The following is a 97,334-nucleotide window of genomic DNA, read 5'->3' on the forward strand; positions in this document are numbered from 1 at the left end:
CCCATACTGCGGCTCGATTGGTGGGTTTGACGGATCTGCAGCGCGCGGGTGGGGAAGCCGATTCGGCGGTCGTGGCGCGGTGGCTTGATGACGGTGTCGCGCCCAACGGCGCGCGCGGACGCGCCTTCGGTACCCGCGGCGTGCACGGGTTCGATTTGACCTTCGCCGCGCCCAAGAGCGTGTCATTGTTGCGCGCCTTGCGCGCCGACGATGTGGTTGAAAAGGCAGTCGCTGCGGCGCATTCGACTGCGCTTGCAGAGGCGATGGAGTACCTGGCTGCGCATGCCGGTTACACCCGCGTACACAACAGCGTGACGGGGGAGAAGGACTTGTTGAGGTTGCCGGGATTGGTCGCAGTGGCTTATCAACATGAGACGTCGCGATGCGGAGATCCGCATATGCATACCCATGTGATCGTGCCGAATCGCCAAGCCCGGAACGATGGGGTGCTGGTATCCATCGACGGAACGTCGCTCTACCACGAGGCCCGTGCAGCGGGTGTCATCTATCAGGCCACGTTGCGTCGCGAATTACACCAATTGCTGGGGATCGAGTGGGCGCCGGTAGATCCGGGAACGGGGATGGCCGAGGCCGCCGGAGTCGATCGCGACACCATCACTGCGTGGTCGCGGCGCTCGTCGCAGCTACGAGAGTGGGCTGCGCACAACCTCGTTTCGGTGGACGGCCCGTTGAGCGCGGCGCAGCTCGCGGCGGCGCAGAAAGCCACCCGTCCCGCCAAACCCGAAGAGCTTGCGTGGAGCGAATTGCAGCGGCAGTGGCGCGAGGACGCGCGAGGTCTCGTTCTGGACCGCGCCGCGTTTCTGGAAGCGCGCGCGGCGCGCCGCGCCGCGGCGCGGACTGCCTTTCATGGCGCGAGTTTGGCTGCCGCCGCGGAGAAAATCGACAAGGCGGTGTTCACTCGCGCGGACCTAGTCGAGATCGTCGGCGCGCAGCTTCCCGTCGACGGAGACCAGTCGCCGCGCGCCACGGTTGAAGCCGCCGTCGACGAGATTGGGATGCGGTTGACCGCGCCGCGCGCCGCCCACGAGCGCGAGGGCCATGAGCGCTTCACCCTGGCGCGGATCTTGGCCGAAGAAGGCGCGCTACTCCGCCTAATTGACGCAAGAAACGACCGCGCAGTGCTCTGGGTTCGCGACGACGACACCTCCGGACTGTCGCCGGATCAGAAGGCCGCCGTGCGCAACATTGGCGAGTCGCCGTGGCTCGTGCAACCTCTGTCCGCGCCGGCGGGAGCGGGCAAGACCACCTCGCTGCGCGCGCTCGCCAGCGCAGCACACCATCGGTTCGGTGCGCGCGTTCTGGCCCTCGCACCGACCGGTCAGGCTGTCGACGTCGCGATGCGCGAGGGCGCCGGAGACGATGGCCTGACGGTCGCCAAAGCGCTGCAGTCGCTGCGCGACAACACCTTGAAGCTCGACCCCGCGACCCTCGTAGTAATTGATGAAGCCGGCATGGTCGGCACCGACGATCTGCGCCAGCTCCTGACTGCCACCACTCAGGCGGGCGCGAAGTCGGTACTTGTCGGTGACGCCAGCCAGTTGGCGCCGGTCAAGGCCCGCGGTGGCATGTTCGCCCAACTCTGCACCGACCTACCGTGGACGCAGCACCTGTCCGAGGTGTGGCGGATGGCCGATCCGGAAGAACGCGCCGCGTCCCTCGCGCTGCGCGACGGCAAACCACCCGAACGCCGTCACGCCGTGGACTGGTATAGCAGCCACGATCGGTTGCACTGCGGCGATGCGATCACCATGGCCGCGGACGCGCTCGCTGCCTACAAGGCCGACACCGAACTCGGCCGTGACGCCTTGCTCGTCTGCGACACCACCGAAATGGCCGATGCGCTCAACCTCCGCATTCACAACGATCGAATCGACCCGAACGCGCCTTCTGTTCACGCCGCTCGAGGTCAACAAATCCGCGTCGGAGACCTGATCATCAGCCGGCGCAACGACCCCACGATTGCCTTCCACCACTCAACGCCCAACGCTGAGTCGCTACCGTCTGTTCGCAACGGGAACCGATGGCGGGTCGCTGCCATCGACGCCAAGACGAATCATGTTGCGGCCGAACGCCTCGACGACAAAGCCCGCGTTGTCTTCGACAGTGACTACGTTCGCGAACACGTGAGCCTCGGCTACGCCGTCACGGTGCACTCCGCCCAAGGGGTCACCGCCGACGCTTGCCACGCAGTCCTCAGCGACTGCACCAGCCGCAATCTGCTCTACGTCGCAATGACCCGCGGACGCCACGTCAACGTCGCGCACATCTACGAACGCAGCACCGAAGCGAACGAGTTCGGTCACGAAGAACACGCCGGAACTCACGTCGCGCAGCGCGGTGATAGCCGCGAAGCGGCGATCCTCATTCACGGAATCCTCGCGAACGACGAGCCGGCCGTCACCGCCCACGACTACGCCGCACAGGCCGACGGCGAAGCCCTACCTGATCGTGTCCGCGACCTCCTTAATGTGCGCGACGTGGCTAAGGAACGGCGGCATACGGTCTACGCGCGTTGGAAGACGCAGCGCGAAGGACACAACCGCGACCTGACCGAAACCCGCGAACGGCTCATCAGCAGAGCTCAAGATCGCAGCACTGACTACGGACTTGAACTTTGATTCGACAATCCGAGCCGATCGAGAGGGCGGGACTGTAGACATCTTGCGTCATCGAGGGTCGCGGTTGTCCTAGGTGGTCAGACCTGATAACCGCCGACAGGCCCGCGATCAACCAAGGCTGGCCCTCGACTTTCGGAAGCTGCGCGTGGTCACCTCAGGCGTTGCGCGCAAGATCACCCTGTCAGAAGCGATAATTCCAGTCATGGCTCCGACCGCGCCGCCGACTCCATCGGTCCCCCCGCCGACACCAACACCGACGCAGGTCGTGATCGTTAATCTGCCAAGCGACGTTCTTGACAAGCTCTCGCCCCACGAAACCGGACTGCCGATCTCGTGGGCCACAATCATCGCTGCCTGCATCACCGTTTTGGCTGCCCTTGTTGCCCTAGCGGGGATTTGGTGGCAGATCCGTGCGGCAGCGAGAGAGTCGAGGAGCAACCGCGTCGCAGATGCAAAACTCGCCCGCCAATCTCACCTTGCTGAGCGGATGGGAGAAGCGCTCGGAATCGCCCGCTCGTTGGAGGACCTCTTGGGTAGCAACACGCGCGATCCGCTCGGCAAGTGGGCCGCCGCCGACCAACACGCATTCGATGAGCTAACGCAGCGCTCACGCACCCTAGTGAACATCCTCTCGGTGTTAGGTGCTGACGAATCGTCTGCTGCCCTGCACCGATTCACCTTCCTGTCGAACGTCATTGCGAAGGATCAAGCGCGCGGATCGGGCGGCGCGGTCGCGGATTCGTTAGACGGCAAGTCCTACCTGGAGTTACGCGACGGCCTGCACTCCGCGTTCAAGAGCGACCTCTCAGTCCTAGGGGCGTCTCCGGCCGAAAACACGACGTACAGGACGTAGTCGGCTGACGGCGGCGTAGGGCGTTGGGGCGACGTCAGAAACACCAACCGAGAATAGGAAAGCAACCAAAGATATGAAAGCAATGCCCCGACAGGCGGGACTCGGAGGCGTGAGATGACCGCCCCGAACAGCGCTGACATCGACCGCGACATCCGCAGCGAACTGGACCGCGTACTCGAAATCGGATCACTCGTGGAGCAGACGCCCGATCACCACGCCGAGCCCAACAGTGACCTCGCCGACGATGAAGGCCGCTTCCCTGATATCTGGGCGGCGACCCTGGCCCGCCGCGGCATCGTATACGCGGTCGAGAACGTCGAGGCCGCGTGCACCTTGATACTAAATGGGCAGTGGACAACTCCGCAGTTCGCGCTCCTGCGGGCAGCCTATGAGTCAGCTGGCGCCGCAGTCTGGCTGCTCGTGCCGGAGAACGTCAATACTCGGCTCGCCAGGCTCGTCTGGCAGCACCGCGAGTCGTGGCGGTACTCAGAAAAGGCGTACAGCGGAACACCTCTCGACGACGGAGGTGAACACCAGGAACGACAACAATGGGCCACCGAAGCCGCGCAGAAGCTAGGCATTAGTTTGGCGGCCGGGAGCCCCAGGGGATTCGAGAATCTGATCGCATCGATCGATGACCTGCCCGGGCACCCGGAGTCCCTCCTCACCGCTTGGCGGATCTGTTCAGGCGTCAGCCATGCGAAGACCTGGGCACTGACCACGGTGACCACTGAGGTGGACAGCATGTTCATGTACGAGCACGGACGGATGAGCGCGAGGGTACCGAACGCCGGCTTGTTCCTTACCGACCTTCGCATAGCGCGGCGGGTAGTGCAGCAGGCATGGTGCCTGTACCGCATCCGCACCACAAGCCGCCCGCACGGGATGACATTGAGGCTCGAGCCCCGGGACCGAGAGGGCAACGTGGTGCCGCCGGGATGAGGAGCGGTGAACTTGAGAAGCTGATGGCTAGAGCAGGGTGCGTTCCCGCAGCCACTCATCGCGCCATCTGTGGAAGTCGACGGCGAACGTTGAGCAGCGTTCAAGCGCGGCAAGTACCTTGTCCCTCTGCCTCTTTGAGGCGTGATTTTCAACCGACGACGGCCCGCACAACAGCGCCAGCGTCTTCGGGTACGCCTTCCACTTGAGCACCAAGCGCTTGCTCACGAAGGTGAGCAGCTCGGACGTCACCTCCCCGCAATGCTTCGACTCCGGTTCCGACGGGGTACGGCCGGAATGGATGACGCTGTTGCGGACATCGACGATGTGTTCACGCCAGCGACCCACCGCACCATCGCCCTCGACGTGCCAATTCCCGCCGAGACGGCCCGCATACAATGATTTCACCCGTTGCGTGATCGAACTGGTGTTGGCCCATACCTGCGCGGCTTGGGCGGGCGTCTGACCTTCTTCCCAGAGCATCGCGGCCAGGGTGCTGTCGAGCATCAGCTCAGATGTGATGGCGAGGCTGAGGACCGATGCTCGACGGTCACCCGCCGAGTGTTCGGCGTACGCGCGAGCGAAGTGATCGCGGACGAGCGCGCTGATGCTGCCGCGAGTGAGTTCCCCAAAGATCCTGCCGGCGACAGCTGGGTCGATTGTTGCCAGCGCAGCGAGCTTCGCGGGGAGATGGTCGAGGAGGATAACAGTCTGTCTCTCATCGAAATTGAGTTGTCCACCTTCGCCCACGGCTCCGAAAGTGGCGGGAACGATCGGGTTCAGTGATCGGTAATACAGTTCCGGGATCGGGGCCATCGAAGCTATCCGCGATGACCGCACAGCATCGGCGATCAGCCAGTGCGCGAGCGTAAGGGGATCCACTTTGCCGTCGTGCGGCGGGGTGAGGGCAGCAGCGCGGCTCTTGACCGGGATTAGAACAATCACTGCCGAGCGTTTCCGGCCGTAGTCATCGCTGCGCGGCTGGGCGGGCTGAGGCTCTCGGCCGGTGAATTGGGCCAGCGCAGCCGATGCCACCGCCGCGTCCTCGACGACAGGGTTCGATTCGTCAGCCACCACTGACCATATCGTCAAGCAGCTGAGCGGCATCTGCATCCAGGCGTCGTCTATGCCGCCTGGTGTCACGCCGCGGATTCGCAGGTACTCGTCGTCGACGCCGATCGGTATCGTCTGCGGTTCCAGAGGAAGCAGGAATGGCAGCAGGAGCGAGAATGCGACCACCCCCTCAAACCGCTGCGGGCCGTCCCAGTCCGCATTAATTGGTCGTTGGTGTGGTGCGGCGCCGTCGGTCACGGTCAAAGCGTCGCATGGGCGAGGGACAGCATCCTCGCTGACGTTCGGCGGGAGTGCTCAACCGAGCTCAGCCGGGCGGAGAATGGTCGAGCTCAGTTGGGAATCGATACGACTGCTTCGGCGCGGATGAGCTGCGTGAAGGCTACAGGGCCGAGCCACTTCCGTCCCCAGCAGCTCGGCGCCAGCCGATTTCGTCCAAAATCACCGCAGATAGTGCCTCTGCGCCGACTTAAAGTTGAGTTACCCGACTTGGGGCGGATCGATAAGGAAGTGACCGCCATGGATGAGAACCCCGATGACAAGTGGCTTTCCCGCCAGGATCTCGCTGATCGGTACGGATTGCCGGTGAAAACTCCAGCCGAGTGGGCATCCAAGGGAACCGGCCCGCGGTACGCCAAGTTCGGGCGGCACGTTCGGTATCTACTCAGCGACGTAATCGACTGGGAAAGAAAGCAATTCGCCCAAGGTAAGCGCGACACGGCCTGAGTATGATGGGTCGATGATCACTGTTTCAAAGTTCCAGCGGGCATGGCCACGCCCGCGAGGACTGGAGTAGGCCGTGGCAGGCCGGCCGTCGTTGCGCATCGGCCAGCACGGCAAGATCACCCGCAAGTACCTCGGCGGCGGAATCTGGTTGGCGCAGTGCCGATTCCGTGACACCGATGGCGTCACACGCAGAGTCCAACGACTCGGACCGTCAGATGAGCACGACAAGTACGGCAAGCTCGCCGCTGACGCACTGATCGAGTCTCTCGCCGATCGACGCCCGCCCTCCGGCGTGGACTCGATCGGACTCGACACGTTGGTCATGACTCTGGTGGACCAACACATCGAACGGTTGGCCGAGGACGGTCGCTCGGCCCGCACCCTCGACACCTACCGCTACACCGCCACCAAGCTGGCCAAGTTCATGGCCGGCGTGAAGGTGGGGGAGGCATCGGCCGCCAGACTGGACGCGGCCCTGCGGTCCATGCGCAGCACTCATGGGGCCGTTATGGCTCGCCAATCCAGGACCCTCCTGCGCGGAGCGCTCCAGCTCGCCGTCCTCAACAACGTCCTCGGCGCCAACCCGGTGCGCGACGTCCAAGCGATCAAATCGAAGGAACAACCCAAGGGCGCCCAGGCGCTCACCGCGGACCAACTGCGCGATCTGCTGACCAAGCTGAGGGCTTCCGAGGCGTGCCGTCAACGCGACCTGACCGACCCGATCACCCTCTTGATCGCCACCGGTCTCCGCCGCTCCGAACTGCTGGCGCTTCAGTGGACCGACTTCGACGCAGGCGCCGGGACGATCTCGGTCACCGGCAAGGTCATCCGAGAGAAAGCCAAGGGCCTCGTCCGGGTCGACGAGACCAAGACCGCAGCGGGCCGACGAGTGATCCCCCTACCTGCGTTCGCGATCGCCACACTCACGGAACGCCGGAGCCTGCCGTATCTCGGACAGCAATCGGTCATCTTCCCGTCCACCAACGGGACCCTGCGCGATCCCGACAACTTCGCCGGGCAGTGGCGCAGAATCCGCGACGAATTGGGCGTGCCGGACATCAGCTCGCACAGCTTCCGCAAGACCGTGGCGACGCTGATCGACGACGCCGGGCTGTCTGCTCGTATCGGCGCCGACCACCTCGGGCACGCCAAAGTCTCGATGACGCAGGACCGCTACATGAGCCGCGGCCGGGTCCACAACCAGGTGGCAGATCTGCTCGACGAGGCGGTTAAGGGCAACTCAGGTCCGCTATAAACGACGAATAAACGTCGACTGACGTTATTCAGCAGGGCTAAATACACCCCCTGACCAGCGCCCCCGGCAGGAATCGAACCTGCGACCTAGGGATTAGAAGGCCCTTGCTCTATCCGACTGAGCTACGGAGGCAGCGCGTCGACAGTCTAGCGGGGCAGATTTGCCAGAAGGGGCGCGTGTAGCTCTGTGTGAATTGAAATCTGTTTGAGCAAAGATCCCCGGAAGCCTCAGTCGATCCCGAAACGGGACTCCAGCGCCTCTTGGAGCCGGCGCACTTCCTTGAGCTTTTCGCGCAGACGCAGCACCGGCTCGGGTGTCCGAGCGGCACCCCAGCCGGCGTCGCAGCGATTGGTCCAGCGGTCCTGGGCCACCTCGATCAGCTCCTCGAGGTCGTCGATCTCGGCCTGCATCAACTCGGCAAACCACCTCGCTTGAGCTGCGTCGTTGGGATGAAACGGCCGCGTCATCGGGGGACGTGGAAAAGGCTGCCGCAGCGGCACGGGCGGACCCGCGGCGAACGGGGACTCGACACGGGCAGCCAGTCCACCGGCGAAGCGGGGAGCGGGGTCCTCGAGAAGCATTCACAAATCGTCCTGTGAATTGCTCGGCGTTTCCTGTCAGGAAGGTTCGGGGCCAACGCAGGGCCACTGCCTGTTCACTTTGCCGGGCCGGCTTCCTGGCGGACCAAGGGCCTAAAGACCTTAGTTCCTGAGAATTCCTCAGGTTCGGCCGAAGTTGGGTTATGGTGTGACGACTGGCACACGCAGACCCCGCCGCATCCGCGGTTGGCAAACGCGTTAGGCGGGCTAAGGACAAGGGGGTCTGGCAGCTCATGAACAGTCCAATCGAGCAGGTCACCGCGCGTTGTACGCAGGCGTTGCACACCGGGTCGCTTTTGCTGCGGGGGTCACCGGCCGCGGCGGGCTGGGTGCTCGGGTGGCTCAACGCGGAGTTCGCGCCCCAGGTCCTCACCGGTCATGCACTCGCGACGGTCTCGCCGTTGCAGCGGGTCGCCTGTGCTCTGGCCGTCCAGAAGGCCGACAAGGTGCTCGATGCGGCGCTCGAGGAGACCTTCGGCAAGGACTACACCGCCCAGGTGCGGCATCCGCTCGACCAAGAGCCGGGACACCGACCTAACGTCGCCGCCGTCCTCGATGCCATGCACCATCGGCGCCGTTACGCGGCCACCACCCGGAACATCTCCTACGGCCCGCGGGGTCGTAACAACACCCTCGACATCTGGCGCCGCCCCGATCTGCCTGAGGGGTATCGCGCGCCGGTCCTTATTCAGGTCCCGGGTGGCGCGTGGTCGGTGAATGACAAACGCGGCCAGGCCTATCCGTTGATGGCGCGGATGTCCGAGCTCGGGTGGATCTGCGTCACGATCAATTACAGCCGCAGCCCGCGCAACGCCTTCCCGTCGCACATCATCGACGTCAAGCGGGCCATTGCGTGGGTGAAGGCCAACATCGCCGAGTACGGCGGAGACCCCGAGTTCGTCGCCATCACCGGGGGATCGGCCGGCGGGCACCTGAGCTCACTGGCCGCGTTGAGCGCGGGGGATGAGAGCTTGCAGCCCGGCTTCGAGAACGCCGACACCAGCGTGCAGGCCGTCGCGCCCTACTACGGCGTCTACGACCTGACCACCACCGACAAGATGCATCCGTTGATGATGCCGCTGCTCGAGCATGTCGTCGTCCAGCGCAGGCTGGAAGACAATCCCCAGGTGTACCGGGACGCGTCGCCCATGCACCGCATCCATCGTGATGCCCCGCCGTTCTTCGTGCTGCATGGCGAGAGCGACGCCGTCATCCCGAGCGCGCAGGCTCGCGATTTCGTTGCGGCACTTCGCTATTCGGGACCCGCAACGGTGGCGTACGCCGAGTTGCCCAAGGCCCACCACGCGTTCGACACGATTGCGACCCTGCGGTGTCAGCTGGCGGCAGAAGCCGTCGCGAGCTTCATGGGCATCGTCTACGGCCGCCACATTGCGGCGCGCAACGGAACCGAGAGAATCGCAGTCGGCTCAGCGAGCTGAGATCAGGCCACCGTCATCAAGTAGTCCGCGCCACCGGCGTAGACGATCGTCGACGGGTTCGGGGTGACTGCGGCGTTGACGATCTTGTTCGCGAACCCTTCGACCGTCGGCAGTGCTCCCGTGGTCCCGTCGCCGGAGACCACCGTGAGGTGGATGCCGGCATGGTCAAGCTCGGAACGCATTGCGTAGAGCGCGGTTTCGCCGGCCCGCTTGCTGGCGGCCACTCGGCCATATCCCTTCGCCACCGCCTTGTGCGGGTAGAAGTGCGCCTGGTGGCTGGTGACGAACACGATTCGTGAGCCGGCGGGCATCAGCGGCATGGACAGCAGCGCAAGGCGGCGCTGAGCATCGCGGTTGAGTCGCATGGCGTACCCCGGATCGGCGCCGTCCTCCAGACCGCCCGACGCATTGAGGATCAGCGCATCCAGCCTGCCGAAGTGGGCGGTGATGTACTGCATCATCGCCTGGACCTCGACGGCATCGGTGATATCGGCAGCCAGCGCCGTGGCGTTGCCCCCCGCACTCCGGATGGCGTCGACCACCGCGTTGGCCCGCGTGGCTTTCTCGCGGTAGCTCACGATCACGTGGGTGTCGGGCGCGGCGAGCTGACGTGCGACTTCGGCTCCGATTCCTCGGGATGCACCAGTGATCAACACGACGCGTGCGGGTTGCTGCATGGCGGGCTCCTTCCGTTGCGGCACCGCCCACCGTACACGAACTCTAAGAAAAATAAGGTAAAAATAAGATCACACTGAGGCTACGGAAGGTCCGTCGTCAGCTCGCCGCGGCGGTTTCCTGCGGCCGCCACCGCAGCGCGAGCAGGCCGAACGTCAGCAGCACCACCGCGACGACGGCCGCCACGATCTGCCGAACGGTCACGTCATGCAGACATTGGCGAACAGCAGCACCGGCCACGACACGATGGACCCCAGAAACGACACCACGAGGTCGGCGCCGCGCATCGAGTGCAGATGATCAGTGTGGGTGGACGACCACACCAGACCCACGGCGAGATAAGGGATCCCGATCAACAAGGTGATGCCGATCAGCTCGGCGACGGTCAGTTTGTAGTTCAGCACCGACCGAAATTTCGTCAGCATGATGTCCTCCCACCCCGGGTGGACCCAATGCTAATGAGTACGGCCGCCGGGGAGAACCATTTGTGAGAAACTGTGTTCTCAGATTTGGGGGAGGGGCCGTGGACCACTTGATGACCAGACTGCGCCGACTGCTCAGCTACGAGGTCACCGTCGAGGCGGTGATCGAAATCGCGATGTGGCTTGCCATTCCGTATCTGGTGATCGGGCTGGTGTGGGGTTTCTTCCACGCCGACGCGGTCCAGCAGCTCGAGGTGCAGCTCGGCCGGGTGCTGCCGGCCGGCGCCGAGGTCGGTGCCTACGGGTTGGCCGCGCTGCTGTGGCCGGTGCTCCTTCTGCTGCCGCCGCTCTGCGTCGCCTAGTCCGAACCCGGTTCCAGCGCGCCTTCAGACCCCGCCGAGACCAGCGTGCGATGGCCGTTGGATTCGGCAGCCGCGGTGCCGGAAACGATCTCCATCGCCTTCTCGGTATACACCCGATAGCCGTAATCAGGCCGGTAGCCGTGGACTTCGGGGGTGTCCAGGTCGCGGATGAAGGCGAGGATCTGCGGGCTGAACAGCTGCCCGGGAACCAACACCGGAAACCCGGGCGGATAGGGCGTCACGAACGTCGCCGACACCACCTGCCGGCCGGCGGCCAGCCGCTCGTCGATCTCGCTGTCGCTGAGGTATTCACAGTTGGCGTCGTTGTAGGACAGATAGAACGCCGGCCGGACGTCCCCTTCCGGGGTGCTCTCGCCATTGCGGAAGGCGGGGTGGAACCCGCTGAAATCCGGCAGCGGAATCGATTGACGTGTCAGGCGGTGCACTCGCCGCTCGAACCGGCCGCGCTCACCGAGGCTCATCTCCGAGACCTGTTCCTCGAGCTCGCGGGCGATCTTCACCAGCACCTCGACCAAGAACGCCACCGAACTCCGGGTGGTGCCGATGTTCGTCATGAACAGCACGGTGTTGCGGGAGGTCTTGTTGATCTGCACGCCGTGCCGGTCCATCAGCTGCTGACGCTTGAATTGATCGCCGTCGTAGCCAGTGTTGCCGATTGACAGTGTGATTCGCGACGGGTCGAGGACGAACTCGTCGGAGTCCCAGGCCGCCATCATGTTGCGCAGCCCCGATCGCAGCGGCTGGGCGATGCGTGACGGGCGGTACTGCTCTGGGATCAGATCCGAGGTGCGCAGGCACGAAACATATTTTCGTAGCAGCGGATGGTTGTCGATGGCGTCGCGCAGCTGCATCGCGTTCTCCAGCTGACGCTGCACGAGTTCGACGCCTTCGAGTGCCACCTGGCGACGACCCAGATCCAGCGACGCCAGGATCTGGTAATTCGGCGAGGTCGAGGTGTGCGCCATGTACGCCTCATGGAAAGACTCGGCGACCTTCTGCTCGAAGTCCTGGTCGAAGACATGGATCATCGAACCCTGCCGCAACGCGGTCAGCGTCTTGTGGGTGGACTGAGTGGCATAGACCCGAACCCGCGCCCGCGCCGGATCCGGGCTCAGTCGGGTGGCGAGCAGGTCCTCGTCCGACATGTCGGCCTGCGCGTCGAGTGTCGACTCGTAGTGCGCAATGTAGGAGGGATCCTGCAGCTTGGCGCGCAGTGCCTTGGCCGACGCCATCGCGGTGCGGGTCCGGTAGACCGGGTGGAACCTCGCGAAGGCGAACCACGCTTCGTCCCAAAGGAATACGAGGTCGGGCTTGATGGCAAGGCATTCTTCCATGACCCGCGTGACGTCGTAGACGATCCCGTCGAACGTGCAGTTGGTCAGCGAGATCATCTTGACGCGATCGAGCTTGCCGGCCGCTCGCAATGCAAGCAGCTTGGACTTGATCTCGTGCAGGGGCACCGCGCCGTACATCGAGTACTCGGTCAGTGGATAGGCCTCGAGATAGACGACGTGCGCGCCGGCCAGCATCATCCCGTAGTGGTGGGACTGGTGACAGTTCCGGTCGAGCAGCACGATGTCGCCGGGCGCGACCAGAGCCTGGGTGACGACTTTGTTCGCCGTCGATGTGCCGTTGGTGACGAAGTAACTGCGCCGCGATCCATAGGTTTCAGACGCCAGCTCCTGCGCCTCGCGCAGCGGTCCGATCGGATCCAACAGTGAATCCAGACCGCCACAGGTGGCCGACGTCTCGGCCATGAACACGTCGAGCCCGTAGAACCCGACCATGTCCTTGATCCAGTGCGAAGCGACGATCGACTTGCCCTGCGAGATCGGGAGCGCATGGAACACGCCGGTCGGGCGGTGGCTGTACTGCTTGAGGGCGCTGAAGAACGGGGTGCGGTAGCGTGCGGCCACCCCATGCAGGATCGACAGGTGCAGCTCGAGCATGCCCTCTCGGGCGTGGAACACCCGGCGGAAGTGCTGCCCGAGCCGGCCCGCGATGTCCTCGACCTCGATCTCGGTCATCAGGTACAGGTCGAGTTCGGGTCGCAGTTCGGCCAGTGAGGTGGCCAGGATCTCGGCCCGGTCGTCGGGGGATTGGTGGTCGGCGAGTTCGTCGGTCAGCTCGGCGTCGATGAACTCCGCCAGCGTCGACAGGTCGCGGGCGGACTGGTGGGAGAACCGGCGCCGGATCACCACCGCCTGCAGATTGACGTTGAGCCGGGCCGCGATCAACGCCTCGTCGCCGCTGCCCACCACCACCAGCTCGTAGATGAACTCGTCGTCGGGTCTGCGCCAGCTGCGGACCTCCTTGCGCAGCGCGCGCTCCTGGGCCTCGGTCATCTTCTCCACGACCAGGACTTCGAAGTATGGCTGTTCGCGATGGTTCGCCGGTTGGCTCTCCAGCTGGCGCGGGTCGGTGGGGAAGAGGTCCGCCGCGTCCACGGCGGTGTGCTCATGCCCGGACCGGTAGGACTCGGTTGTCAGCGCCCGGTTGACGTGCGTGACGAGGGCGGCGAACTTGTCATAGCTGCCTGCGGCGAACAGCCGCTGCACCCTGGCGAATTGCGGGGAACCGGGGAACGCCCAGTAGGGCTCCAGCGGCGTGAGGTCAGTCAGCAGATCCCGGCAGATGCCGACGTATTTCTCTTTCAGCACACCGGTCGTGGTGGACCGCGTCAACCGGTCTGCGGCTTCTTCGAGTCGGCACCAGGCGTCCGCCCGCAGTTGCCCAACACTGTTGTACGCGCGCGAGATGTCCGCCATGGTAGGCCCTTTCACGATTCTCGATGACAAGGGTCGCAGAGCCGGCATGGCGCGCGGGCCAACCGCAGGCCAAGCGTGGCCGTCCATCGGCTGACGTCGGGGTGTCGACTCCCACGCCAAGACGTCCCGCAATCGAGACCCGCCACCCCCGCGCGCCGACTAGCGTGGTTGGCGGCGCGCGGGCAAGCGGGCGAGGCAAGCCCTGGGCGCAGCGTGCGTTCGCGGAACGGGAGGATGTTGGTGTCGATGAGGTGGGATCGATGAGCAGGACCGTCGACGTCAACGGTCTGCCGGACGAGCTCGGCCCCCTCGACATGCTGCTGCATCGCGGTGAGGCCAATCCGCGCACCCGGTCGGGGATCATGGCGCTGGAAATCCTCGACAGCACCCCGGACTGGACCCGGTTCCGGAACGCGTTCGAGAACGCCTCGCGCAAGGTGCTTCGGCTGCGCCAGCGGGTCGTCGTGCCGACGCTGCCGACGGCCGCGCCGCGCTGGGTGGTCGACCCCGACTTCAATCTCGACTTCCACGTCCGCCGGGTCCGCGTTCCCGAGCCCGGCACTCTGCGTGAGGTGCTCGACCTCGCGGAGGTGAGCCTGCAGTCGCCGCTGGACATCTCGCGGCCGCTGTGGACGGCCACCCTCGTCGAAGGACTCGAAGGGGGTAAGGCCGCCACCCTGTTGCATCTCAGTCACGCGGTCACCGACGGCGTCGGCGCCACCGCGATGTTCGCCGAGATCTACGACCTCGAACGCGAACCGGCGCCGCGGCCTGCCCCGCCACTGCCGGTGCCGCAGGACCTCACGCCCAACGACCTGATGCGCGAGGGGATCAACCAGTTGCCCGGTGCCATCGTCGGCGGTCTGCTCGGTGCCGTCGCCGGCGGTCTGGGTGTGGTCGGCCGCGTGGTGCGCAATCCCGGCACGGCCGTGTGGGACGCCGTCGACTACGCCCGCTCGGGACGTCGGGTGGTGGCGCGCGCCGCCGACCCGTCGCCGCTGCTGCGCAGGCGCAGCCTCTCGTCGCGCAGCGAGGCGATCGAGATGCGGCTGTCCGATCTGCGGGCGGCCGCGCACGCCGCGGGCGGCTCCATCAACGACGCCTACCTCGCCGGGCTGTGCGGGGCGCTGCGGCGCTACCACGTTGCGCTCGGCGTGCCGGTGAACAGCCTGCCGATGGCGGTGCCGGTGAGCCTGCGGGCCGAGGCCGACCCGGCTGGCGGCAACCGGTTCGCCGGGGTCAACCTCGCCGCACCGATCGCCGTCGTCGACCCCGCGGTGCGGATCCAGAAGATCCGCAAACAGATGACCTCTCGGCGCGAGGAGGCGGCCATCGACTTGATGGGAGCCATTGCACCCGTCGTCGGGCTGTTGCCCGACGCCGTCCTCGAGGCCATGAGTGGCGCGGTCATCGCCTCCGACGTGCAGGCAAGCAATGTGCCGGTCTACGCCGGCGACACCTACATCGCCGGTGCGAAAGTGCTGCGGCAGTACGGGATCGGTCCGCTGCCCGGCGTCGCGATGATGGTGGTCCTGGTCTCTCGCGGCGGCTTCGCTACGGTCACCGCGCGTTACGACCGCGCCTCGATCACCGATGAGGATCTGTTCGCGCAATGTCTGCGCGACGGTTTCGACGAGGTGCTCTCGCTGGCCGGTGATCCGCCGCCGCGCGTGGTGCCCGCATCATTTCCCGATGCCGTGAACGACCCCGCCCAACCCAGCCCGAACGGATCGGTGGCTTACTGATGAGCGACACGGAGATGCGCCTGCCCGGCTCGGTTGCCGAGGTGATGGCCAGCCCCGAGGGACCGCAGATCGGGGCATTCTTCGATCTGGACGGCACGCTGGTGGCCGGGTTCACCGCCGTCATCCTCACCCGGGAGCGATTCCGCAGCCGTGACATGGGCATCGGAGAACTGATCTCGATGATCGCCGCGGGCCTCAACCATCAGCTCGGCCGACTGGAATTCGAAGAGCTGATCACCAAGGCGTCGCAGGCGTTGCGGGGACGCGCATTGAGCGATCTGCACGAGATCGGCGACCGGATGTTCGTGCAGCAGATCGAAAAGCGGATCTATCCCGAAATGCGCGAACTGGTGCACGCGCACATGGAGCGCGGCCACACCGTCGTGCTCAGCTCCTCGGCGCTGACCCTTCAGGTTGAACCGGTCGCCCGCTTCCTCGGCATCGAAAGCACGCTGACCAACCGGTTCGAAGTCGACGAGAACGACGTGCTGACCGGCGAGGTGGTGCGGCCCATCCTGTGGGGCCCGGGCAAGGCCAACGCTGTCCAGAAGTTCGCCGCCGACAACGACATTGACCTCAAACAGTCCTACTTCTACGCCGACGGCGACGAGGACGTCGCGCTGATGTACCTGGTCGGCAACCCGCGGCCCACCAACCCCGAAGGCAAGATGGCCGCGGTGGCCCGCAGGCGCGGCTGGCCGATCCTGCGGTTCTCCAGCCGCGGCAACGGTGGCTTGATGGGCCAGGTGCGCACGCTGCTCGGAGTTGGCGCGCTGGTGCCCGCCGCGACCGGCGCCATCTGGTGGGGGACGCTGACCCGCAGCCGGCGGCGCGGCCTGAACTTCTTCACCACCGCATTCCCGAACCTGTTGCTGGCCGTCAACGGAGTGAAGCTCAACGTCCTCGGCGAAGAGAACCTCCGCAAGGAGCGGCCCGCAGTGTTCATCTTCAACCACCGCAACAACGCCGACCCCGTCATCACCGCGTCGCTGTTGCGGGACAACTGGACCGGCGTCGGCAAGAAGGAACTCAAAGACGACCCCGTCGTCGGCACGCTGGGCAAGCTGGTCGACACCGTCTTCATCGACCGGGACGACCCCAAAGCCGCCCTCGAGACCATGCACGAGGTCGAAAACCTGGTCGCCAAAGGCTTGTCGATCATGATCGCGCCCGAGGGCACCCGGTTGGACACCCGAACCGTCGGCCAATTCAAGAAGGGGCCTTTCCGGCTGGCGATGGCCGCGGGTGTTCCGGTGGTGCCGATCGTGATCCGCAACGCCCAGGTGATTGCCTCCCGGGATTCCTCGACCATGAATCCCGGAGAGGTGGATATCGTTGTCTACCCGCCACTTTCGGTGGCGGACTGGACGCTGGACGACCTGTCCGAGCGGATCGAAGGCGTTCGGCAGCTCTATCTGGACACGCTGAAGAACTGGCCGACCGACGAGGTGCCGGTGCACGAGATCTACAAGAAGGCGCCGGCCAAGAAGGCGCCGGCCAAGAAGGCGCCGGCCAAGAATGCCGCCAAGAAAGCGCCCGCCAAGAAGGCGGCGGCGAAGAAGGCGCCGGCCAAGAAGGCCGCCCCGAAGTCGCAGTCGCCGAACGCCAAGGGCCGCCGATGACCCACACCGACCATCTGGCCGACTTCAGCACCACCGACGACGCGCTGGTGCTGGCATCGGTGTCGTCGAAGGCGGAGTTCGAGCTGCTCAACGACTGGTTGCACGCCCAGCGGCGGGCACACCCCGATACCAAGGTCGAGGTGCTGCGCCTGCCTGCCGGCGATCCGCCCCCCGGTGTGGTGGCCCAACTCGTCGAAGAACTCGGCGTCGGGGAGGACCGCCTCGTCGTCCCGGTGCGGGTCTTCTGGGTGCCCGGCGGGCTACCCACCCGAGTCAAAGTCGTCGGCCTGATTTCCGGGCGGGACACCTACCGACCGCCAGAAGTGCTGCAGCGCAGAATCCTTCGCCGCGACCCGTCCCGTGCACGCATCGTCGCCGGTGAACCGGCGAAGGTCTCCGAGCTGCGCCAGCAATGGAACGAGAACACCGTCGGCGACAGCCCCCGGGACTTCGCGCGCTTTGTACTGCGACGCGCCAAGCTGGCGATCGAGCGGATGGAACTACGGCTGCTGGGCCCGGAATACAAGTCGCCGCAACTGATCACCGACGAACTGATGTCCTCGACGCGCTTCATGGAGGGTCTGGAGAAGATCCCCGATGCCGACCCCGCCAAGGCCGAGGAGATGCTCAACGAGCTCGCCACCGGCTGGAGCAGATTCTCGGTCGACCTGATCCCCAACCTCGGGCGGGCGATCTTCAGCCGGGGCTTCGACCCCCGAATCGACTACGACAGCATGGAAATCGAGTCGATGCGGCGCGGGCTGGAAGACCATCCTGCGGTCTTGCTGTGGTCGCACCGGTCCTACCTCGACGGCGTCATCGTCCCGGTTGCCATGCAGGAGAACCGTCTTCCGCCGGCGCACACGTTCGCCGGGATCAACCTCTCGTTCGGATTCATGGGCCCGCTGATGCGGCGATCCGGCGTGATCTTCCTGCGCCGCAAGCTCGACGACCCGGTGTACAAGTACGTGCTGCGGCAGTTCGTCGGCTACATCGTCGAGAAACGATTCAACCTCAGCTGGTCGATCGAGGGCACCCGCTCGCGCACCGGAAAGATGTTGCCCCCCAAGCTCGGACTGCTCGCCTACGTTGCCGACGCGTATCTGGACGGCCGCAGTGAAGACATTCTGCTGCAACCGGTCTCGATCAGTTTCGACCAGTTGCACGAAACCACCGAATACGCGGCCTACGCCCGGGGTGGCGAGAAGACGCCGGAGAGCGCCGAATGGCTGTACAAGTTCATCAAGGCGCAAGGCGAACGCAACTACGGCAAAATCTACGTCCGCTTCCCCGAAGCGGTGTCGATGCGCCAGTACCTCGGCGAACCGGGCGGCCCGATCGCCTCGGATGAGGCCGCCAAACGGCTGGCCATGCAAAAGATGGCCTTCGAGGTGGCCTGGCGGATTCTGCGGGTGACACCGATCAACGCCAGCGGCCTGGTGTCGGCGCTGTTGCTCACCACCCGCGGCCGGGCGCTGACACTAAACCAGCTGCACCACACCCTGCAGGACTCGTTGGATTACCTTGAGCGCAAACAGAATCCGGTGACCAACAGCGCGCTGCGGCTGCGCACGCCGGACGGGGTGCGGGCCGCGGTCGACGCATTGTCCAATGGTCATCCGGTGACCCGGGTCGACGGCGGTCACGAGCCGGTGTGGCGAATCGCGCCGGAGCACGAGCACGAGGCGGCCTTCTACCGGAACACGCTGATCCACGCGTTCCTGGAGACGTCGATCGCCGAACTGGCGCTGGCCCATGCCGGTCGCGCACCCGACGGTGATCGGGTGGAGGTGTTCTGGGATCAGGCGATGCGACTGCGCGACCTGCTCAAGTTCGACTTCTACTTCGCCGATTCGGCGGCCTTCCGCGAGCACCTCGCCGAAGAGATGTCGTGGCAACGCGATTGGGAGGTCCAGGTCGCCGCGGGCGGTGACGCGGTGGACAACCTGCTACGCGACAAGAAGCCGTTGATGGCGCACGCGATGCTGCGACCGTTCATCGAGGCCTACACGATCGTCGCCGACGTGCTGTGCGACGCACCCAGCGATGTCGAAGAGAAGGAGCTCACCAAGATGGCCCTGGGCGTAGGCGCCCAGTACGCCGCTCAGGGCCGAATCCGTAGCAACGAGTCGGTATCGGCGCTGTTGTTCACGACGGCGCGGCAGGTCGCCGCCGACCAGAATCTGCTGCAGGCCGGCCCGGATTTGCGGGAGCGGCGAGCGGCTTTCCTGCACGAACTGCGCAGCATTCTGGCCGACATGGACCGCATCCACGAGTTCTCCAGCGCCCAGTTCTATGCCCGAGAGCTCAGGCAGCGCGAGTAGCCATACGCTGAAACGATGACCGCACCCGCCGCCCGCCGCACGGCGGTTTGGCCGGTGTTGTCGATGGTTGCCCTGCTCGCCGGCATCACCGCAGCCGGCATCGGCGCGCTGTCCCTGGCTGATGCCCTGACGGCGACCGGCCTGCCCGATCCCGGGCCCGTCACCACACTGGGCCTGCCGTTCGTGCAAGCGGCCGGCGAGATCGCGGCGGTTCTGGCGGTGGGCTCGTTTCTGTTCGCGACGTTCTTCGTCCCACCCCAGGACAGCGGAGTGTTCGACGTCGCCGGCTACCGCTCGCTGCGGATCGGGGTCGCGGCCTCCGGGGCGTGGGCGGTCTGCGCTGCACTGCTCGTCCCGCTGACCGTCTCCGACGTCTCCGGCCAGCCGTTACGCGAGCACCTCAACCCGCTGCAGTTGTGGTCGGTGGCGAGCCTGGTCGACACCGCCGGCGCCTGGCGCTGGACAGCGTTCCTGGCATTGGCTGTCGCCATCGCAGGCCGGGCGGTGTTGCGCTGGTCATGGACGCCGCTGCTGCTGGCGGGATCGCTGATCACGCTGGTACCACTGGGCTTGACCGGACACTCCTCGGCAGGCGGATCCCACGACGTCGGCACCAACAGCCTGATGATCCACCTGCTGGCGGGTGCGGTGTGGGCAGGCGGGTTGCTGGCCCTGCTGGTGCCCGCGCTGCGCGGCGGCGAGCATGCCGACCTGGCGGCGCGGCGATTCTCCGCGGTCGCGCTCTGGTGCTTCGTGGCGATGGGACTCTCCGGGGTGATCAACGCCTTCGTCCGGATTCGGCTCGGCGACCTGTTCGCCACGGACTACGGCTGGCTGGTGGTCGCCAAGATCGTCGCGCTGTGCGTGCTGGGTGCGATCGGGTGGCGACAACGCCGCGGGCCGGTGGCCGCGCTACAGGCAGACCCGCAGGCCCGCGGTGTGCTCGTTCGGCTGGCGTCGGTGGAGGCGTTGATTTTCGGCCTCACGTTCGGCATCGCGGTGGGGCTCGGGCGTACCCCGCCGCCACCCCCGCTGGTCGCCGACCCGTCGCCGGCCGAAGTCGGGATCGGCTACGACCTGGCCGGGCCGCCGACCGTCGCGCGGATTCTGCTGGACTGGCGCTTCGACCTGGTGTTCGGCACTGCGGCGATCGTGTTCGCTGCGGTGTACCTGGCCGGCGTGATCCGGTTACGCCGCCGCGGTGACTCATGGCCACCCGGGCGGACATTCGCCTGGCTGCTGGGCTGCGGGGCGCTGCTGTTCACGACGTCATCGGGCGTGGGCCGCTATATGCCGGCCATGTTCAGTGTGCACATGACGGCGCACATGCTGCTGTCGATGTTGATCCCGGTCCTGCTGGTGCTCGGCGCACCGGTGACGCTGGCGCTGCGGGCGCTGCCCGCCGCGGGTAAGGGCAACCCGCCCGGGCCACGCGAATGGCTGCTCGACGGTCTGCACAGCAAGTGGTCGCGGTTCTTCACTCACCCGGTGGTGGCCACGATCGTGTTCGTCGCGGGGTTCTACGGTCTCTACTTCGGCGGCATCTTCGACGCGGCGGCGGGCCTGCACGGCGCGCACGTGCTGATGAACCTGCACTTCTTGATCAGCGGCTACCTCTTCTACTGGGTGGTCATCGGCGTCGACCCCACACCACGCCCACTGCCGGCGGTGGCCAAGATCGCGATGGTGTTCGCCTCGCTGCCGCTGCACGCTTTCTTCGGCGTGGTGATGATGGGCATGGATCAGGTGCTGGGGGAGAGCTTCTACCGTTCACTGAAGCTGAGTTGGCACACCAACCTGCTCGCCGATCAGCATCTCGGCGGCGGAATCGCTTGGGCGGCAGGTGAAATCCCACTCGTGGTGGTGATGATCGCGCTGCTGATCCAGTGGAGCCGAAGTGACCGGCGCACCGCCAAGCGACTCGACCGCGCCGCCGAGCGCGACGAGGACGCTGATCTGGCCGCCTACAACCGGATGTTGGCCCATCTGGCCCGCCGCGAGAATGAGGCTGACAGCCGAGTCGATCGCCGACAGTGACGCCACGGCGGCGGAATCGCCGGTTGGGCGCCCTGACGTTACGGTCGCGGCGGGATCGACGAGGTGTATCCCCAGTTCGACTTTCATCCACAGCCAGGCCCCGGCGGGGCCCACCGAGAACGCGGCTGTCGGGGTCCGGCGGCTCACTGGAGGCGCAACCCAAGCGAATCGAAAGGACCCAAGCCATGTTCGAAACCCATCTGACCGTCGTCGGCCGCATCGTCACCGATCTCCGCCGCCGCGTCGTCGGCGACCAGGAGCTGATCAGCTTCCGGGTGGCCAGCAACTCCCGGCGCCGCACCGGCGACGGCACCTGGGAGCCCGGCAACTCGCTGTTCATCACCGTCACCTGCTGGGGCAAGCTGGTCACCGGCGTCGGCGCCGGCCTCTACAAGGGCGCCCCGGTGATCGTCGTCGGCGACGTCTTCACCAGCGAGTACGACGACAAGGAAGGCGTCCGGCGGTCGTCGCTGGAGATGCGCGCCACGGCGGTCGGCCCCGACCTGTCGCGGGCGATCATCCGCTTCGAACAGCCCCAGGCCAGGCCGGCGGAACCGGTCGACACCGAGCCGATCGCCGAGGACCAGTCCGACGCTGCCGAGACTGTCGAGGAGACCGCTGATCTGGCCTTCTCGGCGTAGCGGAGGCGGTGGCCGCGCTGGCGTCGTCCAGCGCGGCCGCGAGGCCTTGCCGTGGCGCGCCTAGGATGGTCGGCGAGCATTTCACGACGAAAACGGAAGGCACCCCCGCGGCAATGGCCGAATACATCTACACGATGCGCAAGGTCCGCAAGGCACACGGCGACAAGGTCATCCTCGATGACGTCACTCTCGCCTTCCTGCCCGGAGCCAAGATCGGCGTCGTCGGCCCCAACGGTGCGGGTAAGTCCAGCGTGCTGAAGATCATGGCCGGCCTGGACCAGGCCAACAACGGCGACGCGATGCTGGCGCCGGGAGCCACGGTCGGCATCCTCATGCAGGAGCCGCAGCTCGACGAGACCAAGACCGTCCGGGAGAACGTCGAAGAGGGCGTGGCGATCAAAGCCAAGCTCAACCGGTACAACGAGGTGGCCGAGCTGATGGCCACCGACTACACCGACGAGCTCATGGACGAGATGGGCAAGCTCCAGGAGGAACTCGACGCCGAGGACGCCTGGGACATCGATTCGCAGCTCGAGCAGGCGATGGACGCCCTGCGCTGCCCGCCGCCGGACGAACCGGTGACCCATCTGTCCGGTGGTGAGAAGCGTCGTGTGGCGCTCTGCAAGCTGCTGCTGTCCAAGCCGGACCTGCTGCTGCTCGACGAGCCCACCAACCACCTCGACGCCGAGAGCGTGCTCTGGCTCGAACAGCACCTCGCCGCCTACAAGGGCGCGATCCTGGCCGTCACCCACGACCGGTACTTCCTGGACAACGTCGCCGAGTGGATCCTCGAGCTCGACCGCGGCCGCGCCTACCCCTACGAGGGCAACTACTCGACCTATCTGGAGAAGAAGGCCGAGCGCCTCGAGGTGCAGGGCAAGAAGGACCAGAAACTGCAGAAGCGCCTCAAGGAAGAACTGGCCTGGGTGCGCTCCGGTGCCAAGGCCCGCCAAGCCAAGAACAAGGCCCGACTCGGCCGGTACGAGGAGATGGTGGCCGAGGCGGAGAAGACCCGGAAGCTCGATTTCGAGGAGATCCAGATCCCGGCTCCGCCACGGCTGGGCAGCGTGGTGGTCGAGGTCGATCACCTCGACAAGGGCTTCGAAGGCCGCACGCTGATCAAGGACCTGTCGTTCACGTTGCCCCGCAACGGCATCGTCGGCGTCATCGGCCCCAACGGTGTCGGTAAGACCACCCTGTTCAAGACCATCGTCGGACTGGAACAGCCCGACAGTGGAACCGTGCGGGTCGGCGACACCGTCAAGCTGAGCTACGTCGACCAGAGCCGCGCCGGCATCGACCCGAAAAAGACGGTGTGGCAGGTGGTTTCGGACGGCCTTGACTACATCGAGGTCGGCCAGAACGAGATCCCGTCGCGAGCCTATGTGTCGGCATTCGGCTTCAAGGGACCCGATCAGCAGAAGCCGGCCGGCGTGCTCTCCGGTGGTGAACGCAACCGGCTCAACCTGGCGCTGACCCTCAAGGAGGGCGGCAACCTGATCCTGCTCGACGAGCCCACCAACGATCTCGACGTCGAGACGCTGTCCTCGCTGGAGAACGCTCTGGAGAACTTCCCGGGCTGCGCGGTGGTGATCAGCCACGATCGCTGGTTCCTGGATCGCACCTGCACGCACATCCTGGCGTGGGAGGGCGACGACGACAACGAGGCCAAGTGGTTCTGGTTCGAAGGCAACTTCGGCGCCTACGAGGAGAACAAGATCGAGCGAATGGGAGCCGACGCGGCCCGTCCGCACAGGGTCACCCACCGCAGGCTCACACGCGACTAATGTTGGCGGCTGCGGACCAGCGTCGGTTCGCACGCTGAGCAGGAGCCGCAGGTATGAGGGTTGACCCCAAAGCTACCGAGTCACTGGGTGAGGCCTACCTCGCCACCTATCGCGGTCCGCACGGCGGGGCCCCCGATGTCGACGGCACCGACACCGGCCCGCTGGTCGCGGCGGCCGCCGAACAGGCGGTGCCCGCCGAGCTGATCGCCGCCCAGGAGCGGCTGGCCCGCGTCCGGTCCGTCGGCGAGACGCTGGTCGCGGTGTACCCCTCCGACGATCCCGGCGGGTTCGGGCCCGCGCTGCAGGTCGTCACCGACCAAGCCACCACACTGCTGGATTCGGTCACGGTGCTACTGCATCGGCTCGGGGTCAGCTATGTCGCGCTGATGAACCCCGTGTTCCGGGTGCGGCGCAGCGCGAGCGGGGAACTGCTCGACGTGCGGCCGGCATCACCCGAAGATCCGGCAGGCCCGGAGTCCGACGGGATCGACGAATCCTGGATCCACGTCCAACTCTCGCCGTCGGTGAACCGGAAGGCACTGGCCGAGGCGGAGCGGATGCTGCCGATGGCCGTGGCCGACGCCCGGCAGGTGGCGCTGGATTCGACGGCGCTGTCCGCGGCGCTGCACGACCTCGCCCGCGAGATCGACAACGATCAGGGAACCCGATTCGTCGGCGCGGACCGCAGCGACGTCGCCGACCTGCTGCGGTGGCTGTCCGACGGCCACTTCATCCTCCTGGGCTGTCAGGACTGCACGGTGCGCGACGGGGTCGCCACCGTCATTGAATCCAGCAGGCTGGGGGTGGCGCGGCTGCGTACCGAGGTGCTACCCGAGCTCACCAACCCCGGCGACGTGCTGGTGCTGGCGCAGGCCACCATGCCCAGCTTCCTGCGCTACGGGGCGTACCCGTACATCGTGGTGATCCGCGAGCACGGTTCCGGCGGAGCCGGCGATGTGGAGCATCGCTTCGTCGGGCTGTTCACGGCGGCGGCGATGAGCGCCAACGTTCTTGACATTCCCCTGATTTCGCGGCGGGTGCGCGACGTGCTGGCGATGTCGAAGAGCGACCCCAGCCATCCCGGGCAGCTGATGCTCGACATCATCCAGACCATTCCGCGCTCCGAGCTGTTCTCGCTGACCGCCGAGCAGCTGCTGGCGATGGCGACCGCCGTCGTCGACCTCGGCTCGCGCCGCCGCGCCTTGCTCTTCCTCCGGGCCGCCCAGCTGGGCCAATTCGTGTCCGCTCTGGTGTACCTGCCGCGCGACCGCTACACCACCGTGGTGCGGCTGGCGATGCAGGACATCCTGGTGCGTGAGTTCGGCGGCCTGAGCATCGACTACACCGCACGCGTCAGTGAATCACCTTGGGCGGTAGTTCATTTCACTGTGCGGCTGCCGGACAGCTCCACACGTGAGTCCATCGATGACAGCGAGCAGAACCGCATCCGGGTGCAGGGCCTGCTCACCGACGCGCTGCGCACCTGGGGTGACCGGCTGATCGGTTCGGCGCGGACCGGCAAGATCGACCAGGCGATCGCCGAACACTATGCCGAAGCGCTACCCGAGACGTTCAAGCAGGCCGTCACCTCCACCGAGGCGATCACCGACATCGGTTTCATCGAAGCGCTGCAAGAGGATTCGGTCAAGCTGCAGTTCGAGCAGGGCGACGAGGGCAATGAGGCCTTCCTAACCTGGTACCTGGGCGGATCGACCGCGTCCCTGAGTCACCTGCTGCCGATGCTGCAGTGCATGGGGGTGCTGGTGCTCGAGGAGCGCCCGTTCACCGTGGTGCGCCCGGACGGGCTGAAGGTCTGGATCTACCAATTCAAGATCCGGCCGGACGCGTCCATGCCCGACGCCGCCACCCAGGAGGAGTGGGACGCCACCGCGCAGCGGTTCGCCGATGCCGTCACCGCCATCTGGCAAGGGCGCGCCGAGATCGACCGGTTCAACGAACTGGTGCTGCGCGCCGGGCTGACCTGGCAGCAGGTCGCGGTGTTGCGCGCCTACGCGAAGTACTTGCGGCAGGCGGCTTTTCCCTATAGTCAGTCGCACATCGAGTCGGTGCTCAACGGCAATCCAGGCACCGCGCGTTCACTGGTGACCCTCTTCGAGGCGATGTTCGACCCGGACTCCGCCGACAAGGGCCTGGACGCGCTCGCCGCGGCCGACGCGGTGGCTGCCGACATCGACGCGCTGGTCAGCCTCGACACCGACCGGGTGCTGCGGGCGTTCGCGACGATGATCCAAGCGACGCTGCGGACCAACTACTTCGTCACCAGTCCCGACTCGGCGCATGCGCAGAACGTACTGTCGCTGAAGCTCGACCCGCAGCTGATCGACGAATTGCCGCTGCCCCGGCCGAAGTTCGAGATCTTCGTCTACTCACCTCGGGTCGAGGGCGTGCATTTGCGGTTCGGTCACGTGGCGCGCGGCGGCCTGCGCTGGTCGGATCGCCGGGAGGACTTCCGCACCGAGATCCTCGGCCTGGTCAAAGCCCAGGCCGTGAAGAACGCGGTGATCGTGCCCGTCGGCGCCAAGGGCGGATTCGTCGTCAAGAAGCCACCCGCACCCCTCGGCGATGTCGCCGCGGACCGGGATGCGTTCCGCCACGAGGGAATTGCCTGCTACCGGCTGTTCATCGCGGGCCTGCTCGATGTCACCGACAACGTCGACCGAGCGACCGGGCAGGTCATCACCCCGCCCCGGGTGGTCCGCCGGGACGGCGACGATGCCTACCTTGTCGTCGCCGCCGACAAGGGCACCGCCACCTTCTCCGACATCGCCAACGATGTTGCCCAGTCGTACGGTTTCTGGCTCGGCGACGCGTTCGCCTCCGGCGGTTCGGTCGGCTACGACCACAAGGCCATGGGCATCACCGCCAAAGGCGCCTGGGAGTCGGTCAAACGGCACTTCCGCGAGATGGGCGTGGACACCCAGAGCCAGGACTTCACCGTCGTCGGGGTGGGTGACATGAGCGGCGACGTTTTCGGCAACGGAATGCTGCTGTCACACCACATCCGGCTGATCGCCGCTTTCGACCACCGGCACATCTTCATCGATCCCGACCCGGACGCGGAGCGGTCCTGGCAGGAGCGGCGTCGGCTGTTCGAGCTGCCCCGGTCGAGCTGGGAGGACTACGACCCCAGCCTGATCAGTGCGGGCGGCGGCGTGTTCAGCCGCCAGCAGAAGTCGATTCCGGTCAGCCCGCAGATGCGTGCGGCGCTGGGCCTGCAAGGCGATGCCGACGAGGTCACCCCGCCCGCGCTGATGAAGGCGATCATGCAAGCCCCGGTGGATCTGTGGTTCAACGGTGGCATCGGCACCTACATCAAAGCCGAGTCCGAATCCGATGCCGAAGTCGGCGACCGCGCCAACGACACGATCCGGGTGAACGGAAACCAGGTGCGCGCCAAGGTGATCGGCGAGGGCGGCAACCTGGGGGTGACCTCACTGGGTCGGGTCGAGTTCGATCTGTGCGGTGGGCGGATCAACACCGACGCCATGGACAACTCCGCCGGCGTGGACTGCAGCGACCACGAGGTCAACATCAAGATTCTGGTCGACTCGCTGGTCACCGCGGGCAAGGTGAGCGCCGACGAGCGCACCGAGCTGCTGGCCTCGATGACCGACGAGGTGTCGCGGCTGGTCCTGACCGACAACGTCGACCAGAACGATCTGATGGGCACCAGCCGGGCCAACGCCGCCGCGCTGCTCAACGTGCACGCCCGCCAGATCGTCGAACTCGAGGAGCGGCGCGGGCTCAACCGTGCGCTGGAGGCGCTGCCGTCGAACAAGGAGATTCGGCGCCGCCAAGAGGTCGGGATCGGGCTGACCTCACCGGAACTGGCGACCCTGATGGCGCATGTGAAGCTGTCCCTCAAGGACGACGTACTGGCCAGCGAGCTGCCCGACCAGGAGGTGTTCGCCGCGCGCCTCCCGCAATACTTTCCGAGCCAGCTCAGTGACCACTTCGCAGGTGAGATCCGCGGCCACCAGCTGCGCCGGGAGATCACCACGACGATGTTGGTCAACAACGTGGTCGACACCGGCGGCATCACCTTCGCCTATCGGGTCACCGAGGACACCGGCGTGGGATACGTCGACGCGGTCCGCACGTTCGTGGCCACCGACGCGATCTTCGGGATCACCAAGGTCTGGCAGCGCATCCTCGACGCGTCCCGGGCCGGGTTGCCGATCAACGTGTCCGACCGGATGACTCTGGATCTGCGTCGCCTGCTCGACCGGGCGTCGCGCTGGCTGCTGAACTACCGGCCGCAGCCGCTGGCCGTCGGTGCTGAGATCAACCGGTTCGCCGCGACGCTGGCCGAGCTGACACCGCGGATGTCGGAATGGCTGCGCGGCGACGACAAGGCGATCGTGGCCAAGGAGGCCGGTGAGTTCGAGGCGCACGGCGCCCCGGCGGACCTGGCCTACACGGTGGCCACCGGCCTGTACCAGTACAGCCTGCTCGACGTGATCGATATCGCCGACATCGTCGACCGCGATCCCGCCGAGGTCGCCGACACCTACTTCGCGCTGATGGATCACCTGAGCACCGACGGCCTGCTGACCGCGGTGTCCGGGCTCCCTCGCGACGATCGGTGGCACTCGTTGGCGCGCTTGGCCATTCGTGACGACATCTACGGGTCGTTGCGGGCTCTGTGCTTGGACGTGCTGGCGGTCGGCGAACCCGAGGAGACGGGGGAGGAGAAGATCGCCGAATGGGAGCACACCAACGGATCGCGGGTCGAGCGGGCCCGTCGCACGCTGGCCGAGATCTACGCCGACGACGAACGTGACCTGGCCACACTGTCGGTGGCGGCACGCCAGATCCGAAGCATGACCAGGACGAGTGGAACAGGGTCAAGTGGTTAATGGATTCACCACCGGCGTGCATGTGCGCTGGTCGGACATCGACATGTATCAGCACATCAACCACGCCACGATGGTGACAATCCTGGAAGAGGCCCGGGTCGACTTCCTTGCCGAGCCCTTCGCCGAGGACATCACCACGATCGGGCTGCTCATCCACGAGGTCCAGGTGCTCTACAAAGGCCAACTGCGGTTGGAAGACTCACCGCTGCAGGTGACGATGTGGACCAAGCGACTGCGTGCCGTGGACTTCACCCTCGGCTACGAAGTGCGCTCGCTCAACGCCGCGCCGGACTCGCGGCCCTCGGTGATCGCCGAGACACAGCTGGCTGCCGTGCACATCAAAGAGCAGCGGCTGGTGCGACTTTCGCCCAAGCATCGGGAGTACTTGCAGCGCTGGCAGCGATGACGCTCACCATTCCCGACGCTGTCGTCCGCAGCGATCTTGCGGTGTTCGTCGAACACGCGTTGCGCCTCGACGAAGCCGCGGTGATCCGGCTGCGCGCCCGATCCGACGGGGTGGTGACGGCCTGGGTCGCCACCGGGTTCGATGTTCTCGCCGTTCGCGCGGTCGCCGGCGAGGTCAGCCCCGCTGACTTGTCCTGTGCGGCAGACCAATTGGCCCGCGGCCTGCGTAACCCCGATGTGTCCGGCCGGGTGGATCCCGGTTATCCGATGGATTCTGCGTGGCGCGGCGCGTTGCCACCGGACACCGGCTTCAGCCACCTCGACGATGTGCCGGCCGCCGTGCTGATCGATTTGGCCCAGCGGGGTGCCGATCTGGCCAAAGAGCACAGCAGCGCGCACGGACCGCCTGCGTCGCTGTTGGATCAGGATGTGCTGCGGGTGAGTTCAGGTGACGCCGAGGTCGGTGTGCCGATGCGGTGTGTGTTCGCTTTGACCGCAATGGGATTCATGCCGGAACCGCCGGGCGAAGACGAGATCGTCCGGGTGCGCCTGTCGCCGACGTGGTTGCGGATCGACGCGCGGTTCGGGTCGGTGTATCGGCGACGCGGCGATCCCGCGCTGGTGCTGCGTTAGTATCCGCCGGTGGCTGACAACGTCCACGGCACCCTGCCGTTCTGGAGCCGCCCGGCAGCCCGGGTGGCGGTCGGAGGTACGGTCGGCGCGGTCGTGACTGCCGTGCTGTGGGGCCAGAACGGCATGCTGTCGTTGCTCGGCGGGTGGACGGCGCTGGCGCTGATCTTCACCGGCTGGACGTGGCTGGCGCTGTGGGGCTTCGACCACGAGGAGACCAAGCAGCACGCCAGCCAGGAGCAGCCGCTGCCCTGGGTCGTCACCGCGTTGGTGCTCGGCGGCGCGGCCGCCAGCCTGGTCGGGGTCTGGGTCTTGTTGGGCCGCAGCCAGGAAGCCGCAGGCGGGGTCCGACACGATTCAGGTGCGGGCTGGATGGCCGTCGGCAGCGTGGTGCTGTCCTGGCTGACCATCCACACGCTCTACGCGATCATCTACGCCAAACACTATTTCGACCCGAAGCAGCCCGGCGGGATCGATTTCAACAGCCCGCCCGGCCACAAAGACAAGCCCTGCTTCAAGGACTTCTTCTACGTCGGGTTCGCCGTCGGGATGAGCTTCGCCATCTCTGACACCAACCTGACCTCGACGCGGATGCGGGCGACCGCGCTGGGCCACGGACTGCTGTCGTTCGTGTTCGGCTCGATCATCGTGGCGTCGGTGGTGAACCTGCTGGCCGCGGGCGTCTAGGCGGTCACGATCCACGCCGCCGAATCCGGCGGCAACTGCCCGGCAACCACTGGCGCACTGGCGGCGAGCAATTCGCCTGCCGGTAGCTCCAGTGCGGTGCCGCCGGTGTTCAGCACACACACCACCCCGGCCGACACGAACGCCAGCGCGTCATCGCGCAACTGCAGCCACTCCACGTCGAACTCGGTGAAGTGAAAGTGGTGGTGGCGCAGCCGAAGGATCGTGCGGAAGAAGAGCAGCGTCGAATCCGGTTCGCCGAGTTGGCGTTCGACGGTGAGTGCGGACCACTCCGGCGGCATCGGCAGCCAGGTGTCCGGGTTCGATGAGAAGCCGAACGGTGGTGCGTCACCCGCCCACGGCATCGGGACCCGGCAGCCGTCGCGCCCGCGTTCGGTGTGTTTGGAGCGTTCCCACACCGGGTCCTGCAGCGCCTCGTCGGGCAGGTCCACGTTGGGCAACCCGAGCTCTTCTCCGTTGTAGAGGAACACCGCCCCGGGCAGCGCCAGCATGACCATCGCCATCGCGCGGGCCCGGGCGAGCCCGGCGGCACCGTCGCCGTAGCGCGAGACCTCACGCTCGACGTCGTGGTTGGACAGCGTCCAGGTCGGGCTCGCGTCGGCCAGCGCCGCCGCGGCCAACGCGTTCTCGATCGCACCGCGAACACTGGCAGGGTCGAATTCGGCTCGCACCAAACGGAAATTGAAGCCCATGTGTAGTTCGTCGGGCCGCAGATACTTGGCGAAGTCCGCGTTGTCGAACACCCAGATCTCGCCGATGGTCACCGCATGGGGATAGTCGTCGAGCACCGAGCGGATACCGCGGTGGATGTCGTGAACACCTTCGTGGTTGAACCGGGGATCGTGGTCGTCGAGGGTGAGCATTTCGACGTCCGGGTTCGTCATGTCCGGCAGGCCTGGCGGTTTGGCCATGCCGTGCGCGACATCGATGCGAAAGCCGTCGACCCCGCGGTCCAGCCAGAACCGCAGCGTCTTCTCCAGGTCGGAGAACACCTCGGGGTTGTCCCAGTTGAGGTCCGGCTGTTCGGCGTCGAACAGGTGCAGGTACCACTGGCCGTCTGCGACCCGGGTCCAGGCGGGGCCGCCGAACACCGACACCCAGTTGTTGGGCGGCGTCGCGCCGTCCGCACCCAGGCCGTCGCGGAAGATATAACGTTCCCGCTCAACACTTCCCGGTGCCCCGGCAAGCGCGGCCTGGAACCAGGTGTGCTGCGAGCTGGTGTGGTTGGGCACCAGATCCATCGTGATGCGGATGCCGCGGGCATGCGCCTCGGTGATCAGCCGCTCCAGCGCACCGAGCCCGCCGAAGAGCGGGTCGACATCGCGGGGGTCAGCCACGTCATACCCGTGGTCGGCCATGGGGGAGACCATCACCGGGTTGAGCCAGATCGCGTCGACGCCGAGCTCACTGACGTGATCGAGGTGCGCGGTGACGCCCTCGAGATCGCCGACGCCGTCACCATTGCTGTCGGCGAAGGAGCGGGGATAGACCTGATAGAAGATCGCGTTCGTCCACCACGGGACGGCTTCGGTCATCGGTGTCCTCTAGAACGGGGAGTTGACCATCGACTGCGCGGCCATCTCGAGGTAGGCCAGCAGCTCCCGCCGGTGCGCGTCATCGAGCGTCTGGGAGTCGATTGAGGCTACCGCGGTGTGCATGCAGCGCAGCCACGCGTCGCGCTCGATGAAACCGATCTTGAACGGGACGTGGCGCATCCGAAGCCGGGGATGTCCGCGAAGGTCCGAATAGGTCCGCGGGCCGCCCCAGTACTGCTCGAGGAACATGCGCAGCCGGACCTCGGCATCGTCGAGCTCGTCGGGGGGATACAGCGGAAGCAGCACCTCGTCTTCGCGAACCTGCTCGTAGAAACGGGACACGATCGTGCGGAACGTTTCGTGGCCGCCCACGGCGTCATAGAAGGTCTGCCCATCCCCGCCGGCCTGAGTCTCACTCACCCCACCATTGTGTACATCCACCTCGGACGGAGCCCACGTCACCCGATGTTCACGGATTTGACCTGCGAACACGGGACAAATAGTCGTGCGGACGCGGCAGATCCGTGGTGGACTGGTTGCCGGAGGACGCATGTCGCAGCGCAAACGGAACCGCGGTCACCGCGCCGCGGCGGGCCCGATCGGGTCCGTAGCCGGTTCCAGCCTGCACGCCGACCCTCACATACCCGGCCCGGCCGACGGATCAGTGTGGGGACGTCGCCGGGTGCTGTTGCTGAACTCAACCTACGAACCGCTGACGGCGCTCCCCATGCGCCGCGCGGTCATCATGCTGCTGTGTGGCAAGGCCGACGTGGTGCACGACGACCCGACCGGGCCGGTGATCCACTCGGCGACGCGGGCGATCGTGGTGCCGTCGGTGATCCGGCTGCGCAGCTTCGTGCGGGTCCCGTACCGGGCGCGCATCCCGATGACCCGGGCCGCGTTGATGCACCGCGATCGGTTCCGCTGCGCGTACTGCGGCGCCAAGGCCGACACCGTCGACCACGTGGTGCCGCGCAGTCGCGGCGGCGAGCATTCCTGGGAGAACTGCGTGGCTGCCTGCGGGGCGTGCAACCACCGCAAAGCCGACAAATTGCTGAGCGAACTGGGTTGGACCCTGCGCCTGGTGCCGATGCCGCCGAAGGGCCAGCACTGGCGGTTGTTGTGCACCATCAAAGAACTCGACCCCGCTTGGGTGCGCTACCTGGGTGAGGGCGCGGCCTGACTGCTACGGTTTGCAACGTGAATGCTGCCGTCATCCACGGTCTATTCGTGGGCATCCCGTTTGGCCTCGCGGCTGTGCTGTTCTTGCTGTTCGTCCCCGGTAAGAGCAAGCGCGCCAAGACCTACAAGTTGTCCGAGCCTTGGACGCACGCGCCGATCCTGTGGGCGGCCGTCGACGAGGTGGTTCCCGGCGGTGGCCATCACGGTCACGGCTCGGCCGAGGTGAACGTGGGAGGTGGAGCAAGTGGCAAGTGGTGACCACGGCACCGCGGTAGCGACCGTCGATCCGGCCAACCTGCCCTACGGCTGGGCGGTGACCACCAGCGGGCGCCTGTCTGGCGTGACCGAGCCGGGTGAGCTGTCGGTGCACTACCCGTTCCCGGTGAAGCAGCTGGTCGAACTGGACGATGCGCTCAAGTACGGCAGCCGGCAGTCCAAGGCCCGCTTCGCCGTCTACATCGGCGACCTGGGTAGCGACACCGCGGCCCGCGCCCGGGAGATCCTGGCCGACGTGCCGACGCCGAACAATGCCGTGCTGCTCGCCGTGTCGCCGGACCAGAAGGCCATTGAGGTGGTCTACGGCGCGGACGTGCGTGGCCGTGGTGCCGAGTCGGCAGCCCCGCTCGGGGTGTCGGCGGCCGCGTCGGCCTTCAAAGAGGGCAACCTGATCGACGGCTTGGTCAGCGCCGTGCGGGTGATGTCGGCGGCCATTTCCCGGCCGTAAGCACCTGGGGTGCCGGACGTCCTCTGCACGAGATTGACCTCACGCAGAGGAAGTTCGAGTAGACGTCTGCGTGAGTTCAATCTCGCGGGAGTCGTCCGCGGCCTCGGCCGCAGCGAGCAACTCGGCGCGGATGCGCACATACCGCTCGAGGAACAGGCGTTCGTCGAGCCGCTTGCGGCGCAGCCAGCCGGTGACCTCGTCGTTGCATTTGCTGGCGTTACACGCCCCGCAGGCGGGCACCACGTTGTCGATCGTGTAGCGCCCGCCCCGCGATATCGCCATGACGCAGTCGCGTTGCAGCGGCTTACCCGTCGCCCCGCAGTACGCGCAGCCGTTCCAGGCGAGCTTCAGCGTCGCCCACTGCTCCTCGGTCAGGTCATTGACCACCGCTTTCACCCGTCGGGTGCGTCTGCGCGCCGCGCGTGCTCGTCGGGTGTTCCTGGCTGCCATAGCGTGATTTTGGCAGCGCGGGATCACTGCGCGTCGAAGGCGCGCGCTTTCAGTGAGCGTTCGATACCGGCCCGGCCTTCCAACACGAGCCTGCGCAACGCCGACGGCAGTTCGCCGGCGAGGAAGTTGTCCGCAGCCAGCAGGGCCTCGGAGCTGATGTCCCACGACGGGTACAGACCGATCACCACGGTCTGCGCGACCTCGCTGGAGCGGCGCTCCCACACTCCGGGGATCGCCGCGAAGTAGCGCTCGGTGAACGGCTGCAGCAGCGCGCTCTGTCCGGTCTGGACGAAACCGCCGATGATCGCACGCGCGGTGATGTTCGGCAGGGTGTCGTCCTCGATCACCTGCTGCCAGGCCGCATTCTTGACGTCGAGCTGCGGGCGGGCCGCCGACGCCGCGGCCGCGTGCCTGCGGCCGGCCGCAGTCGGATCGCGCTGCGCCTCGGCGTCGATGAACGGTGTCTCCACGCCGTCGCCGTCGATGTCGCCGGAAGCGGCCAGCGCCGTCACGATGCGCCAGCGCAGATCGGTGTCGATCACCAAGCCGGGCAGATTCACCTCGGCCGGCTCGTTGTCCAGCAGGGTCGCGAGCACCGCGACGTGATGCAGCTGCAGCACCGACGTGCACAACGCGTTGACGAACGCGAGCTGATGATCCGAGCCGGGGGAGGACTCACGGGCCAAGTCCAGCAGCCGGTCGGCGAACGCCGGCCACCCGTTGGCGCACGCCCACTGCGGATCGGCGTAGGAATTCAGTGCGGTTTGCGCCTGCAGCAGCAGCCGCTGCGCCACCCCGACCTCGGTCTCGGCCTGCACACCGCTCATCACCAGCGCAACGAAATCGCGAGCCTTCAGTTCGGCGTCGCGGGTCATCTCCCACGCCGCCGACCACACCAGCGTCCGGGGCAGCGGCTCTTCGATGTCGGCGATGCGGCCCAGTGCGGTCCGCAGCGAATCGTCGTCCAGCCGCAACGAGCAGTAGGTCAGGTCGTCGTCATTGACCAAGACCAGCTTGCCGCGCGAAACACCTTGCAAAGCAGGGACTTCGGTGACGGATCCGGAGATGTCGAGCTCTTCGCGGTGCACCCGCACCAGCTTGCCCGTCGTCGGGTCGTCGTCGTAGATGCCGACCGCCAGCCGGTGCACCCGGGTCTCGCCGGCCCCCGGCGCCGCACCGCCCTGATTGATCGCGAACCGGGTGAACCGGCCCTCGTCGTCGACATCGAAGTCGGCGCGCACGGTGTTCAGCCCGGTGGTCTTGAGCCATTGGCGGCCCCAGTCGGACAGGTCGCGTCCGGAGGCCTTCTCCAACGCACCCAGCAGGTCGTCGAACGTGGCGTTGCCGAAGGCGTGCGCGGCGAAATAGTCACGCAGCCCGGCCAGGAAGTGCTCCAGCCCGACGTAGGCGACGAGCTGCTTAAGGACGCTGGCGCCCTTGGCGTAGGTGATGCCGTCGAAGTTGACCTCGACGGCGTGCAGATCCGGGATGTCGGCCGCGACCGGATGGGTCGACGGCAGCTGATCCTGTCGGTAGGCCCAGGACTTCTCCACATTGGCGAACGTGGTCCACGCCTGGTCGTACTCGGTTGCTTCGGCCTGACACAGCACCGAGGCGAACGTCGCGAACGACTCGTTGAGCCACAGGTCGTCCCACCACGTCATCGTGACCAGATCGCCGAACCACATGTGCGCCATCTCGTGCAGCACGGTCTCCGCGCGACGCTCGTAGCTGTAGCGGGTGACCTTGGACCGGAAGACGTAGTCCTCCAGGAACGTCACCGCGCCGGCGTTTTCCATTGCGCCGGCGTTGAATTCGGGCACGAAGAGCTGGTCGTACTTGCCGAACGCGTACGGCACCCCGAAGTTGCGGTGGTAGAAACCGAACCCCTGTTTGGTTTCGGTGAACAGCCGCTCGGCGTCCATGTACTCGGCGAGCGACGAGCGACAGAACAGCCCGAGCGGGATCTCGCCGTGCTCGTCGGCGTAGACGTCGTCCCAACGCGCGTAGGGGCCGGCGATGAGCGCCACCAGGTAGGTGCTCATCCGCGGGGTGGTGGCGAACGTATGGACGCCGCCCTCGTTGGACACGGTCGCGCCGTTGGAGATCACCTGCCAGTGCGACGGCGCGGTGACCGTCACGTCGAAGGTGGCCTTGAGGTCGGGCTGGTCGAAACAGGCGAACATCCGCTTGGCATCCGCGGTTTCGAACTGCGAGTACAGGTACGCCTCACCGTCGACCGGGTCGACGAAGCGGTGCAGGCCCTCACCGGTGTTGGAGTAGCGGCAGTCGGCGTCGACCACCAGGACGTTGGTCTTCTCCAGCCCCTGCAGCGCGATGCCGGTGGACTCGTCGTATTCCAAGACGTCGACGTCGCGGCCGTTGAGAACCGCACTGTGCACGGTATCGGCGGCCAGGTCGATGTAGGTGTCGGCGCCGGGGGTCGCCTCGAATTCGACGGTCGTCGTGGATCGGAAGGTCGTCTCGGAGCCGGTCGTCAGATCGAGAGCGATGGAGTAGTTGCCGACGGTGACCAGAGCAGCGCGCTCGATGGCCTCGTCACGAGTCAGGTTGGGTAGTGCCACGCGTCCAACCTAGCGGCAGTGGGAACAGTGTTCTATTGGAAGGAGTTGAGTTGGAAGTCTGCGTCCATCGCTGGGAGGAGCCCGCATGTCCGAGAAGTCAGTAGCCGGTTTTTGGTTCGACCCGCTGTGCCCCTGGTGTTGGATCACCTCCCGCTGGATTCTCGAGGTCGAGAAGGTTCGGGATATCGACGTCGACTTCCGGGTGATGAGCTTGGCCGTGCTCAACGAAGGCCGGGACCTGCCCGAGGAATACCAGGAGATGATGAAGAAGGCGTGGGGACCGGTCCGCGTCGCCATCGCCGCCGAGCAGGCGCACGGCCGCGAGATCCTGTCGCCGCTGTACGCCGCTATGGGCACCCGGATCCACGACCAGGACAACAAAGATTTCGACGTCGTGATCGCCGAGTCGCTGGCCGAGGTGGGATTGCCCGCCGAGCTCGCCGAGGCGGCCACCTCGGACAAGTACGACGACGAACTGCGCAAGAGCCATCATGAGGGCATGGACGCCGTCGGCGAAGACGTCGGCACCCCGACCATCCACATCAACGGCGTGGCGTTCTTCGGCCCTGTGCTGTCCCGCATCCCGCGCGGTGAGGAAGCAGGCAAGCTCTGGGACGCCTCGGTTACGTTCGCGGCCTACCCGCACTTCTGGGAGCTGAAGCGGACGCGGACCGAAGCGCCGCAGTTCGACTGAAATTTCCCCTCCGGTTGCGCGCCGGCTTGGTAGGGACAATTTTTAGTCCATGACAGTGGCTGATCCGACCGAGCCGAGCGTGCAGACCGACGGCACCTACCGCGACAAGCTGGTGGCCGTCGAGCCCGGTGGCAACGAGTTCATCGCGCACGAGGATCGGCACGGGCATCCGCGCCAACTGTTCTGGACGTGGACCTCACCCAATCTGGAGTTCGCGACGATCTTCGTCGGCGTGCTCGCGGTCGCCGTCTACGGCATGACCTTCTGGCAGGCCGTCGCAGGCATCGTGGTCGGCACCGGACTGGGTGCGATCGCGCACTACTTCCTGTCCGCCCGTGGCCCGTTGCACGGCGTGCCGCAGATGGTGTTGGGCCGGTTGGCGTTCGGGTTCAAGGGCAACGCGGTGCCTGCCGTGCTGATGTCGGTGACCGCCGGGGTCGGGTGGTTTGCCACCAACAGCGTCAGCGGCGCCTTCGCCCTGTCGACTCTGTTCGGCATCGGGCCGCTGGCGGCACTGGTCATCGTCGTGCTGATCCAGACCGGGTTCGCTTTCTTCGGCCACAATCTTGTTCAGGCCTTCGAGCGCTGGTCCTTCCCGGTGCTCGCGGTGATCTTCGCGATCGCCTCGGTCGTGATCCTCACCAAATCTCACTTCGACGCGCCTGCGATCGACGGCGGTGTCGGCGGTCTGGGCGGGTTCCTGCTGACCGTGGGCACCGCGTTCGGCTACGCCGCCGGCTGGACGCCCTATGCCGCCGACTACACCCGGTATCTGCCTGCCACCGTGTCGACTGCGCGCACCGGACTGTTCGCCTCACTGGGACTGTTCCTGTCGTGCACGATCCTCGAGATCGTCGGCGCAGCATCGGTGACCATCGGCCCGGCGCTGTCCGACAACCCCACCGAAGCGTTCACCAGCGAGCTGGCCTCGCCGCTGGCCAAGGCCACCCTGCTGGCGATCGCGGTAGGCGCGATCGCCGCGAACGCGATCAACATCTATTCCGGCGCAATGGCTTTCGTGACCATCGGCGTCAAGCTGCCGCACCATATCGCCCGCGCCCTGGTCACGGTGTTCTTCGGCGTCGCGGGCTTCTGCATCGCGTGGTGGGCGCTGGCCGACGCCGCCGCCAGCTATGAGGCCTTCCTGCTGATCATCGCGTACTGGATCGGACCCTGGCTGGGCGTGGTGTTCGCCGACCAATACCTGCGTCAGGGCCAGCCCATCGCCGGATTCCTCTACGACCGCAGCTATGCCAACTGGGGCGGATTCGCGTCGTTCGGCCTCGGCCTTGTGGTGTCCGTGTTGCTGTTCTCCAACCAGGAGAAGTTCGTCGGCTACATCGCCAGAGCGGTGCCTGAGCTCGGCGACATCACCTTCTTCGTCGGCTTCCTGATCGCCGGGGGAAGTTATCTTGTGCTATGCCGATCGAAGATCACCGCCGAACGCGCCGCGGTATGACACCGGAAGCGATGCTCGAGGTCGCCTACGCCGAGGCCCGAAAGGGATTGGCGGAGGGCGGAATTCCGATCGGTGCCGCGTTGTTCAGCGCCGATGGGGAGCTGTTGGGCAGCGGGCACAACATGCGGGTGCAGGACGATGATCCGTCGATTCACGCCGAGACGGCGGCGTTTCGCAATGCCGGCCGCCAGCGCGACTATCGCTCGACGATCATGGTGACGACGCTCTCGCCATGCTGGTATTGCAGCGGGCTGGTGCGTCAGTTCAACATCGGTGCGGTGCTGATCGGGGAGAGCCGGACGTTTGCCGGCGGCCACGACTGGCTGGCCGAATTCGGCGTGGATGTCACGCTGCTCGACGACGAGCGCTGTGTGGCGATGATGACCGATTTCATCGCCGAGAACCCGGAACTGTGGAACGAGGACATCGGAGTCGCCGAGTGATCGCCACCATCGACATGTCCAGTTGGTACGCCGGGGGAGAGCAGGCCGACGCGGTCGCCGCCGAACTCGACGAGGGGCTGCGGCAGGCCGGTTTCATTCTGGTCACCGGGCACGGCATCGATCCGGGTCTGGCGGCCGGCGTGCGGGCCGCGTCGCGGAAGTTCTTCAGCCTGCCCGACGACGTCAAGCGCCGGTACTCGGTGCCGGTCGGCGGCCACGGCTGGATCGCTCCCGGTGCGGAAGCCAATGCCTACGCCGAGGGCACCGAGACGCCGCCCGATCTCAAGGAGAGCTACAGCCTGGGTGCGGAAACGGCCGTCGGCGACCCCGAGATAGACCGGATCTGGTTCGCGCCCAATGTCTGGCCCGCCGAGGTGGCCGAGTTGCAGCCGCTGGTCACCGAGTACACCGCGGCCGTGCACCGGCTGGCCGACGATCTGCTGGCCTTGATGGCGCACGCGCTGGGGCTGGCGGCGAACCCCTTCGCCGCCCTGGCTGACCGGCCGACCTGGACGATGAACATCAACCACTACCCCCCGGTCAGCGTCGTCGGCGAGCCCGAACCCGGCCAGTTCCGGATCGGCCCGCACACCGACTTCGGCACCGTGACGATCCTGGACCGCGAGCCCGGAGCTGGTGGGCTGCAAGTCTTTTCCGAGGCCGACGGATGGGAAGACGCACCGTACGATCCGGCGGCGTTGACCATCAACATCGGCGATCTACTCGAGTACTGGAGCGGGCGGCGCTGGCCGTCCGGGCGGCACCGGGTGCTGCCCCCGCAGCCGCACGCGCCCGAAGAAGACCTGATCTCGCTGATCTACTTCTACGAAGCCAACCACGACGCACTCATCACTCCGCTGGAGCCGCCGGTCGGGCGAGTGCCCGGGTTGTCGCCGGTGACGACGTCAGCGTTCATCAAGGAACGGTTGGACGCCATCACCGTTGGCTGACGTCCTACTCTCCACGGCGTCCAGTTCGGCAATCGTTTTGGCGCTCAACGTGATAGCGCCTGCGTCGACGTTCTCTTCCACATGGCCGAGGGACGCCGTGCCCGGAATGAGCAAGATCGCGGGGGAGTGCGCGAGCAACCATGCGAGGCCCACCTGGGCGGGTGTCGCGTCGAGTTCGGCTGCAATCCGTACCACAACGGGGTCGTCGGCGACCTTCGGAAAGCCCGGAAAGCCGGACCCCAGAGGGAAATACGGGACCCAGGCGATGTCGTTGGCCGCGCAGAAGCTCACGGCGTCCTCGTGGGTCCGGTCGAGCACGTTGTAGGCGTTCTGCACGCAGACGATTCCAGCGGGAAGGGCGTGGCGCACGGTGTCCAGCCCGACGTTGCTGATCCCGATCGAGCCGATCTTGCCCTCGTCGCGCAGTGTGATCAGCTCGGCCAGCTGGTCGTCGAGGTCCACCCGCTGATCGCCCTCGGCGATCAGTCCGGGTCCGATGTCCGCACGACGCAGGTTCACCACCGGGATCCGCTCCAGGCCCAGGGTGTCGAGATCCAGTTCGACGGACGCGCGTAGCTCGGCGGGTTTCTGAGCCAGGGTCAGGGGCACCTGCGCGCCCGGCGCCGCGCGGGCCCCAACCTTGCTCACAATCACCACATCCTCGGGATAGGGCGCGAGTGCGCGCCGGATGCGGCGGTTGACGTCGCCGTCTTCGTAGAACGATGCGGTGTCGATGTGATTGATGCCCAGCTCGACCGCGCGGCGAAGCAGGGTCACCGCGTCGTCGATCGGCGGGGTGGCGACGCTCATCGCGCCGTACCCGATCCGGGCGACCCTGCGTTCACCCAACCGGCCCGCGCCGCCTGGCTCTGATGTCGACGTCATGGCGCTCCTCACGTGTCATACTCGGCGATGCGGAGGAACCTCCGCTTCACCGACGATAGCAAAACGGAGGTGCCTCCGCTATGGCCGAGCGGTCCGATGCGCTGCGCAATCGCGAACGGCTGCTGGCCGCTGCTGCGGCAGCGTTCGCCGCAAGCGAGGGCCCGGTGTCGTTGGAGGGCATCGCCCGCGACGCCGGCGTCGGTATCGGCACGCTGTACCGGCACTTTCCCAGCCGGGAGGCACTCACTGAGGCGGTCTACCGCACCGAGCTGGCCGAGGTCGCGGCATCAGCCCGGCACCTGTTGGAACGCGACCCTCCGGCGGCGGCCCTACGCCGATGGATGAACCGCTACGCCGAGTTCGTCGCCGCCAAGCGGGGCATGGCCGAATCACTGCGCGTGGTCTTCGAATCCGGTGCTGTCACACCTGGCGACACGAGAGCCAGCATCGTCGGCGCCGCCGAACTATTGCTCGCCGCCGGGGCGGCCGACGGCAGTCTGCGTGCCGACGTGCGCGCCGACGACCTCGTCTCCAGCATGTTGGGCATCTCTCTGGCCAGTAGCTCGACCGAGCAGACGCAGCGGATGCTGGACCTTCTCGCGGCCGGAGTGGCCGCCCGTTAGGGTTACGGCCATGCGTGTCTACCTCGGCTCTGACCATGCCGGATACGAACTCAAGCAAGCCATCATCGAGCACCTGAAAAACGGTGGTCATGAGCCGATCGACTGCGGCGCCTACAGCTACGACGCCGAGGACGACTACCCGGCCTTCTGCATCGCCGCCGCGACCAAGACGCTGGCCGACCCCGACAGCCTGGGCATCGTGATCGGCGGTTCCGGCAACGGCGAGCAGATCGCGGCCAACAAGGTGCCCGGCATCCGCTGCGCGCTGGCGTGGAGTGTGGAGACGGCGTCGCTGGCCCGCGAGCACAACAACGCTCAGGTGGTCAGTATCGGCGGCCGCATGCACCCGGTCGAGGACGCGCTGAGCTTCGTCGACGCCTTCCTGTCCACCCCATGGTCGGAAGCCGAACGCCACCAACGTCGTATCGACATCCTCGACGAGTACGAGCGCACCCACGTGCCGCCGCCGGTGCCCGGCGCCCCGGCCTGACCTGTGCCGGAAGGGCACACCCTTCACCGGCTCGCGCGGCTGCATCAGCGCCGGTTCGCCGGCGCCCCGGCGGCCGTGTCGAGTCCGCAGGGCAGATTCACCGACGCCTCGATCGTCGACGGCCGGGTGTTCACCCACGCCTCGGTCTGGGGCAAGCACCTGTTCCACCACTACGACGGCGGTCCGATCGTGCACGTCCACCTGGGGCTGTACGGCACCTTCACCGAGGCGCCGGTGCCGATGCCGCTGCCGGTCGGTCAGGTGCGCATGCGGATCGTCGGTGACGAGTGGGGTACTGACCTGCGCGGTCCGACCGCGTGCGAGGTGATCGACGAAGCGCAGGTATCGGCCATCGTGGCCCGGCTCGGGCCCGACCCGCTGCGCCGGGATGCCGACCCTGCGCTGCCGTGGGCCCGAATCTCCAAGTCCCGCAAAAGTATCGGCGCCCTGCTGATGGATCAGAGCGTGATCGCCGGGGTGGGCAACGTGTACCGCAGCGAGTTGCTCTTTCGGCATCACATCGACCCCTTCCGGCTGGGCCGGGACGTCTCCGAGGCCGAGTTCGCCGATGCCTGGACCGACCTGGTCGCGTTGATGAAGGTCGGTGTACGACGCGGCAAGATCGTGGTGGTTCGGCCCGAGCACGATCACGGGGCGCCGTCGTACGGCCCGAACCGTCCGCGCACCTACGTCTACCGGCGCGCCGGTGAGCCGTGCCGGGTGTGCTCGACCCCGGTTCGGACCGCCGAGTTGGAAGGTCGCAACGTGTTTTGGTGCCCCACCTGCCAGGTGTGATCAGCGCCGGCGGGCAGCACCCGCGAGAATGCTTGTATGGAACTGATTCTCGTCGTCGTCGGCGCCATTGTCGTCGCGGCGATCGCCAAGAACCGTGGCCTGGAACCGGCTCTGATGATCGTCGTGGTGGGCATCGCCGCATCGTTCCTGCCGGGCTTCGTAGCGCCTGAACTGGATTCTCACGTCCTGCTCTCGGTGGTCCTGCCGCCGCTGCTGTACTCCGCGGCGCTGGACTTCTCGTTTCCGGCGTTCATGCGCAACATCAAGCCGATCCTCGGCCTCGGCGTGGGCCTGGTTGTGGTCACGGCGTTCACGGTGGCCGCGGTGTCCGCGTGGCTGGTCGTGGTGCCGCTGACATTCGCCACCGCGCTGGTTCTCGGCGCCATCGTCGCACCGCCCGACGCCGTCACCGCCGTCGCCGTGGGTCGCAAGCTGGGCCTGCCCAAGCGGGTGATGACGATCCTGACCGGTGAGAGCCTGATCAACGACGCCGCCGCGCTGGCATTGTTCTCGATCGCCGTCGCCCAGGTCGCCGGCACCCACATCTTCATCGACAATCCGCTGCTGCTGTTCGGCTACAGCGCACTGCTCGGCCCGGTGGTGGGGGTTGCGCTCGGCTACGTGACGCTGTGGATTCGCGAACGCCTCAACAGCGCCAGCCTGGAGACGATTCAAGGCCTGGTGGTGCCGTTCGCCGCGTACATCACCGCCGAGCGGTTCCACGCCTCCGGTGTGCTGGCGGTGGTGGCCGCCGGGTTCATCGTCGGCAGTGGCACATTGAGCGCCGGCTACCAGACCCGGCTGCAGGAACGCTACGTGTGGCACTCCGTCGACGTGCTGCTGGAGGCGTTCGTGTTCGCCTACATCGGTCTGCATCTGAGGTTTGTCCTGGAGGACCTGCGCGACGCCCACGAGTCGCTCGCGGAGGTCGGCGTCGCGGCGCTGGTGGTGCTGGCGATCGTGCTCGTGATCCGGCCGCTCTCGGTGTTCGTGATGTTCGGCCGCGGCGTGTTGTCCCGGCATGTCGACCGCAGACTCAGCGTGCCGGTCCCCGAGGGTGGCCGGGGCGCACTCGGCGCCCGCAGGCGGGAACGGCCAAAAGGCAAGTGGCGGGCCATGATTGACCACACATCGCTGACCTGGCAAGAAAATGTGGTGGTGTCCTGGACGGGGATGCGCGGGGTGGTGACGTTGGCCGCGGCCGCCGGCATCCCGACGACGATCGCCAACGGTGAGCCGTTCCCGGAGCGGGCCACCATCCAGGCGATCGCGTTCGTCGTGGCGGTAGGCACACTGCTGCTGCAGGGATGGACGTTGCCGCCGCTGATCCGTCGCCTGCATCTGTCCTCGCGGGAGGACGACCGGATCTACGACCGTGAGGAGACCTATAAGACCGAGCACACCGTGCATGTCGCCGCCGACGAGGTGCTGGCCCGGTTCGAGGCCGAGCCGCCGGCAGGCCTCGACCCGCATGTGCTGACCGAGATTCGTGACTGGATCGCTCGGCATTCCAAGGATGCCGACGAGATGCCCGACCCCGAGGAGCACGACCTGCGTGCGGAGGTGTTCGCGACGCTGTATCGCAATGTGCTTGCCGCGCAACGCGCGGCGTTGATCGCCGAACGCGACGAGGGCCGCATCGATGATGAGGCCGTGCGCGCGATGCTGGACCGGCTGGACTTGCAGGAGGCCAGCGTGACGGCCCGGATGGAGAGCCGGATCTAAAAGTCGCCGAACCCGCCGCCGAAGTCCCCGCCGCCGAAGTCGCCACCACCCCAGCCGCCGCTGTCGCCGAGGCCGCCGCCGTCCCAGCCACCTCCGTCGCCGCCCCAGCCGCCGCCGTCGCCACCCCAGCCGGCGTCCTGGCCGCCCGCGTCCAGACCCTGATCGAAACCCTGGTCGTAGCCCTGGTCGAAACTGGAACCGAAGCCGTTCTCGAATCCCGAGGCGCCGTAATCCACGCCGTGCATGCCGGAGAACAGTGCATCGAACAACAGCACCGATCCGACACCCCAGGCGCCGGCCACCAGTGCCGTTTTCCACCAGGGTTCGGAGTACCAGCCCGCCGGCACCGGACGCCCGGCGACCCGGCCGCCGGGGTAGTAGTTCGGGGTCCGCTGGCTCGGAGTCGGGGAGGCCTCGATCTCGCGGCCCTCGAACTGCACCTTGCGGTCCTCGGTCACCGCGCCCGCCGCCTTCTGGCCGGACACCGTCTCCAGCTCGGGCCCCGGATCCATACCCATCGCGGTGCGGGCGGCGCGCACGTAGTAAAGCCCCTCGATCGCACTTTCCTTGGCCAGCATCGCCTGCTTGGCGGTGGTGGCCTGGTCGATCTGAGAGGAGGCGGCGGTGAACCGCTCGGAGGCGTCGGCCAGTGCCTGGGTGGCGGCCTCGTTGGTGCCGGACAGGTTGAGCACCTGGCCGCCGAGGCGCTCGATCACCCGGCGGGCATCGGCCTTCGCGTCCGCCAGCGCGGCCGCGGTGCGATTGCCGGAGGCCCGCGACGAGCTCACCACCGCCAGCACGATCACACCGATGACGACCAGGATGAGCACGACCAGCACACCGTTCATGGCGTCCACAGTACCGATCCTGTGAAAGTGCTCCGGAGAACGAGAATTAGCTCCTCAGAGCACACCGAGAGCGCGGTACACCTCGTCGCTGAGCGCGGTGCTGCGCGGATCGGCATTGCACTTGGTGGCGTCGAAATAGTTCATCACGTAGGCGTAGCCGATGCGGTGCTCGAGGTCGACGAACCCGTAGGAGCCGCCCGAGCCGCCGTGGCCGAAGCTGTGCAGGTTGGGACCTGCCACACCGCGTTGATTGAGCATGTAGCCCAAGCCCCAACCGTGGTCGGCCACCCGGGGCCCGAGCACGACGTCGGGATCGAAGCCCCCCTGCGAAACCCGCACCGCCTCCAGAAGATCGCGGCTGAGCAGCTTTTCCTGCGCGAGCCCGTTGTAGAACGTGGCCAGACCCAGCGCCGAAACGTGACCGTTGGTGCTGGGGAACTCGCTGATACGCCACCGCTCGAGCTCGTTGGAGCCCAGCTCGTCGTCGGGGACGAAGCCCATCGCGACGGCCATCCCGGCCATCGGGTGCTCGGCGAGCGAGGTCGGATACCCCGGCGCCTGGCCGTTGGCCAGGACATCGCGAATGTGGGGCTTGTTGATCATCTCCGCGCAGCGGTGGTGCTCGGCGGCCGGCAGACCGATGTGGACGTCGACGCCCATCGGCTCGGCGATCTCGGTCCGCAGATACTGGCCGATCGTGCGTCCGGTCACCCGGCGGACGACCTCACCGAGAATGAACCCGAAGCTGACCATGTGGTAGCCCTGGGCCGTGCCGGGCGGCCACCACGGCTCGGCTGCGGCCAGGTCGGCGCACACCCGGTCCCAATCGGTGGTGTCGCGCCAATGCATGCGGGTGCGAGGCCCGATCACACCGGAGCGGTGCCCGAGCACCGACGCGATCGTGATGTCCTGCTTGCCATTCGACGCGAACTCCGGCCAGTAGCGGGCGACCGGGGCGTGCAGGTCGAGCTCGCCGCGATCGGCGAGCAGATGCACACAGGTACTCGTCAGCCCTTTGGTGCCGGAGAACACACTGGCCAGCGTGTCCTGGCGCCACCGCCGACGCCGGCGGGCATCGGCATAGCCGCCCCACAGATTGACCACCAGGTCGCCGTCGACCCACACGGCGACTGCTGCGCCGACCTCATCGCGCGCGGTGAAGTTCGCCTCGAAAGCGTCGCGCACCGCGCCAAAACCCGCGGCGCACGCACCGCCGATGGGGATGTGGTCGCTCAACGCGCCTCCTGGCCGCAGGGTATCGCCTGAATCTACGGTGGTCAGGTTAGCCAGCAAAGATGTGAGAACGATTGGAGCGGAATCGAAACCACCCTGTAATTAGCGCCGACGCCGGCAGATTTGTTCATGTGGATTTTCCAGCCGGTTTGACGTTCTCGCAGGGCGGTACGTCACGATCCTGGTGTGGAGATTCCCGATACGGGCATTCCGCCGGCTCTCGCGAGCCGGATGACGATGGCCGAGCAGTACGAATGGCATCAGAGCTATCTGCGCGCCCGCCCGGTGTCGCGGCGCAACTTCCTGCGCGGATCGGCCGCCGCGGCGGCCGTCGCGGCACTGGGGGCCGCCCCGTTCGGTCGCCGCGCTTACGCCCAGGATGCGCAGTTGGCGGTGGCAGGCCGGCGGGTCGGCTACGGGGCCGACGCGTCGAGCCAGCTACGGCTGGCCGGCCAGCTGTCCCGCAACCCGGGTACGACCAAAGTCTTCCTCGACCACGGCCCGACGCCCGGGCTCGGCGCGACGGTCGAGGCGGAGGTGCGCAACCTGGTGACCCAGATCCCGGACAGCAGCGGCGGGGTGCTGTCGGCCGAGCAGTTCTACGTTCACGCGCCGGTCGACGGGCTGCCCGGGCGCACTCCGCACTTCTACCGGTGGCGCACCGACGACGGATTCGTCAGCGACGTCCGGTCCGCCGCGACCGCCATGCCCAGCGCGCGAAACGCGGTGGGCTGGTTCCGGTTCACCATGATGGGGGACCAGGGCACCGACGAAACACCGCTGGCTCCGCCCGGTCTCACCCGCGGCGATTACGACGACAGCTATTACAAAGCCGACAACGACCCCACCGTGTCGCACACCGCGAATGTGCTGGACCAGATCGTCGCGGCGCGTCCCGACTTTCACGTGCTCGCCGGTGACATCGCCTACGCCGACCCGTCCGGGGCCGGTAAGCCGCCGCAGTTCGTCCGAAAGGGTGAACCGCCCAAGGGTTTCGACAAGTTCAACCCGTACGTCTGGGACGTGTATCTGAACTCCATCGAGGCCAGCGCTTCGACGACGCCGTGGATGTTCGCCACCGGCAACCATGACATGGAAGCCGCCTACCCGGTGCACGGCTATGGCGGCCACCTCGCCCGGCTCGACTTTCCAGGCAACGGTCCGTCCGGCTGCCCGTCGGTCTACTCGTTCACCTACGGCAATGTCGCGGTGCTCTCACTGGACGCCAACGATGTCAGCTATGAAATCACCGCCAACACGGGTTACTCCGGAGGCGCTCAACATAGTTGGGTGGAAAGGACTTTGGCGGCACACCGCGCCAATCCCGACATCGACTTCATCGTGTGTTTCTTCCATCACTGCGCCTACTCGACCACCGAGGCGCATGCCAGCGACGGCGGTGTGCGCGCCGCGTGGGTGCCGCTGTTCGACCGGTACCAGGTCGATTTGGTGTTGCAGGGCCACAACCACGTGTTCGAACGGTCCGACCCGATCCGTGGCGGCGCGCCCACCCGGGCGGCCGAGGACAACGCGATCGTCTATCCGGAAACCGATGGCACCGTCTACTACACGGTGGGGTCAGCCGGACGGCCGCGGTACAACTTTCAGCCCGGCGAGCCGGAGAGCTACCGAGGCAACGTGGCGCCCGACACGTTCGTTCCCAACAGCTACGTCTGGACGGCAGACGGCCACAAGCAGACCGAAGCGGTCGGCTGGTCACGCGTGCGGTTCCGCAACTACGCCTTCATCCGAGTCGATGTGCGCCCGGGTGGCCTGCTGAGCGAGATGGACGTGACCGCCGTCGACGAGTACGGCCGGGAGTTCGACAAGCTGACCGTCCGACGGCAGGTTCAGAAGTAGTCGAAATGGTCGGCGGCCGCTCTGAGATGCAGGCGATCTCCGGCGTTCCCCGCCGTACGCAACAGGTGCGCTGACTAGACCATGCCGTGGGTCTCCGCTTGGCCGATGAGGCCAGTGGCTTGTGACGCGGCAGTGGGCGACCCGAGGAGTCCCGCGAGAGCGGCTCGGTCCAAGTGTGATGACCCATATACCCCATGGGGTATACTTGATTATCAGACAAGAAGGAGGGTCGGGATGGCGAAGAGGGCTAAGCAACTGGCAGGCATACTGATCGCGATCGCCGCTTCCGCGGTCGTCTGGGCTCCGGTCTCAGCTGCTGCTGAGGGCAACTCGACCTGCGTGGCAACCGGAGGATCGACCGATTGCCAGGCGCCGGACAATGCCCAGATTTACGCGGCCCCGCAGGCTCTACCGGCATCTGGGGGTCATTCCAATCCGAAGTGGCAGCCCCTCGGTTACAACCCGAAGTGGAATGGCTTCCAGCCTTGAGATCGGGTCCCGTCACGTCGCGTCATGTGCTCGCGGCCGGGGGTCGCGCGAACTACACCCCAGTGCAATAAGTTTCGGTTATCCGTTATCCGAACGATGCTGAGCGCGATGTGGCGTAGTCGCGTTCGCCGCATGGGTAGCTTCTTTGGCCTCCGTCGCCATGACTTCTCCGGCCGCGCGTTCTCCGGACCGGACCGCACCGTCCACCCAGCCGTGCATGACTCCAGACGTTTCGGTGCCCGCCCAGTGGATTCGGCCGCACGGCTCGGTGATGGCAGGCCCGAATTCGGTCAGCACACCCGGTGGGCAGTGGCTGAGCATGCCTCCGCCCGAATACCTTTCGACGCTCCAATCCTGATCGAGGTAGGCCAGCGGGGTGGCGGCCGGTCGGCCGAAGCGCTCCACCAGCTGCGCCAGCACTTCTTCTCTGCGCGCGTCGGGATCCATCTTGGAATACCGGCGGCCGTCGGGTCCCTCGGTGATCACGCACATCACCCCGGGCCGCGGCGCGTCGGTGGACGCGTCGATGGTCAGCGTCGCCAGCGTTCCGGGTGCGAACGACTGGCCTGTCAGCCCGTCCTTGCGCCAGAACGGCTCGTCGTAGACGATGTTGATCTTCACGACAGCACCACTCGGGATGCGCTGGTGCAGGAAGGCCCGGTCCACCGGAAGCATCGGCTCGTAGAGGATGTGGCTGGCGATCGCGATCGGTACGGCCACGATCACCCGGTGCGCCCGCACTGTCATGCCGTCAGCCTCGATGGTGACACCTTCGCCATCTTGAATGATGCGCCGCACAGGCTGATTCAAGTGCAGTGAGTCTCCGAGCGCGGCGGCCATCTTGCCGGACACCGCGCCCATGCCGCCGATGACGCGGGAATCCTGGGAGCCGTCCTTGATGCCGAGCACGAATGACGGCCCACCGCCGGACGCCAATTGGCGGAGCACGAACAGCATCGATGTCTCCGAGGCCGCCGACGTGTACAGGCCGGCGATGGCCGCTTCGAGCAAGGTGTGTGCGGGTTTCGAGAGCGTGCGGTCGTTGAGCCATGAGGCGTAGGTGATGCGGTCCAGCTTGTCGGCGTTCTTGGCTTCCCACGGCGCCTCGAGCGGGATCGTCTTGCACAGCCGGGTCAGGTCGAGGAACACCGCGCCCATGTTGAGCGCCGCCCAGGGGCTCATAGTCAGCGGGATGGTGCCCTCATAGCGATAGTGCTTGCCTTCGACGACCATCATGGCTTCGCCGTCGATGTACTGCTTGTAGCTGCCGATGCCGAATTCCTTCATCAGCCCGTAAATGGCGTCCTGACCTGGCCCGACCCATGCGCCGCCCCGGTCGATCCAGATGCCCTCGGGGCCTTCGACGGTGAAGGTGCGTCCGCCGACCCGATCGCGGGCTTCCAGGAGGGCCACCGAGTGGCCCGCTTGGTGTATTCGCAAGGCAGCCGTCAACCCGGCAAAGCCCGCGCCGACCACGCAGAAATCCACAACGGCCATGGCTTATGGTGCGCTTCGCCGTATACATACTGTGGGCGTTTGGCAAAGTATTGAGCTGCCCGCCGCACGGTCCCCGGGAGGACAATGAGCACCGACGAATCCGTCCGTACCGCCGTGGTGTTCGTGCACGGTTTGCTCGAGCGCCGACCGATGGATGTCCTCGACGATTTCGCCAAGACGGCGTTGACACCGGACGGTGACCGTTGGGAGTACGTCCCGCAGCCCATTGAGATCACTGATTCCTACGAGGCGCGTTGCTACGTCGCCCCGTCGGGCGTCGATCTCTTCGAATACGACTGGTCGTTCCTGATGATGAGCGCTCGGTATGCCGGTTTCATGCCTGCAGTGGCGCGGGTATTGCTGCGCCGTCCTCGCCACGTTCCCGACCAGTTGTTCGGCATCTGGCGTGTGGTCGTGCTGACCGTGCTCATCCCATTGGCCGCCATCGTGGCGCTGTTCGTCGTAGGTGGGTATTTCCTGCACACCGGGGTGGCCGGCTGGATCATCGGCGTCGCCACCAGCGTGGTGGTCCTGACGGTCGCGCTGGCGGTGTTCCGCCTTCTCCCGCGAGCGTTGACCCGCAGCTTCTTGACCACGGGCTTCGTCAACGTCGCGCGCTATTTCGACATAGCACCGGAATCCCACGCGGCGCGGCGTGCGATCCGCGGCGGGCTGGTCGACCTGTTGTACACGCTGCAACAGGGGCGTTATGCGCGGGTGGTCCTGGTGGGGCACGGCATCGGCGGCTACATCGCCTATGACGCCCTCACCGCGCTGTGGGCCGAGATGCACGAGTTGCGGGCCGCGTCAGCTCCGGCCCCGAGCTCGTCGACGGAGGTTGACGGCTCGGCCGAGGAGTTCCAAAAGCAGCAGTTCTGCCGGTGGCAGGACCTGCGACGACTGGGAAATCCATGGCGGATAACTGATTTCGTGACGGTCGGGACGCCGATGGCGTTGGCCGACCTGTTCGTCGCCCGGCCGCCGATTCTCAGCGGCTGTAGTCGGGTCGACAGGCGGCACGCTCTGTTCCGCTCGTTGATCCGGCGGGGTGTGGTGTGCAGTTGTCCGCCGCTGGCCGATGACTCCGGGGAGTCGACGACGCCGGGTGGCCTGTCACCGTTCGCGGTGACCCGCTGGACCAACCTCTGGTTTCCGGTGCGGCGGGGCGCTATTCGCGGTGACTGGTTCGGCGGGGCACTGGCGCCGTTGTTCGGAACAGGCGTCCGCGACATCGCGGTCAGCGGCAATATCCCCGAACGGTTGACCCCCGGGTTCGCGCACACCCGATACTTCAAGTATCCCGAGCGTGACGCTGATGGTGACGTGGCATCCGAGCTTCGGAAAATCCTTGCCCTCGAGGACCATTCGGGACTGGATGTTTCGGTCGGTGCACCCGACCCCGATCCAGCGACAGTCGGTCGGGTGGTGTACCGGTCATGGCAACGCAGTATGTGATGCCGGGTCGACGGCGGGGGATCGCCCTGCGGGCGGTGTGCGCGGTCAGCGCGGTTGCCGCATTTCTGCTGGCCGTCATGGCGGCCAATGATCTGTACTTCGTCGGCTTCCCGGACTCGCACCTCACCGACTACGACCGAGCGGCCGAGACGCCCAAGCGGGTACTGATGTGGGCGCAGTGGGGTCTTGTTCTGTTCTTTCTGTCGCTGGCGGTTGCGCCGATCAGATCTACGGTGCGCACCATCGCGTTGTTCGCCGGTCTGGTCGGGCTTGTTGCCGTTGCTGTCGTTCAATGGGTCGGTATCCCTTGGTATTTCATCACCCATCTCGGTCTCGATAACGGAGTCGGAGGCTGACGTGAGATGTGACATCAGCACACCGAGCCGGCACCGACCGGTACATCGAAGCGGGTTCCAGACGGTCAATGCGGCGACGAGCCCATCAATCAGCCATTGGATGCGCCGCGTAGTCCCGATCGCGCGGAACCCTATTGCGGGGCGAGATGGAGCGGATATGACCATGTGGAAGTTGGGCCTCGCGGCGGCGGTGGCCACGCTGTCGATCGCCCCGGCCGTCGCGCACGCGGATCGTGCTGAGCCCCCGCCGTTGTACGGGTACTACAACCTGCTGATCGACTTCTCCAAGCAGACGTTCAACGGGGCGCCCACACCCATGAACCCGATCACCTTTCCGGTCCCGTTCTCCACTCACTGCGACGCCGGCGGCTGCGTCGCGACCCTCGACAACGCCGACGACCATGCCCGCAATCCGGGCGCGCCGGTTTCGTACGACTACCGATGGAATGGTCAGCGCTGGGAGACCAGCGGTGAGTATCCGTACTTCTGCGATCGCAACGACCCCAACAGCGTCGTGACGGCTCAACGCTCCGACTACTGGGTTCCGAAACCCGACGGCAGCTTTTCCGGCGAGCGCACCCTGATCATCGGCGGAGCCGGCTGCCCGGGTGAAGGGCCCGGCACGCATCGGCTGCCGATTGCGCTGACGCCCATCGATCCGCCGCCGGGCAATTGACCAACTCAGCCGGCGGCGGCGCTTCTGACCCGCTTGCTGCCGCCCTTGCCGGGCGCCGCCGTGGCGGACGCAGTCGGCTTCTTGGCGGTGCGAACTTTCGCGGCCCCAGGAGCCGTCCGGCCGCTCGACGCGGTGGAGCGCCCGGTGCTGCCGGTGGTACGGGCGGGTTCCCCGACACCGATGGTCGGCTTGAGCCGCGCCTGCGCCGGGGCTGAGCCGCCGCAACTCTGGCCGGCGAAGCAGACCGGGAACTTCGGCACCCTCGGGACGTGGAAGACCCTCAGCACCGGATTGACGAGGTTGGCGAAGCCATTCCAGGCGTAGGCGGTCGCCGCGAACGCCACGACGAGGCCGCTGAGCCCGATGGCGGCCAGACCGGGGCCAGCGCCCAGACCGAGACTGTTGAGGTACTCCAGGATCGACGCCGCGAACGCGAGGAAGTCCGGGGGTGCGGTGGTGTCGCTGGCGGTCAGGCTCGACGACGCCGGGCGGGGTGCGGGCGCCGGCGTGGTGGCGCCGGCGCTGACGTCGACCACATCGACGGACGCCAATGCGACCGCGTGAACGTCAGTGCGGGGGAGCGCAACTCTCGGCGGTGCAGTCACCACACCGAGAGCAACGATTCCGGCGGCGGCCGCCGCGGCGTAGGGACGAATAATCCTGCTGTGGATCTCTGTGCGCATCATCACCTTTGGTCGTCGGCCACGAACGGCGAATCGATCATGGCACCGGCGAGTCCGGGTGGAGTCGCTTTACCAAACAATATTTGCGCATCCGTCAGTCCAGTTTGGGCGCTCACCGAATTGGACATGATGGGACGGTGAAACTGCTTCCGACACCCGACGTGGCGCTCGCCGACTCCGACGTCGAAGACGCACTGGGCCGGGCCGTCGCGGTCATCAATCCGCTTCTCGACGTGCTGTGGTGGACCGACCCATTGGGAATCAAGCGGCAAGACCCGCCGAATGTCGTCTCCCGGGTGCTCAACGCGGCCGACGTTCCCGGCACCCTGGCCTGGGACGACCTGGACACCGACGACCGGATCGATTGGTGGGTGTGGCGGGTCGGAGCGCTGAACACCGTGGTGGTGGCGGTGCCTGGCCTGCTGGGAGTCATCGGGCGACGACTGCCGATCCAGGATCTCCTCGGCTTCGCCAACCAGGCCATCGTGCTCTGCGCCGTGGCTCGCGAGCTGGGCGTCACCGACTACCGGCGGCAGACCCGGATGCTCGCCTCGGTGCTGTGCGAGCGGGACCTGTCGGTCGTGGTACACGACCCGGATCGGGCCTCGGCGATGGCGATCCCGTTCACGCCGCAGGGCATCGCCTCGGCGGTCTGGAAGCTGGTCGGAGTCCTCGACGCCGTTGGCGATGAGCTCGGGAAGCGGCCGCACCCGCGGGCGCCGTTCCGGTACGTGGCCATGCTGCCCGGCCTGGGCGCGGTGGCCTCGTACCTCGGGGAGATCGGTGCGCTGTCCCGGGCCGCCAAGCAGGGGCGAAAGTGGGTTGACCAGCAAAAAGTGCCCAGCTAGGGCGGTGAAGTGGAGCGGGCGACGGGAATCGAACCCGCGTAATCAGTTTGGAAGACTGAGGCTCTACCATTGAGCTACGCCCGCGTGTTTGCGCGAGCCCAAATGTACCGGTCGACCTGATCAAATCCGAATCGGCCCACCTGGAAGCGCGTCGCCGAGGTCGATTGCCGCTGAGCAGGCATAGGGCCGTAGGATTCGGGCGCAAGAAATACAGCACCGGGGTGTAGCGCAGCTTGGTAGCGCATCCGCTTTGGGAGCGGAAGGCCGCAGGTTCAAATCCTGTCACCCCGACACGCCCAACGAACGTCCCGCACGAGAACAAGACTGAACCGAGGAGTACCGCCGTGAAGAGCACCGTCGAGAAGTTGAGCCCGACCCGGGTTCGCATCAATGTGGAGGTGCCCTTCACCGAATTGCAGCCCGACTTCGACCGCGCCTACAAGGAGCTCGCCAAGCAGGTCCGGCTGCCTGGCTTCCGGCCCGGGAAGGCGCCGGCCAAGCTGCTCGAGGCCCGCATCGGTCGTGGCGCGGTGCTCGAGCAGGTCGTCAACGACGCGCTGCCCAGCCGGTACAGCGAAGCCGTCACCGCCACCGAGGTGACGCCGCTGGGCCAGCCCGAGATCGAGGTCACCAAGATCGAGGACGGTGAAGAGCTGGTGTTCACCGCCGAGGTCGATGTGCGACCCGAGATCGAACTCCCGGATCTGAGCGCGCTCAAGATCGAGGTCGAGGCGATCGAGATCAACGACGAGGAAGTCGACGCCGAACTGGAGTCGCTGCGCGCCCGCTTCGGCACCCTCAAGGGCGTCGAGCGGCCCGCCCAGACCGGTGACTTCGTGTCGATCGATCTGTCGGCCACCGTCAACGGCGAAGAGCTTCCCGACGCCGCCACCGAAGGCCTCTCCCACGAGGTGGGCTCCGGCCAGCTGATCGACGGCCTCGACGACGCCATCGTCGGGCTGTCCGAGGGCGAGTCGAAGGTCTTCACCACCAAGCTGGCCGCGGGCGAGCACGCCGGTGCCGACGCCGAGGTCACCGTCACCGTCAAGTCGATCAAGGAGCGCGAGCTCCCCGAGGCCGACGACGAGTTCGCCCAACTGGCAAGCGAGTTCGACACCATCGACGAGCTGCGCGAGAACCTCGTCGAGCAGGTCAAGCGCGTCAAGCGGATTCAGCAGGCCGAGAAGATCCGCGACAACGCCCTCGAGCTGCTGCTGGAGAAGACCGAGGTGCCGCTGCCCGAGGCGATCGTGCAGGCCCAGGTCGACCAGACCGTGCACAACGCGATCCACGGCCTCGACCATGACGAGGACAAGTTCGCCGAGACGCTCGAAGCCGAGGGCAGCTCCCGCGAGAAGTTCGACGCCGAGACCCGTGAGGCCGCCGAGAAGGCCGTCAAGACGCAGCTGCTGATGGACGCGATCGCCGACGACCTCGACATCCAGGTCGGCCAGAACGATCTGACCGAGAGGCTGGTGCTGATGTCGCGGCAGTACGGCATCGAGCCGGCGCAGCTGCTGCAGATCCTGCAGCAGAACAATCAGCTGCCTGCGATGTTCGCCGACGTACGCCGTGGCCTGACCGTCGCCGCGGTGGTCGAGGCGGCCACCGTCACCGACAGCGAGGGCAACGTCGTCGACACCGCCGAGTTCTTCGGCCCGCCGGCCGGAGCCGAGGACGACGAAGTGGTGGCCGACGCTGACGACGTCGACGTCGACGAGGTCGTCGAAGACGCCGAGGCCATCGAGAAGGACGTCGAGCAGCACGCCGAGAAGTCCGAATAACGCCGACAGCGAAAGCGCACTCTCCCGGGAGTGCGCCCCGCTGTGGGTTCGTTAGGGTCGGGTAGAACCAAGTCTGTAGAAAGCAGGTATCAAGTCGTGACTCATATGCGTTCGGGCGCGCCAGGGCTGAACCTCACTGACTCGGTGTACGAGCGATTGCTCGCCGAGCGCATCATCTTCCTGGGGTCCCAGGTCGATGACGACATCGCCAACCGGTTGTGCGCGCAGATCCTTCTGCTGGCCGCCGAGGATCCGACCAAGGACATCAACCTCTACATCAACTCGCCGGGTGGCTCGATCAGTGCCGGCATGGCGATCTACGACACCATGGTGCTCGCGCCGTGCGACGTCGCCACCTACGCGATGGGCATGGCCGCCTCGATGGGCGAGTTCCTGCTCGCGGCGGGCACCAAGGGCAAGCGCTACGCGCTGCCGCACGCCCGCATCCTGATGCACCAGCCGCTGGGCGGCATCACCGGCGGTGCGGCCGACATCGCCATCCAGGCTGAGCAGTTCGCGCTCATCAAGAGGGAGATGTTCCGGCTCAACGCCGAGTTCACCGGCCAGACGATCGAGCGCATCGAGGCCGACTCCGACCGCGACCGCTGGTTCACGGCTCAGGAAGCACTGGAGTACGGCTTCGTCGACCACATCATCACCCACGCGAACTTCAATGGAGCGACCAATGCCTGATTACACTGACGCGCGGCTCACGCCGCAGGGCCGCTACATCCTGCCGTCGTTCGTCGAGCACTCCAGCTGGGGCGTGAAGGAATCCAACCCCTACAACAAGCTGTTCGAGGAACGCATCATCTTCCTGGGTGTCCAGGTCGACGACGCCTCGGCCAACGACATCATGGCCCAGCTGCTGGTGCTGGAGTCGCTGGATCCGGACCGCGACATCACCATGTACATCAACTCCCCGGGCGGCTCGTTCACGTCGCTGATGGCGATCTACGACACCATGCAGTACGTGCGTGCCGACATCCAAACGGTATGCCTGGGGCAGGCTGCCTCCGCTGCCGCGGTGCTGCTGGCTGCCGGCACCCCGGGGAAGCGCCTCGCGCTGCCCAACGCGCGGGTGCTGATCCACCAGCCGTCGCTGGGCGGCGTCATCCAGGGCCAGTTCTCCGACCTGGAGATCCAGGCCGCCGAGATCGAGCGCATGCGGACCCTGATGGAAGAGACGCTGGCCCGCCACACCGGCAAGGATCCGGCCGTGATCCGCAAGGACACCGACCGCGACAAGATTTTGACCGCCGCGGACGCCAAGGAGTACGGGATCATCGACACGGTCCTGGAATACCGGAAGCTGTCGGCTCAGAACGCTTGATGGTGGTGGCTGCCGGGTTAAGCCGGTGGCATCCGATGTTCGCGCCCGCCGCGACCCTCTGGGTCGCGGCGTTCGCGTCGAGGCCGGCGTCGTGTTCGGCTTCGCGCTCGGCGAACCCGACTCGGCGACCGACCACCGGCGCACGCCCGGACGGTAACGTGGAGAACGGCGAACACCAGGACGAAACTCCACGGTCGGCGCAGCTCAACGCCTCTCGGTTCGGTAACGGCGGCGACACGCCAAAAACACGGCAGCGCGTTCCGAGGCGACGAGAGCGGTGTCAGGGGATATGTTCACCATCACGCACGAATACCACTGGCGCGATTCGTCTTTATCTGTCGCACCGCGGCGGAGCAAGCGGGTAGCGTCGGGACAGAGCCCAACGCGGACTTGATAGCTACGATCGAAGACCCGGCGAAGGAAAGTAGGACCCCACCACCATGGCGCGTATCGGAGACGGCGGTGACCTGCTGAAGTGCTCGTTCTGCGGTAAGAGTCAGAAGCAGGTGAAGAAGCTCATAGCGGGTCCGGGCGTCTACATCTGCGACGAGTGCATCGATCTCTGCAACGAGATCATCGAGGAGGAGTTGGCCGACGCCGACGACGTCAAACTCGACGAGCTGCCCAAGCCGGCTGAGATCCGCGAGTTCCTGGAGAACTACGTCATCGGGCAAGACACCGCCAAGCGCACGCTGGCCGTCGCCGTCTACAACCACTACAAGCGCATCCAGGCTCAGGAGAAGCACCGTGACTCCCGCGCCGAGCCGGTGGAGCTGGCCAAGTCCAACATCCTGATGCTCGGCCCGACCGGCTGCGGCAAGACCTACCTGGCGCAGACGCTGGCCAAGATGCTCAACGTGCCGTTCGCGATCGCCGACGCCACCGCGCTGACCGAAGCCGGGTATGTGGGCGAGGATGTCGAGAACATTCTGCTCAAGCTGATCCAGGCCGCCGACTACGACGTGAAGCGCGCTGAGACCGGCATCATCTACATCGATGAGGTCGACAAGATCGCCCGCAAGAGCGAGAACCCGTCGATCACGCGCGACGTGTCCGGCGAGGGTGTGCAGCAGGCGCTGCTGAAGATCCTCGAGGGCACCCAGGCTTCGGTTCCTCCCCAGGGCGGCCGCAAGCATCCGCATCAGGAGTTCATCCAGATCGACACCACGAACGTGCTGTTCATCGTTGCGGGTGCGTTCGCCGGGCTGGAGAAGATCGTCTCCGACCGCGTCGGCAAGCGTGGTCTGGGCTTCGGTGCCGAGGTGAAGTCCAAGGCCGAGATCGACACCCAGGACCACTTCGCCGAGGTGATGCCCGAGGATCTGATCAAGTTCGGGCTGATCCCGGAGTTCATCGGTCGTCTGCCGGTGGTGGCGTCGGTGACGAACCTGGACAAGGAATCGTTGGTGCAGATCCTGTCCCAGCCGAAGAACGCCCTGGTGAAGCAGTACACCCGGCTGTTCGAGATGGACGGGGTCGAGCTCGAGTTCGCCGACGACGCGCTCGACGCCATCGCCGATCAGGCGATCCATCGCGGCACCGGTGCCCGCGGTCTGCGCGCGATCATGGAAGAAGTCCTGCTGCCGGTGATGTACGACATCCCGAGCCGCGACGACGTCGCCAAGGTCGTCGTGACCAAGGAGACCGTCCAGGACAACGTCTTGCCGACGATCGTGCCGCGCAAGCCTGCGCGTCCCGAGCGCCGCGACAAGTCTGCCTAGGCGTCGTACCGTCTGTACATGAAGACACTCCGCCACCGATCTGCGGTGGCCGCGGTAGCCGTCACTGTTGCCATGCTGGGTATCACCACGGCCTGTGGCTCCAACGAGAAGCCTGCGCCGACGACCAGCACGACAACGACCACCACCACGACGCCGGCCAGCACGAGCGTGCCGCCGTCACCATCTCCGACGGAAAAGGGCTCGGACGGCGGCGGACCCAATAGCTTCTCGCCGACGGTGAAGGCCCCGCCGCCGCCGACGGCGATTCCCGGGAACAACTGACGCCGGTCAGTGACGGATGCGGTCGGCCCGACTGTAGACGTTCATCGACTCACCACGCAGAAACGCGACCAGCGTCAGCCCCGACTGGGTGGCGAGGTCGACGGCCAGGGAGGACGGCGCGGACACCGCGGCCAGCACCGGGATGCCGGCCATCACCGCCTTCTGGGTCAGTTCGAATGACGCGCGGCCGCTGACCAGCAGCACGGTGCCGCCCAGCGGGATGTGGTTGGTTTCCAACGCCCACCCGATGACCTTGTCGACGGCATTGTGCCTGCCGACGTCCTCGCGTACGGCGAGCAGCGCGGCGCCCGTGGTGAACAGGGCCGCACCGTGCAGTCCGCCGGTGCTGGCGAAAACTTTTTGCGCCGAGCGCAGTTGGTCCGGCATCGCGGTCAGTGCCGCAGCCTCGACCGTCGACGGGTCGTCGCCGGGGGAGTGCTGACTGGTCAGTCGCACCGCGTCGATCGAGGCCTTGCCGCATACCCCGCACGACGATGTGGTGTAGAAGTTTCGGGTCACGTCTACTTCCGGCATCGGTACGCCGGGGCGCAGCGTCACGTCGAGGACGTTGTAGGTGTTCACCCCGTCGGCCTCCGCGCCGCGGCAATAGCGAACGGTGAGCACGTCGTCGCGATGGGCGATGACTCCCTCGGTCAGCAGAAAGCCCTGCGCCAGTTCGACATCGGATCCCGGTGTGCGCATGGTGACCGTCAGCGGTGTCCCATTCACCCGGATCTCCAGCGGCTCCTCGACCACAAGCGTCTCCGGACGCTCGGTCGCTGTGCCGTCGTAGACGTGGCTGGCCCGCCGCCGCGCGGTCACCCGGCCCATGCGTCGCCGCCTTCGGGGTTGTGGCCGCCCGGTTCCAGCCGGATGACGACCGCCTTTGACACCGGCGTATTCGATCGGGCGGCAACGTGATCCAGCGGTACGAGGGGATTGGTCTCGGGGTAGTAGGCGGCAGCGTTACCGACCGGCGTGGAGTACGGCACGACCAGGAAGTCCTTGGCGCGGCGCTCCTGTAATTGGCCCCCGCCGTCGGTGAACTCCGACACCAGGTCGACACGGTCACCTTCGGCGAGGCCGAGGGACCCGATGTCGGCGGGGTTGACGAACACGACGCGGCGCCCGCCCTTGACCCCGCGATAACGATCGTCCAGGCCGTAGATGGTGGTGTTGTACTGGTCGTGGCTGCGCAGTGTTTGCAGCACCAGCCGCCCCGGCGGTACCGGCACCCACTGCATCGGGTTCACCGCGAAGTTCGCCTTGCCCGTCACGGTGGGGAACTCACGGGAATCCCGTGGTGGATGGGGCAATTGGAAGCCATCGGGCTGACGCACCCGGGTGTTGTAGTCGGCGCAGCCAGGCACCACCGCGGCGATCGCATCGCGGATCGTGTCGTAGTCGGCGGCGAAGCTCTCCCACGGGACCGGGTGATCGGCGCCCAGCACGGTGCGGGCCAGCTGACAGATGATGGCGACCTCACTGCGGACCTGGTCGCTGGGCGGTGTCAGGCTACCGCGGGACAGATGCACCATGGACATCGAATCTTCAACCGAGACAACCTGTTTGTGACCGTTCACCAGGTCGCGGTCGGTACGGCCCAGGGTGGGCAGGATCAACGCCGTGCGGCCGTGCACCACGTGGCTGCGATTGAGTTTCGTCGATATCTGGACGGTCAGCGCGCAGGTGCTCAGCGCAGATTCGGTGACCGCGGTATCCGGGGTGGCCGACGCGAAGTTTCCGCCCATCGCGAGGAACACCGAGGCGCGGCCGTCCCGCATCGCCCGGATCGCGTCGACGGTGTCGAAGCCGTGTTTGCGGGGACTGGCGATGCCGAATCGGGTGTCGAGCGCGGCAAGGAACTGTTCGGGCGCTTTCTCCCAGATCCCCATCGTGCGGTCGCCCTGGACGTTTGAATGACCGCGCACCGGGCACACGCCCGCCCCGGGCTTTCCGATCATGCCGCGCAGCAGCAGCAGGTTGGTCATCTCGGCGATCGTGGCCACCGCGTGGGTGTGTTGGGTGATACCCATGGCCCAGCACACGATCGTGCGCTGCGACGCCGCGAGCAGACCGGCGACCTTGTCCAACTGCGTGCGGGCGATGCCGGTGGCTTCGGTGACGCTGTCGAGGTCCACCCTGCGGGCTTCGGCGAGGTACTCGTCGAAGCCGTGGCAGTGCGCGTCGACGAACTCGCGGTCGATCACGCTGCCGGGGGCCCGATCGTCGGCCTCCACCAGCAGTCGGCCCAGCCCCTTGAACAACGCCAGATCGCCACCGAGGCGGATCTGGACGAACTCGTCGGCGATCGGTACCCCGTGACCCACCACACCGTTGACCTTCTGCGGATCCTTGAACCGGATCAGTCCGGCCTCGGGGAGCGGATTGATGGCGATGATCTTGGCGCCGTTGGCTTTCGCCTTTTCCAGCACCGACAGCATCCGTGGATGGTTGGTGCCGGGATTCTGTCCGGCGATCACGATCACGTCGGCGTGCTCGATATCGTCGACGGTCACCGACCCTTTGCCGACGCCGATGGAATCCATCAGCGCGGTGCCCGATGACTCGTGGCACATGTTGGAGCAGTCCGGCAGATTGTTGGTCCCGAAACTGCGCACCAGCAGTTGGTAGAGGAACGCGGCTTCGTTGCTGGTGCGTCCTGAGGTGTAGAACACCGCCTCGTCCGGGGACGCGAGCCCGTTGAGGTGGTCGGCGATCAGCCGGTAGGCGTCCTCCCACTCGATCGGCCGGTAGTGCTGATCGCCGGGCCGCAACACCATCGGGTGGGTGAGCCGTCCCTGCTGCGAAAGCCAGTACTCGGGTTTGGCGGCCAGCTCGTCGACCGAGTGGCGGGCGAAGAACTCCGGCGTGACCCGGCGCTTGGTGGCCTCTTCGGACACCGCCTTGGCTCCGTTCTCGCAGAACTCGGCGAGCTTGCGGCCGCCATGCTCCTCGGGCCATGCGCACCCCGGGCAGTCGAAACCATGGCGCTGGTTGATTCGTACCAGGGTGGAAAGGGTGCGCAGAGGGCCCATCTGCTCCAGGGCGCGCTGCATAGTCACCACCACCGCCTTGACCCCGGCGGCCTCGTCTTTGGGTTCGCTGACGTCGACCGCGTGTTCGTCGTAGTCGGCGGGGATGTCGCGGCCGGTGCTCATGCCCTCAAATCTAGGCCGCGGTGCCGGCGGCCGACACTAACGGGCGGACTTGGCGGTCCCCTTGGTGCCTGCCGGGCGGGCGTCGCGCGTGCCGGACGCCCGAGTCGAACCGGTGGGCCGGCTGTTGGCCGTGGCCGTCGCGGACGCCGCAGCGGCAGACGAGTGCTTGGCGCGCGGCCCGGCGACCCCTCGCGCCGACGTGGCGGAGGCGGAGACGCGCGTGGTGCTGGTGTCGACCTTGGTGGCGTCGCCGGCTGCCGGCAGGCCGCTCGGAGCGCGGAGGGCTCGGGCCGCGGCCGGGACCACGGCTGCCGAGGCGGATCCGCCGGTCAGGGTGGCCGAGATGGAGTGCAGCACGTTCTTGACCACATCGACCATCATGGCGATGCCCTGGGCGGCCGCGGTCATCACCTCCGTGATACCGGCCTGTATGGCAGCGCCGAGTCCGTCCGAACCGGCTGCGGCGGCGGTCTTGATGAAGGCATCCACCACCGCCCCGACGACCGGTAGCGCCGCCTCGGGAATGGCCGCCAGAACTGTTATTGCGCCGCCGATCACGGTGGGCGCCAACGCAATCATCGGGCCGATCTGCGTCAGAATGCCCGACAGTGGTGAGCTCAGGTCGCCGCCGACCGGTGGGGACAGGAGCAGACTGACATTGACCATCGCCTCGCCCAGCGGCGTGCCTTGAGCCAACTGATCGAGCAACTCGGTGTTGATGAACTGCATCGTCGCGGCAGCGTCTGGGTTGAACGCGGCGAGCGCCGTCATGATCGCCAAAACCTGTGGCAGGCCGAACGGCAACGACACGCTGGGCACTGCAGCGGCCGACGTCGGCGGCAGTGTGTTGCTCCAGGCGGCGCTGTCCAGGCTGGCCAGTTGGAACGCAGCCGTGCGTGAGGGCGCCGACGAGATCGGCGAACCGTACAGATCGAGTGGCGACGCACCCGCGACGACGGCACAGACGGCTAACGGTGCGATGACGGTTGTTCGAAACATAACGACCCCCCAGAGGTTGAATTTAAATCTCCCTGTACCCGGTATACGACGTTTGAATCCTTGCTGAACAAAAATTTGGCATCTCGTCAATATTTAATTTTTAGCTGGTCTACGTGCAGAAAGTGAAGTTGCACCCGGTGCTTATTTGCCCATACTGGGTTTGCGAGAAGTTGTTGCGGATCAGGCCGCATTCTGTCGTTGACGCAGGCGTAACGAGATCGGCATGGAAGCGACCTAACGTGGGCCGGTCACACGCCAGCGAGCAGACGCGGGCGTCTTGGGTGCAGAGGAAAGACAGTTGAGCGGAAACGCGGCCCGCCTTCAGGCGATCGTCAATGTCGAGGCGTACGAGCCTCCCCCTTTCAGCTTCGATCCGGGCGAAGCGCCAGGCGAGATCTTCGGCGCCAACGTCTTCACCCTGGCCGAAATGCGGCTGCGGTTGCCGAAGTCGGTGTACAAGTCGGTCGTCGCGACCATCGAGAAGGGCGCGAAGCTCGATCCGGCCGTCGCCGATGCCGTCGCCTCGGTGATGAAGGACTGGGCGTTGTCGAAGGGCGCGACCCACTACGCGCACGTCTTCTACCCGATGACCGGTCTCACCGCCGAAAAGCACGACAGCTTCCTGGAGCCTGTGAACGACGGCGCGACGCTCGCCGAATTCGCCGGCAAAACCCTGATCCAGGGCGAGCCCGATGCTTCCAGCTTCCCGTCCGGCGGCCTGCGCAGCACCTTCGAGGCGCGTGGCTACACCGGCTGGGACGTCACCAGCCCGGCCTACATTCTGGAGAACCCGAACGGCAACACCCTGTGCATCCCGACGGTATTCGTCTCGATGACCGGTGAGGCACTCGACTTCAAGACCCCGCTCCTGCGCAGCCAGCAGGCGATGGGTGCACAGGCTGAGCGAATCCTGAAGCTGTTCGGCCACAAGGATTTCGACCACATCGTGTCGTTCTGTGGGCCTGAGCAGGAGTACTTCCTGGTCGACCGGCACTTCTTCTTGGCTCGTCCCGACTTGATCAACGCCGGCCGCACGCTGTTCGGTGCGAAACCGCCCAAGGGTCAGGAATTCGACGACCACTACTTCGGCGCCATTCCCGACCGGGTGCTGGCCTTCATGATGGACACCGAGCGGGAGCTGTTCAAGCTCGGCATCCCGGCCAAGACCCGCCACAACGAGGTCGCCCCAGGCCAGTTCGAGATCGCGCCCATGTTCGAGCGGGCCAACATCGCGGCCGACCACCAGCAGCTGTTGATGACGACGTTCCGCAACATCGCCAAGAAGCACGGCATGGAATGCCTGTTCCACGAGAAGCCGTTCGCCGGTGTCAATGGTTCTGGCAAGCACGTCAACTTCTCGATGGGCAACGCGCAATTCGGCAGCCTGCTCGTGCCGGGTGACACCCCGCACGAGAACGCCCAGTTCCTGGTGTTCTGCGCGGCCGTCATCAGGGCCGTGCACAAGTTCGCCGGGCTGCTGCGCGTTTCGGTGGCCTCGGCCACCAACGATCACCGCCTTGGCGCCAACGAGGCTCCGCCGGCCATCATCTCGATCTTCCTCGGGGATCAGCTGGCCGACGTGTTCGATCAAATCGCCAAGGGAGCGGCCACCTCGTCAAAGGGCAAGGGCGTCATGCACATCGGTGTCGACACGCTGCCCGAGCTGCCGACCGATCCGGGCGACCGCAACCGCACCAGCCCGTTTGCGTTCACCGGCAACCGATTCGAGTTCCGCGCGCCGGGGTCGGGGCAGACGATCAACGTCCCGATGATCATCCTCAACACGATCATGGCCGACTCGCTCGACTACATGGCCACCGTGCTGGAGACGGCCGTCGCAGGCGGCGAGAGCTTCGACGAGGCGGTGCAGAAGCTGCTCACCGAGATCATCACCGAGCACGGTGCGGTCGTGTTCAACGGCGACGGATACTCGGAGAACTGGCAGATCGAAGCGGCTGAGCGAGGCCTGCCGAATCTCAAGACCACCCTCGATGCCATCCCGCAGCTGGTCACTCCGGAGGCGATCGAGGTCTTCGAGAAATACGGCGTCTTCAATTCGCGGGAGCTGCACAGCCGCGAGGAGGTCCGCTACGAGACCTACGCCCTGACGATCAACGTCGAGGCCAAGCTGACGCTGGAAATGGGTTCGACGGTGGTCCTGCCCGCGGCCGTTCGATACCAGACCGAGTTGGCGCAGAACGTCGCGGCGCTGAAGGCAGCCGGGGTGGCGGCGGACACCGCATTGCTGGAGACCGTGTCCACGCCGATTTCGGAGCTGACCGCTGCGTTGGCAGCACTCAAGTCAGCACTGGGCGCGCACGGCGGCGACACCGCCAAGGAAGAAGCCGAGCACGCAGCGAGCCTGTTGCCGTTGATGGATGCGGTGCGTGCGGCCGCGGACACGCTGGAAAGCGTTGTCGCCGACGATCTCTGGCCGCTGCCGACCTACCAGGAGATGCTGTACATCTTGTGAGTTAGCTGTCGTCCCAGCCGGTGCCGGCGCTCCTGATCTCGGAGGCGCCGGCACCGCCTTTGGACCCTGGCCGATGCGTTCCCTGTCAATCACATCAGGGCCGAAAGTCTCTGCTGCTCGGTGTCTTCGGCGCCCTATGTTTGGCCCTATGACGGATCACGGTCACCATTCCGATGTGCTCACCGAGTTGAACCCACAACATCGGGCGTTACGGCAGATGATTCCCGAGGTATATGAGGGGTTCGGTGCGCTGAGCCGGGCCGCGATGGGTACCGGTGCGGTCGAGGCCAAGGTCAAGGAACTGATGGCGATGGTGATCGGAGTCGTCCAAGGGTGCGATGGATGCATTGCATCGCATGCCCGCGGAGCAGTTCGTGCGGGTGCCACCAGGCAGGAGGCCGCTGAGGTCATCGGTGTCAGCATCATGATGCACGGTGGTCCGGCAACGATTTACGGCGCACGTGCCTACACGGCGTTCTGCGAGTTCGCCGATGCCGCGCAGAGTCACCCGGCATGACGCCGACGGTCTGCTAGCCGGCCGGTACTCTCGCCGCCATGCGTACCGTCGAGGTCTTCGCCGACATCCTGTGTCCGTTCACCCACGTCGGGCTGCGGACCCTGATCGACCGGCGCACCGAGCGCGGCCTCACTGAACCACGCCTGCGTATCCGAGCCTGGCCACTGGAGCTGATCAACGGCAGTCCGCTTGATCGGCACCACGTTGCTGCCGAGATCTCGGCGCTTCGCGCGTCGGTGCGTCCCGACCTGTTCGCGGGCTTCTCCGCCGACGCATTCCCGAAAACGTCGATGACGGCATATGCGCTGACCGCTGCTGCCGACCGCGCCGGCGATCCCGTGCTGGTCGAAGAGGTCGGGTTGGCGTTGCGGAATGCACTGTTCGAAGAGGGCCTTGATATCGGGCGGCCCGAGGTCATCGGGTCCATCGCAGCCCGGTTCGGCCTCGAACCCCTTGACGCAGAGGCCACGTCCGTTGCGGTCCAGGCTGATTGGGACGCGGGCCGCGCTCGCGGCGTAGTCGGATCGCCGCATTTCTTCACCGAGGACGGCGCGGACTGGTTCTGCCCTGGCCTGGCGATCAGCCGCGATGACGTCGGCAACTTCATCGTCGCCTGGAAAGCCGGCTCGGAGGCCTTCGTCGATCGTGTCTTTACCTCAGTCTGAACGGATTACGACAGGCTTCTCGATCAGATGACGGTGCCGGCGGCGCCGTCCTCGCGAATCACCGGGTGTCCGGTGCGCTGCCAGGCCCCCATCCCGCCGGCCAAGTTGTAGACGGTTAGCCCGGCCGCGGCAAGTTTGGTTGCCGCCACGCTGGATCGACCTCCCGAGCGGCAGACCGCAACGATCGGAGCGGCGGGCTCGAAGAGGTGCGCGTCAAGATCGCCGAGTCGCACATGAACAGCGCCGGGAGCGTGTCCGGCGTTCCACTCATCATCCTCGCGAACGTCGAGCAGGAGGGCGCCGGACCTGTCGACGAGCATCATTGCGCCGCCAGGGTCGACTTCCAATACACCCATCACGCATCACCTTTCAATGTCGGAGCCGAAAGCCCCGGGATGAACTCCCATGTCGGCCGAACGATCTACGCGTCGCCGGACCTCACCACTCAATATACCCTATGGGGTATAGATGTTTGGCTACTGCGCAGGCGGGGTGGCCAGCGTGCGCGACCTCGCGCGAGTGCCGGCCGGGGCGTCTGTGACATGTCTCTCACTAGCCCCACCGGGACATTCGGGCAGCTCAGGCAGTATCAGAGGCCATCGGTTCGATATACCGGAGGGGGCATATCGAAGGATGTGGCGGATTATCAGCCCACGGGAATAAGATACCCCCTAGGGTACTTGGAAATACCCGTAGGGGTATGTGCCACGACGGCGCTACCACGTTCTCGAGAGAAAGAAGACGACGATGATCCTGCAGCAGTACTACCTGGACTGCCTATCCCACGCTTCGTACCTTATCGGCGACGAAACCACCGGTCGCGCAGTTGTTGTCGACCCGCAACGTGATGTGGCCGAGTATGTGGCCGACGCAAAGGAGCAGGGCCTGACCATCGAATTGGTCATCGAGACGCACTTCCACGCCGACTTCCTGTCCGGTCACCTGGAACTGGCGAAGGCCACCGGCGCGAAAATCGTCTACTCCTCAGTCGCCCAGACAGAGTTCGAGTCGATGGGTGTCGCCGACGGCGAGCGCTATTCGCTGGGTGATGTGACACTCGAGTTTCGCCACACGCCCGGGCATACCCCCGAGTCGTTGAGCATCGTGATCTACGAGCACGCCGACGACACCGTTCCTTACGGCGTGATGACCGGCGACACGCTGTTCATCGGCGACGTCGGCCGGCCCGACCTGTTGGCCTCCATCGGCTTCACCCGCGAGGAACTCGCCGACAAGCTCTACGACTCGCTGCACGAGAAGCTGATGACGCTGCCCGACGCGACCCGGGTGTATCCGGCCCACGGCGCCGGATCGGCGTGCGGCAAGAACCTGTCGACCGACCTGTGGTCGACGATGGGGGACCAGAAGGCAACCAACTACGCGCTGCGGGCACCCGACAAGGCGACCTTCATGAACCTGGTCACCGAGGGTCAGCCGCCGGCGCCGGGCTACTTCGTCTACAACGCGATCCTCAACCGCAAGGACCGCGAACTGCTCGACGAGGCCAAGATGCCCAAGGCGATGACCTATGACGAGGTCCGGGCCGCGATCGACAACGGCGCGGTGTTGGTCGACGGGCGCAGTCCCGAGGAGTTCGCCCTCGGCCATCTGCGCCGCGCCGTCAACATCGGTTTGGACGGACGGTACGCCGAGTTCGCAGGCTCGGTGCTGCCCTCCGATGTCGACATCGTGTTGTTCACCGACCCCGGTCAGGAACTGGAAGGCAAGAACCGGCTCGCCCGCATCGGTTTCGACCGGGTGATCGGCTATCTCGACAAGCCCTTCGAGGCGATGTTCGAGAACCGCGGCGACGTCACCGTTGCCTCCCGGTTGACCGCCCAGGCGTTCGATCAGCGCGCATCCGAGGTGGCCGGTCTGCAAATTGTGGACGTGCGCAACCCCGGTGAGGTCGAGGCCGGCGCCATCCCGAACGCCATCGCGATCCCGGTGGGCCAGTTGCCCACCCGGCTGGGTGAACTGGACCCCACCAAGCCGACCGTCGTGTATTGCGCAGGCGGCTACCGGTCGTCGGTCGCTGCAAGTCTGTTGCGCAAGAACGGTTTCACCGATGTCAGCGACATCCTGGGCGGCTACGGCGCCTGGGACGAAGCCCACCAGAACGCCTGATCTTCCGAGGAGAACTGCCACCATGACCATCACGGCCAAACATCAAATCCTGATCGTCGGCGGCGGAACCGCCGGCATCACCGTCGCCGCGCGGATGCTCCGCAAGGGCTACACCGACGTCGCCATCATCGAGCCGTCGAGCAAGCACTACTACCAACCGCTGTGGACCCTGGTCGGCGGCGGTCAGGCGAAGGCATCGACCACCGAGCGTGACGAGTCTTCGGTCATACCCAAAGGAGCGACCTGGATCAAGAACGCCGCCAGCGCCTTTGATCCCGACAACAACACGGTGACGTGTGCCGACGGGTCGACCTACGGCTACGACGTACTCGTCGTCTGTCCGGGCATCCAGCTGGATTGGAACCGTACCGAGGGCCTCGAAGAAGCGCTGGGCCGCGACGGGGTGTCGTCGAACTACCGGTTCGACCTCGCGCCGCGCACCTGGGACTTCATCCGCAACATGCGGTCGGGCACCGCGGTTTTCACCGTTCCCTCCGGCGCGATCAAGTGTGCTGGTGCTCCGCAGAAGATCGCCTACCTGGCGTCCGACTATTGGCGCAAACAGGGTGTGCTCAAAGACATTGACGTCCACCTTGTGATGCCGGGGGCACGGCCGTTCGGGATTCCGGCGATTGCGGACAGCCTCGACAAGGTCATTGCCGACTACGGCATCACGTTGCACACCAACTCCGAGATGACGTCCGTCGACGCGGCGTCGCGCAAGGTTGGCATCACCAGTGTCGCCGACGGCGGCACCGACGCCATGCTGCCCTACGACGTGTTGCACGCCGTGCCACGCCAGTCGGCGCCGGACTGGGTCAAATCCAGTCCGCTGTCCACCGGTGACGCGGCCGGTTACATCGACATCGACAAGCACACCATGCAGCACGTGCGGTACCCGAACGTGTTCAGCCTTGGTGACGCCGGTTCGTCGCCGAACTCCAAGACCGGCGCCGCGATTCGCAAGCAGGCCCCGGTGGTTGTCGCCAACATCGACGCGTTCCTGAAGCACCAGCCGCTACCCGCGTCGTACGACGGTTACTCGTCGTGCCCGATCGTCACCTCGTCGCACGCGATGCTGCTTGCCGAGTTCGATTACGACCTGAAGCTGGAACCGTCGTTCCCGCTGCTGAATCCGACGACGCCACACCGGGCCTATTGGTATCTGAAGAAATACGGGCTCCCGTTCATGTACTGGAATCTGATGCTCAAGGGTCTGGCCTGAGAATTCGATTGCGACACAACGAAAGGACATCACAATGACAATCAAGAAGCTGACCGCTGCCGACTTCAAGGCAACAGTCGCCGAGAATCCCGTCGTGCTCATCGACTTCTGGGCGTCGTGGTGCGGCCCGTGCCGCGCCTTCGCCCCGGTCTTCGACCGGTCTTCGGAGTCACACCCAGACGTGGTGCACGCCAAGGTCGACACCGAAGCCGAGCAGGAACTCGCAGCGGCGCTGGAGATACAGGCGATACCGACCATCATGGCGTTCCGCGACGGCATTCTCGTCTACCGCCAGCCCGGTGCGATGCCCGCCGCGGCCCTGGAAGATCTCATCGCCAGGGTCAAGGGCCTCGACATGGCCGAGGTACGCGCCAAGATCGCTGCGAGTTCCTGACCGAAATCGCAACAATTCAAGGAGAATTCATGTGTTACCCGGAGAAGTGTCCCGAGTGCGGAAAGACCCGCTGGGCCGGCTGCGGACAGCACGTCGATGACGTGATGCGCTCGGTGCCCGTGAGTCAGCGGTGTACCTGCGAGCGGAACTGCGCGGCGCAATTCACACCACGCGGGTGAGTGGAAATTGATGACCATCGGACTGGCCTTGGCCCTCGGCGCAGCGATCGGCGTCCTGCTGGGTTTGCTCGGCGGTGGCGGGTCGATTCTCGCGGTTCCCGCGTTGGTCTATGTGCTCGGGCTGGGAATCGAGCAGGCCATTCCGATGTCGCTCATTGTGGTCGGCACCGCATCGGCGGTGGGCGCGCTGCCCAAGATCAGGGCCGGGCAGGTGCAGTGGCGGCTGGCCGCGATCTTCGCGGCGGCCGGCATTCCCGCCACCTTCGTGGGGACGGCAATCGGTAGACACCTACCTGAATCGGCTCTGCTCATCGGCTTTGCCGTGGTGATGGTGGTGGCGGGCATCCGGTTGCTGCAGGACAACGGCGACACCGGCACTGCATGCAAAGTCGGCGATGCAGGAATCAACTGGCGTCGCTGCGCCCCGAGATCCATCCCCGCCGGATTCCTCGTCGGTTTGCTCACCGGGCTCTTCGGCGTCGGTGGGGGCTTCCTGATCATTCCGGCCCTGGTGCTGATGCTGGGAGTGGAGATCCCGATCGCCATCGGTACCTCGCTGTTGATCATCGTCGTCAACTCGGCAGCGGGATTTGTCTCACATCTCAGCGTGGGCGGCATCGACTGGGCGATCACCGGCGCGTTCGTCGGTACCGCCATCGTCGGTTCGCTGGTCGCCGCGCACCTGGGTACCAGACTTGACACCCGACGGCTACAGCACTGGTTTGCCTACCTGGTCTTCGCAGTGGCCGGCTACGTGCTCGTCGACACCATCTTCATCCACTAGTCCTCGCCCGCCGTCAGTTGAGGTGCTCGCCGAAGAACGCGAAGATCCGCTGCCAGGCATCCTCGGCCTCCGGGCGTGAGTAGGCCATCCCGGCAACGCCTGCGATGGTCTGCATCGGCGCGGGAATGTCCCAGTCGTTCATGAAGGAGTGGCCGACGTTCGGATACTCCTTGATGTCGCGCGGCACGTCGTTGGTCGAGAGCAGGTCTTCCAGCTTGTCGGCCGCACCCTTGAGCATCCAGTCCTTGGCACCGTAACTGGCCACGGTCGGGCACGAGTTCGGGATCGCGGAGATGTCCGATGGCCATTCCCCATAGTTGGGGGCGGCGGCGTCGAAGTGCCCGGTCGGTGCCAGCACCAAGCAGAACCCGCCGCCCATACAGAACCCGATGATGCCGACTTTCCCGCTGCACGCCGGATCGGCGGCCAGGTGGTCGCGGGCGGCGATGAGGTCGTCGACGGCGGTTCCCTTGCCGTTCTTGAACGCCTGCAGGGTGCGCACCACGCAGAGCAGCCGATTGCCCCGGTGATAGAGCGCCGGGGTGATCGCGAGGTAGCCGTTGTCGGCGAACCGGTCGGTGATGCGTTTGATGTCACCCGTCATGCCCATCGCGTCGTGCACGATCACGACGCCGGGCCACGGTCCGTCACCGGCCGGCCGTGCTTGATAGGCCGGGAGCGGGCCCGCCGGAGCGGGAAACGTGGTGTCCATGGAAGGGCATCTTGCCCGCTAGGTGATCAACTCCGCCAGGGGTTGTTGCCGGCGTCCCAGGCTTTCTGGATGTCCGGATAGATCGATGTCTGATCGGTGGGAACCGAGTTCTTCGTCATCCGGGTGCGCTCGTCGGCCAGGACTTCGGGTGCACCGCTTTCGATGGCGTCCATCGTCTGGGCCGCGACATCTTCGGGTGCGATCTTCGGTCCCTCGATCACTGCGGCCATATCGGTGTCGATGAAGCCTGCGTGCACACCGACGACGTGGGTGCCCTGGCCGTGCAGTTCGATGCGCAACGCGTTGGTCAGCGCCCACTCGGCGGCCTTGGACGCCCCGTAGGACGCGTTGAAGGGGGAGACGAAGAAGCTGACCACCGAGAGCATGTTCACCAGCGCGCTGCCGCCCGGCTGTGCGGCCAGGACAGGAGCGAACGCGCGTGCCATCGCCAGCGTGCCGAAGTAGTTGGTCTCCATCTCGACGCGGGCAGCATCGGGATCCTCGGCGCTCAGGAACGGCGACTGCAGCATGGCGCCGGCATTGTTGATCAACACCGATACGTCGGCACAGGTCTGCGCGGCGGCGCGCACCGCGTCGGCGTCGGTGATGTCCAGGGCGACCGGTATCACCCGCGAATCGTCGAACGCGACGCTGCCGGGGTTGCGGGCGGCGGCGTAGACCTTGGTGGCGCCGCGGTCGAGCAGCGCCTGGGTGAACGCCCGGCCGAGGCCGCGATTGGCGCCCGTGACCAGTGCGATGCTGCCGTCGATTGCCTTGCCGGTTGTGGCCATGGTCTGCTCCTCGGTGTCGGTTACCAGGGACCAACAACTACCGGCAGGCTCGGTATTTCGCGGCATGCTTCGTCATCGTCGCCAACTGGTAGCGCTGCTCAGGCGCCCTTGATCGAATCGCGCGCCACCATCTGGACCTCAACCGGGAGGCCGCTCCGCAGCGATTCGACGCCGGCTTCACACACCGCGGCGGCGGCGTAGCCGTCCCATGCGGTGGGGCCGTCTGTGTAATTTCCGGTCGATGACCCGCTACGCACCGCGTCCACCCAGCGCTGGAACTCGGTGTCGTAGGCGGCGCCGAAGCGCTCCCGGAAGCCGGGTGTGATCTGCCCGCCCCACGTGCCCGGCGCGGTCTTGCGGATCAGGCCGACGTCCAAACCGATCATGGCGCTTCCCTTTTCGGCGACGACCTCGGTGCGCACTTCGTAGGCGACACCGGTGGTGACGAACAGCTCGACGTCGACATGCTTACCGGAGGAGGTGCGCATGATGGCGATCTGCGGGTCTGCCACCCCCTCGGGCGCACCCGGATTGGTCGACGGCGTGATGATCTGGATGGAGACGATCTCCTCGTCGAACAGGAAGCGCGTCACGTCGACCTCGTGCACCAGCGAGTCACGCACGATCATCGCGCTGTCGAACGACGGGGGCACGGCGGGGTTGCGGTGTGCGCAGTGCAGCACCAGCGGGCGGCCCAGTTCGCCCGAGTCCAGCATCGCTTTCAGCGCGGCGTACTCGTGGTCGAAACGGCGCATGAAACCGACTTGAATGAGCCGCTTTCCGAGCTCGGTCTCACGCTTGACCACCTCCAACGAGGTCGCCGCATCGGTGGTCAACGGCTTCTCACACAGCACCGGCTTGCCGTGCTCCAGGCACGCCAGCAGTTGCTTCTCGTGGGTGGGTCCGGGCGTGGCAAGCACGACGGCGTCGACTTGTGCGTCGGCGATGGCGTCCAGCGGATCGGCGATCACGCGGCAACCCGGAATGCCTGCGGCGATCTGCTCGGCCTTCTCGGTGAGGTAGTCGTTGACCACAGCGACGTGAGCGCCGGAGATCTTCGACGTCAGGCGGGCGACATGGTCGGCGCCCATGATGCCGACGCCGAGTACGGCGACACGAAGGTCAGACATGGCTTGGGTCTCCTGAACTAGAACCGGACGGACGGGACGCCGCAGGATCCGAGGTAGGTGCGGGTTCGCTTGGCGATCGGCAGCGGAGCATCGACCTCGCACGGGTACATGTCCTGCTCGACGATCGCGAACACGTCGATGCCCAGCCTCTCGATCTCGGCGAGAAGTGGTGGCATGTCCGGGATTCCGTGCGGTGGTTCGGTCATCGCGCCGAGCTTGACGGCCTCGCCGAACGGCAGATCCTCGGCTTCGACCTTGGCCCGCACGTCCGGATCGACCTGCTTGAGGTGCAGATAGCCGATGCGCTCGGGTGCGCGACGGATGATCGCGATGTTGTCGCCGCCGCAATAGGAGATGTGGCCGGTGTCCAGGCACAGGTTCACGAACTCGCCGTCGGTGCCGTCGAGGAAGCGGTAGACGTTCTCCTCGGTGTCGACGTGGCTGTCGGCATGCGGGTGGTACTGCGCCCGCACCCCGTACTGCTCGAACATCGCCCTGCCCAGTTCGTTCATGCCCCTGGTCTTCTTGCGCCACTGCTCAGGAGTCAGCGTGCGGTCTTCGAGCACGGCACCCGAGGACGGGTCGCGCCACATCTCCGGGATCACCACGACGTGTTTACCGCCAACGGCGGCAGTCAGTTTCGCGACGTCCTCGATCTGCGTCCACACCGCGGACCACGAGTCGTCCTGGTGGAGGTGCTCGAAGACCGTGCCGGCCGACAGCCTCAAGTTGCGGGCCGCCAGCTCATCGGAGAGCTGCTGGGGATCGGTCGGCAGGTAGCCGAACGGGCCCAGCTCGATCCACTGATAACCAGATGCGGCGACTTCGTCGAGGAAGCGCCTGTACGGGGTCTGTTGCGGATCGTCGGGAAACCACACGCCCCACGAGTCCGGTGCTGACCCGACGAGAATGGTGCTCACCGAGGGTGCCTCTCAGCGATCGGACGGGTTGACAAGTGGGCGTTGAACTTTCTTCCAGTCGGCATACCGTTGGTAGGCCGCCTGGGTGGATTCCAGGCTGGAAACCTCGCTGACCGGCACATCCCACCAGCTGTGGCTGTCGGGCGCATAGATCAGCGGGTCGGTTTCGACATGAATCACCGTGACGCGCTCGGCTGCCTTGGCGACTTTGACCGCGTCGGTGAACTCCGCCGCCGTGCCCACCGTCATGACATCGGCGCCCAGGCTCGCGGCATTGGCGGCCAGATCGACCGGCAGCGTGTCGCCGTCGAGTCGGCCGTCATCGGTTCGATACCGGTAGGCAGTACCGAACCGCTGCGAACCGAGCGATTCCGAAAGCCCACCGATAGAAGCGAATCCATGGTTCTGCACCAGGACGGGGATGACCTTGATGCCCTCCTGGACAGCGGTCACCAGCTCGGTGGCCATCATCAGGTAGGAGCCGTCGCCGACCATGATGAACACATCGCGGTCGTCGTCGGCCATCCGCACGCCGATACCACCGGCGATCTCGTAACCCATGCACGAGTAGCCGTATTCGACGTGATAGCCCTTGCGATCACGGGTGCGCCACAGCTTGTGCAGGTCCCCGGGCATCGACCCGGCCGCGCACACCACCACGTCACGGGGATCCGAGAGCGTGTTGACCAGGCCGATGACCTGATTCTGGTTGAGCGGCGCACCGTCTGCGCAGGTGTACGCCGACGACACGGTGTCCTCCCACTCGGCCGCCAGTTCGCGTACTCGGGTGCGGTATTCGGCACTGACGGTGTAACCGGCCAGTGCGGGGCCCAACGCCTCGATGGCTTCCCGTGCATCCGAGACCACGCTGACGCCACCCTGCTTCACCGAATCCAGCGAGGCGACATTGATGTTGACGAACCGGACGTCGGGATTGTTGAACGCGGTCCGCGACGCCGAGGTGAAATCGCTGTAGCGGGTCCCGATCCCGATGATCACGTCGGCTTCCGCGGCCAGCGCATTCGCCGCGGTGGTTCCCGTCGAGCCGACGGCCCCGACCGCCTGCGGATGATCGAATCGCAGCGACCCCTTGCCGGCCTGGCTTTCGGAGACCGGGATGCCGGTCTGCTCACAGAACGCGGCCAGAGCATCTTCGGCTTGCGAATAGTGCACACCTCCACCGGCGATGATCAGCGGCTTGGACGCAGCGGCGATGATCTCGGCGGCCCGGGCGAGCACCGCACGTTCCGGCAGGGGTCGGGCGATGTGCCACGTGCGTTCGGCGAACAGCGATTCCGGCCAGTCGTGGGCCTGCGCCTGGACATCTTGGGGGATCGACACGGTGGCGGCTCCGGTCTCGACCGGGTCGGTCAGCACGCGCATGGCACCCAGCAGGGCGGCGGGCAGTTGTTCGGGTCGCCACACCCGATCGAAGTAGCGGGACAACGGTTTGAACGCATCGTTGACAGTGACATCGCCGGAGGACGGCAGCTCGAGCTCCTGCAGCACGGGCGAACTGACCCGGGTGGCGAAGGTGTCGGCAGGCAGCAGCAGCACCGGCAGCCGGTTGATGGTTGCCAACGCGGCACCGGTCAGCATGTTGGTGGACCCGGGCCCGACGCTGGCGGTGACGGCCCAGGCCTCCAGGCGGTCCTTCTGCCGGGTGTACGCGACGGCGGTGTGCACCATGGCCTGTTCGTTGCGGCCCAGAACATATTTCAGACCCGGCCGGCGGCCGGCTGCCAGCGATTCGACTTCGTCCTGCAACAACGCTTGACCCAGGCCGGCCACGTTGCCATGGCCGAAGATGCCCAGGCACCCCGCGAAGAACTTCCGGCGCACCCCGTCCCGCTCGACGTACTGGTTGGCGAGGAACCGAATGGTGGCTTGTGCGACGGTGAGTCGGACGGTGGACTCGGTGTCGGCGAGCTTGTCGCCCGCCTTAGGCGCGGTGGATACCACGATCAGACTCCTTGCGCGGAGGGGCTGCCCATCGGCAGCCGGGGATCGACCTGCTGGTGTTCCCAGCTGCCGCGCAGCCAGGTGTGGTTCGGGTCATCACAGATCAGCCAGGCCCGGTTCGGGCCGGAGCCGGCCATCACGTTGAGGTAGTACATGTGGTGGCCGGGCGCGGCGATCGACGGACCGTGGTAACCGTGCGGCACCAGCACCACATCGCCCGACCGGACCTCTTCGAGCACCTCGATCGGGCGCTGCGGGGTGCCGTAGACCCGGTGGTAGCCGAAGCCGGGAGTGCCGGCGGGGCTGTCGGCGATCTCGAAGTAGTAGATCTCCTCGAGCTGCGTCTCGACGTCGGTGTTCTCCTCGTGCTTGTGCGCGGGGTAGCTCGACCAGTTGCCACCGGGCGTGATGACCTCACACGCGATCAGCGAGTCGGCCTCGAATGTGGTTGCGGTGCCGAAGTTGTGCACTTGGCGGCTGCAGTTGCCCGCCCCGCGCAACTCGACGGCCACGTCGGCTGCCGCGACCCGGCGGTTCGGAAACGACCGGGCGGCGCGTGCCCCACAGATTGCAAAGCGGCCCTCACCGCTCAGCGTGAACGTCTGGTCGATGCCGAGGTAGACCATGTCGGCCGGACCGTCGAAAACCGAAGCTCGCGGCGATAATTCGTAGCCGACGCCGGAGCATTCGATCCTGCCGCCCCCGACCAGCGGCAGGATCATCACCTCGGTACGGCCGGTGGTCAGTTCGATGGTCTGGCTGTCGTCCAGTTCCACCACACGTAACGAGGACTCGGCCCATCCCGCGGACTCGGGCGTCACGTCGACGACGAGCGGCAACTCGGCGCTGCGGGCCGGAATGTAGTACTTGCTGTTCATCCTGTGTCACCTCACCATCGCCACGGCGGTGGCGACCGCCGAGCTCACGTCGTCGTCGGCCGGATAGAGCAGGGTGCGGCCCACGATCAAACCTCGTACCGACGGTAGCGACAGTGCCTTCTCCCAACTGGCGAATGCCTCGCCGGGATCGGTGGGGTCCCCGCCCAGAAGGAGAGTCGGCAACGTGGTCGCCTCCATGACGCGATCCATGTCGTCGACGACCGGCAGCTTCATCCAGGTATAGGCCGACGTCGATCCGAGCCCTTGGCTGATGTGGATGGACTTGATCACCGCGTCCGGGCTCAGGTCGTTGCGGACCTTGCCGTCGACTCGGCTGGACAGGAACGGTTCGAGCATCGCAATCAAGCCGTGCGCAGCGAGTTCGTCGACGGCCTGCGCGCACGCGGCCATTGTTGCTACCGTACCCGGATCGCTGAGATCGATGCGGCACAACATCTTTCCGCCGTTCATCTTCGCCGCGGCAGTCGATGTTGCGGTGGCGGCCGTCATCCGGTCGTCGAGTTCGAAACAGGCGCCGGCCAGACCGCCGCGGTTCATCGAGGAGAACACCACTTTGTCCTCGAGTGCACCGAGCAACAGCAAATCGTCAAGGATGTCGGAGGTGGCCAGCACCCCGTCGACCCCCGGATCGGCGAGCGCGGTGCGCAGCCGGTCCAGCAGATCGGTGCGGCTGTTCATCGCGGTGGGACGTGCACCGACGGCCAGCGCGCCGCGGGCCGGATGATCGGCGGCGACGATCATCAGCCGTCCGTTGCCTCGCACGGCGGGCCGAGTGATGCGCTCCTGCCATGCCCGCGCGATTGCGGCCGGGTCGGCGGCGCGCAGATCGGTGATGTCCGCGTAGTCCTTGCAGGCGCTAGACATTGACCGCCTCCACCGCCATCTGGTCGGCCAGCGCTGCCACCTCATCCGCAGTCGGCATCGCCGTCGAGCATTCCAGCCGGGACGCGACGATCGCGCCTGCGGCGTTGGCGTAGCGCAGCGTCTTCTCCAGTGGCCAACCATGCAGCAGGCCGTGGCACAGGCTGCCGCCGAAGCTGTCGCCCGCGCCGAGTCCGTTGACGACGTCAACGTCCACCGGGGGCACCGTCACCGAGGCGCTGCGAGTCTTGCCGAGCACCCCGCGCGGGCCCTGCTTGACGATCGCCAGCTGGACGCCGAGATCGAGCAGTGCGTCGGCGGCCTTGTGCGGGTTGGTTTCCCCGACGGCAATCTCGCACTCTTCGCGGTTGCCGACCGCCACGGTGACGTAGGCCAGGGCACGCTGAACCTGCGCGGCGGCCGCAGCGGGGGAGTCCCAGAACATCGGCCGGTAGTCGAGATCGAGCACCGTCAACGGCATGCGGCTGTCCTTATTCCCCGTCGCTTCGCTCGCCCCACGGGCCTCCCACGCAGCGAAATGCGCGCCGCGGCTTGGCTCTTCGGAGAGTCCGGTCACCGTTGACCAGTACAGCCGGGCATTGCGCACGGCGTCGAGATCGATGTCGGCGGCGGTGATCTGCAGATCGGGTGCCGACGGCTTGCGGTAGAAGTACAGCGGGAAGTCGTCGGGCGGGAAGATCTCGCAGAACGTCACCGGCGTCGGGTAGTCCGGGTGGACGGTGACGTAACGGTTGTCCACGCCGAGGCGGGCCAGCTCGTCACGGACGAACCGGCCGAACGGATCTGCGCCCGCTCCGGAGATCAGCGCGGATCGGTTACCCAGTCGGGCGGCGGCCACCGCAACGTTGGCTGCGCTGCCGCCGAGGAACTTGCCGAAGGATTCCACGCGTTCGAGACCGACGCCGATCTGCAGCGGATAGATGTCGACGCCACTGCGCCCGATGGCGAGTACGTCGAACGGTGCGTCAGTAGTCACGTCAGCTCTCTTCAGGGCTCGTTGGGGACTTGTGTACGAGGGTGCCCCGCGTCACAGCGCTATGTCAATACTTTGTCCTGACATTCTATCTTTTGGTCAATCGATGTTAGACTGCAGCTACTGTTGGGTTTTCGAGTTCGAGATCGGAGTCGATGTGCCGTTGGCGGTTGAACTTGACAGGTCAAGCCCCGTTCCCCTGTACTACCAGCTGTCCCAGGCAATCGAGGCAGCCATACGTAGTGGCGAACTCGCGCCGGGCGACCGGTTCGAAAACGAACTCGCATTGGCCAAGCGGTTGACGCTTTCGCGGCCCACCACGCGCCGGGCCATCCAGGAACTCGTCGACAAGGGCCTTCTGGTTCGCAAGCGCGGCGTCGGAACCCAGGTCGTCCAGAATCCGGTGCACCGCCGCGTCGAACTCACGAGCTTGTTCGACGACCTGTCCCGGGCGGGACAGGAACCCACCACCCAACTGCTGGAGTACCGCGTCGGCCCGCCGGACGAGGACGTCGCGCGCGAACTGAGCCTCGCCGAGGGCCGCGAGGTCGCCTGTATCAAGCGACTCCGCTGTGCCAACGGCGAACCCCTGGCCCTGATGACCAACTACCTCCCGGTCGAGATCGCCCCGGATGCCGGGGAACTCGAACGCAGCGGCCTGTACCAGTCGCTGCGCGGCCGCGGGGTGCACATCCGGTTGGCCAGCCAGCGCATCGGCGCGAAGGCCGCCAGCCGAAGTGAAGCCCGATTGCTCGACGAGAAGCCGGGTGCGCCGCTGCTGACCATGGACCGCACGGCGTTCGACGATTCCGGTCGCGCCGTCGAATTCGGTACACATTGCTATCGCGCTGCCCGGTACTACTTCGACACCACGCTCGTCGATCGCTGACTTCCCTCGCGAGCAGACACAAACTCACCTGAACGCTCGGCGTGTCGGGGGAGTTTGTGTCTGCTCGCGCTGCTCGCGAGGTCAGGAGAACGCGGCGCGGAACGCCGCCAGCGCCTCGTCACTGTCGCCGGCCGCCCATGCCTCCAGGCCGATCGGGCCGCGATAACCCATGTCGCGCAGCGCTGTTGCGATCGCGGGGTAGTGGATCTCGCCGGTCCCCGGCTCGCATCGGCCCGGTACGTCGGCCACCTGAATCTCACCGATCGCGAGGCCGCACCGGCGGACCAGTTCCACGAGATTCCCCTCGCCGATCTGGGCGTGGTAGAGGTCGAGCATCATCTTGACGTTCGGGTGGTTGACGCCCTCGACGAGTGCGAGCGTGTCCTTGGCGCGAGCCAAGGGGACACCGGGGTGGTCGACGATAGTGTTCAGGTTCTCCACGCAGAACGTCACGCCAGCAGCGGCGCCGAGGTCGCCGATCCGCTCCAGGGTGCGCTGCGCGGTCAGCCACATCTGCCCGGTCGTCCGCCACCGCGGCCGGGCGGCCCGGCCGTCGACGAGTTCTGCGGTGTGCAGGTTCAGCCGCGGCACGCCCAGCGTCTCAGCGGCTTTGATGCTTAGCTCTGCAGTCTGCACTACCTCGTCGGCGCTGGCCGGGTCGATCAGGTCGCCGTGCAGGTACCCGGTCATCGACGAGAAGCGGGCACCGGTTGCGGCGAGCGCTGTCAGGTCCTTGTCGTGCCAACTCCAGATCTCCACCGCGAAGCCGAGCTCGTGGATGCGTCGCACCCGATCGACGATCGGCAGGTCGGAAAACACCATCTCGGCGCATACCGCCAGGTCAAAGTCGCTCACCTCGGCACCCTAACATTTGACCTGCAGTCCGAATGTCCTAACAAAGTATTGACTTTCCGCTGTGAGCCGTATTACATCGAGGCAAGGGCGTGACGTGCGCGATGGAGACAAGGAGTCGGCATGAAGTTCAATCGGCTAGCGGCCGTGGCAGGGGTGAGCGCGCTCGTGATCGGGCTGGCCGCCTGCTCTGCCACCGGTGGCAAACCGCGGGACACCGGCGGCGGTTCCGGCGGCGGCACCGTGGACACGCCGCGCATGACCATCGCGATGATCACGCACGAGGCGCCCGGCGATTCGTTCTGGGATCTGGTCCGCAAGGGCGCCGAGACCGCCGCCAAGAAGGACAACATCGAGCTTCGCTACTCCAGCGATCCCGAAGCGCCGAACCAGGCGAACCTCGTCCAGAGCGCGATCGACAGCGGCGTCAAGGGTATTGCTGTGACGCTGGCCAAGCCTGACGCGATGAAGGCTGCCGTGCAAAACGCCGGCTCCAAGGGCATCCCCGTGGTCGCGTTCAACGCCGGCTTGGACGCCTGGCAGGCGATGGGTGTCAAGGAGTACTTCGGCCAGGACGGATACATCGCCGGTCAGGAAGCCGGTAAGCGCCTGCAGTCAGACGGTGCCAAGAAGGTCGTCTGCGTCATCCAGGAACAAGGTCACGTCGACCTCGAGGCCCGTTGTGCCGGCGTGAAAAACACGTTCCCGGCCACGGAAGTTCTCAACGTCAACGGCAAAGACATGCCGTCGGTGGAATCAACGATCACGGCCAAGCTCCAACAGGATGCGGGGATCGACACGATTCTGACGCTCGGCGCGCCCTTCGCGCTGACCGCCGTCCAATCGGTGACGAATGCGGGCAGCAAGGCCAAGGTCGCCACCTTCGACACCAACGCCGCACTCGTCGACGCCATCAAGAACGGAAGCGTGCAATGGGCCGTTGACCAGCAGCCGTTCCTGCAGGGATACCTCGCGGTCGATTCGCTGTGGCTCTATCTCAGCAACGGCAACGTGATCGGCGGAAACCAACCGACGCTGACCGGTCCGTCGTTCATCGACAAGTCGAACATCGACGCAGTCGCCGAATACGCCAAGAACGGAACGCGCTGATGAGTACTCAGTCTGACGTCACGCCGGCGCACAAGGTCGTTCACGACGAGCGGGTCAAGGAGCGCAATCGGCTGCAGCGCCTACTGATTCGGCCCGAGATGGGTGCGGGTATCGGCGCCATCGGGATCTTCGTCTTCTTCCTCATTGTGGCCGATCCGTTCCGGCAGGCCTCGTCGCTGGCCACCGTGCTGTACGCGAGCTCGACCATCGGGATCATGGCGTGCGGTGTCGCCGTGCTGATGATCGGCGGCGAGTTCGACCTGTCGACGGGCGTCGCGGTGACGTTCAGCTCGCTGGCCGCGTCGATGCTGTCCTACAACCTGCACCTCAACCTGTGGGCGGGCGCCGGCTTGGCGTTGATCTTGGCGCTGGGCGTCGGGTTCTTGAACGGCTTCCTGGTGATGAAGACCAAGATCCCGTCCTTCCTCATCACACTGAGCACCTTCTTCATGCTCGCCGGTATCAACCTCGCCGTCACCAAACTCCTTGCCGGACAGGTGGCCACGCAGAGCGTCAACGATATGCAGGGCTGGGACTCGGCGCAGAAGGTGTTCGCCTCATCGTTCACGCTGTTCGGCGTGAGCATTCGCATCACAGTGGTGTGGTGGCTGGTGTTCACCGCGGTGGCCACCTGGGTGTTGTTCAAGACCAAGATCGGCAACTGGATCTTCGCGGTCGGCGGCGACGCCGAAAGCGCTCGCGCGGTTGGTGTTCCGGTGACCAAGGTCAAGATCGGGATGTTCATGTTCGTCGGATTCTGCGCCTGGTTCGTCGCCATGCACCTGCTGTTCGCATTCAACACTGTGCAGTCCGGGCAGGGCATCGGCAACGAGTTCTTCTACATCATCGCAGCGGTGATCGGTGGTTGTCTGCTGACCGGCGGCTACGGCACCGCGGTCGGAGCGGCGATCGGTGCGTTCATCTTCGGCATGACGAATCAGGGCATCGTCTACGCGGGCTGGAACCCCGATTGGTTCAAGTTCTTCCTCGGCGCCATGCTGCTGTTCGCGGTGATCGCCAACAACGCCTTCCGTAATTACGCCGCCAAGAGGTGAAAGAAGTGACTGCGACCATGGATAGACCCACCGAAGAAGCCCCGTCCGGCGGCAAAGTGCCCCTCGTCGAACTCAAGGACGTCTGCAAGACCTATGGCAACATCACTGCACTCAAAGACATCTCGCTGCGGGTGCACGCCGGTCAGGTGACCGGCATCCTCGGCGACAACGGCGCGGGCAAGTCCACGCTGATCAAGATCATCGCGGGACTGCACCAGCAGACCGAAGGCGAACTGCTGGTCGACGGCGAACCCACGCGGTTCACCTCGCCCGCCGATGCGCTGGGCAAGGGCATCGCCACGGTGTACCAGAACCTCGCCGTCGTTCCGCTGATGCCGGTGTGGCGAAACTTCTTCCTGGGTCAGGAGATTCGCAAGAAGAGCTTTCCCTGGTCGTTGGATTCCAATGCAATGCGGGCGACCACGTTGACCGAGTTGGCGAAGATGGGTATCGAGTTGCCCGACGTCGACGTGCCGATCGGCTCGCTGTCCGGCGGTCAGCGCCAGTGCGTGGCGATCGCCAGGGCGGTGTTCTTCGGCGCCCGGGTGCTGATCCTCGACGAGCCGACCGCCGCGCTCGGCGTCAAGCAATCCGGCGTGGTGCTCAAATACATCACCGCGGCCAAAGAGGCCGGCTTCGGCGTCGTGTTCATCACGCACAACCCGCACCACGCGCACATGGTCGGGGATCACTTCGTGCTGCTCAACCGTGGCCGCCAGAAGCTCGACTGCACGTACGACGAGATCACCCTGGAGCACCTGACCCAGCAGATGGCCGGTGGCGACGAGCTGGAGGCGCTGAGCCACGAGCTGGGCCGCTGACCTACCGCGGCGTCAGCGCGAACAGTCGCAGCTCCCGGTCGGTGCGGGTCCGGTAGGCCTGATACATCGGGTAAGCCAGGAACCGCGCGAGGCCGGCGTCCCTCTCGGGCCCGGTCACCAACGTGGCCGTCACCGGGATCTCGATGCCGTTGATCGCGGCGACGGCCTCCGGGTTGGCCAGCAGGTTCAGGCTCCAGGCCGGGTGATGCTGCTGGCCGAAGTTGCTGCCGAGGACCAGCAGACGCTCGCCATCGCGCAGGTAACTCAGCGCCGACAACCGCGGCTGGCCGGACTTGCGGCCCGTCGTGGTCAACAGCAGTTCGGGCATCGAGGTGGGCCCGAACAAGGTGTATTTGCCCTTGGTGGCCCGCAGCACGCGACGGTCGAGGGGCACGAGTGCTCTGATGACACGCGAACCCACCGCCGTCGAGGCAAACGCGAACACCGGCTTGAACAGCGGCGAGATGTCTTCTCGGCCCCAGTGACCGTCAGGGAAGCGTTGCGGCATACCTGCCATCGTGCCCGATGGCGGCCCGGCGCAGACCCTGTTCAGCGTGGCGACATACCCGCTGCGCGGTAGGCGGCGTCCACGTAATGCATATTCTGCACAGCGTCCTCGATACCGATCGGCAGCGGGACACGATCTTGAACGTGGGCGGCGAACGCCTCGAGTTGATAGGTGTACGACGCGCGGGTGCCCAGGTGCTCCACCCGCGTTCCGCCCGGCGTGCGGACGGTGATGCGATCGTCGACGTGCGGCTTGATGAAGTCGTGGGCCAGCGCATCACCCTTGGTGCCGACCACCTTCAAGGTGAACGAAAACGAGTCGGAGATCATGGTATTGGCGCTGCAGCCGGTGGCCCCGGACGGGAACCGCAGCTCGACGTCGCACCACTCGTCGACACCGGGGCTGCGTTGCGAGGCGTGGGCGGCGGTGATCGCCGGCCGGCCCAGCCCGCGGCCGCCGAGCTGGCGCATGATGTGCAGGCCGTAGCAGCCGAGGTCCATCAGCGCCCCGCCGGCCAGATCCAACGACCAGCGCGGATCGTCCGGTTCGGGCGCCGGCATCGCCATCCGGACCTCGACGTGCCGGACCTCACCGAGCTCGCCACCGGTCGCCAGTTCGAACATCCGCTGGGTCACCGGATGGAACAGGTAGTGAAAGCCCTCCAGCATGCTCACCCCGGCGTCTACGGCGACCTCGGCGACCTGCTGTGCTTCGATGTGGTTGCGCGCGAACGGCTTCTCGGTCAACACCGGCTTGCCTGCCCTGATCGCCGCCAGGTTCCATGGGGCGTGCAAGGCGTTGGCCAACGGGTTGTAGACCACGTCGACCTCGGTGTCTTCGACCACGTCGGCATAGCTGTCTGCGGTGCGCTCCACCCCGTACGTGTCGGCGAACCGGCGGGCGCGCTGCGGATCTCGGGCGGCCACCACCACGAGCCGGTGGCCGAGATCCCGGGCAGGCCCGACGATCGCGTTCTCGGCGATGCGGGATGCGCCGAGCACGCCGATGCGCAGGCTCACGCCGGCACGCCGCCCGCGACCTCCTGCAGATAGGCGACGCTGGTCAGCACGTCCCCCAACGGACCCTGGCCAACCGGCTCGCCGTCCAGGATGGTGTCCTGCTCGAGGACGAACCAGCCGTCGAAGCCGTTGTTCCGCAGCGCCGCAACGATGCCCGCGATGTCCACGTCACCGGTGCCCAACGGCGTGTACATGCCGCGGGACACCGCGTCGGTGTAGGTCAGTTCGCCGGACTGCACCCGTGCGGCCAGGGCCGCATCGACGTCCTTCAGGTGGGTGTGCGCAATGCGCCCCGGTACCGTGCGGGCCAGCTTCAGCGGGTCGGTGCCACCGATCAACAGGTGCCCGGTGTCCAGGCACAGCGAGATCGATGACCCGGCCAGCACCCGGGCCACCTCGTCGCCCTTCTCGACCATCGTGCCGACGTGCGGGTGCAGCACGGCGGTGACACCGCGCTCGGCTGCGGCCGCCGCCAGCCGGTCGAGGTTGGCCAGCAGTGTCGACCACTGGTCGTCATTGAGATCAGGCCGGGAGTCATACCCGTCGGTGCCGGTCGCTGCGGCCAGCACCAGCATCGAAGCACCGCACGCCACAATGGATTCCAGCACCCCGGTGACATCGGGAACCGGGTCGTGGTCGGCGTCGTGCAACACCACCGGTGCGAAGCTGCCGACACAGCTCAGGCCGTGGCGGCCCAGCAGTGCGGTCAGCTCACCGGGGTCGGTGGGCAGGAAACCTTCCGGGCCGAGCTCGGTGGCCGCCAGTCCGGCGCGTCCCATCTCGGACAGCACCCGCTCGGGATCGAGTTGATGACCCCACCCGGGCACTTCGCACACACCCCAGGAGATGGGGGCTCCGGCGATCTTCACTGGCGTACCTCCTCGATGCGGACCGGTGCGCCGCGGCGCAGCGATTCGGTGGCGGCTTCGGCGATCCAGGCGACCTCGACGGCGTCGGCCACGGTGGCACCGAGCACCGGGCCGCCCTTGACGACGTCGACGAAGCCACTCAGTTCGGTGCGGAACGCCTCGGTGAAGCGGTCCATGAAGAAGTGGTGGGGCTGACATGTCGGAAAGTCGTTGTGGGGATCGGCATTCCGTACCGGTACACCCTGGTCCCAGCCGGCGACGACGGTGTCGTTGAATCCGTGCACCTCCAGCCGGCAGTCGTAGCCGCGGCCGTTGTAGCGCGCGTTGGAGATGACGCCGAGCGCGCCTCCGTCGAATCGGACCACGACCGCCGCGGTGTCGACGTCGCCGTATTCGGCGAACAACGGATCGCCTTGGGCGGTGCCGGTGGCGTACACCTCGATGGCTTCCTGGCCGGTGATCCAGCGGACGGTGTCGAAATCGTGGACCGCGCAATCGCGGAAGATGCCGCCGGAACCGGCGATGTACTCCATCGGCGGGGGAGCCGGATCCATCGTGGTGCTGCGGACGGTGTGCAGCGTCCCCAGCGCACCCCGGTCCACCGCCGCCTTGGCGGCCGCGAATGCGGCATCGAACCGGCGCTGGTAGCCGATCTGCACCGGCACCCCGGCTCGCACGAGCGCCTCGGCGAGCCTGGCGCTTTCGGCTGCGGTGGAGGCCACCGGTTTCTCGCAGAACGTCGGCAGTCCGCGCTCGACGGCCGCCAGTGTCAGCTCGGCGTGCGCCGGGGTGGCGGCGGCCACCACGACACCGTCGATACCCGCCGACAGCAGTGCGTCGACCGAATCAACGGACCGCACACCGTACTTCGTCGCCACCTGGGCGACGACGTCGGGACGCTCGTCGGTGACGACCAGTCCGTCGACCCCGTCGAGTTGACTCAGTGTGTCGGTGTGGAAGGCCCCGATCCGGCCGAGGCCGATCACGCCGAGGGTGGTCATGGCATTCTCCGTTCGTTCTGGTCGCACAACGCGACATCGAGGGCTTCGAGGTGCAGATCGTCGGCCAGCGCGGCGAGCACGATGTCGACTTGGCTTGGCGGCGCGAGACTTCCGATCGGCTGGTCGCGGTCCAGGTTGGTCGGGAAGGGGTAACCCTCCGCTGTGGCCACCACGGCGTTGAGCAGCTCCGCCGCCGGTCGGCCCGCGGCCTTCATGGCGCGTAGCGCCGGGTACACCGCCCGCACCATCGCGGCGCGGTCCAGTGCTTCCATCGCCCGGCCGAACGGCGACGAGATCTGCAGCAGGTTTGCCATCCGCCGGACCGAGGCGGAGGTGTTGGCGCCGGCCCCGTGATAGAGCGCCGGATTGAAGAACACCGCATCACCCTTGCTCAGCGGGATCTGCACATGATGCGTGGCGAAGTAGTCGATGAACTCCGGTGAATTGAAAGCCACATAACCGCCCTCGAACAGCTGCGAGTACGGCAGCAGCATGGTCGGCCCGCTCTCCAGTGGCATGTCGGTGTGGGCGACCGCTCCCTGCAGCGTCAGCGTCGGCGACAGCCGGTGCACGTGCGCGGGGTACTCGGTGAGCTGACCGGGCGCGACGAATCCGAGGTGGTAGTCGCGGTGCGGAACCTGTGCCGCACCACCGGGATTCACGACGTTGACCTGAGAGGTCAGCTGGTATCGCGGCCCGAGCCAGGCTTGGCAGATCAGGGCCAGCAAGTCGTTGGCGTAGTAGTCGGCGTACGCGTCGGGGGAGTGCAGCGCCAGCTTCTGGGCGGCGTTCCACACCCGGTCGTTGGCGCCCGCGGCGCCGAAGTGGTCCCCGGCCGCACCGCCGGCCCGCCGCTGATCGGCGATCAGTGCCGCGAACGCCGCGCTGGCGGCGTCGACGACCGTGGCGGGAAAGGCGCCGGTGAACACAACGACGCCGGGACCCTCGGCCAGCGCGGTGATGAGTTCGGCCTGCAACGCCCGCCGGTCGGCGCGCGTCATCTCCGCGGCGGAGTAGACGAGGACGTTCTGCCGAACCTCGGCGGCGTGCGGGTACGCCGAGAGATCGGTCTCGCGCTCGATCAGTGCTTTCAACTCGTCGAGGTGATAAGCCTGCGCCGTCAACCAGGGTTGAACCCGTGCGCGTACATCGGCCATGCCGAAAGTCTTGCTGTGACCCGGGCCGCAATCAACACCAGAAATCCATCAAAAACCCATCAGAACGATAGGGTGCGAAACATGGCGCACCGCTTCAAAGTCCGCGAGATCGCCCAGCAATCCGGACTGTCCGAGGCCACCGTCGACCGGGTGCTCAACGACCGTCCCGGTGTGCGGGCGGCCACTCGCGCCGAGGTGCTGCACGCAATCGAGGATCTGGAGAAACAGCGATCTCAATTGCGGCTCAACGGACGTCGCTTCCTGCTCGACGTGGTCATGCAGACACCGCAGCGGTTCTCCGACGCCTTCCGTGCCGCGGTCGAAGCCGAACTGCCCGCATTCGCTCCGGCGATGCTGCGCGCGCGGTTTCATCTGTGGGAGTCCGGGTCGACAGATCAGATGGTGGACACGCTCGCCCGGATCAAGGGCAGCCACGGGATCGTGCTCAAGGCGCAGGACGAACCGGAAGTGGCCGAGGCCGTCGACCGTCTGGTGGCCACCGGCGTCCCGGTGGTGACCTACACAACCGACATTCCGGCCAGTGCGCGCTGCGCGTACGTCGGCATCGACAACCACGGAGCCGGTACCACCGCGGCCTATCTGATGGACCAGTGGCTCGGTGATACGCCGGCGGACGTACTGATCACGTTGAGCCGCACAGTGTTTCGAGGTGAGGCCGAACGTGAAGTCGGGTTCCGCACGGCGTTACGCAAATCCGGCCGCGGCATCGTCGAGGTGGGTGACAGCGACGGAATCGATGCCACCGTCGAACGCCTGGTGGTCGATGCGCTCGAGCGCCACCCCGACGTCGCCGCCGTCTACTCCGTCGGCGGTGGCAACACGGCGACGGTCGCGGCGTTCGAACAATCAGGACGTGCGTGCCGAGTTTTTATTGCTCATGACCTCGACGCCGACAACCGGCGGCTGCTGCGGGAGGGCCGGATCTCGGCGGTGCTGCACAACGACCTGCGCGCCGACGCCCGGCTCGCGATGCGGCTGATCCTGCAGCAGCACCGCGCGTTGCCCAGCGAGCCCGCGCGCCCCGTCCCGATCCAGGTGATCACCCCCTACAACCTGCCCGCCTGAACTCGGCGAGTCGTCGATTCGAAGAAATCGCGACTAGCATTCCGCGCCGACGGCGACGATGGATGGCGCCCAACTCACGAAGCACACAAGGAGACCGACCCGTGTCACGACATCGCGCTGAGCCCGCCGCCGGCGTGACCGTGCTGGGCAATTTGGCCGTCGACGTGATCAACGGCGGCCCGAAGACACCCGGCGGGTGCGCGTCGTTCTCCGGTGTCGCCATGGCAGCCGCGGGCGGTCCCGGCGGAATTGTGGCTCTGGCCGCCGACGAGGACCACTCGCTGTACGAGCCGCTGCTCGACCGGTTCGGGTCGCTGATCCGGATCCTCCCCGCCGACTGCACGAGCGCGTTCCGGCTGGACTATTCCGACGTCGATCACCGCCGGATGTCAGTGGAGGCCATCGGCCCGGTGTGGACTGCGGCCGAGGTGGAGTCGGCGAACCCCGATACGACGTGGGTGCACCTCGCTCCGCTGCTGCGGACCGACTTTCCCGCCGAGACGCTGGCGCTGCTGGCCCAGCGCGGACATCGGGTCGCCTACGACGGCCAGGGTCTGGTCCGGGCCGATCGGCTCGGGCCGCTGGTGGTGGACCGCCACTACCCGCCCGAGCTGCTGGATCACCTCAGCATCCTGAAGCTGGCGGAAGACGAGGCCGTCATCGTCGCCGACGGCCCCTTCGACGAGTCCACCGCCGCCCGCCTCGGGGTGCCCGAGATCCTGGTGACCTACGGTTCCGAGGGCTGTGACATCTATACCGGTGACACGAGAGTTCGGGTGCCGGCCGCCTGGCGGGTCGACGGTGTGCAGACCACCGGCGCCGGTGACATGTTCACCACCTGTTACGTGGCAAATCGCGCAGCCGGGGCGGACCCGCGTGCCGCTGCCACCGCCGCGAGTGAACTCGTGGCGGGGGAACTCGAGAAACGCCTCGGGGCGCGCCGCAATTGAGAGCTACCGGCGAGTAGCACCTTCTCTTAGAGAACGACGTTCTCTCGAAGTGACGAACGACACACTTTTGTCTCACTCCGCCGTCGATCATGTCTGTGAGCTGTGCCTTCGACGCAGGCCGCACGGCGTGTCCCGAACGAGGCGCGGTCAGCCATGCCTAAGAAAGTGCAATAATCGGTACTGCGAGTGACAGCAACTCCTGGGCTGTCGATTCCGTCGGCGCGTCCACCCGATAGCGACGCAGTCTCGACACCCGGCGGACAGGACGAAAGGCGGGGACGTGGGTCCGAACGGCAACGGGGCTGCGGGCAACCGGCAGAAGCTGGAAAAGGTCGTCATCCGGTTCGCCGGTGACTCCGGAGACGGAATGCAGCTCACCGGTGACCGGTTCACCTCCGAAGCCGCGCTGTTCGGCAACGACCTTGCGACTCAACCGAATTACCCCGCCGAGATCCGCGCGCCACAGGGCACGCTGCCCGGCGTCTCGTCGTTCCAGATCCAGATCGCCGACTACGACATCCTCACCGCCGGTGACCGTCCCGACGTGCTGGTCGCGATGAACCCCGCCGCGCTCAAGGCCAACATCGGCGATCTGCCGCGCGGTGGTCTGGTGATCGCGAACTCCGACGAATTCACCAAGCGCAACCTGGCCAAGGTCGGCTACGAGAACAACCCGCTGGAGAGCGGCGAACTCGACGATTACGTCGTTCAGGCCGTCGCGATGACCACTCTGACCCTCGGGTCCGTCGAGGCGATCGGAGCGTCCAAGAAGGACGGCCAGCGCGCGAAGAACATGTTCGCGCTCGGGCTGCTGTCGTGGATGTACGGCCGGCCGATCGAGACCAGCGAGACCTTCATCCGGGAGAAGTTCGCCCGCAAGCCCGATGTCGCCGAGGCCAACGTGCTGGCGCTGAAGGCCGGCTGGAACTACGGCGAGACCACCGAGGCGTTCGGTACGACCTACGAGATCTCCCCGGCCAAGCTCGCCCCGGGCGAATACCGGCAGATCTCCGGCAATACGGCCCTGGCCTACGGCGTGATCGCCGCCGGTCAGCTCGCCGATATCCAGGTGGTGCTCGGCACCTACCCGATCACGCCGGCATCGGACATCCTGCACGAGCTGTCCAAGCACAAGAACTTCAACGTCCTGACCTTTCAGGCCGAGGACGAGATCGCCGGCGTCGGTGCCGCGATCGGTGCCTCCTACGGCGGCGCCCTGGGCGTGACCAGCACCTCGGGCCCCGGCATCTCGCTGAAGTCTGAGGCCATCGGCCTGGCCATGATGGCCGAGTTGCCGCTTCTGGTGATCGACGTGCAGCGTGGCGGACCGTCGACCGGCCTGCCGACGAAGACCGAGCAGGCCGACCTGCTGCAGGTGATGTTCGGCCGCAACGGCGAGTCGCCGGTTGCCGTGCTGGCCGCCAGCACGCCGTCGGACTGCTTCGAGGTGGCCATCGAGGCGGCGCGCATCGCGCTGACCTACCGGACGCCGGTGATCCTGCTGTCCGACGGCGCGATCGCCAACGGCTCGGAGCCGTGGCGTATCCCGGACATCGACTCCTTCGAGCCGATCGAGACCAACCTCGCGAAGGCCGGCGAGGACTTCCAGCCGTACGCCCGCGACCCCGAGACGCTGGCGCGACAGTTCGCGGTTCCCGGCACGCCCGGGCTCGAGCACCGCATCGGCGGTCTGGAGTCGGCCAACGGCTCCGGTGCCATCTCCTACGAGCCGGCCAACCACGACCTGATGGTCCGGTTGCGGCAGGCCAAGATCGCCGGCATCACGGTGCCCGACGTCACGGTCGACGACCCGACCGGCGACGCGGAGCTGCTCATCCTCGGCTGGGGAAGCTCGTTCGGACCGATCGGTGAAGCCTGTCGCCGGGCCCGGCGCCGCGGCATCAAGGTGGCCCAAGCTCACTTGCGGCACCTCAACCCGCTGCCGGCCAACCTCGGCGAGGTGTTGCGGCAGTACAAGAACGTGGTGGTCCCCGAGATGAACCTCGGCCAGTTGGCGCTGCTGCTGCGCGGCACCTACCTGGTCGATGTCCAGTCGGTGACCAAGGTGGAAGGCATGGCGTTCCTGGCCGACGAGCTGGAGGGCATCATCGATGCCGCACTCGACGGGACGTTGGCTGAAAAGGAAAGCGACAAAGCGAAATTCGCCCGGCTTGCGGCAGCTACCGTGAGTACTGGCACAGATGTTGGCGCAGGAGTGAACGCATGACTGACCTGATCGGCTCGGACCTGCTGGCACCGAGTGTGTCCAAGACGGCATGGGTGCCGACCACCGACGAGCCGCAGAAGGCCAAGGACTTCACCAGTGACCAGGAGGTCCGGTGGTGCCCCGGTTGCGGTGACTACGTCATCCTGAACACGATCCGCAACTTCCTGCCGGACCTGGGTCTGCGCCGGGAGAACATCGCGTTCATCAGCGGCATCGGCTGCTCGAGCCGGTTCCCGTACTACCTGGAGACCTACGGTTTCCACTCGATCCACGGTCGTGCCCCGACCATCGCGACGGGCCTGGCGCTGGCCCGCCCGGACCTGTCGGTGTGGGTTGTCACCGGCGACGGCGACGCCCTCTCGATCGGTGGCAACCACCTGATCCATGCGCTGCGCCGCAACGTCAACATCACGATCCTGCTGTTCAACAACCGGATCTACGGTCTGACCAAGGGGCAGTACTCGCCGACCTCCGAGGTCGGCAAGGTCACCAAGTCCACTCCGATGGGCTCGCTGGATCATCCGTTCAACCCGGTGTCGCTCGCCCTGGGTGCCGAGGCGACGTTCGTCGGCCGTGCCCTGGACTCTGACCGTAAGGGCTTGTCCGAGGTCCTGAAGGCGGCCGCCCAGCACCGCGGTGCCGCACTGGTCGAGATCATGCAGGATTGCCCGATCTTCAACGACGGCTCCTTCGACCTGCTCCGTAAGGAAGGCGCCGAGGAGCGGATCATCAACGTCCGCCAGGGCGAGCCGGTGGTGTTCGGCGCCAACGGTGAGTACTGCGTGGTGAAGAGCGGCTTCGGCCTGGACGTCGCGAAGACCGCCGACGTGGCGGCCGGCGACATCGTGGTGCACGACGCCACCACCGCCGACTCGGCCTACGCGTTCGCGTTGTCGCGCCTCAGCGACCAGAACCTCGAGCACACCGTGATGGGCGTGTTCCGCCAGGTCAACCGCCCGACGTACGACGACGCCGCCCGCGACCAGGTTCGGATGGCCCGCGAGGCCACCCCGCACGACCGGCATGCACTGCAGTCGCTGTTGCGTGGTCGCGACACCTGGACTGTGGACTAGATTCCAACCGTGAGCACGCCCGCCCCGCTGGCCGCTGTTGTACTGGCTGGTGGGGCGTCGCGGCGCATGGGCCGGGACAAGGCCACCCTGCCGCACCCCGATGGCGGCGCCACGATGGTGGAGTACACCGTTGCCACGCTGAGCTCCCGCTGTGCGCCGGTGTTCGTGATCGCCGCCCCCGGTCAGGCGCTCCCCGCCCTCGACGGGCAGATATTGCGTGACGAGGTCCGGGGCGTCGGGCCCCTGCTGGCCACCGGCCGCGGGCTGCGGGCAGCCGCGGAGGCCGGGGTGGAACGCGCCTTCGTCAGCGCCGTCGACATGCCGTACCTGTCCACCGAGATCATCGACGAGCTCGCCCGACACCGGGGTGTGGACATCGTGCTGCCGTGGGACGGCCGCGACCACTATCTGGCCGGCATCTACAACACAGCTCTTGCCGACCACATCGACTCCCTGGTCGCCGGGGGCGAGCGGAGCATGCGAGCGCTGGCGGAGTCGGTCGTCACTCAGCGGATCGTGATGCCGAGCAGCCGCGCGCTGGCGAATGTCAACTCACCGGCCGATCTGGCTCAGCAAATCGCCGGATAACCGTTGTCCGGGGCGAATTCGGAATCCATGGACAATTCGATCCGCGCCGATTGTCCCATCGACAATCAGCCGTCCTGCCGGTGCTCCAAGACTTACTGAGGGACAACACAATTCGGGCATTCGAAGGTCATCGTGCGCCGTCTTGTCCGCCTGTTCGGTTCGACGCCGGGCCGTTGCGTAACGACGTCACGTGGCCCTCGTCGTGAAGGCGGCCGCCAGCTAACAGATGACCCGGTACCGGTGCTGTTGGGGCAGGTGGGGCGGGGTTTGGTTGGAGTGAACGGCCGAAATCGCAAAGTTCGATGTCTTGCGTTATCAATAACCTGTGTCCGGCGCCACAATTTGTACGTGATTAACGTCACGTTATTTACGGGCGTGTCAGCAAAATAGCTGCTCGGAAAACCGCGCCCTGACCTGCACAGACAACACATAGCTTTCGCTCGTAACCATCTCGTGATCTAACCGAGATAAGCGTGTCGCTGATGTGACTTCATTTCTCCGGCTTTGTAGCGTCCTACCCGGTCCCGCAAGGGAGCAAACAACTGCAGATATGACTCCACACATTTGAACCCTGCGTGTGAGCGGGGCCGGGCAGGTCGCAACGACCTTCTGTGGATCACCGGAGAAGTGATTCCGCGGTGATGCCGGCCAACGCTGTCGTGCCCGACCGAGACGGCGCGACCCGAAACCCAGCTGTCCCACGGGACCGCATCCGTCCGTCGACGGAGATCTGGCGCGCGTACGGCGAAAGGAAAACTGTTGAACAACGTCCGCAAAACGCTCGCACGGTCCTTCGGCACGCCGCCATCGGTGGCGCTACCGTCCTTGCTCCGATGGTCCTCGGCACCGCCACCGCTTCGGCGGACGGCATGAACTGGGACGCGGTCGCAGCGTGCGAGTCCGGCGGTAACTGGGCGATCAACACCGGTAACGGTTACTACGGCGGGCTGCAGTTCACCCTGGGCACCTGGCGTGCCAACGGTGGTTCGGGTTCGCCGCACCTGGCGTCGCGTGACGAGCAGATTCGCGTGGCCGAGAACGTGCTGCGCAGCCAGGGCCGAGGCGCCTGGCCGGTGTGCGGCCGTCGCGGCTAGTAGAGCGCTCATAAGGGTGGCGGGGGGGGGGGGGGGGGGCGGGGCACCGAAATGAAGAGGGCCGCCACGAAATAAAAATAGAATAAAAAAAA

At 66.2% G+C, this 97,334-nt stretch carries 89 protein-coding genes and 3 tRNA genes (1 of these 92 running past the window's edge); 58 read left to right on the forward strand and 34 right to left on the reverse strand.

Annotated elements, in window-relative coordinates; translation table 11 throughout:
* The 3 genes from mobF to BST42_RS15550 form a co-directional block, all read left to right on the forward strand.
* Positions 1-2,639: the 3' portion of a MobF family relaxase gene (gene mobF / locus BST42_RS15540; RefSeq protein WP_083120199.1), read on the forward strand. Its footprint begins 166 nt before the window's first position; 2,639 of the gene's 2,805 nt are visible here — the last part of the coding sequence; the start codon falls outside the window, past its left edge; it ends in the stop codon at positions 2,637-2,639.
* Between the two features lie 202 nt (positions 2,640-2,841).
* Positions 2,842-3,492, forward strand: coding sequence for a hypothetical protein (locus BST42_RS29655; protein WP_165760862.1), 651 nt, complete (start codon positions 2,842-2,844; stop codon positions 3,490-3,492).
* Positions 3,493-3,606: 114 nt separating this feature from the next.
* Entirely contained in the window at positions 3,607-4,434 is an 828-nt protein-coding gene (locus BST42_RS15550; RefSeq protein WP_083120201.1) for a hypothetical protein, read from the forward strand.
* Positions 4,435-4,461: 27 nt separating this feature from the next.
* On the opposite strand, the gene BST42_RS15555 is transcribed toward BST42_RS15550, so the two are convergent.
* Positions 4,462-5,742 (reverse strand): hypothetical protein, encoded by a 1,281-nt coding sequence (locus BST42_RS15555; protein WP_133057468.1) that lies wholly within the window; start codon positions 5,740-5,742, stop codon positions 4,462-4,464.
* 279 nt (positions 5,743-6,021) lie between these two features.
* On the opposite strand from BST42_RS15555, the gene BST42_RS15560 reads away from it, so the two are divergent.
* Both BST42_RS15560 and BST42_RS15565 read left to right on the forward strand, forming a co-directional pair.
* Positions 6,022-6,228 (forward strand): helix-turn-helix transcriptional regulator, encoded by a 207-nt coding sequence (locus BST42_RS15560; protein ID WP_083120203.1) that lies wholly within the window; start codon positions 6,022-6,024, stop codon positions 6,226-6,228.
* A 73-nt stretch (positions 6,229-6,301) separates the two neighbouring features.
* On the forward strand, positions 6,302-7,483 hold the full coding sequence (locus tag BST42_RS15565; protein ID WP_083120204.1) for a site-specific integrase: 1,182 nt from the start codon (positions 6,302-6,304) through the stop codon (positions 7,481-7,483).
* Positions 7,484-7,541: 58 nt separating this feature from the next.
* On the opposite strand, the gene BST42_RS15570 is transcribed toward BST42_RS15565, so the two are convergent.
* A tRNA-Arg gene (locus BST42_RS15570) sits at positions 7,542-7,615 on the reverse strand.
* Positions 7,616-7,710: 95 nt separating this feature from the next.
* A complete protein-coding gene (locus tag BST42_RS15575) occupies positions 7,711-8,064 on the reverse strand; it encodes a hypothetical protein (protein WP_083120205.1) in 354 nt (117 codons plus the stop codon).
* 251 nt (positions 8,065-8,315) lie between these two features.
* Here BST42_RS15575 and BST42_RS15580 point away from each other — a divergent pair, with 251 nt between their 5' ends.
* Positions 8,316-9,521 carry an alpha/beta hydrolase gene (locus BST42_RS15580; protein WP_083120206.1) on the forward strand — a complete coding sequence of 402 codons (1,206 nt, stop codon included), beginning with the start codon at positions 8,316-8,318 and terminating at the stop codon, positions 9,519-9,521.
* Between the two features lie 2 nt (positions 9,522-9,523).
* Here BST42_RS15580 and BST42_RS15585 read toward each other — a convergent pair whose 3' ends face one another.
* Both BST42_RS15585 and BST42_RS15590 read right to left on the reverse strand, forming a co-directional pair.
* Positions 9,524-10,198: an SDR family oxidoreductase gene (locus tag BST42_RS15585; RefSeq protein WP_083120294.1), complete on the reverse strand. Its 675-nt coding sequence runs from the start codon at positions 10,196-10,198 to the stop codon at positions 9,524-9,526.
* 198 nt (positions 10,199-10,396) lie between these two features.
* The gene (locus BST42_RS15590) at positions 10,397-10,621 is read right to left on the reverse strand and encodes a hypothetical protein (protein WP_083120207.1); all 225 of its coding nucleotides are present in this window, start codon (positions 10,619-10,621) and stop codon (positions 10,397-10,399) included.
* A gap of 98 nt (positions 10,622-10,719) precedes the next feature.
* On the opposite strand from BST42_RS15590, the gene BST42_RS15595 reads away from it, so the two are divergent.
* Positions 10,720-10,980 carry a hypothetical protein gene (locus BST42_RS15595; RefSeq protein WP_308207492.1) on the forward strand — a complete coding sequence of 87 codons (261 nt, stop codon included), beginning with the start codon at positions 10,720-10,722 and terminating at the stop codon, positions 10,978-10,980.
* On the opposite strand, the gene BST42_RS15600 is transcribed toward BST42_RS15595, so the two are convergent.
* Entirely contained in the window at positions 10,977-13,769 is a 2,793-nt protein-coding gene (locus BST42_RS15600) for an aminotransferase class I/II-fold pyridoxal phosphate-dependent enzyme (RefSeq protein WP_083120208.1), read from the reverse strand. The two genes, BST42_RS15595 and BST42_RS15600, sit on opposite strands and share 4 nt — an antisense overlap.
* A gap of 260 nt (positions 13,770-14,029) precedes the next feature.
* On the opposite strand from BST42_RS15600, the gene BST42_RS15605 reads away from it, so the two are divergent.
* The 10 genes from BST42_RS15605 to BST42_RS15650 all read left to right on the forward strand — a co-directional run bounded on the left by BST42_RS15605 (position 14,030) and on the right by BST42_RS15650 (position 30,527).
* Entirely contained in the window at positions 14,030-15,514 is a 1,485-nt protein-coding gene (locus BST42_RS15605) for a wax ester/triacylglycerol synthase family O-acyltransferase (RefSeq protein WP_083120296.1), read from the forward strand.
* The gene (locus BST42_RS15610) at positions 15,514-17,136 is read left to right on the forward strand and encodes an HAD-IB family hydrolase/lysophospholipid acyltransferase family protein (RefSeq protein ID WP_083120209.1); all 1,623 of its coding nucleotides are present in this window, start codon (positions 15,514-15,516) and stop codon (positions 17,134-17,136) included. The genes BST42_RS15605 and BST42_RS15610 overlap by 1 nt, the downstream gene beginning before the upstream one ends.
* Positions 17,133-19,460: a glycerol-3-phosphate 1-O-acyltransferase gene (locus tag BST42_RS15615; RefSeq protein ID WP_083120210.1), complete on the forward strand. Its 2,328-nt coding sequence runs from the start codon at positions 17,133-17,135 to the stop codon at positions 19,458-19,460. The genes BST42_RS15610 and BST42_RS15615 overlap by 4 nt, the downstream gene beginning before the upstream one ends.
* Before the next feature lie 15 nt (positions 19,461-19,475).
* The gene (locus BST42_RS15620) at positions 19,476-21,497 is read left to right on the forward strand and encodes a bifunctional copper resistance protein CopD/cytochrome c oxidase assembly protein (RefSeq protein ID WP_083120211.1); all 2,022 of its coding nucleotides are present in this window, start codon (positions 19,476-19,478) and stop codon (positions 21,495-21,497) included.
* A gap of 185 nt (positions 21,498-21,682) precedes the next feature.
* The gene (locus tag BST42_RS15625) at positions 21,683-22,138 is read left to right on the forward strand and encodes a single-stranded DNA-binding protein (RefSeq protein WP_083120212.1); all 456 of its coding nucleotides are present in this window, start codon (positions 21,683-21,685) and stop codon (positions 22,136-22,138) included.
* 113 nt (positions 22,139-22,251) lie between these two features.
* Complete coding sequence (ettA, locus tag BST42_RS15630) at positions 22,252-23,925, forward strand: energy-dependent translational throttle protein EttA (RefSeq protein WP_083120297.1); 1,674 nt, start codon at positions 22,252-22,254, stop codon at positions 23,923-23,925.
* A gap of 53 nt (positions 23,926-23,978) precedes the next feature.
* Positions 23,979-28,805: an NAD-glutamate dehydrogenase gene (locus BST42_RS15635; protein ID WP_083120213.1), complete on the forward strand. Its 4,827-nt coding sequence runs from the start codon at positions 23,979-23,981 to the stop codon at positions 28,803-28,805.
* Complete coding sequence (locus BST42_RS15640) at positions 28,798-29,211, forward strand: acyl-CoA thioesterase (RefSeq protein ID WP_083120214.1); 414 nt, start codon at positions 28,798-28,800, stop codon at positions 29,209-29,211. Before BST42_RS15635 ends, BST42_RS15640 begins: the two co-directional genes overlap by 8 nt.
* Positions 29,208-29,843, forward strand: coding sequence for a DUF8185 domain-containing protein (locus tag BST42_RS15645; RefSeq protein WP_083120215.1), 636 nt, complete (start codon positions 29,208-29,210; stop codon positions 29,841-29,843). Before BST42_RS15640 ends, BST42_RS15645 begins: the two co-directional genes overlap by 4 nt.
* Positions 29,844-29,852: 9 nt before the next feature.
* Positions 29,853-30,527: a DUF1345 domain-containing protein gene (locus BST42_RS15650; protein ID WP_110918628.1), complete on the forward strand. Its 675-nt coding sequence runs from the start codon at positions 29,853-29,855 to the stop codon at positions 30,525-30,527.
* Here BST42_RS15650 and BST42_RS15655 read toward each other — a convergent pair.
* Complete coding sequence (locus tag BST42_RS15655) at positions 30,524-32,080, reverse strand: glycoside hydrolase family 13 protein (RefSeq protein WP_083120216.1); 1,557 nt, start codon at positions 32,078-32,080, stop codon at positions 30,524-30,526. The two genes, BST42_RS15650 and BST42_RS15655, sit on opposite strands and share 4 nt — an antisense overlap.
* A 9-nt stretch (positions 32,081-32,089) precedes the next feature.
* Positions 32,090-32,500 carry a globin gene (locus BST42_RS15660; protein WP_083120299.1) on the reverse strand — a complete coding sequence of 137 codons (411 nt, stop codon included), beginning with the start codon at positions 32,498-32,500 and terminating at the stop codon, positions 32,090-32,092.
* Positions 32,501-32,630: 130 nt separating this feature from the next.
* On the opposite strand from BST42_RS15660, the gene BST42_RS15665 reads away from it, so the two are divergent.
* From BST42_RS15665 to BST42_RS15675, 3 genes are read left to right on the forward strand one after another with little or no spacing between them, the layout of a single operon-like run.
* Positions 32,631-33,263 (forward strand): HNH endonuclease, encoded by a 633-nt coding sequence (locus BST42_RS15665; protein ID WP_083120300.1) that lies wholly within the window; start codon positions 32,631-32,633, stop codon positions 33,261-33,263.
* A gap of 17 nt (positions 33,264-33,280) precedes the next feature.
* Positions 33,281-33,520 (forward strand): aa3-type cytochrome oxidase subunit CtaJ, encoded by a 240-nt coding sequence (gene ctaJ, locus BST42_RS15670; protein ID WP_083120217.1) that lies wholly within the window; start codon positions 33,281-33,283, stop codon positions 33,518-33,520.
* Positions 33,507-33,986 carry a DUF5130 domain-containing protein gene (locus BST42_RS15675; protein WP_083120218.1) on the forward strand — a complete coding sequence of 160 codons (480 nt, stop codon included), beginning with the start codon at positions 33,507-33,509 and terminating at the stop codon, positions 33,984-33,986. The genes ctaJ and BST42_RS15675 overlap by 14 nt, the downstream gene beginning before the upstream one ends.
* Before the next feature lie 39 nt (positions 33,987-34,025).
* On the opposite strand, the gene BST42_RS15680 is transcribed toward BST42_RS15675, so the two are convergent.
* Positions 34,026-34,436, reverse strand: coding sequence for an HNH endonuclease (locus tag BST42_RS15680; RefSeq protein ID WP_083120219.1), 411 nt, complete (start codon positions 34,434-34,436; stop codon positions 34,026-34,028).
* A 23-nt stretch (positions 34,437-34,459) separates the two neighbouring features.
* On the reverse strand, positions 34,460-37,021 hold the full coding sequence (pepN, locus tag BST42_RS15685) for an aminopeptidase N (RefSeq protein ID WP_083120220.1): 2,562 nt from the start codon (positions 37,019-37,021) through the stop codon (positions 34,460-34,462).
* An 85-nt stretch (positions 37,022-37,106) separates the two neighbouring features.
* Here pepN and BST42_RS15690 point away from each other — a divergent pair, with 85 nt between their 5' ends.
* From BST42_RS15690 to BST42_RS15705, 4 genes are read left to right on the forward strand one after another with little or no spacing between them, the layout of a single operon-like run.
* On the forward strand, positions 37,107-37,715 hold the full coding sequence (locus tag BST42_RS15690) for a mycothiol-dependent nitroreductase Rv2466c family protein (RefSeq protein WP_083120221.1): 609 nt from the start codon (positions 37,107-37,109) through the stop codon (positions 37,713-37,715).
* A gap of 49 nt (positions 37,716-37,764) precedes the next feature.
* Positions 37,765-39,174 carry a purine-cytosine permease family protein gene (locus BST42_RS15695; RefSeq protein WP_083120222.1) on the forward strand — a complete coding sequence of 470 codons (1,410 nt, stop codon included), beginning with the start codon at positions 37,765-37,767 and terminating at the stop codon, positions 39,172-39,174.
* Complete coding sequence (locus tag BST42_RS15700; protein WP_083120223.1) at positions 39,171-39,617, forward strand: nucleoside deaminase; 447 nt, start codon at positions 39,171-39,173, stop codon at positions 39,615-39,617. Before BST42_RS15695 ends, BST42_RS15700 begins: the two co-directional genes overlap by 4 nt.
* 14 nt (positions 39,618-39,631) lie before the next feature.
* Entirely contained in the window at positions 39,632-40,567 is a 936-nt protein-coding gene (locus tag BST42_RS15705; protein WP_083120301.1) for an isopenicillin N synthase family dioxygenase, read from the forward strand.
* On the opposite strand, the gene BST42_RS15710 is transcribed toward BST42_RS15705, so the two are convergent.
* Complete coding sequence (locus BST42_RS15710) at positions 40,523-41,452, reverse strand: aldo/keto reductase (protein WP_083120224.1); 930 nt, start codon at positions 41,450-41,452, stop codon at positions 40,523-40,525. The genes BST42_RS15705 and BST42_RS15710 overlap by 45 nt on opposite strands.
* An 80-nt stretch (positions 41,453-41,532) precedes the next feature.
* Here BST42_RS15710 and BST42_RS15715 point away from each other — a divergent pair, with 80 nt between their 5' ends.
* From BST42_RS15715 to BST42_RS15730, 4 genes are read left to right on the forward strand one after another with little or no spacing between them, the layout of a single operon-like run.
* Complete coding sequence (locus BST42_RS15715) at positions 41,533-42,075, forward strand: TetR/AcrR family transcriptional regulator (protein WP_083120225.1); 543 nt, start codon at positions 41,533-41,535, stop codon at positions 42,073-42,075.
* 10 nt (positions 42,076-42,085) lie between these two features.
* Positions 42,086-42,565 (forward strand): ribose-5-phosphate isomerase, encoded by a 480-nt coding sequence (locus BST42_RS15720; RefSeq protein WP_083120226.1) that lies wholly within the window; start codon positions 42,086-42,088, stop codon positions 42,563-42,565.
* Positions 42,566-42,568: 3 nt separating this feature from the next.
* A complete protein-coding gene (locus BST42_RS15725; RefSeq protein WP_083120227.1) occupies positions 42,569-43,360 on the forward strand; it encodes an Fpg/Nei family DNA glycosylase in 792 nt (263 codons plus the stop codon).
* Between the two features lie 36 nt (positions 43,361-43,396).
* Positions 43,397-45,085: a cation:proton antiporter gene (locus BST42_RS15730; protein ID WP_083120228.1), complete on the forward strand. Its 1,689-nt coding sequence runs from the start codon at positions 43,397-43,399 to the stop codon at positions 45,083-45,085.
* Here BST42_RS15730 and BST42_RS15735 read toward each other — a convergent pair.
* Both BST42_RS15735 and BST42_RS15740 read right to left on the reverse strand, forming a co-directional pair.
* On the reverse strand, positions 45,082-45,933 hold the full coding sequence (locus BST42_RS15735) for a hypothetical protein (RefSeq protein ID WP_083120302.1): 852 nt from the start codon (positions 45,931-45,933) through the stop codon (positions 45,082-45,084). The two genes, BST42_RS15730 and BST42_RS15735, sit on opposite strands and share 4 nt — an antisense overlap.
* 54 nt (positions 45,934-45,987) lie before the next feature.
* Positions 45,988-47,169: a serine hydrolase domain-containing protein gene (locus BST42_RS15740; RefSeq protein ID WP_165760863.1), complete on the reverse strand. Its 1,182-nt coding sequence runs from the start codon at positions 47,167-47,169 to the stop codon at positions 45,988-45,990.
* Between the two features lie 228 nt (positions 47,170-47,397).
* Between BST42_RS15740 and BST42_RS15745 the strand changes: the two genes are divergently transcribed.
* Positions 47,398-49,026: a metallophosphoesterase gene (locus BST42_RS15745; protein ID WP_110918634.1), complete on the forward strand. Its 1,629-nt coding sequence runs from the start codon at positions 47,398-47,400 to the stop codon at positions 49,024-49,026.
* Positions 49,027-49,593: 567 nt separating this feature from the next.
* Here BST42_RS15745 and BST42_RS15750 read toward each other — a convergent pair.
* Positions 49,594-51,012: a flavin monoamine oxidase family protein gene (locus tag BST42_RS15750; RefSeq protein ID WP_083120229.1), complete on the reverse strand. Its 1,419-nt coding sequence runs from the start codon at positions 51,010-51,012 to the stop codon at positions 49,594-49,596.
* Positions 51,013-51,096: 84 nt separating this feature from the next.
* Between BST42_RS15750 and BST42_RS15755 the strand changes: the two genes are divergently transcribed.
* The 3 genes from BST42_RS15755 (at position 51,097) to BST42_RS15765 (ending at position 53,499) form a co-directional block, all read left to right on the forward strand.
* Positions 51,097-52,467: a hypothetical protein gene (locus tag BST42_RS15755; RefSeq protein WP_083120230.1), complete on the forward strand. Its 1,371-nt coding sequence runs from the start codon at positions 51,097-51,099 to the stop codon at positions 52,465-52,467.
* Positions 52,449-52,823 (forward strand): hypothetical protein, encoded by a 375-nt coding sequence (locus BST42_RS15760; protein ID WP_083120231.1) that lies wholly within the window; start codon positions 52,449-52,451, stop codon positions 52,821-52,823. Before BST42_RS15755 ends, BST42_RS15760 begins: the two co-directional genes overlap by 19 nt.
* Positions 52,824-52,986: 163 nt before the next feature.
* A complete protein-coding gene (locus BST42_RS15765) occupies positions 52,987-53,499 on the forward strand; it encodes an MBOE_33420 family protein (RefSeq protein ID WP_083120305.1) in 513 nt (170 codons plus the stop codon).
* A gap of 5 nt (positions 53,500-53,504) precedes the next feature.
* Here BST42_RS15765 and BST42_RS15770 read toward each other — a convergent pair whose 3' ends face one another.
* Positions 53,505-54,182 (reverse strand): hypothetical protein, encoded by a 678-nt coding sequence (locus tag BST42_RS15770; RefSeq protein ID WP_133057469.1) that lies wholly within the window; start codon positions 54,180-54,182, stop codon positions 53,505-53,507.
* 137 nt (positions 54,183-54,319) lie between these two features.
* Here BST42_RS15770 and BST42_RS15775 point away from each other — a divergent pair, with 137 nt between their 5' ends.
* The gene (locus BST42_RS15775; protein ID WP_083120233.1) at positions 54,320-55,030 is read left to right on the forward strand and encodes a hypothetical protein; all 711 of its coding nucleotides are present in this window, start codon (positions 54,320-54,322) and stop codon (positions 55,028-55,030) included.
* A gap of 10 nt (positions 55,031-55,040) precedes the next feature.
* On the opposite strand, the gene BST42_RS15780 is transcribed toward BST42_RS15775, so the two are convergent.
* Positions 55,041-55,114 (reverse strand) — tRNA-Gly (locus BST42_RS15780).
* Positions 55,115-55,247: 133 nt separating this feature from the next.
* On the opposite strand from BST42_RS15780, the gene BST42_RS15785 reads away from it, so the two are divergent.
* The 7 genes from BST42_RS15785 to BST42_RS15810 all read left to right on the forward strand — a co-directional run bounded on the left by BST42_RS15785 (position 55,248) and on the right by BST42_RS15810 (position 60,150).
* Positions 55,248-55,321 (forward strand) — tRNA-Pro (locus BST42_RS15785).
* A gap of 53 nt (positions 55,322-55,374) precedes the next feature.
* Positions 55,375-56,814 (forward strand): trigger factor, encoded by a 1,440-nt coding sequence (tig, locus tag BST42_RS15790; RefSeq protein WP_083120234.1) that lies wholly within the window; start codon positions 55,375-55,377, stop codon positions 56,812-56,814.
* A 105-nt stretch (positions 56,815-56,919) separates the two neighbouring features.
* Positions 56,920-57,507, forward strand: coding sequence for an ATP-dependent Clp protease proteolytic subunit (locus BST42_RS15795; protein WP_102805706.1), 588 nt, complete (start codon positions 56,920-56,922; stop codon positions 57,505-57,507).
* Entirely contained in the window at positions 57,500-58,147 is a 648-nt protein-coding gene (locus BST42_RS15800; protein ID WP_036344341.1) for an ATP-dependent Clp protease proteolytic subunit, read from the forward strand. The genes BST42_RS15795 and BST42_RS15800 overlap by 8 nt, the downstream gene beginning before the upstream one ends.
* A gap of 25 nt (positions 58,148-58,172) precedes the next feature.
* Complete coding sequence (locus BST42_RS30320; RefSeq protein WP_264047814.1) at positions 58,173-58,304, forward strand: hypothetical protein; 132 nt, start codon at positions 58,173-58,175, stop codon at positions 58,302-58,304.
* Between the two features lie 283 nt (positions 58,305-58,587).
* On the forward strand, positions 58,588-59,868 hold the full coding sequence (gene clpX / locus BST42_RS15805; protein ID WP_083120235.1) for an ATP-dependent Clp protease ATP-binding subunit ClpX: 1,281 nt from the start codon (positions 58,588-58,590) through the stop codon (positions 59,866-59,868).
* A gap of 18 nt (positions 59,869-59,886) precedes the next feature.
* Positions 59,887-60,150, forward strand: a complete 264-nt coding sequence (locus BST42_RS15810; RefSeq protein ID WP_083120236.1) for a hypothetical protein — start codon at positions 59,887-59,889, stop codon at positions 60,148-60,150.
* A gap of 6 nt (positions 60,151-60,156) precedes the next feature.
* Here the strand turns inward: BST42_RS15810 and fdhD are convergent, their stop codons facing one another.
* From fdhD to BST42_RS15825, 3 genes are read right to left on the reverse strand one after another with little or no spacing between them, the layout of a single operon-like run.
* Entirely contained in the window at positions 60,157-60,981 is an 825-nt protein-coding gene (gene fdhD / locus BST42_RS15815) for a formate dehydrogenase accessory sulfurtransferase FdhD (RefSeq protein WP_083120237.1), read from the reverse strand.
* A complete protein-coding gene (locus BST42_RS15820; protein WP_083120238.1) occupies positions 60,969-63,311 on the reverse strand; it encodes an FdhF/YdeP family oxidoreductase in 2,343 nt (780 codons plus the stop codon). The genes fdhD and BST42_RS15820 overlap by 13 nt, the downstream gene beginning before the upstream one ends.
* Before the next feature lie 36 nt (positions 63,312-63,347).
* On the reverse strand, positions 63,348-64,310 hold the full coding sequence (locus BST42_RS15825; protein WP_083120239.1) for a hypothetical protein: 963 nt from the start codon (positions 64,308-64,310) through the stop codon (positions 63,348-63,350).
* A 298-nt stretch (positions 64,311-64,608) separates the two neighbouring features.
* Here BST42_RS15825 and BST42_RS15830 point away from each other — a divergent pair, with 298 nt between their 5' ends.
* From BST42_RS15830 to BST42_RS15840, 3 genes are all read left to right on the forward strand, one after another.
* Positions 64,609-66,783 (forward strand): glutamine synthetase III family protein, encoded by a 2,175-nt coding sequence (locus BST42_RS15830; RefSeq protein WP_083120240.1) that lies wholly within the window; start codon positions 64,609-64,611, stop codon positions 66,781-66,783.
* A 148-nt stretch (positions 66,784-66,931) separates the two neighbouring features.
* Positions 66,932-67,300, forward strand: a complete 369-nt coding sequence (locus tag BST42_RS15835; RefSeq protein ID WP_083120241.1) for a carboxymuconolactone decarboxylase family protein — start codon at positions 66,932-66,934, stop codon at positions 67,298-67,300.
* Between the two features lie 38 nt (positions 67,301-67,338).
* Positions 67,339-67,965: a DsbA family oxidoreductase gene (locus BST42_RS15840; protein WP_083120242.1), complete on the forward strand. Its 627-nt coding sequence runs from the start codon at positions 67,339-67,341 to the stop codon at positions 67,963-67,965.
* 23 nt (positions 67,966-67,988) lie between these two features.
* Here BST42_RS15840 and BST42_RS15845 read toward each other — a convergent pair whose 3' ends face one another.
* Positions 67,989-68,321 (reverse strand): rhodanese-like domain-containing protein, encoded by a 333-nt coding sequence (locus BST42_RS15845; protein ID WP_083120243.1) that lies wholly within the window; start codon positions 68,319-68,321, stop codon positions 67,989-67,991.
* A 391-nt stretch (positions 68,322-68,712) separates the two neighbouring features.
* On the opposite strand from BST42_RS15845, the gene BST42_RS15850 reads away from it, so the two are divergent.
* The 5 genes from BST42_RS15850 to BST42_RS15865 are packed head-to-tail and all read left to right on the forward strand — an operon-like array spanning position 68,713 to position 72,674.
* Positions 68,713-70,092 (forward strand): MBL fold metallo-hydrolase, encoded by a 1,380-nt coding sequence (locus tag BST42_RS15850; protein ID WP_083120244.1) that lies wholly within the window; start codon positions 68,713-68,715, stop codon positions 70,090-70,092.
* Positions 70,093-70,114: 22 nt separating this feature from the next.
* A complete protein-coding gene (locus BST42_RS15855; RefSeq protein WP_083120245.1) occupies positions 70,115-71,317 on the forward strand; it encodes an NAD(P)/FAD-dependent oxidoreductase in 1,203 nt (400 codons plus the stop codon).
* A gap of 34 nt (positions 71,318-71,351) precedes the next feature.
* Positions 71,352-71,711 (forward strand): thioredoxin, encoded by a 360-nt coding sequence (gene trxA, locus BST42_RS15860; protein WP_083120246.1) that lies wholly within the window; start codon positions 71,352-71,354, stop codon positions 71,709-71,711.
* 29 nt (positions 71,712-71,740) lie between these two features.
* Positions 71,741-71,890 carry a DUF8730 family Cys-rich protein gene (locus tag BST42_RS30515; RefSeq protein ID WP_494337761.1) on the forward strand — a complete coding sequence of 50 codons (150 nt, stop codon included), beginning with the start codon at positions 71,741-71,743 and terminating at the stop codon, positions 71,888-71,890.
* A gap of 10 nt (positions 71,891-71,900) precedes the next feature.
* Positions 71,901-72,674 carry a sulfite exporter TauE/SafE family protein gene (locus tag BST42_RS15865; RefSeq protein WP_083120247.1) on the forward strand — a complete coding sequence of 258 codons (774 nt, stop codon included), beginning with the start codon at positions 71,901-71,903 and terminating at the stop codon, positions 72,672-72,674.
* A 13-nt stretch (positions 72,675-72,687) separates the two neighbouring features.
* Here the strand turns inward: BST42_RS15865 and BST42_RS15870 are convergent, their stop codons facing one another.
* From BST42_RS15870 to iolC, 8 genes are all read right to left on the reverse strand, one after another.
* Entirely contained in the window at positions 72,688-73,386 is a 699-nt protein-coding gene (locus tag BST42_RS15870) for a dienelactone hydrolase family protein (RefSeq protein WP_083120248.1), read from the reverse strand.
* A gap of 26 nt (positions 73,387-73,412) precedes the next feature.
* Positions 73,413-74,177, reverse strand: a complete 765-nt coding sequence (locus BST42_RS15875) for an SDR family oxidoreductase (RefSeq protein ID WP_083120249.1) — start codon at positions 74,175-74,177, stop codon at positions 73,413-73,415.
* 98 nt (positions 74,178-74,275) lie between these two features.
* Positions 74,276-75,307, reverse strand: coding sequence for a Gfo/Idh/MocA family protein (locus BST42_RS15880; RefSeq protein WP_083120250.1), 1,032 nt, complete (start codon positions 75,305-75,307; stop codon positions 74,276-74,278).
* A gap of 17 nt (positions 75,308-75,324) precedes the next feature.
* Entirely contained in the window at positions 75,325-76,227 is a 903-nt protein-coding gene (locus BST42_RS15885; RefSeq protein ID WP_083120251.1) for a sugar phosphate isomerase/epimerase family protein, read from the reverse strand.
* A 12-nt stretch (positions 76,228-76,239) separates the two neighbouring features.
* Positions 76,240-78,189 carry a 3D-(3,5/4)-trihydroxycyclohexane-1,2-dione acylhydrolase (decyclizing) gene (gene iolD, locus BST42_RS15890; RefSeq protein ID WP_083120252.1) on the reverse strand — a complete coding sequence of 650 codons (1,950 nt, stop codon included), beginning with the start codon at positions 78,187-78,189 and terminating at the stop codon, positions 76,240-76,242.
* A gap of 2 nt (positions 78,190-78,191) precedes the next feature.
* Entirely contained in the window at positions 78,192-79,067 is an 876-nt protein-coding gene (iolB, locus tag BST42_RS15895; protein WP_083120253.1) for a 5-deoxy-glucuronate isomerase, read from the reverse strand.
* Positions 79,068-79,073: 6 nt separating this feature from the next.
* Positions 79,074-79,952, reverse strand: a complete 879-nt coding sequence (locus tag BST42_RS15900; RefSeq protein WP_110918629.1) for a Cgl0159 family (beta/alpha)8-fold protein — start codon at positions 79,950-79,952, stop codon at positions 79,074-79,076.
* Positions 79,945-80,946 (reverse strand): 5-dehydro-2-deoxygluconokinase, encoded by a 1,002-nt coding sequence (gene iolC / locus BST42_RS15905; RefSeq protein ID WP_083120255.1) that lies wholly within the window; start codon positions 80,944-80,946, stop codon positions 79,945-79,947. The genes BST42_RS15900 and iolC overlap by 8 nt, the downstream gene beginning before the upstream one ends.
* Positions 80,947-81,049: 103 nt before the next feature.
* On the opposite strand from iolC, the gene BST42_RS15910 reads away from it, so the two are divergent.
* The gene (locus tag BST42_RS15910; RefSeq protein WP_272818745.1) at positions 81,050-81,832 is read left to right on the forward strand and encodes a GntR family transcriptional regulator; all 783 of its coding nucleotides are present in this window, start codon (positions 81,050-81,052) and stop codon (positions 81,830-81,832) included.
* Between the two features lie 81 nt (positions 81,833-81,913).
* Here BST42_RS15910 and BST42_RS15915 read toward each other — a convergent pair whose 3' ends face one another.
* Positions 81,914-82,687 (reverse strand): TIM barrel protein, encoded by a 774-nt coding sequence (locus BST42_RS15915; RefSeq protein ID WP_207569512.1) that lies wholly within the window; start codon positions 82,685-82,687, stop codon positions 81,914-81,916.
* 120 nt (positions 82,688-82,807) lie between these two features.
* On the opposite strand from BST42_RS15915, the gene BST42_RS15920 reads away from it, so the two are divergent.
* The 3 genes from BST42_RS15920 to BST42_RS15930 are packed head-to-tail and all read left to right on the forward strand — an operon-like array spanning position 82,808 to position 85,670.
* Positions 82,808-83,794 carry a substrate-binding domain-containing protein gene (locus BST42_RS15920; protein WP_083120257.1) on the forward strand — a complete coding sequence of 329 codons (987 nt, stop codon included), beginning with the start codon at positions 82,808-82,810 and terminating at the stop codon, positions 83,792-83,794.
* Entirely contained in the window at positions 83,794-84,849 is a 1,056-nt protein-coding gene (locus tag BST42_RS15925) for an ABC transporter permease (protein WP_083120258.1), read from the forward strand. The genes BST42_RS15920 and BST42_RS15925 overlap by 1 nt, the downstream gene beginning before the upstream one ends.
* 17 nt (positions 84,850-84,866) lie before the next feature.
* Positions 84,867-85,670 carry an ATP-binding cassette domain-containing protein gene (locus tag BST42_RS15930; protein ID WP_276010151.1) on the forward strand — a complete coding sequence of 268 codons (804 nt, stop codon included), beginning with the start codon at positions 84,867-84,869 and terminating at the stop codon, positions 85,668-85,670.
* Between the two features lies 1 nt (position 85,671).
* On the opposite strand, the gene BST42_RS15935 is transcribed toward BST42_RS15930, so the two are convergent.
* From BST42_RS15935 to BST42_RS15955, 5 genes are read right to left on the reverse strand one after another with little or no spacing between them, the layout of a single operon-like run.
* Entirely contained in the window at positions 85,672-86,178 is a 507-nt protein-coding gene (locus BST42_RS15935; RefSeq protein WP_207569513.1) for a nitroreductase family deazaflavin-dependent oxidoreductase, read from the reverse strand.
* Positions 86,179-86,219: 41 nt separating this feature from the next.
* On the reverse strand, positions 86,220-87,197 hold the full coding sequence (locus BST42_RS15940; RefSeq protein ID WP_083120260.1) for a Gfo/Idh/MocA family protein: 978 nt from the start codon (positions 87,195-87,197) through the stop codon (positions 86,220-86,222).
* Positions 87,194-88,066, reverse strand: coding sequence for a sugar phosphate isomerase/epimerase family protein (locus BST42_RS15945; protein WP_083120261.1), 873 nt, complete (start codon positions 88,064-88,066; stop codon positions 87,194-87,196). The genes BST42_RS15940 and BST42_RS15945 overlap by 4 nt, the downstream gene beginning before the upstream one ends.
* On the reverse strand, positions 88,063-89,067 hold the full coding sequence (locus BST42_RS15950) for a Gfo/Idh/MocA family protein (protein ID WP_083120262.1): 1,005 nt from the start codon (positions 89,065-89,067) through the stop codon (positions 88,063-88,065). Before BST42_RS15950 ends, BST42_RS15945 begins: the two co-directional genes overlap by 4 nt.
* Positions 89,064-90,224, reverse strand: a complete 1,161-nt coding sequence (locus BST42_RS15955) for a phytanoyl-CoA dioxygenase family protein (protein WP_083120263.1) — start codon at positions 90,222-90,224, stop codon at positions 89,064-89,066. Before BST42_RS15955 ends, BST42_RS15950 begins: the two co-directional genes overlap by 4 nt.
* Before the next feature lie 81 nt (positions 90,225-90,305).
* Between BST42_RS15955 and BST42_RS15960 the strand changes: the two genes are divergently transcribed.
* The 6 genes from BST42_RS15960 (at position 90,306) to BST42_RS29085 (ending at position 97,242) form a co-directional block, all read left to right on the forward strand.
* Positions 90,306-91,310 carry a LacI family DNA-binding transcriptional regulator gene (locus BST42_RS15960; protein WP_083120264.1) on the forward strand — a complete coding sequence of 335 codons (1,005 nt, stop codon included), beginning with the start codon at positions 90,306-90,308 and terminating at the stop codon, positions 91,308-91,310.
* A gap of 134 nt (positions 91,311-91,444) precedes the next feature.
* On the forward strand, positions 91,445-92,260 hold the full coding sequence (locus tag BST42_RS15965) for a PfkB family carbohydrate kinase (RefSeq protein WP_083120265.1): 816 nt from the start codon (positions 91,445-91,447) through the stop codon (positions 92,258-92,260).
* Positions 92,261-92,540: 280 nt separating this feature from the next.
* Positions 92,541-94,487 carry a 2-oxoacid:acceptor oxidoreductase subunit alpha gene (locus BST42_RS15970; protein WP_083120266.1) on the forward strand — a complete coding sequence of 649 codons (1,947 nt, stop codon included), beginning with the start codon at positions 92,541-92,543 and terminating at the stop codon, positions 94,485-94,487.
* Positions 94,484-95,560, forward strand: a complete 1,077-nt coding sequence (locus BST42_RS15975; protein WP_036344386.1) for a 2-oxoacid:ferredoxin oxidoreductase subunit beta — start codon at positions 94,484-94,486, stop codon at positions 95,558-95,560. The genes BST42_RS15970 and BST42_RS15975 overlap by 4 nt, the downstream gene beginning before the upstream one ends.
* A gap of 9 nt (positions 95,561-95,569) precedes the next feature.
* The gene (mobA, locus tag BST42_RS15980; RefSeq protein ID WP_083120267.1) at positions 95,570-96,148 is read left to right on the forward strand and encodes a molybdenum cofactor guanylyltransferase; all 579 of its coding nucleotides are present in this window, start codon (positions 95,570-95,572) and stop codon (positions 96,146-96,148) included.
* Between the two features lie 806 nt (positions 96,149-96,954).
* Positions 96,955-97,242: a transglycosylase family protein gene (locus BST42_RS29085; RefSeq protein WP_435406041.1), complete on the forward strand. Its 288-nt coding sequence runs from the start codon at positions 96,955-96,957 to the stop codon at positions 97,240-97,242.
* Positions 97,243-97,334: the final 92 nt, after the last annotated feature.

It is taken from the genome of Mycolicibacterium rhodesiae (assembly GCF_002086695.1).
GTDB lineage: Bacteria > Actinomycetota > Actinomycetes > Mycobacteriales > Mycobacteriaceae > Mycobacterium > Mycobacterium rhodesiae.

What these genes read in the sequence shown, in the direction of transcription:
- BST42_RS29655 (WP_165760862.1), top strand. Translation starts at nt 2,842, where the DNA reads ATGGCTCCGACCGCGCCGCCGACTCCATCGGTCCCCCCGCCGACACCA.
- BST42_RS15550 (WP_083120201.1), top strand. Translation starts at nt 3,607, where the DNA reads ATGACCGCCCCGAACAGCGCTGACATCGACCGCGACATCCGCAGCGAA.
- BST42_RS15560 (WP_083120203.1), top strand. Translation starts at nt 6,022, where the DNA reads ATGGATGAGAACCCCGATGACAAGTGGCTTTCCCGCCAGGATCTCGCT.
- BST42_RS15575 (WP_083120205.1), bottom strand. Translation starts at nt 8,064, where the DNA reads ATGCTTCTCGAGGACCCCGCTCCCCGCTTCGCCGGTGGACTGGCTGCC.
- BST42_RS15580 (WP_083120206.1), top strand. Translation starts at nt 8,316, where the DNA reads ATGAACAGTCCAATCGAGCAGGTCACCGCGCGTTGTACGCAGGCGTTG.
- BST42_RS15585 (WP_083120294.1), bottom strand. Translation starts at nt 10,198, where the DNA reads ATGCAGCAACCCGCACGCGTCGTGTTGATCACTGGTGCATCCCGAGGA.
- BST42_RS15590 (WP_083120207.1), bottom strand. Translation starts at nt 10,621, where the DNA reads ATGCTGACGAAATTTCGGTCGGTGCTGAACTACAAACTGACCGTCGCC.
- BST42_RS15600 (WP_083120208.1), bottom strand. Translation starts at nt 13,769, where the DNA reads ATGGCGGACATCTCGCGCGCGTACAACAGTGTTGGGCAACTGCGGGCG.
- BST42_RS15605 (WP_083120296.1), top strand. Translation starts at nt 14,030, where the DNA reads ATGAGCAGGACCGTCGACGTCAACGGTCTGCCGGACGAGCTCGGCCCC.
- BST42_RS15610 (WP_083120209.1), top strand. Translation starts at nt 15,514, where the DNA reads ATGAGCGACACGGAGATGCGCCTGCCCGGCTCGGTTGCCGAGGTGATG.
- BST42_RS15615 (WP_083120210.1), top strand. Translation starts at nt 17,133, where the DNA reads ATGACCCACACCGACCATCTGGCCGACTTCAGCACCACCGACGACGCG.
- BST42_RS15620 (WP_083120211.1), top strand. Translation starts at nt 19,476, where the DNA reads ATGACCGCACCCGCCGCCCGCCGCACGGCGGTTTGGCCGGTGTTGTCG.
- BST42_RS15625 (WP_083120212.1), top strand. Translation starts at nt 21,683, where the DNA reads ATGTTCGAAACCCATCTGACCGTCGTCGGCCGCATCGTCACCGATCTC.
- ettA (WP_083120297.1), top strand. Translation starts at nt 22,252, where the DNA reads ATGGCCGAATACATCTACACGATGCGCAAGGTCCGCAAGGCACACGGC.
- BST42_RS15635 (WP_083120213.1), top strand. Translation starts at nt 23,979, where the DNA reads ATGAGGGTTGACCCCAAAGCTACCGAGTCACTGGGTGAGGCCTACCTC.
- BST42_RS15645 (WP_083120215.1), top strand. Translation starts at nt 29,208, where the DNA reads ATGACGCTCACCATTCCCGACGCTGTCGTCCGCAGCGATCTTGCGGTG.
- BST42_RS15655 (WP_083120216.1), bottom strand. Translation starts at nt 32,080, where the DNA reads ATGACCGAAGCCGTCCCGTGGTGGACGAACGCGATCTTCTATCAGGTC.
- BST42_RS15665 (WP_083120300.1), top strand. Translation starts at nt 32,631, where the DNA reads ATGTCGCAGCGCAAACGGAACCGCGGTCACCGCGCCGCGGCGGGCCCG.
- BST42_RS15680 (WP_083120219.1), bottom strand. Translation starts at nt 34,436, where the DNA reads ATGGCAGCCAGGAACACCCGACGAGCACGCGCGGCGCGCAGACGCACC.
- BST42_RS15690 (WP_083120221.1), top strand. Translation starts at nt 37,107, where the DNA reads ATGTCCGAGAAGTCAGTAGCCGGTTTTTGGTTCGACCCGCTGTGCCCC.
- BST42_RS15695 (WP_083120222.1), top strand. Translation starts at nt 37,765, where the DNA reads ATGACAGTGGCTGATCCGACCGAGCCGAGCGTGCAGACCGACGGCACC.
- BST42_RS15700 (WP_083120223.1), top strand. Translation starts at nt 39,171, where the DNA reads ATGACACCGGAAGCGATGCTCGAGGTCGCCTACGCCGAGGCCCGAAAG.
- BST42_RS15705 (WP_083120301.1), top strand. Translation starts at nt 39,632, where the DNA reads ATGTCCAGTTGGTACGCCGGGGGAGAGCAGGCCGACGCGGTCGCCGCC.
- BST42_RS15710 (WP_083120224.1), bottom strand. Translation starts at nt 41,452, where the DNA reads ATGACGTCGACATCAGAGCCAGGCGGCGCGGGCCGGTTGGGTGAACGC.
- BST42_RS15715 (WP_083120225.1), top strand. Translation starts at nt 41,533, where the DNA reads ATGGCCGAGCGGTCCGATGCGCTGCGCAATCGCGAACGGCTGCTGGCC.
- BST42_RS15720 (WP_083120226.1), top strand. Translation starts at nt 42,086, where the DNA reads ATGCGTGTCTACCTCGGCTCTGACCATGCCGGATACGAACTCAAGCAA.
- BST42_RS15730 (WP_083120228.1), top strand. Translation starts at nt 43,397, where the DNA reads ATGGAACTGATTCTCGTCGTCGTCGGCGCCATTGTCGTCGCGGCGATC.
- BST42_RS15735 (WP_083120302.1), bottom strand. Translation starts at nt 45,933, where the DNA reads ATGAACGGTGTGCTGGTCGTGCTCATCCTGGTCGTCATCGGTGTGATC.
- BST42_RS15745 (WP_110918634.1), top strand. Translation starts at nt 47,398, where the DNA reads ATGACGATGGCCGAGCAGTACGAATGGCATCAGAGCTATCTGCGCGCC.
- BST42_RS15750 (WP_083120229.1), bottom strand. Translation starts at nt 51,012, where the DNA reads ATGGCCGTTGTGGATTTCTGCGTGGTCGGCGCGGGCTTTGCCGGGTTG.
- BST42_RS15755 (WP_083120230.1), top strand. Translation starts at nt 51,097, where the DNA reads ATGAGCACCGACGAATCCGTCCGTACCGCCGTGGTGTTCGTGCACGGT.
- BST42_RS15760 (WP_083120231.1), top strand. Translation starts at nt 52,449, where the DNA reads ATGGCAACGCAGTATGTGATGCCGGGTCGACGGCGGGGGATCGCCCTG.
- BST42_RS15765 (WP_083120305.1), top strand. Translation starts at nt 52,987, where the DNA reads ATGTGGAAGTTGGGCCTCGCGGCGGCGGTGGCCACGCTGTCGATCGCC.
- BST42_RS15770 (WP_133057469.1), bottom strand. Translation starts at nt 54,182, where the DNA reads ATGCGCACAGAGATCCACAGCAGGATTATTCGTCCCTACGCCGCGGCG.
- BST42_RS15795 (WP_102805706.1), top strand. Translation starts at nt 56,920, where the DNA reads ATGCGTTCGGGCGCGCCAGGGCTGAACCTCACTGACTCGGTGTACGAG.
- BST42_RS15800 (WP_036344341.1), top strand. Translation starts at nt 57,500, where the DNA reads ATGCCTGATTACACTGACGCGCGGCTCACGCCGCAGGGCCGCTACATC.
- clpX (WP_083120235.1), top strand. Translation starts at nt 58,588, where the DNA reads ATGGCGCGTATCGGAGACGGCGGTGACCTGCTGAAGTGCTCGTTCTGC.
- BST42_RS15810 (WP_083120236.1), top strand. Translation starts at nt 59,887, where the DNA reads ATGAAGACACTCCGCCACCGATCTGCGGTGGCCGCGGTAGCCGTCACT.
- fdhD (WP_083120237.1), bottom strand. Translation starts at nt 60,981, where the DNA reads ATGGGCCGGGTGACCGCGCGGCGGCGGGCCAGCCACGTCTACGACGGC.
- BST42_RS15820 (WP_083120238.1), bottom strand. Translation starts at nt 63,311, where the DNA reads ATGAGCACCGGCCGCGACATCCCCGCCGACTACGACGAACACGCGGTC.
- BST42_RS15825 (WP_083120239.1), bottom strand. Translation starts at nt 64,310, where the DNA reads ATGTTTCGAACAACCGTCATCGCACCGTTAGCCGTCTGTGCCGTCGTC.
- BST42_RS15835 (WP_083120241.1), top strand. Translation starts at nt 66,932, where the DNA reads ATGACGGATCACGGTCACCATTCCGATGTGCTCACCGAGTTGAACCCA.
- BST42_RS15840 (WP_083120242.1), top strand. Translation starts at nt 67,339, where the DNA reads ATGCGTACCGTCGAGGTCTTCGCCGACATCCTGTGTCCGTTCACCCAC.
- BST42_RS15845 (WP_083120243.1), bottom strand. Translation starts at nt 68,321, where the DNA reads ATGGGTGTATTGGAAGTCGACCCTGGCGGCGCAATGATGCTCGTCGAC.
- BST42_RS15850 (WP_083120244.1), top strand. Translation starts at nt 68,713, where the DNA reads ATGATCCTGCAGCAGTACTACCTGGACTGCCTATCCCACGCTTCGTAC.
- BST42_RS15855 (WP_083120245.1), top strand. Translation starts at nt 70,115, where the DNA reads ATGACCATCACGGCCAAACATCAAATCCTGATCGTCGGCGGCGGAACC.
- trxA (WP_083120246.1), top strand. Translation starts at nt 71,352, where the DNA reads ATGACAATCAAGAAGCTGACCGCTGCCGACTTCAAGGCAACAGTCGCC.
- BST42_RS30515 (WP_494337761.1), top strand. Translation starts at nt 71,741, where the DNA reads ATGTGTTACCCGGAGAAGTGTCCCGAGTGCGGAAAGACCCGCTGGGCC.
- BST42_RS15865 (WP_083120247.1), top strand. Translation starts at nt 71,901, where the DNA reads ATGACCATCGGACTGGCCTTGGCCCTCGGCGCAGCGATCGGCGTCCTG.
- BST42_RS15870 (WP_083120248.1), bottom strand. Translation starts at nt 73,386, where the DNA reads ATGGACACCACGTTTCCCGCTCCGGCGGGCCCGCTCCCGGCCTATCAA.
- BST42_RS15875 (WP_083120249.1), bottom strand. Translation starts at nt 74,177, where the DNA reads ATGGCCACAACCGGCAAGGCAATCGACGGCAGCATCGCACTGGTCACG.
- BST42_RS15880 (WP_083120250.1), bottom strand. Translation starts at nt 75,307, where the DNA reads ATGTCTGACCTTCGTGTCGCCGTACTCGGCGTCGGCATCATGGGCGCC.
- iolB (WP_083120253.1), bottom strand. Translation starts at nt 79,067, where the DNA reads ATGAACAGCAAGTACTACATTCCGGCCCGCAGCGCCGAGTTGCCGCTC.
- BST42_RS15900 (WP_110918629.1), bottom strand. Translation starts at nt 79,952, where the DNA reads ATGTCTAGCGCCTGCAAGGACTACGCGGACATCACCGATCTGCGCGCC.
- BST42_RS15910 (WP_272818745.1), top strand. Translation starts at nt 81,050, where the DNA reads ATGTTAGACTGCAGCTACTGTTGGGTTTTCGAGTTCGAGATCGGAGTC.
- BST42_RS15920 (WP_083120257.1), top strand. Translation starts at nt 82,808, where the DNA reads ATGAAGTTCAATCGGCTAGCGGCCGTGGCAGGGGTGAGCGCGCTCGTG.
- BST42_RS15925 (WP_083120258.1), top strand. Translation starts at nt 83,794, where the DNA reads ATGAGTACTCAGTCTGACGTCACGCCGGCGCACAAGGTCGTTCACGAC.
- BST42_RS15930 (WP_276010151.1), top strand. Translation starts at nt 84,867, where the DNA reads ATGGATAGACCCACCGAAGAAGCCCCGTCCGGCGGCAAAGTGCCCCTC.
- BST42_RS15935 (WP_207569513.1), bottom strand. Translation starts at nt 86,178, where the DNA reads ATGCCGCAACGCTTCCCTGACGGTCACTGGGGCCGAGAAGACATCTCG.
- BST42_RS15950 (WP_083120262.1), bottom strand. Translation starts at nt 89,067, where the DNA reads ATGACCACCCTCGGCGTGATCGGCCTCGGCCGGATCGGGGCCTTCCAC.
- BST42_RS15955 (WP_083120263.1), bottom strand. Translation starts at nt 90,224, where the DNA reads ATGGCCGATGTACGCGCACGGGTTCAACCCTGGTTGACGGCGCAGGCT.
- BST42_RS15960 (WP_083120264.1), top strand. Translation starts at nt 90,306, where the DNA reads ATGGCGCACCGCTTCAAAGTCCGCGAGATCGCCCAGCAATCCGGACTG.
- BST42_RS15975 (WP_036344386.1), top strand. Translation starts at nt 94,484, where the DNA reads ATGACTGACCTGATCGGCTCGGACCTGCTGGCACCGAGTGTGTCCAAG.